The 115,343-nt window shown below is 56.8% G+C and carries 103 protein-coding genes and 1 tRNA gene (1 of these 104 only partly in view); 59 read left to right on the forward strand and 45 right to left on the reverse strand.

Annotated features, from left to right (window positions below; translation table 11 throughout):
• Positions 1-8: 8 nt before the first annotated feature.
• The gene (locus ACIPR4_RS00290; RefSeq protein WP_013566631.1) at positions 9-953 is read right to left on the reverse strand and encodes a LysR family transcriptional regulator; all 945 of its coding nucleotides are present in this window, start codon (positions 951-953) and stop codon (positions 9-11) included.
• Positions 954-1,083: 130 nt separating this feature from the next.
• On the opposite strand from ACIPR4_RS00290, the gene ACIPR4_RS00295 reads away from it, so the two are divergent.
• The 4 genes from ACIPR4_RS00295 (at position 1,084) to ACIPR4_RS21320 (ending at position 5,098) form a co-directional block, all read left to right on the forward strand.
• A complete protein-coding gene (locus tag ACIPR4_RS00295) occupies positions 1,084-1,788 on the forward strand; it encodes an alpha/beta fold hydrolase (RefSeq protein ID WP_013566632.1) in 705 nt (234 codons plus the stop codon).
• Between the two features lie 475 nt (positions 1,789-2,263).
• Positions 2,264-2,626, forward strand: a complete 363-nt coding sequence (locus tag ACIPR4_RS00300; protein WP_013566633.1) for a PadR family transcriptional regulator — start codon at positions 2,264-2,266, stop codon at positions 2,624-2,626.
• Positions 2,623-3,768, forward strand: coding sequence for an alpha/beta fold hydrolase (locus ACIPR4_RS00310; RefSeq protein WP_013566634.1), 1,146 nt, complete (start codon positions 2,623-2,625; stop codon positions 3,766-3,768). The genes ACIPR4_RS00300 and ACIPR4_RS00310 overlap by 4 nt, the downstream gene beginning before the upstream one ends.
• Before the next feature lie 361 nt (positions 3,769-4,129).
• Entirely contained in the window at positions 4,130-5,098 is a 969-nt protein-coding gene (locus tag ACIPR4_RS21320) for a rhodanese-like domain-containing protein (protein ID WP_013566635.1), read from the forward strand.
• Positions 5,099-5,114: 16 nt separating this feature from the next.
• On the opposite strand, the gene ACIPR4_RS00320 is transcribed toward ACIPR4_RS21320, so the two are convergent.
• On the reverse strand, positions 5,115-7,010 hold the full coding sequence (locus ACIPR4_RS00320; RefSeq protein WP_013566636.1) for a hypothetical protein: 1,896 nt from the start codon (positions 7,008-7,010) through the stop codon (positions 5,115-5,117).
• Here ACIPR4_RS00320 and ACIPR4_RS22645 point away from each other — a divergent pair.
• Positions 7,009-7,176: a hypothetical protein gene (locus ACIPR4_RS22645; RefSeq protein WP_187290224.1), complete on the forward strand. Its 168-nt coding sequence runs from the start codon at positions 7,009-7,011 to the stop codon at positions 7,174-7,176. The two genes, ACIPR4_RS00320 and ACIPR4_RS22645, sit on opposite strands and share 2 nt — an antisense overlap.
• A 72-nt stretch (positions 7,177-7,248) precedes the next feature.
• Entirely contained in the window at positions 7,249-8,124 is an 876-nt protein-coding gene (locus ACIPR4_RS00325; protein ID WP_187290225.1) for an alpha/beta fold hydrolase, read from the forward strand.
• A gap of 232 nt (positions 8,125-8,356) precedes the next feature.
• Here ACIPR4_RS00325 and ACIPR4_RS00330 read toward each other — a convergent pair whose 3' ends face one another.
• Positions 8,357-9,991 carry a hypothetical protein gene (locus tag ACIPR4_RS00330; RefSeq protein ID WP_013566638.1) on the reverse strand — a complete coding sequence of 545 codons (1,635 nt, stop codon included), beginning with the start codon at positions 9,989-9,991 and terminating at the stop codon, positions 8,357-8,359.
• A 308-nt stretch (positions 9,992-10,299) separates the two neighbouring features.
• Between ACIPR4_RS00330 and ACIPR4_RS00335 the strand changes: the two genes are divergently transcribed.
• From ACIPR4_RS00335 to ACIPR4_RS00345, 3 genes are all read left to right on the forward strand, one after another.
• Positions 10,300-10,791, forward strand: a complete 492-nt coding sequence (locus ACIPR4_RS00335; protein ID WP_013566639.1) for a VOC family protein — start codon at positions 10,300-10,302, stop codon at positions 10,789-10,791.
• A 4-nt stretch (positions 10,792-10,795) separates the two neighbouring features.
• The gene (locus ACIPR4_RS00340) at positions 10,796-11,005 is read left to right on the forward strand and encodes a hypothetical protein (RefSeq protein WP_013566640.1); all 210 of its coding nucleotides are present in this window, start codon (positions 10,796-10,798) and stop codon (positions 11,003-11,005) included.
• A gap of 314 nt (positions 11,006-11,319) precedes the next feature.
• The gene (locus ACIPR4_RS00345; RefSeq protein ID WP_013566642.1) at positions 11,320-11,742 is read left to right on the forward strand and encodes a VOC family protein; all 423 of its coding nucleotides are present in this window, start codon (positions 11,320-11,322) and stop codon (positions 11,740-11,742) included.
• A gap of 65 nt (positions 11,743-11,807) precedes the next feature.
• Here the strand turns inward: ACIPR4_RS00345 and ACIPR4_RS00350 are convergent, their stop codons facing one another.
• Positions 11,808-12,725 carry a sugar phosphate isomerase/epimerase family protein gene (locus ACIPR4_RS00350; RefSeq protein ID WP_013566643.1) on the reverse strand — a complete coding sequence of 306 codons (918 nt, stop codon included), beginning with the start codon at positions 12,723-12,725 and terminating at the stop codon, positions 11,808-11,810.
• 673 nt (positions 12,726-13,398) lie between these two features.
• On the opposite strand from ACIPR4_RS00350, the gene ACIPR4_RS00355 reads away from it, so the two are divergent.
• From ACIPR4_RS00355 to sucB, 5 genes are all read left to right on the forward strand, one after another.
• Entirely contained in the window at positions 13,399-16,875 is a 3,477-nt protein-coding gene (locus tag ACIPR4_RS00355) for a TonB-dependent receptor (RefSeq protein WP_245536410.1), read from the forward strand.
• 114 nt (positions 16,876-16,989) lie between these two features.
• The gene (locus ACIPR4_RS00360; RefSeq protein ID WP_013566645.1) at positions 16,990-17,232 is read left to right on the forward strand and encodes a DUF2191 domain-containing protein; all 243 of its coding nucleotides are present in this window, start codon (positions 16,990-16,992) and stop codon (positions 17,230-17,232) included.
• Positions 17,229-17,666, forward strand: coding sequence for a TA system VapC family ribonuclease toxin (locus ACIPR4_RS00365; protein WP_013566646.1), 438 nt, complete (start codon positions 17,229-17,231; stop codon positions 17,664-17,666). Before ACIPR4_RS00360 ends, ACIPR4_RS00365 begins: the two co-directional genes overlap by 4 nt.
• Positions 17,663-18,397 (forward strand): lipoyl(octanoyl) transferase LipB, encoded by a 735-nt coding sequence (lipB, locus tag ACIPR4_RS00370; protein WP_013566647.1) that lies wholly within the window; start codon positions 17,663-17,665, stop codon positions 18,395-18,397. The genes ACIPR4_RS00365 and lipB overlap by 4 nt, the downstream gene beginning before the upstream one ends.
• A 108-nt stretch (positions 18,398-18,505) precedes the next feature.
• Complete coding sequence (sucB, locus tag ACIPR4_RS00375) at positions 18,506-20,491, forward strand: 2-oxoglutarate dehydrogenase, E2 component, dihydrolipoamide succinyltransferase (RefSeq protein ID WP_013566648.1); 1,986 nt, start codon at positions 18,506-18,508, stop codon at positions 20,489-20,491.
• Positions 20,492-20,594: 103 nt separating this feature from the next.
• On the opposite strand, the gene ACIPR4_RS00380 is transcribed toward sucB, so the two are convergent.
• The 3 genes from ACIPR4_RS00380 to ACIPR4_RS00390 are packed head-to-tail and all read right to left on the reverse strand — an operon-like array spanning position 20,595 to position 22,115.
• Positions 20,595-21,293: a hypothetical protein gene (locus tag ACIPR4_RS00380; protein WP_013566649.1), complete on the reverse strand. Its 699-nt coding sequence runs from the start codon at positions 21,291-21,293 to the stop codon at positions 20,595-20,597.
• The gene (locus ACIPR4_RS00385; protein ID WP_013566650.1) at positions 21,290-21,805 is read right to left on the reverse strand and encodes a hypothetical protein; all 516 of its coding nucleotides are present in this window, start codon (positions 21,803-21,805) and stop codon (positions 21,290-21,292) included. Before ACIPR4_RS00385 ends, ACIPR4_RS00380 begins: the two co-directional genes overlap by 4 nt.
• Complete coding sequence (locus tag ACIPR4_RS00390; protein ID WP_144312256.1) at positions 21,795-22,115, reverse strand: hypothetical protein; 321 nt, start codon at positions 22,113-22,115, stop codon at positions 21,795-21,797. The genes ACIPR4_RS00385 and ACIPR4_RS00390 overlap by 11 nt, the downstream gene beginning before the upstream one ends.
• A 491-nt stretch (positions 22,116-22,606) precedes the next feature.
• Between ACIPR4_RS00390 and ACIPR4_RS00395 the strand changes: the two genes are divergently transcribed.
• Entirely contained in the window at positions 22,607-23,659 is a 1,053-nt protein-coding gene (locus ACIPR4_RS00395) for a hypothetical protein (protein ID WP_013566652.1), read from the forward strand.
• Between the two features lie 297 nt (positions 23,660-23,956).
• Here the strand turns inward: ACIPR4_RS00395 and purK are convergent, their stop codons facing one another.
• Together purK and purE are read right to left on the reverse strand one after the other, a co-directional pair.
• A complete protein-coding gene (gene purK / locus ACIPR4_RS00400) occupies positions 23,957-25,117 on the reverse strand; it encodes a 5-(carboxyamino)imidazole ribonucleotide synthase (protein ID WP_013566653.1) in 1,161 nt (386 codons plus the stop codon).
• Entirely contained in the window at positions 25,114-25,614 is a 501-nt protein-coding gene (gene purE / locus ACIPR4_RS00405) for a 5-(carboxyamino)imidazole ribonucleotide mutase (protein WP_013566654.1), read from the reverse strand. Before purE ends, purK begins: the two co-directional genes overlap by 4 nt.
• Before the next feature lie 254 nt (positions 25,615-25,868).
• Here purE and ACIPR4_RS00410 point away from each other — a divergent pair, with 254 nt between their 5' ends.
• Positions 25,869-26,948 carry an IS30 family transposase gene (locus ACIPR4_RS00410; RefSeq protein WP_013566655.1) on the forward strand — a complete coding sequence of 360 codons (1,080 nt, stop codon included), beginning with the start codon at positions 25,869-25,871 and terminating at the stop codon, positions 26,946-26,948.
• A gap of 298 nt (positions 26,949-27,246) precedes the next feature.
• Here the strand turns inward: ACIPR4_RS00410 and ACIPR4_RS00415 are convergent, their stop codons facing one another.
• From ACIPR4_RS00415 to ACIPR4_RS00485, 15 genes are all read right to left on the reverse strand, one after another.
• Entirely contained in the window at positions 27,247-27,504 is a 258-nt protein-coding gene (locus tag ACIPR4_RS00415) for a hypothetical protein (protein ID WP_013566657.1), read from the reverse strand.
• A gap of 24 nt (positions 27,505-27,528) precedes the next feature.
• Positions 27,529-27,744, reverse strand: coding sequence for a hypothetical protein (locus ACIPR4_RS00420; RefSeq protein ID WP_013566658.1), 216 nt, complete (start codon positions 27,742-27,744; stop codon positions 27,529-27,531).
• Positions 27,745-27,753: 9 nt separating this feature from the next.
• Complete coding sequence (locus tag ACIPR4_RS00425) at positions 27,754-30,066, reverse strand: hypothetical protein (protein WP_013566659.1); 2,313 nt, start codon at positions 30,064-30,066, stop codon at positions 27,754-27,756.
• Positions 30,067-30,075: 9 nt separating this feature from the next.
• The gene (locus ACIPR4_RS00430) at positions 30,076-30,696 is read right to left on the reverse strand and encodes a hypothetical protein (protein WP_013566660.1); all 621 of its coding nucleotides are present in this window, start codon (positions 30,694-30,696) and stop codon (positions 30,076-30,078) included.
• Positions 30,697-30,909: 213 nt separating this feature from the next.
• Positions 30,910-31,377, reverse strand: a complete 468-nt coding sequence (locus tag ACIPR4_RS00435; protein ID WP_013566661.1) for a hypothetical protein — start codon at positions 31,375-31,377, stop codon at positions 30,910-30,912.
• A 307-nt stretch (positions 31,378-31,684) separates the two neighbouring features.
• Positions 31,685-32,062 carry a hypothetical protein gene (locus ACIPR4_RS00440; protein WP_013566662.1) on the reverse strand — a complete coding sequence of 126 codons (378 nt, stop codon included), beginning with the start codon at positions 32,060-32,062 and terminating at the stop codon, positions 31,685-31,687.
• Positions 32,059-32,679 (reverse strand): hypothetical protein, encoded by a 621-nt coding sequence (locus ACIPR4_RS00445; RefSeq protein ID WP_013566663.1) that lies wholly within the window; start codon positions 32,677-32,679, stop codon positions 32,059-32,061. The genes ACIPR4_RS00440 and ACIPR4_RS00445 overlap by 4 nt, the downstream gene beginning before the upstream one ends.
• 302 nt (positions 32,680-32,981) lie before the next feature.
• Positions 32,982-33,944 (reverse strand): hypothetical protein, encoded by a 963-nt coding sequence (locus ACIPR4_RS00450; protein ID WP_013566664.1) that lies wholly within the window; start codon positions 33,942-33,944, stop codon positions 32,982-32,984.
• A gap of 337 nt (positions 33,945-34,281) precedes the next feature.
• A complete protein-coding gene (locus ACIPR4_RS00455; protein ID WP_013566665.1) occupies positions 34,282-34,557 on the reverse strand; it encodes a hypothetical protein in 276 nt (91 codons plus the stop codon).
• Complete coding sequence (locus tag ACIPR4_RS00460; protein ID WP_013566666.1) at positions 34,548-35,099, reverse strand: hypothetical protein; 552 nt, start codon at positions 35,097-35,099, stop codon at positions 34,548-34,550. Before ACIPR4_RS00460 ends, ACIPR4_RS00455 begins: the two co-directional genes overlap by 10 nt.
• 58 nt (positions 35,100-35,157) lie before the next feature.
• On the reverse strand, positions 35,158-36,339 hold the full coding sequence (locus ACIPR4_RS00465) for a phage portal protein (RefSeq protein WP_013566667.1): 1,182 nt from the start codon (positions 36,337-36,339) through the stop codon (positions 35,158-35,160).
• Positions 36,340-36,529: 190 nt separating this feature from the next.
• On the reverse strand, positions 36,530-37,354 hold the full coding sequence (locus tag ACIPR4_RS00470; protein ID WP_144312258.1) for a DUF3037 domain-containing protein: 825 nt from the start codon (positions 37,352-37,354) through the stop codon (positions 36,530-36,532).
• Between the two features lie 78 nt (positions 37,355-37,432).
• Entirely contained in the window at positions 37,433-38,323 is an 891-nt protein-coding gene (locus ACIPR4_RS00475) for a HipA family kinase (RefSeq protein ID WP_013566669.1), read from the reverse strand.
• 104 nt (positions 38,324-38,427) lie between these two features.
• The gene (locus tag ACIPR4_RS00480) at positions 38,428-39,882 is read right to left on the reverse strand and encodes a phage terminase large subunit family protein (protein WP_013566670.1); all 1,455 of its coding nucleotides are present in this window, start codon (positions 39,880-39,882) and stop codon (positions 38,428-38,430) included.
• Between the two features lie 389 nt (positions 39,883-40,271).
• A complete protein-coding gene (locus tag ACIPR4_RS00485; protein WP_049780746.1) occupies positions 40,272-40,775 on the reverse strand; it encodes a sigma-70 RNA polymerase sigma factor region 4 domain-containing protein in 504 nt (167 codons plus the stop codon).
• Positions 40,776-41,421: 646 nt separating this feature from the next.
• On the opposite strand from ACIPR4_RS00485, the gene ACIPR4_RS00490 reads away from it, so the two are divergent.
• From ACIPR4_RS00490 to ACIPR4_RS00500, 3 genes are all read left to right on the forward strand, one after another.
• Entirely contained in the window at positions 41,422-42,135 is a 714-nt protein-coding gene (locus tag ACIPR4_RS00490) for a hypothetical protein (protein ID WP_013566672.1), read from the forward strand.
• 284 nt (positions 42,136-42,419) lie between these two features.
• Positions 42,420-42,620: a hypothetical protein gene (locus ACIPR4_RS00495; protein WP_013566674.1), complete on the forward strand. Its 201-nt coding sequence runs from the start codon at positions 42,420-42,422 to the stop codon at positions 42,618-42,620.
• A 4-nt stretch (positions 42,621-42,624) separates the two neighbouring features.
• Positions 42,625-43,647 carry a Gfo/Idh/MocA family protein gene (locus ACIPR4_RS00500; RefSeq protein ID WP_013566675.1) on the forward strand — a complete coding sequence of 341 codons (1,023 nt, stop codon included), beginning with the start codon at positions 42,625-42,627 and terminating at the stop codon, positions 43,645-43,647.
• Positions 43,648-43,858: 211 nt separating this feature from the next.
• Here the strand turns inward: ACIPR4_RS00500 and ACIPR4_RS00505 are convergent, their stop codons facing one another.
• Positions 43,859-44,164, reverse strand: a complete 306-nt coding sequence (locus ACIPR4_RS00505) for a hypothetical protein (RefSeq protein WP_013566676.1) — start codon at positions 44,162-44,164, stop codon at positions 43,859-43,861.
• Positions 44,151-44,447, reverse strand: a complete 297-nt coding sequence (locus tag ACIPR4_RS00510) for a BrnT family toxin (RefSeq protein ID WP_041585848.1) — start codon at positions 44,445-44,447, stop codon at positions 44,151-44,153. The genes ACIPR4_RS00505 and ACIPR4_RS00510 overlap by 14 nt, the downstream gene beginning before the upstream one ends.
• A gap of 342 nt (positions 44,448-44,789) precedes the next feature.
• Between ACIPR4_RS00510 and ACIPR4_RS00515 the strand changes: the two genes are divergently transcribed.
• Both ACIPR4_RS00515 and ACIPR4_RS00520 read left to right on the forward strand, forming a co-directional pair.
• Complete coding sequence (locus ACIPR4_RS00515; RefSeq protein ID WP_013566679.1) at positions 44,790-45,740, forward strand: SDR family oxidoreductase; 951 nt, start codon at positions 44,790-44,792, stop codon at positions 45,738-45,740.
• Positions 45,713-47,071, forward strand: coding sequence for a nucleotide sugar dehydrogenase (locus tag ACIPR4_RS00520; protein ID WP_013566680.1), 1,359 nt, complete (start codon positions 45,713-45,715; stop codon positions 47,069-47,071). Before ACIPR4_RS00515 ends, ACIPR4_RS00520 begins: the two co-directional genes overlap by 28 nt.
• Positions 47,072-47,155: 84 nt before the next feature.
• Here the strand turns inward: ACIPR4_RS00520 and ACIPR4_RS00525 are convergent, their stop codons facing one another.
• The gene (locus ACIPR4_RS00525; RefSeq protein WP_013566681.1) at positions 47,156-47,935 is read right to left on the reverse strand and encodes an SDR family NAD(P)-dependent oxidoreductase; all 780 of its coding nucleotides are present in this window, start codon (positions 47,933-47,935) and stop codon (positions 47,156-47,158) included.
• 160 nt (positions 47,936-48,095) lie between these two features.
• Between ACIPR4_RS00525 and ACIPR4_RS21325 the strand changes: the two genes are divergently transcribed.
• The 12 genes from ACIPR4_RS21325 to ACIPR4_RS21970 all read left to right on the forward strand — a co-directional run bounded on the left by ACIPR4_RS21325 (position 48,096) and on the right by ACIPR4_RS21970 (position 71,495).
• The gene (locus ACIPR4_RS21325; RefSeq protein ID WP_013566682.1) at positions 48,096-48,764 is read left to right on the forward strand and encodes a TetR/AcrR family transcriptional regulator; all 669 of its coding nucleotides are present in this window, start codon (positions 48,096-48,098) and stop codon (positions 48,762-48,764) included.
• A 736-nt stretch (positions 48,765-49,500) separates the two neighbouring features.
• Positions 49,501-52,836, forward strand: coding sequence for an outer membrane beta-barrel protein (locus ACIPR4_RS00535; RefSeq protein ID WP_245536411.1), 3,336 nt, complete (start codon positions 49,501-49,503; stop codon positions 52,834-52,836).
• 97 nt (positions 52,837-52,933) lie between these two features.
• A complete protein-coding gene (locus tag ACIPR4_RS00540) occupies positions 52,934-53,587 on the forward strand; it encodes a response regulator (protein ID WP_013566684.1) in 654 nt (217 codons plus the stop codon).
• Positions 53,588-53,622: 35 nt separating this feature from the next.
• Positions 53,623-56,673, forward strand: coding sequence for a sensor histidine kinase (locus ACIPR4_RS00545; protein WP_187290226.1), 3,051 nt, complete (start codon positions 53,623-53,625; stop codon positions 56,671-56,673).
• 551 nt (positions 56,674-57,224) lie between these two features.
• Entirely contained in the window at positions 57,225-63,218 is a 5,994-nt protein-coding gene (locus ACIPR4_RS00550) for a phage head spike fiber domain-containing protein (RefSeq protein WP_013566686.1), read from the forward strand.
• Between the two features lie 27 nt (positions 63,219-63,245).
• The gene (locus ACIPR4_RS00555) at positions 63,246-64,229 is read left to right on the forward strand and encodes an RHS repeat-associated core domain-containing protein (protein WP_483754777.1); all 984 of its coding nucleotides are present in this window, start codon (positions 63,246-63,248) and stop codon (positions 64,227-64,229) included.
• Between the two features lie 2 nt (positions 64,230-64,231).
• Positions 64,232-65,059, forward strand: coding sequence for a hypothetical protein (locus ACIPR4_RS00560; protein ID WP_013566688.1), 828 nt, complete (start codon positions 64,232-64,234; stop codon positions 65,057-65,059).
• A 370-nt stretch (positions 65,060-65,429) separates the two neighbouring features.
• Positions 65,430-65,738 (forward strand): hypothetical protein, encoded by a 309-nt coding sequence (locus tag ACIPR4_RS00565; protein WP_013566689.1) that lies wholly within the window; start codon positions 65,430-65,432, stop codon positions 65,736-65,738.
• Positions 65,739-66,734: 996 nt separating this feature from the next.
• On the forward strand, positions 66,735-67,523 hold the full coding sequence (locus ACIPR4_RS00570) for a phosphoribosyltransferase-like protein (protein ID WP_187290227.1): 789 nt from the start codon (positions 66,735-66,737) through the stop codon (positions 67,521-67,523).
• Positions 67,496-69,421: an ORC-CDC6 family AAA ATPase gene (locus ACIPR4_RS00575; RefSeq protein ID WP_187290228.1), complete on the forward strand. Its 1,926-nt coding sequence runs from the start codon at positions 67,496-67,498 to the stop codon at positions 69,419-69,421. The genes ACIPR4_RS00570 and ACIPR4_RS00575 overlap by 28 nt, the downstream gene beginning before the upstream one ends.
• Positions 69,408-70,355 (forward strand): hypothetical protein, encoded by a 948-nt coding sequence (locus tag ACIPR4_RS00580; RefSeq protein ID WP_013566692.1) that lies wholly within the window; start codon positions 69,408-69,410, stop codon positions 70,353-70,355. The genes ACIPR4_RS00575 and ACIPR4_RS00580 overlap by 14 nt, the downstream gene beginning before the upstream one ends.
• On the forward strand, positions 70,356-71,495 hold the full coding sequence (locus tag ACIPR4_RS21970) for a methyltransferase (RefSeq protein WP_013566693.1): 1,140 nt from the start codon (positions 70,356-70,358) through the stop codon (positions 71,493-71,495).
• Positions 71,496-71,645: 150 nt separating this feature from the next.
• On the opposite strand, the gene ACIPR4_RS00585 is transcribed toward ACIPR4_RS21970, so the two are convergent.
• The 3 genes from ACIPR4_RS00585 to ACIPR4_RS00595 are packed head-to-tail and all read right to left on the reverse strand — an operon-like array spanning position 71,646 to position 73,586.
• Positions 71,646-72,194 (reverse strand): hypothetical protein, encoded by a 549-nt coding sequence (locus ACIPR4_RS00585; protein ID WP_013566694.1) that lies wholly within the window; start codon positions 72,192-72,194, stop codon positions 71,646-71,648.
• Positions 72,191-72,604: a hypothetical protein gene (locus tag ACIPR4_RS00590; protein WP_013566695.1), complete on the reverse strand. Its 414-nt coding sequence runs from the start codon at positions 72,602-72,604 to the stop codon at positions 72,191-72,193. The genes ACIPR4_RS00585 and ACIPR4_RS00590 overlap by 4 nt, the downstream gene beginning before the upstream one ends.
• Entirely contained in the window at positions 72,567-73,586 is a 1,020-nt protein-coding gene (locus ACIPR4_RS00595; protein WP_013566696.1) for a hypothetical protein, read from the reverse strand. Before ACIPR4_RS00595 ends, ACIPR4_RS00590 begins: the two co-directional genes overlap by 38 nt.
• A 224-nt stretch (positions 73,587-73,810) precedes the next feature.
• On the opposite strand from ACIPR4_RS00595, the gene ACIPR4_RS00600 reads away from it, so the two are divergent.
• Positions 73,811-74,392 (forward strand): recombinase family protein, encoded by a 582-nt coding sequence (locus tag ACIPR4_RS00600; RefSeq protein ID WP_281046993.1) that lies wholly within the window; start codon positions 73,811-73,813, stop codon positions 74,390-74,392.
• A gap of 14 nt (positions 74,393-74,406) precedes the next feature.
• On the opposite strand, the gene ACIPR4_RS00605 is transcribed toward ACIPR4_RS00600, so the two are convergent.
• Positions 74,407-74,976 (reverse strand): hypothetical protein, encoded by a 570-nt coding sequence (locus ACIPR4_RS00605; RefSeq protein ID WP_013566698.1) that lies wholly within the window; start codon positions 74,974-74,976, stop codon positions 74,407-74,409.
• A gap of 72 nt (positions 74,977-75,048) precedes the next feature.
• On the opposite strand from ACIPR4_RS00605, the gene ACIPR4_RS23430 reads away from it, so the two are divergent.
• The 4 genes from ACIPR4_RS23430 (at position 75,049) to ACIPR4_RS00620 (ending at position 78,941) form a co-directional block, all read left to right on the forward strand.
• The gene (locus tag ACIPR4_RS23430; protein ID WP_013566699.1) at positions 75,049-75,318 is read left to right on the forward strand and encodes a helix-turn-helix domain-containing protein; all 270 of its coding nucleotides are present in this window, start codon (positions 75,049-75,051) and stop codon (positions 75,316-75,318) included.
• A gap of 727 nt (positions 75,319-76,045) precedes the next feature.
• Complete coding sequence (locus ACIPR4_RS00615; RefSeq protein WP_013566701.1) at positions 76,046-77,395, forward strand: hypothetical protein; 1,350 nt, start codon at positions 76,046-76,048, stop codon at positions 77,393-77,395.
• A 98-nt stretch (positions 77,396-77,493) separates the two neighbouring features.
• Positions 77,494-77,760 carry a helix-turn-helix domain-containing protein gene (locus ACIPR4_RS21975; RefSeq protein ID WP_013566702.1) on the forward strand — a complete coding sequence of 89 codons (267 nt, stop codon included), beginning with the start codon at positions 77,494-77,496 and terminating at the stop codon, positions 77,758-77,760.
• On the forward strand, positions 77,757-78,941 hold the full coding sequence (locus ACIPR4_RS00620; protein ID WP_013566703.1) for a tyrosine-type recombinase/integrase: 1,185 nt from the start codon (positions 77,757-77,759) through the stop codon (positions 78,939-78,941). Before ACIPR4_RS21975 ends, ACIPR4_RS00620 begins: the two co-directional genes overlap by 4 nt.
• Before the next feature lie 57 nt (positions 78,942-78,998).
• Here ACIPR4_RS00620 and ACIPR4_RS00625 read toward each other — a convergent pair.
• Positions 78,999-79,075, reverse strand: a tRNA-Val gene (locus ACIPR4_RS00625).
• Positions 79,076-79,238: 163 nt separating this feature from the next.
• On the opposite strand from ACIPR4_RS00625, the gene ACIPR4_RS00630 reads away from it, so the two are divergent.
• From ACIPR4_RS00630 to ACIPR4_RS00655, 6 genes are all read left to right on the forward strand, one after another.
• Positions 79,239-79,814, forward strand: coding sequence for a CDP-alcohol phosphatidyltransferase family protein (locus tag ACIPR4_RS00630; RefSeq protein ID WP_013566704.1), 576 nt, complete (start codon positions 79,239-79,241; stop codon positions 79,812-79,814).
• A gap of 112 nt (positions 79,815-79,926) precedes the next feature.
• Positions 79,927-80,421 (forward strand): RrF2 family transcriptional regulator, encoded by a 495-nt coding sequence (locus tag ACIPR4_RS00635; protein WP_013566705.1) that lies wholly within the window; start codon positions 79,927-79,929, stop codon positions 80,419-80,421.
• Between the two features lie 24 nt (positions 80,422-80,445).
• A complete protein-coding gene (locus ACIPR4_RS00640) occupies positions 80,446-81,690 on the forward strand; it encodes an IscS subfamily cysteine desulfurase (protein ID WP_013566706.1) in 1,245 nt (414 codons plus the stop codon).
• A gap of 8 nt (positions 81,691-81,698) precedes the next feature.
• Positions 81,699-81,899 carry a hypothetical protein gene (locus ACIPR4_RS00645; protein WP_013566707.1) on the forward strand — a complete coding sequence of 67 codons (201 nt, stop codon included), beginning with the start codon at positions 81,699-81,701 and terminating at the stop codon, positions 81,897-81,899.
• 90 nt (positions 81,900-81,989) lie between these two features.
• Complete coding sequence (iscU, locus tag ACIPR4_RS00650; RefSeq protein ID WP_013566708.1) at positions 81,990-82,415, forward strand: Fe-S cluster assembly scaffold IscU; 426 nt, start codon at positions 81,990-81,992, stop codon at positions 82,413-82,415.
• A gap of 157 nt (positions 82,416-82,572) precedes the next feature.
• The gene (locus ACIPR4_RS00655) at positions 82,573-83,040 is read left to right on the forward strand and encodes a HesB/IscA family protein (protein WP_013566709.1); all 468 of its coding nucleotides are present in this window, start codon (positions 82,573-82,575) and stop codon (positions 83,038-83,040) included.
• A 100-nt stretch (positions 83,041-83,140) separates the two neighbouring features.
• On the opposite strand, the gene ACIPR4_RS00660 is transcribed toward ACIPR4_RS00655, so the two are convergent.
• A complete protein-coding gene (locus ACIPR4_RS00660; RefSeq protein WP_013566710.1) occupies positions 83,141-85,795 on the reverse strand; it encodes an ABC transporter permease in 2,655 nt (884 codons plus the stop codon).
• Positions 85,796-85,977: 182 nt separating this feature from the next.
• Here ACIPR4_RS00660 and ACIPR4_RS00665 point away from each other — a divergent pair, with 182 nt between their 5' ends.
• Complete coding sequence (locus ACIPR4_RS00665; protein WP_013566711.1) at positions 85,978-86,829, forward strand: alpha/beta fold hydrolase; 852 nt, start codon at positions 85,978-85,980, stop codon at positions 86,827-86,829.
• A 13-nt stretch (positions 86,830-86,842) separates the two neighbouring features.
• Here ACIPR4_RS00665 and ACIPR4_RS00670 read toward each other — a convergent pair whose 3' ends face one another.
• Complete coding sequence (locus ACIPR4_RS00670) at positions 86,843-88,207, reverse strand: diguanylate cyclase (protein WP_013566712.1); 1,365 nt, start codon at positions 88,205-88,207, stop codon at positions 86,843-86,845.
• Positions 88,208-88,369: 162 nt separating this feature from the next.
• On the opposite strand from ACIPR4_RS00670, the gene hscB reads away from it, so the two are divergent.
• Entirely contained in the window at positions 88,370-88,978 is a 609-nt protein-coding gene (hscB, locus tag ACIPR4_RS00675) for a Fe-S protein assembly co-chaperone HscB (protein WP_013566713.1), read from the forward strand.
• A 257-nt stretch (positions 88,979-89,235) separates the two neighbouring features.
• Here the strand turns inward: hscB and ACIPR4_RS00680 are convergent, their stop codons facing one another.
• Positions 89,236-89,649 (reverse strand): VOC family protein, encoded by a 414-nt coding sequence (locus ACIPR4_RS00680; RefSeq protein ID WP_013566714.1) that lies wholly within the window; start codon positions 89,647-89,649, stop codon positions 89,236-89,238.
• Positions 89,650-89,771: 122 nt separating this feature from the next.
• Here ACIPR4_RS00680 and hscA point away from each other — a divergent pair, with 122 nt between their 5' ends.
• On the forward strand, positions 89,772-91,751 hold the full coding sequence (gene hscA, locus ACIPR4_RS00685; RefSeq protein WP_013566715.1) for a Fe-S protein assembly chaperone HscA: 1,980 nt from the start codon (positions 89,772-89,774) through the stop codon (positions 91,749-91,751).
• Between the two features lie 18 nt (positions 91,752-91,769).
• Positions 91,770-91,961 (forward strand): hypothetical protein, encoded by a 192-nt coding sequence (locus ACIPR4_RS00690; RefSeq protein WP_144312260.1) that lies wholly within the window; start codon positions 91,770-91,772, stop codon positions 91,959-91,961.
• Here the strand turns inward: ACIPR4_RS00690 and ACIPR4_RS00695 are convergent.
• Entirely contained in the window at positions 91,954-92,397 is a 444-nt protein-coding gene (locus tag ACIPR4_RS00695; RefSeq protein ID WP_013566716.1) for a DUF3592 domain-containing protein, read from the reverse strand. The genes ACIPR4_RS00690 and ACIPR4_RS00695 overlap by 8 nt on opposite strands.
• A gap of 110 nt (positions 92,398-92,507) precedes the next feature.
• On the opposite strand from ACIPR4_RS00695, the gene hslV reads away from it, so the two are divergent.
• Together hslV and hslU are read left to right on the forward strand one after the other, a co-directional pair.
• Complete coding sequence (hslV, locus tag ACIPR4_RS00700; RefSeq protein ID WP_425358303.1) at positions 92,508-93,110, forward strand: ATP-dependent protease subunit HslV; 603 nt, start codon at positions 92,508-92,510, stop codon at positions 93,108-93,110.
• Between the two features lie 20 nt (positions 93,111-93,130).
• Positions 93,131-94,735, forward strand: a complete 1,605-nt coding sequence (hslU, locus tag ACIPR4_RS00705; RefSeq protein WP_013566718.1) for an ATP-dependent protease ATPase subunit HslU — start codon at positions 93,131-93,133, stop codon at positions 94,733-94,735.
• A gap of 76 nt (positions 94,736-94,811) precedes the next feature.
• Here hslU and ACIPR4_RS23025 read toward each other — a convergent pair whose 3' ends face one another.
• Positions 94,812-95,045 carry a TetR/AcrR family transcriptional regulator gene (locus ACIPR4_RS23025; protein WP_245536413.1) on the reverse strand — a complete coding sequence of 78 codons (234 nt, stop codon included), beginning with the start codon at positions 95,043-95,045 and terminating at the stop codon, positions 94,812-94,814.
• A 198-nt stretch (positions 95,046-95,243) separates the two neighbouring features.
• On the opposite strand from ACIPR4_RS23025, the gene ACIPR4_RS00710 reads away from it, so the two are divergent.
• Positions 95,244-95,789: a carboxymuconolactone decarboxylase family protein gene (locus ACIPR4_RS00710; protein ID WP_013566719.1), complete on the forward strand. Its 546-nt coding sequence runs from the start codon at positions 95,244-95,246 to the stop codon at positions 95,787-95,789.
• Between the two features lie 82 nt (positions 95,790-95,871).
• Here ACIPR4_RS00710 and ACIPR4_RS00715 read toward each other — a convergent pair whose 3' ends face one another.
• A complete protein-coding gene (locus ACIPR4_RS00715) occupies positions 95,872-96,870 on the reverse strand; it encodes a transaldolase (protein ID WP_013566720.1) in 999 nt (332 codons plus the stop codon).
• Positions 96,871-96,935: 65 nt separating this feature from the next.
• On the reverse strand, positions 96,936-98,069 hold the full coding sequence (locus ACIPR4_RS00720) for a fibronectin type III domain-containing protein (RefSeq protein ID WP_144312261.1): 1,134 nt from the start codon (positions 98,067-98,069) through the stop codon (positions 96,936-96,938).
• 248 nt (positions 98,070-98,317) lie between these two features.
• Here ACIPR4_RS00720 and ACIPR4_RS00725 point away from each other — a divergent pair, with 248 nt between their 5' ends.
• Positions 98,318-99,019, forward strand: coding sequence for a helix-turn-helix domain-containing protein (locus ACIPR4_RS00725; RefSeq protein WP_013566722.1), 702 nt, complete (start codon positions 98,318-98,320; stop codon positions 99,017-99,019).
• A 3-nt stretch (positions 99,020-99,022) separates the two neighbouring features.
• Here the strand turns inward: ACIPR4_RS00725 and ACIPR4_RS00730 are convergent, their stop codons facing one another.
• A complete protein-coding gene (locus tag ACIPR4_RS00730) occupies positions 99,023-99,577 on the reverse strand; it encodes a 5' nucleotidase, NT5C type (RefSeq protein ID WP_013566723.1) in 555 nt (184 codons plus the stop codon).
• 168 nt (positions 99,578-99,745) lie between these two features.
• On the opposite strand from ACIPR4_RS00730, the gene ACIPR4_RS00735 reads away from it, so the two are divergent.
• Together ACIPR4_RS00735 and ACIPR4_RS23265 are read left to right on the forward strand one after the other, a co-directional pair.
• Positions 99,746-101,389 carry a DHA2 family efflux MFS transporter permease subunit gene (locus tag ACIPR4_RS00735; RefSeq protein ID WP_049780748.1) on the forward strand — a complete coding sequence of 548 codons (1,644 nt, stop codon included), beginning with the start codon at positions 99,746-99,748 and terminating at the stop codon, positions 101,387-101,389.
• Between the two features lie 270 nt (positions 101,390-101,659).
• Positions 101,660-101,794 carry a hypothetical protein gene (locus ACIPR4_RS23265; protein WP_281046994.1) on the forward strand — a complete coding sequence of 45 codons (135 nt, stop codon included), beginning with the start codon at positions 101,660-101,662 and terminating at the stop codon, positions 101,792-101,794.
• Between the two features lie 819 nt (positions 101,795-102,613).
• Here ACIPR4_RS23265 and ACIPR4_RS00745 read toward each other — a convergent pair.
• The 3 genes from ACIPR4_RS00745 to ACIPR4_RS00755 form a co-directional block, all read right to left on the reverse strand.
• On the reverse strand, positions 102,614-103,045 hold the full coding sequence (locus tag ACIPR4_RS00745) for an OsmC family protein (RefSeq protein WP_013566726.1): 432 nt from the start codon (positions 103,043-103,045) through the stop codon (positions 102,614-102,616).
• A gap of 74 nt (positions 103,046-103,119) precedes the next feature.
• Positions 103,120-104,766, reverse strand: a complete 1,647-nt coding sequence (locus ACIPR4_RS00750; RefSeq protein WP_013566727.1) for a M28 family peptidase — start codon at positions 104,764-104,766, stop codon at positions 103,120-103,122.
• On the reverse strand, positions 104,763-105,833 hold the full coding sequence (locus ACIPR4_RS00755; RefSeq protein WP_013566728.1) for an A/G-specific adenine glycosylase: 1,071 nt from the start codon (positions 105,831-105,833) through the stop codon (positions 104,763-104,765). The genes ACIPR4_RS00750 and ACIPR4_RS00755 overlap by 4 nt, the downstream gene beginning before the upstream one ends.
• 184 nt (positions 105,834-106,017) lie before the next feature.
• Between ACIPR4_RS00755 and ACIPR4_RS00760 the strand changes: the two genes are divergently transcribed.
• From ACIPR4_RS00760 to ACIPR4_RS00775, 4 genes are all read left to right on the forward strand, one after another.
• Positions 106,018-106,227 (forward strand): hypothetical protein, encoded by a 210-nt coding sequence (locus ACIPR4_RS00760; protein ID WP_013566729.1) that lies wholly within the window; start codon positions 106,018-106,020, stop codon positions 106,225-106,227.
• A 200-nt stretch (positions 106,228-106,427) separates the two neighbouring features.
• Positions 106,428-109,244, forward strand: coding sequence for a M16 family metallopeptidase (locus tag ACIPR4_RS00765; RefSeq protein WP_013566730.1), 2,817 nt, complete (start codon positions 106,428-106,430; stop codon positions 109,242-109,244).
• A 100-nt stretch (positions 109,245-109,344) separates the two neighbouring features.
• Positions 109,345-110,088 (forward strand): DUF3142 domain-containing protein, encoded by a 744-nt coding sequence (locus tag ACIPR4_RS00770; RefSeq protein ID WP_013566731.1) that lies wholly within the window; start codon positions 109,345-109,347, stop codon positions 110,086-110,088.
• A gap of 2 nt (positions 110,089-110,090) precedes the next feature.
• Positions 110,091-112,253 (forward strand): hypothetical protein, encoded by a 2,163-nt coding sequence (locus ACIPR4_RS00775; protein ID WP_041585856.1) that lies wholly within the window; start codon positions 110,091-110,093, stop codon positions 112,251-112,253.
• Here ACIPR4_RS00775 and ACIPR4_RS00780 read toward each other — a convergent pair.
• Positions 112,247-113,065 (reverse strand): endonuclease III domain-containing protein, encoded by an 819-nt coding sequence (locus ACIPR4_RS00780; protein ID WP_245536414.1) that lies wholly within the window; start codon positions 113,063-113,065, stop codon positions 112,247-112,249. The genes ACIPR4_RS00775 and ACIPR4_RS00780 overlap by 7 nt on opposite strands.
• Positions 113,065-114,768 (reverse strand): RNA polymerase sigma factor RpoD, encoded by a 1,704-nt coding sequence (rpoD, locus tag ACIPR4_RS00785; protein ID WP_013566734.1) that lies wholly within the window; start codon positions 114,766-114,768, stop codon positions 113,065-113,067. The genes ACIPR4_RS00780 and rpoD overlap by 1 nt, the downstream gene beginning before the upstream one ends.
• A gap of 515 nt (positions 114,769-115,283) precedes the next feature.
• Here rpoD and ACIPR4_RS00790 point away from each other — a divergent pair.
• On the forward strand, positions 115,284-115,343 hold the 5' portion of the coding sequence (locus tag ACIPR4_RS00790) for a hypothetical protein (RefSeq protein ID WP_187290229.1). It continues 297 nt past the right edge of the window; 60 of the gene's 357 nt are visible here — the first part of the coding sequence; its start codon is at positions 115,284-115,286; its stop codon lies beyond the right edge, outside the window.

Here is a 115,343-nt window from a genome sequence, read left to right on the forward strand (position 1 = left end):
GATAGTCTTCAGGCGGATGGATTGCCGCCGCCGCGCCTTGGAGAACGGAGTGAGTATTCTGGCTGAGGTGTCCGACTGACCAGCTCATCCACGCGAAGCAGAAATCTCTTGAGCAGCGGAGACGTGTTCGACTTGTTATAGCCCATCACCAAATCGATGGTGGGAACGTCGCCGTGCAGAGGGCGAGCGACGACGGCCGGGATGAGTGCGTTTCGCACATAGAGCGGAAGGAGTGTGAAGCCGCCGGTGGATGCGACCAACGACATTCCACCGGACAGGGTTTCGGCGTCACTGATCTGCTTCAATGGGATCCCCATCTTCGCCGCGTAATCATCGATCACGGTCTTGAGAACAGGAGCAGCCCGCGCCGTGCTGATGAAGTTTTCGCGACATAGGTCTTCCGGCCGCACTGATTTGTGCCGGGCCAGACGGTGGCGGCAAGGCAGGATCGCGACCAGAGGTTCCTTGACAAGGAACTTGAAGGACAGCCCCGCCGTCCGCGTTTCGCGTCTCAGCAGGGCTACATCGATCTTGCCTTGCATCAACGCATGAGCAAGCTCGGGTGAAGATTTCGTCGAAAGTGTCACCTCGACACCGGGCGCTTCCTCACGCAGAATGCGCAGCGACTCAGAGAGCCAGATCACCTCCTGTCCCGGTAGGAAGCCTATGACAAACCCCGGTTTCCCCGGTTGCTCCGTACCGCGCGCAGCTTCGCAGGCCAGGTCGATCTGCATCAGCGCAAGCCGTGCATGATCGAGAAAGATCCGTCCGGCTGCAGTGAGTTCAATCCCCCTCGCCCTGCGCTCCAGCAGCTTTACGCCGACCTCCATTTCGAGATCGCGAATCTGCCGGCTCAGCGAGGGCTGGGCGGTGTGTAATCTCCGCTCGGCTGCGTTGGTCAGACTGCCTTCTTCGGCGACTGCGATGAAATAACGTAAGTGGCGAAGTTCCATATCCCTCGACCTATGCTTTTCAAGCATATCTATGTCACACAAAGTATTTGTTTGGTGCCCCGAGCAGGAGGAACGTAGAGCGATCGGGAGACGCTGAATGTTTTCCGAATCTCAATCAAGGAGTATCGCTATGTCAACGAAAAACAAACCCAGCATCGTATTCGTCCACGGGATATGGGCCGACGGCTCATCCTTCAGCAAACTCATACCCGCTCTTCAGGCGGAGGGTCACCAGGTGCTCGCAGCGCAGTACGGCCTCGACACTCTCGCAGGCGATGTGGCCGCCGCACACCGCACGATCGCGCGCGTCAGCGGTCCAACCATTCTGGTCGGTCATTCTTATGGCGGCACGGTCATCACACACGCCGGAGTGAATCCCCAGGTGGCGGGCCTCGTCTACGTCGCCGCTCTTGCACCGGACGCAGACGAAACCTCGCAGAGCCAGCAGGCTAAGTTCCCCACGACAGAGGTCTTTTCGTACGCCGAAATTACCGATGGCCGCGCATGGATGAAGCCCGAGGGCATCGAGCACTTTGCCGGGGACCTCAGTCCGGAAGAGCAGAAGGTCGTTTGGGCCACGCACGCGCCATGCGCTGCGCAGCTGTTCGCCGAAAAGGGCGAAGGCATCGGTTGGAAGTCAAAGCCCACCTGGTACGTCGTGGCGAAAAACGACCGGACCGTCCACCCGGAGCTGCAACGCTTCGTCGCCAAGCGCATGGGGGCTACCACGACAGAAGCCAACAGCAGCCACGTCCCGATGCTGTCGCAGCCTGAGCTGGTGCTCGATGTCATCCGCAGCGCCATAAAAACGGTGGAAGAGAACGTGAACGCGTAGTTCAGATCGCGTAACTCTTTCTCCTGGACAGACCGTCGCAAGGCGGTCTGTCTTCATGACGCAGCACATGCCTCTCAGTGCTGAGTCCTGCTAAGTTTTTCTCGTCAGCGATCGTCAAATGCCGGAAAGTGCGTTTGTCGGTACTCATCGATTCACTGAGATCTAGACAGCGGTTTCAAACAAAGGGATATCGTCGCCACCTCCAACCCCTCCTGGGGTAGATGCGAACAGCTAACCTGTAGCTCTCAGATCGTTCACAACCCGCCAAACAAACATGGAGTCGTCCGCAAACACGATCTCCAGTTCACGGACGCCGAGCGCGCTGTCATAGCAGCATGGCCTCTCGATCCTTTGCCCTTTCACTGCAGGGCATTCCACATAGGTTCTGTCCATAAAACTATTTCGATACCTCGGCGGCTTTCGCTTGACACTATCCATCTTGGATATATCATAATCCGATATAGAGGTTCGATCAATGGCGAACTCCCACCGATTTGATGATGACCTGCTGGAGAAACTGCCGTTACCGACCGCGTCTTTCTTTGTGCTCTTCGCGTTGGCCGAAGAAGAGAAGCACGGCTATCGCATCATGCAGGACATCCGTGAACTTTCCGAAGGTACGTTCACTATGGGCCCTGCCACGCTTTACACAACCATCAAAAAGCTCACAGACCAGGGGCTCATCTCCGAAACCCTAACCACTATCGAGGACAGACGTAGAACCTATGTTCTGACCTCAACGGGAAAGCGTCTTCTCGGTGCTGAATTTCAACGTCAACAGGCTGTGCTCAACCTCGCTCGGAGCAGGAAACTACTCAAGATTGGAGATCAGAAATGAGTCGTTTGGATCAACTGCACAGCTTCCTCTTTGACCGTCTCCTCATGTTCCAGAGCGATGATTTGATAGCGCACTACGGAGACGAAATGCGTCTGGTGTTTCGCGATGAGCTTGAACGTGCTCGGCAGCAAGGCACTCATGAAATCCTTCGGGTTTGGTGGGAGGTCGTCCGCGAGACAGTCGTGCTTTCCGCCCCTAGATGCTTGGAACGCGCGCAGCTCGTAATGGCTGCAACCACTGTCGCGTGCACTCTTACCCTTGGCACCGCCCTCGGCTTTTGCAGGGTCGGCAATAGCTCGATCGTGCATGCCTGCGCACAGGAAAGACCTGTATCTCCAGCGCCGACACAACAGCACGAGCTGAGCCGCCTCGTGCAGCTTCCCACCGGACAGCATATGTTCCTCGAATGTTCCGGAGATCAGGACGCAGTTCCTACCGTTATCCTCGCCACCGGTAGAGGCCTTGGCACAGCTGATGCTTGGGCGAAAGTGCAGGAAAGGGTACGCCCGACCATCCGAATCTGCAGTTACGATGCCCTCGGAGCCGGACGTAGTGACCACCTACCAAACGAAGCCCCTCCCCAGCGCCGCCCCATCGATGAGGTCATCTCCGATGCTCACGCTTTTTTTGAGTCAGCGCATCTGAAACAGCCCTTCGTTCTTGTTGGAGCGTCGGACGGTGGCATTCTCCTGCGACGCTATCAGCAGGCGTATTCCCATGAAATCGCGGGTCTCGTCTTTGTAGATTCAGCGCACGAGGAGCAGGAGTGGCGCATGGCCGCCATCTCGAACCAGCTGGACCCCAAATGGAATGATCCAACTTTTCAGCGGGACAACGGCTACCTTCCCGATCATCAGAAGCTTGCCTGGCACGCAGACATCCCCCTGATTGTCTTGGAGCGTACGGAGAAGGTTCCAGCTTCAGTCTTTCCAATGTTGAATCCGCAACAGCTGGACGCGTTAAATGCTGAGTGGCATGACCATCAGATTGATCTTGCCAAACGGTCGCGATATGGACAGCTTCGGGCGATAACTGATTCCGGACACTTCATGCACCAGCAGAAGCCGGACGCCGTCGCAGAAGCGATACAGGATCTCGTGCAGCAGGTTCAAGCAAAGACTCGGTGCGCACGTTGCTCGTAAGTCCTGCAAAGTCGGCTTCCGTTGACTTATCTAAGGGTGTGCGGACACGCAGCTAAGGTTTCGCTAAGCGCCTTTGTGATTTATCACTCCATGGAAAAGAAATCGCAGGCTTCAATGAAGCCGGACTTCCCCGCCATTGACCCGATTCTTCAGGCCATGGTAGCGTCGAAGTATGGCGTTTCCTCTGCTTCACTGTTGTCGCTGCGACCTTCCCCTCGTCGGGTGAGCTGCGACCTGCTCAGAGATTCCTGAAGCGCCCTCTCGAAAGCTCATCCAGAACGCATCATTGGTTCGGTAAATCTCCGTCCACAAGCGGGCATCCATGCCTTCTTTGCGACGGTTCAGCTCTGGAGAAGATTTCATGCAACTCGCAACAGAAGAAGTACTTGCACAGGACACCCGCAACACAGTCATCGCGGCAGAAATCCCATCCGGCACACTCTCGAAGACCCCCGCAGAACTCGCCGACATCGTCTCGACCTTCGCGTCGTCGGTTGGATGGATGGATCGCGTGCGGCTGCGCACCGAAGACCGATGGTACGAGCGGCTGTATCACGGTCCGGACTATGACATCTGGGCCATCAGTTGGATGCCTGGACAATCCACCGGCTTCCACGACCACGGCGAGTCCTCGGGGGCCTTCGTCGTCGCAACGGGCATCCTCCAGGAGCATCGCCACGGCGAGCAGCCCCTCGCGATCCCTCCGGGCCAGCCGCGCACTTTCGGTCCCGACTACACGCATGACGTCCGCAATGTCTATCTCGCGCCAGCTATCAGCATTCACGCCTATTCGCCTCCGCTCAACGAGATGAACGAGTACGAACTCCATGGAGATCAACTGGTTCCGCGCGAAGTCGCATCCGAGCGCGTCGAAACGCTCGATCGGGAAACGCACGGTCAGGAATGGCAAGTGCAGAGGTCGAAACCCGCAGCCCGCACCGGCGCCACGAGCATCGAGCAGGTGCTCTCCGCGGCACGCGCCCGGCTGCAACGGCTCTCTCCAGAAGAAGCCCATGATGCAGTAGCGAATGCAGGGGCGGTCCTCGTCGATATCCGTCCCGAAGCCCAGCGCGCAATCGAAGGAAGTATTCCCGGCGCGTTGCTGGTCGAGCGTAACGTGCTGGAGTGGCGCTTCGACCCCGCATCCAGCGCACGTCTGCCGGTCGCAACCGATCACGACCTCCAGGTCATCGTCTTCTGCTCGGAAGGCTATACCTCAAGCCTCGCGGCTGCGGCCCTGCAGGACCTCGGTCTCTGGCGCGCGACAGACATCGTTGGGGGATTCCACGCGTGGCACGCAAAGGGGCTGCGGATTGTGCCGCCACGCTAGGCCGGTCGGCAACGCGTCACAATCGCGCATTCGTGCCCGCGGGTCCGCCAAAGAAGCAGTAGTCGCATAGGACCTGCCGAGACTGAACGAGGTCCTTAAGATGGAAGGGAAGCGTGTTCGCGTACTGCGGCTCGTATCGTCCGGCGTAGTTGACGCCCTTGCTCGCGGCCTGGCACGGGGCATCCGTGCGGTGCCACTTCGACTGCCGCTGGACGTGCGCATCTCCGCCGTACTGCCATAGCCCACTGGTCGTGTCGAAGCCCACACGCGGCTTGACCGATTGCGCGCGCCAGCTCACATACGCAGCCGGAGCCAGCGCACCGCGCACCTGCAGAGACGTCGCCGCGCTGCCAACGTCGGCGGTCTCCGTGCCGAAGAGCCGATACAGGCGACCCTGCACCTCGAACTTGGAGGTCGAAACGAACGAACTCGGCTGGAACTCAAACCCCGGCGATGGGTCGGCCACCTTATCGTCCTCACTGGCCAGCACTACGCCGGATGTTGCATCCGTCAGAGTCCAGGCGACACGCAGCGTTGGGTCAGCGGGAAGCGCGCCCGATGGCAGGCGCAGCGTGTAGTGCAGCACTTCGGTAGCGTAGCTGCTCGGAATAATTGCGGGACCCGTCACAGCAATCGTCGTCGGCTTGGCGCTCTCGTGAACACCCACGGAGATGCCGTCCGCTGCGAGTTCGAAGCTGTCGAGCGCGATACGCAGGACGATGCCGCCAGCGGGCGCGGCAGTGTGCTGCACCCGTGGGTACGGAGCATTGGGCGGACGGTCGTCGACTTTGTTGTCAAAAGAACCCTCTGCGTTGCTGAACTTCGGCAGGAACACGAGCAGGAGAAATCCGACCGTCAGGACCTCAAGCGCATCGACCCACCAGCTCGCATCCACTTCCGACTGCGCGTTGCCAGTCGTGAACCAGAGCGCTGGCCAGCTACGCGGCTTCACGAGGCGCACACGGGGGTCGTCCACCCAGTGCTCCGTCGTGTAGGCCACCCACTCCGCCCCCGGCCCGGAGAAGTTCTCCATGTGCGGAAGAATGTCGAAACTGAAATTCAGCGTCCCCCCCGTAGCGTCCAGCTTCCCCGTGACATGGGCGTGTCCGTCGGCCAGCGTGACGCTCAGCGAGCCGGTATCGAGCGTTGCGCCTTGGCTTGAGGCGGCGCTGCTGAGGGCGTCCTGTACATCGCTGAAGAAGAGCGGCGCTGCAAGAGGGTTCACGAAGGCGGCAAGCGCGAACGAGCCCGCGAAGTCGGTCAAAGCCGTTACGTCCCCCTGAAGCGGCCCCGTTGGGCTATCGCTTTCGACGGCGAAGCCAAGAAGGAGAGCGCCGTCGACGGCCACCGATGAAATCCCGTTCTCAGCCACAAACGCGGGAATTCCATGCAGGTAGTCGATCGGAATCTGCGGCAACGAGATGATGCCGGTCAACAGGGCCAACGAAATCTCCGTCTGCAGGCGCACGCGGAACATGTCGCCAGTCACGTAGCTGGCGACGTCCGGGGGAGGGTCGGCGGAGGTCACGGTCGCCGTCCATGTGCGGACCGCAATCGTAGTCGCCGGGTTCAACTGCGCGGTCTGCGTCCCATCAGATGCCGTGATCAGCTGAAAGTCCGGCACGAGGGTGACCTCAATCAGCCCCTTTATCTGCACCGTCACCGGAACTGTCTCCGTTACCGTCACCCCGCCCCAGACAGGGACTGTGACGACCAGGAGATTCGTCGCTCCCTCGCATGCGATATCGGGCTCACCCAGGAACAAGGAGATAGAGGCATCCGGAGGGCCGCCCAGCAGCGGGTAATTGAGCGTAGTCGGAAACTGTCCATTGGCGTACGTGGCGGTTAACTTGTCGTGAAGCACCTGCTGGCGGATCGTCACCGCCGCGGCGAAACCTGCATCGTTAGCCATGGCTCGCTCCAAAGGAACATGCAGCGCCGAGGTGAAGCTGGAGTACCAGAGAATTGCCCAGAGAGCGCTGACGGATGGCCAGACGGACGGGTTGTTTCCCACGTTCAGAGGAGACGTGCCTACGACGCTGCGGGAGAATCCTAACACCAGCTTTGGAGAAAGTTAACTCGAAATATCCCGTGAAATGCGGGTCATTGGCAACATCCATGAGCTACGTAAAATGCTTCTTGAGCGCTCTATGATGAATGCCAAAGTACTTCTCATTCTCCTCGCCCTTTTTCTGCCCGTTGCCACAACGGCGCAGACGCCTTCGCAGACAAGCTATCTTCCCAGCCCCGCCACCAGCGGTACGTTTACCCATAATGGCGTTCGCCTCTACTACGAGGTCTACGGTGCGGGCGAGCCGCTGCTCCTGGTCCACGGCAATGGCGGCAGCATCGCCGACTTCAAGGCGCAGATCACGTTCTTCCGTGCTCGCTATAAGGTCATCGCCATGGACAGTCGCGATCAGGGACGCTCTGCGAATAGTCCCGGCCCAATCAACTACGAAAAGATGACCTCAGATCTTGCGGCCCTGCTCGACTACCTGCACACCGGTCCCGTCAACGTTCTTGGCTGGAGCGACGGTGCGATTGAGGCCCTTGAGCTCGGCATGGACCACCCGGAGAAGGTGAAGAAGATCGCGGCCATGGCCGCCAACCTCGACCCGGACGGGGCCGTTCCCGAGATCGTCGCTATGGTCAAACAGTCCATCGCCTCGGCGCCCACCTCTGTAAAAGAAAGCCCCGAAGGCAAGCGCGAGCTGAAGGTCGCACAGATGCTCCTCGATGAACCCCATATTTCCGTCGCCTCGCTTGAAAAGATCACCGCGCCGACCCTCATCCTCGCCAGCGACCACGACCTCATCCGCGATGAGCACACCCTGACCATCTACCATCACATACCGAACGGCGAGCTTGTCATCTTTCCCAATGCGACCCACCTCGTGCCATACGACGACCCGGCTACCTTCAACGCAACGGTAGACCGCTTCTTCACGACTCCCTTCGTCAAAAAGGACCGCATTCAGGACACCATGAAGTCCGTCCAAGCAATGAGATCGTCCCAGCACTAACCCTTGGTAACCGCGCCTTGCACTAACGCTGGCGACCGCGCCCCTTTGCCACTACCGGAAACCTCTGGAACCAACCACCGCCCCTCTTTGTCCTGCCGCCGCCTTTGTCATCCCGCCCCTTTGTCATCCCGTAGTGAAACGAAGGGATCTGCTTTTTCAAAACCGTTCAGAAGCATCCCCTGGCCCATGTACAACAGGCGCGCAAATGTCCAGTCCTGGCTGTCTTCGGCAACTACTGAACGGTCGTCGTAACGACCTGAAGCGATCCTGAGTTGTAGTTCGTGAGGTAGAGCGTTCGATCGTCGCTTCCGACCGTAATCTCACGCGGAAACAGCCCCGTGGGGATCGTCTGCACCACACTGGCTTTGGCCGGAACTGCAACCGAAAGAATCGTTGCATTCGCCGTCGTGCCGGCCTCGAACCTGTTTGAGTTCGCTACCGCCAGCAGCTTCCCGCCGTCGAAGAGCCGCAACCCAACCGGTTCCGTCCCGCCCGTGTCCGCATACCCTAGCAACGCGTTGTCCGGGTTCGTCTCTAACATCCCCGTGCTCAACGCCAGCACACGGTTATCCCCGCGTGCCGACACCCATAGCGTGGACCCGTCCGTCGTCTCAACTGCACGCACCGGTGTACATCCCGCGTTCACCGTCGCAACAATCGCCGAAGAAGATGGACTGGCCTCGGCTGCGGCGACGTCGATCACCGTCAACAGCCCATTGTCGTGCGGTGCAACTCCCGCCTGCTCCGTGCAGTTGCTCTTTGTAAGTACCGGATTACCGGTTCCGGCCGCTTTGCTCGAAGCACCTGCGACTTCGCTCGTGACATACAAACGGCTTCCGTCCGGTGAGATCGTCACACCCGCAATCCCCTGTCCGCCCGTCGAGACCTGTCCCAGAAGAGTTCCCGTTGTGACCACACCGGTCGAGTCATACTGCAGTGCGACCACACCGATGTTCCCCTCCGTCGTCGCTCCCGCCGCGACCCCGAACTCGTTGGCCACAAACGCGTACTTTCCATCCGGAGTGACCACAACGTCGAAGCTACCCTGATGCGATGCGAGCGGCCCCTGACTCACCTGCAGACCCGTGGAGGTGCACGTCTGCAGCGTGCTCAGGTTGTAAAAGATCGCTCCATCGACCCCCAGCGTCGCGGCCACACCGGCTCCATTCGGCGTCAGATTCATCCCGAGGTCCGAAGCCCCATCCTGCACAAAGGACGGACGCACAAAGTTGAAACACGAAAGCTTGAGCCCACCGCCAGCGGCAGGCACAAACACCAGCATGCCCGAAGTCGCAGCCGTGACCGACACCAACACGTTCCCGGAAGCCAGCGGCAGTGCTCGAAACGGACTGCCATAGCCACCCGTTGAGTACAGAACGCTCGACGCTGTTACAACCGGTGTGGCCGCGTCTGCATCCGTCACCGTCACATCCGCGGTGCCCGACGCGCTGTTGAAGGAGGACACATTCGAAGGTGTGAAGTTGGCCGTCAACGTATCCGTACCAACCGCCAGAAGTCCAGCCGGTACATGGATCACGGCCTGTCCTGCACTGATGCTTGCAGGAAACGAGGCGTAATTTCCGCTACTCAAAACGACGGAACCTTGCGGCGTAGCGGAGCTTGACGTGACCGCAACCGCGACACTCAGGGGCTGCGCCATGCTGATGCTTCCGGCAGGCGACGCAGTCACGGTCACCGTCGGAGTGATGGCCCCCGAGACCGTAACCGGCGTGCTGACCGCCGCGTGGGTTCCACTCCCACAGCCTGCCAGGAGAAACAAACCGAAGGGCACGGCGCCCAGCAAAAACGTGCAGCGCTCTCTCTTCTTCAGCAGACCCTTCACGGCATTGCTCTCCTGGTTCGTCACGCGTCGTCCTCTGCTTGCAACTCAGGAATCGCCCGGCCTGGACCGCATGACTCGCATTATTCCTCAGCCGTTGGCCGGGCTCAACATGAAAGTACCTATCTTGATGGCTTCAACGTTCCAAAAGGGATCATCCCTGACGCAAGCTCCAGCTCTACGCCAATCAAGCGGAGCCCCAACTTCTGCTGACTCCTCATTTGTCATCTCGTAGCGAAGCGCAGGGATCTGCTTTCTCTCATCCATTTCCAGCCATATCTGTTGCACGGCGAGAGATGGCGACAGTACAATTTGGGCAAAAAATGGAGGAAGTCGTGAAGACGCAACGCCGCAAAGTGCTTGTAGCGCTTACCGCCGCCGCCGGATCGGCACTCCTGCCGGGAACTTTTGCGGCAGCAGAGCAGACGCCCGCTGCGAGCCCCGTGAAGGAGACGGTCACCGGCATCGGCGGCGTCTTCTTTCGCGCACACGATCCGAAGACGCTGGCGCACTGGTATCAGGACCACCTCGGTATCTCCGTCACTCCGCAAAGTAACAACGATCCCGTGTGGAACCAGCAGGCAGGACAGACGGTATTTTCACCCTTCCCCGAGACCACGAAATACTTTGGCGACGCAACGAAGCAGTGGATGATCAACTTCCGCGTGGCCGATCTGGACAGGATGGTCCGCCAGCTCGAAGCAGCAGGCATCGCGGTCAAGGTCGATCCGACAACTTATCCCAACGGTCGCTTTGCACGCATCCACGATCCGGAAGGAAACCCCATCGAGCTATGGCAGCCGATGCATGCGAAAGACGCATCTTAGAATCATGGCAAACCGTAAAAGCGTGCTCCTGTCGTTGGTGCTGACTTTCTTTCTCGGGCCGTTTGACATGCTGTACAGCACAGTGCCAGGTGCGCTGATCATGCTGGTCCTCTATGTGGCACTGGGGATCGTGACCTTAGGCTGGGCCATCGCAGTGCTTCACCCGATCGCGATGATCTGGGGAGCTGTGGCAGCGGATCGGGCGAACCGCTAGCGCGGGGCACCCTCACCGAACCCCCGGGATTCCTCAGAACTAACTTCCTCCAACCCTTCCTTTGTCCTCCCGTAGCAAAGCGAAGAGATCCGCTTCTTCGTACAAACAAAACCCCAGAAAACCTACAAAACCGGGTGCCCCATACATCGCGCTCTTTGCGATGTGTGGGTTATGCGCGAAGCACATCCCTGCGATCTCCTTTCGCAGAGAACGAAAGAATAGGGCACAAGCTCTTGATCATCCCGTAGCGATGGGATGCGAGCACCCGGTACACTTTTCGTCGGCAAGCGATCCGGCTCAGAGAGGAGCGATGCATGACCGATGAACTCAAGCAGACGACACCACGCCCCACTCTTACTTCAAGTGAGCCTCAACTCTTCGTTGCAGACCTCACGACTTCCCGCGATTTCTATACCCACAAACTAGGCTTCGCCATCGCATTCCTCTACGGCGATCCGCCGAACTACGGACAGGTCTTCCGCGACAGCGCGTGCCTCAACCTGCGGCTGATCCGCGAACCCATCTTTGCTGGCGACGCGCGCAAACGCGAACATCTACTCTCCGCTTCCATCACGGTGGCCACCGCGAACGAAATCAAGCAACTGTTTCTGGAGTACCAGGCTGCGGGAGTCTCGTTCCATCAGGCACTGAAAGAGGAGCCATGGGGAGCCACAACCTTTGTCGTCTCGGATCCAGATGAAAATCTCATCCTCTTCGCCGGCCCGGCAGCCGACTGACCTGCTTCAATCCAAAACCGCGCCTTCCCAGAACTCCGACTTCGGCGAGCATTCCTTGCAGAAACCTAGAAGACACTTCGAACATACTTGTAGTCGATCGCAGCCGCCTCCAGCGCGGTCAACCCGACCATGGGTGGGTCCTGCTCGACAAAGAAATGCTTTACCCCTGCCCGCCGTGCCGCGGCGATGACGGGCTTGTAATCGATATGGCCCTGTCCAAGCTGAGTGGGATGCGGCATATTCGGCCCACCCATCTCAGTCGTCACCTTCGTCGAAGCCGGGAAGTCTTTGATGTGGATCATGCGGAACCGCTCCGGGACCCGGCGGAAGTACTCCACCGGATGCGCACCCGCCGTAATCATCCATCCGCAATCGGCCTCGAACTGCACCAGGGCGGGCTCTGTCTCGGCCAGCAGAATCTCATACCCCGTCTTCCCCCCGCCAAGGTCGCGGAACTCATGCGTATGGTTGTGATACGCGAACTGGACCCCGGCCTTCTTCGCCTGCTCGCCAATCTGATTGGCCCGTTCCGCAATCTTCTTGAAGTCGTCCGCCGTGAGCTTGTTCAGCTGCCCCAGCACCGCAGCGATCCCGCCCGCAACAGGCGCCCCCGGCAAAAGGATGGAGCTCGCGGCATACGACACACGCAGATCGTTCGCCTGCTCCAGCACCTTGCCGGTCTCTTCAAAGCCAAACTGCAGATGAGCCGCCGGACACTGCAAGCCCGCATCGTCGATCAGCCCGCGCAGCGCCTTCGGAGTAAGTTTCGCAAACCCCGCGACCTCAACCTCTTCAAAACCGATCGCCTTAACCTTCTTCAGCGTTCCCGCGGGATCCTCCGTGAGCGCTGTCCCCACCGTATAGAGCTGCAGGCCAACCTTTTCTTCCTCGGCTGCCCACGCCTTGTGGGTGTGCGCTGCCGAAAGGACCACCGCCGTTGCCGCCTGCGCGAGAAACGTCCTGCGCGAAAGTTGAGCCTTCAAGATGGCCTCCTGAAAAAAGCAAGATCATCCTATACCCGTCCACAGTCCGTCTGACTCGCGCAGAATCGGGTACAGATGCTTCACCTGACCGCAGCCACCTTTGTCATTCCGTAACGAAGGGACCTGCTTTTCTAATCACTTTCTCTCCGTACTAGTAACATCTCCTCTCGATAAGCGCATGGCCTGAGCTTGCCAAGTCCAGTTGATTTCAACTAACCGCCGAATTTCTTCAGTGGCGTCAGGAAGATATGAAGATAGGTTTGGAAAAGAAGATCGGGATGGTGGTCCCGGCTCTGCGGAAAGACACTGTTTCCTAAAGGATCTGCTCAAGGTCATCGGCGTCAGAGCTTGCGTACACAGCTAGACCTTTACGGCTGTTGCTTCATGGTGTTGAAGATGTTGTTGACAAAGATTAAGTTGGGTAGATAAGCTGCGGCCAATAGATTGCATTACTTTTTCAGAGGCTTAAGCATCTATGAAGAACTTCAATCGTGAGCAAGCATGCTGCATCGCTCAATCATCGAAACCGATCAAGCTCTTCAAAACAAGCCAAAAAAAATCACTCTCACATCGACATCAAGTTCGCAGTAGTTATTCTTTTGAATCAATTTACTTCGCATTCATCTTTGCGATCATTCTTTCTCTGTTCGGCGGAACTGCAGCCCATGCTCAGTTGGATCAGGGCACCCTTGCCGGAACCGTGCACGATAGCACCGGCGCTGTTATCCCCAACGCCACCGTCACTCTCGTCGATGAAGCCACGGGGCTCTCTCTGGTCCGGACGGCCGATAGTGAGGGAATTTTTACCTTCACCCCGATCAAAATCGGCAGCTACAAGGTCACCGTCTCCGCGCAGGGCTTTTCCAAGGCCGAACAAAAGGGACTTGTCGTCAATGCTTCCGCACGTATTCAAGTGCCAATAACGCTTGCGGCCGGTTCTGTTACACAAACAGTTGAGGTCACCACCGACCCTGCAGCATTGCAGACGGATAACTCTTCCACGGGAGCTACGATCCCAGCGGCGGCAATCGTCCAGACGCCTTTAGTAAATCGAAATCCTATCTTCATCGCACAACTTACTCCTGGAGTTGCTCCGGCTGCGCAAGGAACTCGCGGAACGAACGGTGGTGATTTTTCAGCCAACGGACAGCGAACGGGACAAAACAACTACATCTTTGATGGCGTCGATAACAATGCAATGTTGGTCGATGAACCAAGCGGTGCGATGTATGTCATCAAGCCTATTCCTGAATCGCTTGCTGAATTCAAAGTTCAGACGTCCAGCTACAACGCGGAGCTTGGCCGCGCAGCCGGTGCAGTGGTCATCGCGAGTATGAAATCCGGTTCCAATCAGATTCACGGTACTTTATGGGAATACTGGCGGAACGACATTCTTAATGCCCGTGACTTCTTTCAAGCTACCAAGCCGAAGTATCGACAAAATCAGTTTGGTGCGGCGATCGGCGGACCGATCCTGAAGAACAAGCTTTTTTTCTTCGGTGATGTGGAAGGAAATCGCGTTATCTTCGGCCAGAGTTCCATCAACACAGTTCCCACCCTCAAAATGAGAGCGGGCGACTTCAGCGAATTGCTCAGCGCTGCAAATACCGGTGGCAACCCGAAGACACTCTACCCAGCAGGTACAAACAGCAGCATCAACCCTAACCCTGTGCCAATACAGTACAACGGTCAAATCAACGTCATTGACCCCAAGCTCATCGACCCTGTAGCGCAAGGGCTTTTTAATCTTCTACCCGCCCCGAACTTTGGCGCCCCCGGCCAGACATACAGTAACTATCAGTTTCAGGGCGGAGCGAAAGACAACACAGTCCAGTACGACGGACGGCTGGACTGGAACCTGAGTCAGAAAGATCAGATCTTCACCAAATATAGCGTTGTCAATCAGCAGCAGACGTATCCAAGCCCTTTCGGCATACTGGATGGTTCAGGTTTTGGCACGAGTGGTAACGTCACAGACAAAGCACGCCAGTTCACCCTCTCAGAGACGCACTTTTTCACTTCAACTCTGGCCAACGAATTTCGAGTTGGTTACAACTGGATCAACGCGCAGTACGCACAGCCAAACGCCAATACGGACCTCTCACCACAGTTTGGGCTTGGGGGTATTCCGTTCGAGACCGGGAATGGCGGTTTGCCTTTCTTTGATTTTGGCGGTGGCCAGAACCTCGGAACCAGTACTAATCCGAACCCTACCTCCTTCGGCTCGGCACAGTATCTTCCCACGAACGAATTTGAGAATGTGGCCCAGCTTCTGGACAACGTCTCCAAGACGTTTGGCAAGCACAGCATGAAGGTCGGATTCAATCTACAGAGGATTCGTATTCAGACTCTGCAGATACCGCAGGCACGTGGGTACTATGACTTCAACGGCAAGTACACACAGGATCAAGCCAGGCAAGCCAACTCCGGCTTTGGCGGGGCTGACTTCCTGCTCGACCAGATGAATACGGCCTCGGTTTCAAACTTCTCGCTGGTCCACGATCAACGCTGGTATCGCAGTGCGTACTTTCAAGACGACTGGCGTGTGAGCCAAAAGCTGACTCTGAACATGGGAGTCCGCTATGACTACTTTCAGCCCTTTGTAGAGTTGGATGGTCGGCAGGCCAATTTCTTAATTGATTTTTCCAATAACACTGCGACCTATCTGCTTCCTAACAAGGCAAAGCAGTACCCATTGCCCCAGGCATTTCTCAACGAACTCGCGGCCAACAATGTGCCCGTCGTTTATGACAGCAATCCTGCGCTGACTGACGCGCAAAAATTAAACTTTGGGCCCCGTTTAGGTTTTGCTTATTCAGCAAATGACAAGCTGGTGATTCGCGGAGGGTACGGAATCTTCTTCGGCGGCTTTGAGAATGTGGGGTTCAGTCCAAATCTTGCACTGAATGCTCCGTTTCTTTTTACCTCGAACTTCAGCAGCGGTGGCTGCGCGCCGGGCAACTGCGCTACGAATGGCATCACGCTTGAGAATGGATTCAGCGCCGCGTTGTCGGCGGGCCTGTCCAATTTCATCACGACCCCAGGCATCAATATGTACCCGAAGACGTTGAAGACTGCCTATACGCAGGGATTTAATCTTGCGGTGCAGCAGCAGCTTCCCCACGACTCAACGGTTACCGTTGGCTATGTCGGCGCTCTGGGGGTTCATATCACATCGAATCCCAGCGCCAACCAGATCCCTAACCTGCTTCCTCCCGGAGCTTCTGTGCAGAATGCCCGGCCCTTCAATCAATTTGCCGGAGGGAGTTATGAAGCCAACGATGGCAACTCCAATTTTCACAGTCTTCAGGTGATAGGCGAGCATCGTTCCAAGGGCGGCCTGTATTTTATGGCGAACTATACGTGGTCGAAGAGCCTGGATGACACCACCCAGCCGCTCGGCGGAACCAACGGATCGAATTATCGCAACTGGAGACAGTTGGGCTTTGGCTTTGATTATGGCCCAACCGCAACAGACACACGCCACCGCTTCGTTCTGAACGCGCAGTATCAATTGCCTGTTGGGCATGGGCGCAGATTCCTGAATCAGTCGAGGGTAGTGGACGCGCTTGTGGGCGGTTTCAACCTGGGTCTCCTCTTCCGTGTTGAGACTGGTCAGCCCAATCTGGTGACCGCAGGCAATAATCCCACCAACGGTGTGGGCAATGCAGACGCTGTAAGGATTGGTGATCCTTTCGCAACGGGAGGCTCGAACCCCGACCCCAGCGTAGTCTGCGCTACGAAGACTCGTACGGTTAAAACGTGGATCAACCCTTGTGCCTATACCAACCCGCCAGTCGCCGTTGCAGCTCCTGCGCCTGGAGCTACGCTCGGTCCGAACCAGGTATCGATCGGTGACCATGGCGGGATCGCAGCCTACGGGCCACCTTTGCGCCAGGTTATTTACGGGCCGGGCTACAACCGTGTCGACTTGTCTCTTTCCAAAAACTTTGTACTGTGGCGGGAGACCAGACTGGAGTTTCGTGCCGATCTGTACAACGCGCTCAATACTCCAACGTATGGACCGCCAAATACAACGGTAGGATCCGGCTTCGGGCAAATATCCAGCACACGTTTTGGTGGATCGGGAATCGCAGCGGAAGCGCCGGACGCTCGGGTGGCTCAACTCTCAGCCAAGTTCCATTTCTAACCCTGCGGGAGAACGTGCCGACCGCTTCCAGCTCAAGGCTCACTTCGAAGAGCGCGCCCTACCCCAAACGAGCAATCTTTGACATCTTGATGCTTTCGATGAAAGCATCAAGATGTGCGTACTACCCTGACCATAGACGACGATGTAGCAGCGCTCCTGAAAAGAGAGATGCGCCGTTCCGGCGAACCCATGAAGCAGGCCATCAATCGATGCCTGCGCACAGCGCTTGCCGTTAAGTCCACAGAACCAGCACCGAAGTTCAAAGTACAGTCGCGAAAGTTGGGATTGCTCCCGGGCATGAGTTACGACAATCTTGAAGCGGTACTCGACCAGCTGGATCGGGAATCGCAGAAGTGATCCTGCTCGACGCAAATCTCCTGATCTACGCCTACGACGAGGCAGCGCCGCATCACAAACGCTCCAGCAAATGGATCGAACGCATCTTCTCCTCGCGCGAGCCGGTCCTGATCCCGGTCGCCGCCATCATGGCCTTCCTTCGCATCATGACGCATCAAGCCCTTCCAGGGCCTCGCTTCTCCATGGAAGAGGGAATCGGCATCGTCGACGAATGGTTTAGTCTCAGCCATGTTTCCATTGCAATCACGGGCAACGAGCACTGGAACTATCTCCGTCAGACCCTCACGGATGGACAGGCGCGTTCCTCTTTGGTGACGGACTCGCATCTGGCGGCGCTGGCGATCGAAAACGGCGCGACCCTCTGCAGCGTTGACCGCGACTTCGCCCGCTTCCCAGGCCTGCGCTGGGTTGATCCACTCACAGAGACCTCATGATCCTCAACCTCCTCCAGCTCGGCCGCATCCCCTACACCGAAGGCATCCGTGTCATGAACGAGGTCGTCGCCCTGCGCAAGCAGCAGCAGATCGGCGACACGCTTCTCCTCCTCGAACATCCGCCCGTCCTCACCCTCGGCCGCAACTCCACACGCGCCAACATCCTTGCCAGTGACGAGCTTCTTGCGGCCAAAGGCGCGGAGATTCATGAGATCAACCGCGGCGGGGACGTGACGTATCACGGCCCCGGCCAGCTCGTCGGCTATCCCATCTTCGATCTCCGCGGAGACGACCTCCCCGGCAAAAAAGGCCCGCACCTCGGCCCGGTCGACTTTGTTCGCCTCATGGAAGAGGCCCTCATCCGCACCTGCTCCGACTTCGGCGTCCTCGCGCAACGCATCTGCAAGCGCACCGGCGTCTGGACCATGGCCGGGCCTTCGATTCAGGAGAAAAAGATCGCCGCCATCGGCATCCACGTCTCGCAGGCCGTCACCTCGCACGGCTTCGCGCTCAACGTCACCACCGACCTCCGCGACTTCGAGTGGATCGTCCCCTGCGGCATCACCGACCGCCAGGTCACCAGCCTGGAGCTTGAGGTCGCAGAAGAATTTCCCCTCAGACCTACTTTGGCAAATGCGTCCAACTCCATCGCCAGCCGCTTCGGCCACGTCTTTAACCGCCAGATTCTTCAAGTGGAGACACTCGACCAGCTTCTAGGCCAGACCGCCTAAGCCGCTCACCGATAACCGCGCAGGCATGCCAGCTATCTTCTATGCACTCTATAATCTTGAGTGCGAACGCGCGTTCTTTTGCGCCCCTAAAAGGAAAAGGATCCCTTCATGCCTACCAACGTCGTCATGCCCCAGATGGGCGAGTCCATCACCGAAGGCACACTCACCAAATGGCTCAAGCAGGTCGGCGACACCGTCGCGCGCGATGAACCCATCTTTGAAATCTCCACGGACAAGGTCGACGCCGAGATTCCGTCCCCCATCGCCGGTAAGCTCATGGAAATCAAGGTGCAGGAAGGCGCAACGGTAGAGGTCAACACCGTCGTCGCCGTGATGGCAGAAGAGGGCTCTGCTGCCACCAGCGCTCCGGCAGCCGCCTCAAGCGCCACAGGAAGCGCCACCCCCGGCGTTCCCGTTCCCGCCGCACCTCCGGCAGATGCGCAGAAGGATGCCACTCCCGCAGCTCCAGCCGCTGCTCCCGCAGCCGCCGCGAACACCGACGTCCCCATGCCGCAGATGGGCGAATCCATCACCGAAGGCACCATTACCAAGTGGCTCAAGAAGGTTGGCGACACCGTCCAGCGCGACGAGCCTCTCTTCGAGATCTCCACGGATAAGGTCGATGCCGAAATCCCTTCGCCCGTCGCCGGAACGCTCGTAGAGATCAAGGCCACCGAAGGCCAGACCGTCGCCGTCAATAGCATCGTCGCCGTCATCGGCGGAGCCGCAGGCGCCGCCACCTCCACGCCAGCCGCCGCACCGCAGGCCGATGGGGCCTCCACTCCCGCAGCGGCGCCAGCGCAGGACGGCGGATCGACCGAAGTCGTCATGCCGCAGATGGGCGAATCCATCACCGAAGGCACCATCACCAAGTGGCTCAAGAAGGTTGGCGACACCGTCCAGCGCGACGAGCCCATCTTTGAGATCTCCACGGACAAGGTCGACGCCGAGATCCCTTCGCCCGTCGCCGGAACCCTCACCGAAATCAAGGCCGCCGAAGGCACCACGGTCGCCATCAACACCGTCGTCGCCATCATCGGTGGCGCGGCTGGATCCGCTCCCGCCGCCAAGCCCGCCGCCGCTGCACCCACGCAGGCGCCAGCTGCTCCCGGAGATCCAAAACCTGCCGCACCGGCAGCTTCGGCAAGCGTTGGCGAAACACCGCGCTCTTCGCCGCTCGTCCGCAAGATCGCCAAGGAGAACGCCGTCGATCTTCACCAGGTTCCCGGCACCGGCCCCGCAGGCCGCATCACCAAGACAGACATCCTCGGCCACCTGCAGAATCCTGCCGCAGCCGCCAAGCCTGCCGCAGCCGCACCAGTAGCCGCCGCTGCACCTGTAGCAGCACCGGCCAAGCCAGCCGCACCGGCAGCCGCCCAGCCGCAGCCGGGCGAACTCGTTCCCATGACCAAGATGCGCAGCATCATCGCGCAGCGCATGATCGAGTCGAAGCACACCAACGCGCACGTCCACACCGTCTTCAAGGTGGACATGACGCGCATCGCCCGCATCCGCGACAAGGAGAAGAACAAGTACGAGCAGCGCAACGGCGTCAAGCTCACGTACATGCCCTTCATTACGCGCGCCGCAGTCGTCGCGCTCTCGAAGCACCCCATCGTGAACTCGGCGATCGAGGGCGGAAACGCGATCCGCTACAACAAGAACATCAACATCGGTATCGCCGTCGCTCTGGACTGGGGACTGATCGTGCCCGTCCTCAAGCAGACCGAGGAGAAGAATTTCCTCGGCATCGCGCGCGGCATCGTCGATCTCGCCAACCGCGCACGCAACAAGAAGCTCGCTCCGGACGATGTCTCTGGCGGCACCTTCACGCTGACCAACTCCGGCATCTTCGGCGAACAGTTCGGAACGCCCATCATCGCGCAGCCGCAGTCGGCTATCCTCGGCATCGGCGGGCTTAACAAAGAGCCCCTCGTGATCCAGGACCAGGACGGCGGAGACGTCATCGCCATCCGCTACATCCAGCGCTTCACGCTCGGCTTCGATCACCGCATCATCGACGGCTCCGACGCAGGCAAGTTCATGACCGATTTCAAAAACGTCCTCGAAAACTGGTCGGAAGACATCGGCTAGTCCTGCGCGGACGGCGAATCGCTCCGCGTGGTTTAAATCAAAAAGGGCGGCGGACTCGATGAGAGTCTGCTGCCCTTTTGTGTAGGTAAATTAAACTGCGATCTCAATCTGAAGATGCCTCAAGATCCAGAATTGGAATACTAACCTCTTCAGGCTGCGCCGACTCGGTTGCGGTTTCATCTTCTAACTTTTCAGACTTGCTGATGGTGAGGAGCACGGGCTTACAAATGATTTCGCGAATGATCAAATCGGTAAGAAGTCTGGAAGTACCCGCAGCACGGGCAAGAATGGCCGTATCAGAGGTCATCGCAACAACGTGCTCCCCCAATTCGATATGGCCAGCATCGCAAGCTAATAAAACAGCCTGGACACAGAGACTCATGCTCCCGCAAAACATGTTCAACGCGTTTCCAAGTAGGCTGAAGTCTTGTCCAAGAAGCCCATGACCTTCATGGTGAGCCTTAACAGGGGCAAACGGAAGATGGGCTCGTACAATCGGAATACCGCGGTTGGTTAATGAGGCCGCCGTTTCAGGGGAAATTAAATGGTCTTGGGGACTACCTGCAGGCAAAGTTGTGTTGCTGGGAAAGGTTACAGCGATAATCTTTAGATTTGCGTAGCGCTCATTGCTATCTATTGCTTCAAGTGCTTTTCGGACACCCAAGCCCGCAGATGTAAAGATTACGACCTTTTCCGCGCTATGCGCTGCAGCGGACTCAAGAGCAGCATTGAGGCAGCTCTCAAGATTTTCTCTACCTTCGCGCAGAAAATATTCAGTGGGATAGGTGTATGTATTTTTCATGAGGAGCGCTCCACTGTAAAGCCCAGAATATCGATTAAGGGAACATTGCCTTGGCGATGAGCTATGACTGCTCGCACGAATTTGAAGGGCTCTAAAGTGCCAAAATCAAGTCCGGTCAACCTATCCTCGGGGATATGGTTCTCTCCGTTGTAGTGAGCGTGGCGACCATTACGTGTATCGATATCGATGCGGAGGTCGACTTCTCGCCGGAACTTGGGAAAACCATCAGTATCGCGATTTCTATTGCATGGGCCGTAGTGATAACGGAACTCGCTCAATGCCCCTTTACCGCTGTTTGGTTTTGGCAATTCTCTGAAATACTCGCCCACACGGACGTATCTATCGTTCTCAAAGATAATTGCAAAATCCGAATTCCAAGGCGCCACATCATCTGCACTGGTGGGGTCGCAAAATGGCCCAACGACAGTCCAGCCCGGATCAAGAGGGAGAGCATTGCACTCACTGATGAACCAGGCTGCGTATTCTTGATAGGAACAGTTGTCAGGCCGCAAGCTTTTCAAGCTTCGCAGGGGAATTAGTCAACGCTACCGGCGCAGACCTTTTCAATTTATAAACGCCAGCGAATGGGTCGCTCGCTGCGGCACGCGCACGAGTTGCATCAGCTTTTTCGTCCTCAAGGCGGAGAAGAGTCTCACGTTGAGCGGACAGCGTCACCCATTTCAAAGCGTCAAACTCGTCCATCTCTTCAGACAGCAAAGCATCGTAACGGCCATTCGGCAAACCATATGACACAGCGAGTTCATTCATCCCTGCAATCACTTCACTGATCGAACCTGAACGACGTCTTTTCATCAACATCACAAATACTCCTTCTTACAACTCTTCTGAAACTCGACGCTTAAATGCGTAGGTCTCTAGGAGCTTCTTTACTTCCACGTCACCAGCATACCGTGACGCCATGGTGAAGCTATAAATTTTAGACAGGAATCAACGGTAAACGGATGCACGTGTCACATATGTACGTCATTGTTTCTACCGTAAATATCGGCCACGAAGCAATGTTTAGTTAGTGTTAGCGACAGAGTAGACAAGCTTTGCTTAGAAATTACACTGCGCTAGATGCAGGCATGCGTACCATAAATCAAGCCTGATTTTTGGAGGTCTCATCAGGTATAGCCAATCAAATGAATAACTTGACCAAAAATTAGCTTTCGTCTAGGGGCCTCTCCAAGGCCGCACCCACACTCACCCTCAACGGCACTTAAGTGCCCCATCTTCCGACCTCTAAGTCCCTCAGCTTCCTCCTGTTAATGCCACCGAAACCTTCACAACGAAAAGCGGCCAGATCCCTCATGGATCCTGCCATTTTTTCGTTGGCGCTCCTCTCGGATTCGCTGCTAAGCTGCTACGGATTGGTGGTACTCAATTCCGTGCGCCTCAGGGTGGATATGCAGATTGCGGAGCGGATCAAAGACTTTTTCTCAGGCAAATCGACCTGGCAGGCCTTCGTCGCCGTGGCCGCCGCCTTCGTGGCGTTTCTAGGAATCGCCTTCAAATATTTCGACTTCGACAAATCCCTCGCGCTCTGGCTTTCGCATGTCGTCTCCACGGATCAGACAACGCATGAACCGTCCGTAAAGACGTGGTTCCTGCTCATCCTGGCACTCCTGTTGCTCGGTGCATTGGGTGCGCTCCTCAGTCTGGTTTTTGCGCTCAAGCTTTACTTCACCCAGGCCGTGAGCGAGCGGGGTTTCGATGAGCTGATGGTCGCCGTCCGGCAGATCCGTGACCAGGGCAAGCAGACCAAGGTTAAAGCATGGGAATCCCTCAGCTTTCGCTACCTCATCGACAAGGACTTCTCCGGAAGTCTCACGCGTAATTCGGTGATGAAGGCGGTCACCGCGCCGGTGCATTTCTGGGAGAGCGTTACCACAGCGGCGGATGAGGCCGATGCCGCAAGCTCGCTCAGCGCCCTCCAGTACAAGGTGCGCGACCTCAGTTCTCCCGGCTGCAACATCGTCTATCTGCCTTCGGAGAACGAAAAGCGCCGCAAACGGGCGTGCCTCTTCTTCCTACCCCCGATCCAGCCAGGAGAGAAGCGGAAGTTTGAGATCACCTTTCAGTGGCCGGGTCTTTTTCGCAGGCTCAAAAGCGTCTCAGAAGATATTGAATTTTCGGCACTTACGCAGGAGGAACTGCCCCTGTATCGCCTGGAAGTCTATCTCCAGGAGGGAACAGGCCATCGTCTGGACTGCCAGATTACCGGACCGTATCACGTAACCCAGAAACTCACAGCCTCTCCGTACGATGACGGAAGAGGCTGGAGGGGATATGGATATATCTATGAGGTAACGAACATTCCTGCCGGTCAGGCAAAGTTCATACTCAATACAAGGCTAGTCTGAGGCTAACGAGCTAGCCTTCAACACCATCATTCTCACGAATTCGCATGCTGTAGCTTCTCCTACTAAGACTCTCTAAGGAAAACACTCCCCAGAGGTCGAAGTCAATAGGTTCGATGCGATGCAGTATAAAAAGTTTCACTCCAGAGAATACGCAGAAATACCCTTTTTTGTGCCCCATTCTTTCGCGGCTTTTTGCGAAAGGGTGGGGTCGCGCAGAGCGCACAAACCGGATCTCTGAGGAAACAAAGCAGATCCCTTCGCTACGCTACGGGATGACAACAGGGCGGAAGGGGACGACTAAAGCCGCCCCTTAGCCTCCAAAACCCTCTCCAAAGCCTCGCCCGCACTCGCCCCAACCGCACTTAAATGCCCCATTTTCCGTCCTCTACGTGGTGTCAGCTTTTCATAAAGATGCAGCCGCACCCCAGGCACCGCGAGGGCCTCATCGAACTTCGGCTCGCGCGCTTCGCCGCTCTCATCCAGCCAGACCTCGCCCAGCAGATTCGCGATGGCCGTCGGCTGCACCAAACTCACATCGCCCAGCGGCAGATCGCACACCGCGCGAATCGCCTGCTCAAACTGCCCCGTCACACAGGCCCGCTCGCTGCCGTGATAGCTGTTGTGCGGTCGCGGCGCAAGCTCGTTGACTAACAGTTCACCCTCTTCGGTCAAAAAGATCTCGACCGCAAGCAGACCCTCCAGGTTGAAGGCGTCGGCGATCTCGCCCGCAATCTTCCGCGCGCGCGCTTCAATCTCTGTTGAAATTCCTGCCGGGATGACGCTCCACTCCAGGATCTGGTGCTCGTGATGGTTCTCCGCTGCGGGAAACACCGTGACTTCGCCACGCGGAGAACGCGCCACCATCACGGAGATCTCCTGCTTCAGAGCCAGGGCCTGCTCCGCAACGCAGGGCCCGCCGCGCAGATCGTCCCATGCCTCGGTGATCTCGTCTTCGGCGGTCGCGCCCGCGGCAAACCCGATCTTCGCCTGTCCGCGCCCGTCGTATCCGCCCATCGCGCTCTTCACGAAACACTTGCCGCCCAACGCCTCGACGGCTTCGCGCAACTGCTCCAGCGTGCGGCAGACACGGTATCGGCCCACGGGAAATCCGTTCCGCAGCAGCCAGTCTTTCTGTTCGGTCCTGTCCTGAATGATCGCCAGCATCGCCGATCCCGGCCGCACCGGGGCAAACTTTGCCGCAGCGTCCAGACTGGCGATCAGTACCTGCTCAATCTCCAGCGTCACCACGGCGCACTCACGCGCCAGGTTCGCCGCGGCCCATGTGTCCTTCCATCCCGCTTCGATCAACTCGTCTACTACATATCCCGCAGGACATGCGGGGTCGGGATCGAGCACGTGGACCTTGTACCCCATAGCGCGCGCAGCCATCGCCATCATCCGGCCAAGCTGTCCACCGCCAAAGATTCCAATCGTAGCGCCAGGAAGAATCGCGCTCACTCCGCAGACTCCGGCGGCAGAGTCTCTGCCATGACCTGTTCCGCGCGCGCATCCCGCCACGCTTGCAGCTTGTCTCCAAGCGCAGCATCTTCCACCGCCAGCATCGCAATCGCCAGCAGAGCGGCGTTCGCAGCGCCGGAGCGACCAATCGCCATCGTGCCGACGGGCACGCCCTTCGGCATCTGCACGATCGAAAGCAGGGCATCCATTCCCTGCAGCGCCGTTGCGGGAACCGGCACACCCAGCACCGGAATAATCGTCTTCGCCGCCAGCATGCCCGGCAGATGCGCCGCGCCGCCGGCACCGGCGATGATTACCTTCAAACCACGGCCCCGCGCCGACGCCGCATATTGAAACAACAGGTCCGGAGTGCGATGTGCCGAAACGACCTTCGCTTCATGCGGCACGCCAAACTCCTCCAACAGAGCCACAGTCTCGCGCATCACGGCGTAATCACTGCTGCTTCCCATCACCACACCGATCAACGGCTTTTGCATAGACAACGATTATAAGTGGGAGTGGTTCTTGCCACGTTAATCCTCAAAGGAAACCCCAGAACCGGGTGCCCCATACATCGCAGCTTTATCGCGATGTGTGGGTAATGCGCGAAGCGCATTCCTTGGATCTCCACCAAGATCAGGTTTGTGCGCTCCGCCCGACACAAAAGCTCTTTTGTCATCCCGCAGCGAAGTGGAGAGATCTGGCTGGTCTCAAGATCCAAGTGCAACATTTCTGGATAGGAGTGTTGTATATGGGGAATTGTTATGTTCAGCTGGATGATTTTGAGCGTGTTGTGATTCAGAGTCAGCTTCAGATGGGTTGGAGACCAGCGTCGATCGCCGCCGGTCTGCAGCGTTCGCGATCGACGGTGACGCGGGAGCTGCGCCGCAACGGCTGGAAGCGGTCTTGCGAGAGCAGTGCGCAGAGCCGTCGCTGGGGCAACGGCGGCTACGTGGCGCGGCGTGCCGGCCAGCGGGCGCGGCAGGCTCATCGCAAGCCCCGCGTGGAGCGGAAGCTGGTGCCGGGCACTCCGTTATGGACCGAAGTTCGCCGGTATCTTCACCAGCGCTTGAGTCCGTTCCAGATCGCGTCCACACTGTCACGTATGCCCGAGCCTGTGCGCATCTCGCACGAGACCATCTACACCGCGCTGTACGCCATGCCGCGCGGCGAGCTGCGCACGGAGCTGCTGCGCCTTCTGCGACGCAAGCGTCCCCAGCGCGGCACACGCGATCCCAACCGCCACCAGCGGCCCTTCGTGGACGGCATGACCCTGATCGACGAGCGGCCCACCGAGGTGGACGAGCGTCTCGTTCCCGGCCACTGGGAGGGCGACCTCATCAAGGGCAGGATGAACCGCTCCCGCGTCGGCACCCTGGTCGAGCGCACCACGCTCTTCCTCGCCCTGGTCAAGCTCGAGGACGGTCGCGCCGAGACCACCGCCAACGCCTTCGCCACCATCCTCAACCGCTTCCAGAGCCCCATGCGCCTCACCCTCACCTACGACCAGGGAAGGGAGATGGCCCAGCACCGCACCCTCACAGAGAAGTCTGGCGTCAAGGTCTACTTCGCCCATCCCCACAGCCCATGGGAAAGAGGCATCAACGAAAACACCAACGGCCTGGTCCGCGAATACCTCCCCAAGGGACAGGACCTCAGCGTCTACTCCCAGCAGCAACTCGACGAAATCGCCATGCAGCTCAACGCAAGAATCAGAAAATCCCTCGGAAACAAAGCCCCAGCTGAACTCTTCCTACCACAAGGTGACTTCGACTTCGTACACTTCTGGCAAAACCCAGATAAAGTAAAAAACGTTGCACTTGGAACATGAATCCACCCCGCTTTTGTCCTCGCGCGAAGCGCGATCTGATGTGCCTTGGGCACATAGCAAAAGCAGATTTCTCCGCTCCCTTCGCTTCGCTCCGGTCGGTCGAAATGACGGTGGCTGGTGCGCAAAAGTGCTGCCTTTTCGAAAGGCGTGAGCGTCATCCTTCCCGCGTGGAAGGCGGCGAACCTAAACCTCCCTCGAAGCCCCGCGCTACGAGTAGATTTTTGGCCACGAAGTCCGTCATCTCGAACCCATAATTTTCGTCATCTCGACCGAAGCGGAGAGACCTGCTTCTCAACTTTTACGACTTAGCCCACAAACTCGCATTCAAACACTCCACGACCCCATCGATCACCATCCCCAACCCCTTCGTGAACTTGCCGCTATCCACAATCGTCTTCGAAGCCACGGCATCCACCACATTGATCGCAGAACTCGCAATCGACAGCGCCGCATCCTTCTTCTGCGGCCCGGTCTTCGCTCCGAAGATCGCTTCAATCCCCTGGATCAGGCTCGGCAGCAGCGCCAGCCCACGTAAAAACAGCTTCAGAAAATTCATCTCTTCCTCTTTTCTTCCGCGCGCTTAGCGGCGCAGAAAATCAATGGCTACGTGAAACATCGTCAGCAGAATGCCCAGCACGCCGCCCATCCCCTTCAACCGCTGCACTGTTCGTTCGTGCCGCTCGACACGCTCTTCCAGCAGATGCAGACGTCCCGGCTGACCCACACCCAGCAGCGCGTTCATCTGGCTCTTCAATGCACTCAGGTCCGCTAAAACCTGTCCTTCAAAATCAGTCATACTTCCTCCTTATCCCACCGGCACATCCGCATAAATCGCGCTCGAAAAGCGCGAGTACAGCGGGGGTGTCGAACCGTCATACATCCGAATAAAAAACTGCTCCCTCGCCGCGAGGCGCGGAATCTGGAAGCTCCGCACAGGGCTGCGCAGCACCAGGTCGTCGCCGGTGGAGACGCCAAACCCCGCGTCCCTTCGGCGCACTTCAACGCCACCGCCCTCAGGTGGCGCAAGACCGGAGTCGATCTGCAACACCGTAGCGGAGGCACTCACGAGCTTCAGGTCCGGCAGGTTCGCCAGCACGGAAGCCGCTCCCAACGAGGGCAGGCGTGGCACCTCTGTGTCTGCAGGTAGAGCGTTGGACGTCGTCATCGACACGTTCTTCGCCCAGTCGTTGGCAAACTCCATCGTGTATCCAATCCACTCTGGAGCCGCGTTGCCATCGGTCAACGTGACGGCACGCACCATCACTTCGCACGTGCCTTGCGCGGAATAAACCTTCAGCAGATCTCCCGGCCATACATCCGCCACCGCCTGGACTTCATCCGCGGAGCACTTGCCCTGCATCGCCGCGACGCGATCGCTGGAGGTGGCAAGCATCGCCGCCGCGGCGTTCTCGCAATCGGCGCTGCCGCGCGCCACCGGCGACTTCACCTGTCCGACCCACTGCGCAACGCCCGGCAGCCCCGTCGATGCCTCCGCGGCCACGCTCGCAGCATCCTGCAAACGTGCGATGGCCCGTGCAGCCCGGCGATACTTCACCAGCACCTGCTCGCCCGCCGCCGGAATCCTTCCCGGATAGAACGTCAGCAAGCCGCCACTGGAGAGCGATCCATCTAGGCCTTCGCCCACAGCGCCCAGCAGCCTCGTCGCTTCGCTTCCATCCGCATGCCTGCTGACCACCCACGCTGAACCGGTCCGTTCGACGGAGACCGCTGCGACCGACCCAAACATCTGCACCGCATCCACTACCGCAAATCGGCACACCGCAGGCGAAGCGGGGATCGTGCCATCGAAGAGAATGCTTGCCGCCGTGCTCGAAGCCAGCCCCTGGTCGCGCGCCTCGATGACGATGCTCAGGCCGCCATCCACAAGGCCTCCGCCGAACTGGGTCACTGTGCCCGCCACGCGTGCGGAGTACGTCTGCAGCACGCGCAGTGTCTCGTTGCAGTGGACACGCACGCGGAAGGTATATGCATGCCCGGCTGCAATGGGCATCGCCGTTCCGCTTTCCACACCGTTGATGAGGGCGATGGCAACGGTCTGTCCGCTGGTCTGCCGAATGCTCACACCGGCGATGCAGTCGGCCCGCACCGTCTGTCCGCTGTAGAAGGCGCAGAGCACGCCATCGCTTCCTGCATTCAGCAACACACCATCCGCCTCCACCACCAGCGTTCCTGCCATCTCGATGGAGTCGATCAACGCAAGCACCGTCTGCCCGTCGAAGCCATTGCCTCCGCGCATCGTCAGGCCAGCGCCCGTCAGACTCAGAAACGATCCCGGATCGGTGCCCTTCCACACCGTTGTGTCGAAGCTCGCGGAAGAAAAGGTATCGCTCACGATCACGGCATCCGATAGTGCAAAGGGCCTCTCCGCCAGTTGAAACGCCTGTGTGGTTCCATCGCCGCTGAAGACCTCCGTGATGTACGCCGTGCCTTCCATCTCTCCCGCAACCGTTATGTCGTTCACCAGCGTGCGTGCCTGCGCAAACTGCAAATCGCGTAGCGCCGGCGTTCCGTTGCTTTGCGTGAAGTCCACCGTGTTCGTCCCTGCCTGCGCCAGCGACAGAGCGCCATTCAGAACGCGATAGCTTCCATATCCTCCAGCGGCCGCTGCGCCCAGGTTGGCGGAGACCGTCTCTCCGACCTGCGGGTGAAAGACACCTACCGCAGTCGCCAGCGTCGCTCCCGACGTATCGATCATGTTCGATCCGCTGCGCAGCGCCAGCGTGCGCGCCACGTCGCCCACCGTCGAACTCAGCACCGCCCCGTTCTGCGTCACCGGTTGTTGATCCAGAAGCCACTCATCGCTCAACGCTTCCAGGCGAAATGCAGAAGCGTCGGAGCGCGTCGCCACTTCGTCGAAGTCGGGAACAGGTTCGCTCACGAGGTATCCTGTGAAGAGCGCGTTGCCGGCGTCGGTCGTGACGAAGACACGCGCGCGCCGCGCGGGGACCGCCATGCCCAACGGCACGAGGCAGAGTGTGGCTGTGCACTCCGAGATTGCGTTCAGCCTGCGCCGAACCGTGAGCGGTCCCGCAGGCGAAAGGCATGCGCTGTAGTCCAGCACGCCCTGCCCATCCAGATTGTCGATCAGCAATCGCATCTTCCCTCCTTATGTCTGCCGCATCGCCGGGAGATAACTCCGGAAGCAAAGCGCCTGTTCGCCATCCGTTGCGTCCACCACCGGCAACGCGCGAAACCGCGCGGCCAGCCGCCACATCGTCATCGCCCCTGTCAGCGGGACCGCTTCTTCCGCCGCGCCCTCCGCGATCTGCAGACGCGGATAGTGGTAGAGCACGCGGTCTCCCTGCACACCATCCACTACAAACAGTGCGGACCACTCGTGAAAGAAGCTGCCGCCTTCGCGGTCAAGAAAGCCCATGATCTTTGCGACCTTCATGGTGGGGTCGGGCGCGCCCGCAAGCAGAGGCGTGGCCAGCGTGAGTGTGTTCGTAGAGACACTCACCACGCGTCCCACGTTGTAGGTGATGCGGCGTATGTACTGCGAGTCGTTTGCCACTGCGTCTGCGGACTTCACATAGGCACCGCTCACGCCTACACCGACATAGCCTGTTTGTCCCGCGTAGTCCGCATCGACGGCCACAAGATCGCCCGCAGCGAATTCGCTCGCGTCTGTCAAAACAAGCGAAGTTGCCGCACGTGTCGAAGCTGAGAGCGACCTCTGCGCCTGCCTGTTTCCTCGTCTGCCCGCGCACCAGCAAAGGTGCTCCACTTTGCAGCGCTTCTACTTTTGTCTCGCTCGCACGCTTGAAGTCGTGTACCCATCCCAGGTCGATCCATCCTGTAGGTGGCGCGTCGAGAGAGAAGCGTCCCTGAGCGGCTGGATCGAAGGGTGTGGGTGTTCCGTTGTCTCGCCGCACGGGCGCGTAGAAAGCACGCACGCGTTCGCTTGCAGGAGCCGTGCCGGGTATTGCTGTTGGGTTGCTCATAGATCACCCTCCTCGCGATACGCGGAGACGGCGATGATTGCGAGTCGATCTCCATCCTTGGTTGTGGTGCGCGCTTCGGTCTCCTGCCAGAAGAGGTTCGTTTGCAATGTCGTTGCTCCGGTGCTGCTGAAGCTTCGCTTCGCGATGGCGCGCGGTTGCAGGATCGCGTCGAGGTCCAGGTCCATGGCATCGATCTCTCGTCCGCGATCGAGTTCATACGGAGTCGTTCTGTACCGGATCTCGCAGAGTGCTGTGTCGAGAGGCATCGGCTGTTGTAGGTCGGTGGTGCGCTTCGTCCATCGCAGGCGATAGACGCTTTCCGGGGCCTCTGCTGTGGGTAGTTCGTTTTCTTCTACGAGGACTGCGGGTCTGGTCTGTCCGCGGACTACGCAGGTGCGTGTGGGGTTTCGTAGGGCCAGGCGGTCTCGCAGGGCGAGGTAGAACGTGTCTTTTGTGTTTTGCATTTTCTCCTTTCTTATCCGCTCCTTTTGTCAACCCGTAGCGCAGCGGAGGGATCTGTTGTTTCAGAGACCCCATGGATGCGCTATCGCGCATAACCCACACATGCGCGATGAAGCTGCGCATGTATGGGGCACCCGGTCCTGTGGCGCACGCCAAAACTCTGGGTGCCCCGTACATCGCGCTTTTGCGATGTGCGGGAGGGATGCTCCGGGATGACAAAGAAGTTTCCTTTGAAATCAGGTTTGTGCGCTCCGCGCGACCCCACCCTTTCGCGATGAAGCCGCGAAAGAATGGGGCACGTACCGCGTTTCATTTCGCTGGGCTGATTTGCAGGCGGTAGAGGCAGGCTTCGCCGAAACAACTCACGATGTCCACACCGAGAATCGTGAACCAGTCTTCGCCGACGACTATGCCGCCTGTTTCGCTGAGAGAGTTCACGACCGCGTCCACGTCGCTGAGACTCAACGCAGAGTGGACGGTATCCGCTGGCATTTCCACTGTTCCTGCACGCACGATCGCTTCTGCGATGAGCACGTCGGTGAACTGCGGGGCTACTAAGCCCAGTTGAACGGTGTCGCCTCCGGTTGCAACAGCGACAGGGATCTTCAGTGTGACCGCACCCTGTCCAAGAGCGCGCACCGTGGACAGGCCAACGCGCCGCATGGCGGCACCGCGATTCTGTCTCATCCCAGCCTCATGGCTACGAAGGGCTTCAGCAGACGCTTCGTCTCGTCATCCACCAACACGCCGGAGAAGTACTCCATCTGCATCGCGTCCACCTTTGTCCCCTTCACGTTCAAACCCGGAGTGGCCTGTGCGTTCCGCACGATCTGCGCGCAGGCTACTTTTACCGCATCAGGGATCACGCTCCAACCTGCGGTGTAGGTGATCTCCGCTTCGTCGTAGACAAGACCGAAGAGGTGCGGTGCGATGGAGAGTTCGCCTGTCACCGAGACATCGATACTGGTGACGTCGAGATCGCTCCATGTGCCCGGCAGAGCGAAGGCCAAGGCTTCGTCCTGCAACCAGCTTCCGGCGAAGCGGCTCTGCCTGCGTAGATTCAAACGTGCGCGCACTTGCACCAGAGCGCTGGTTGCGGGTGCAACGATGGCGAGCGGTAGATAGCTGAGCCACACACTTGTGCCTCCACGGGCAAAGCGCAGACGCTCTGTATACTGCTGCACCGCGAGTCCTGGCCTACGGCAGAAGCCATCGACCATGGCGGAAGCTGCTGCTACGAGATCGTTGGTTGTGTCTGCGTCCAGGCCGAACTGTTCAAACTCCGCAGCCTGTAAATAATTCATTCTTACCTCCAGAAAAACTGACTTACCGAAAAGAAAAAGCAGATTCCTCCGCTACGCTGCGGAATGACAAAGTGGGTGGATGACAAGTTGGTGGAGGGGGAGAAGCAGATCTCTCCGCTACGCGACGATAGAGCCTGTCGCTTCGGTCGAGATGACGAATGTCTCCTTTGTCCTTCCGTAGCGCGGCGGAGGAATCTGCTGTTGCCGGGTCGAGCTTCGCTCGAAGGATCGCTTCGCGATGACCCCATTCTTTGCGCGATAAACTGCGCAAAGAATGGGGCACATGGCTGACTCGCTCGTCCCTAGCGATTCACCAACACCTGGTAGTGCGCGTAGTTCGCACCCTTCACGACCACGCCGCCGAACTTCACGACGACGTGTTGCGAGGCGAGCGAGCCGGGCGTTCCGAGTTGGAAGACGCGCGGATTCGGATCGGTGAGCCAGTGGTACTCGATCATGTCCTCGGTCACGATGTACGCGGGCAGGACGGCTGTGCCGGAGCCGGGTGTACCGAGCGTCCATTCGGGGATGAGCGGGATCTCGCCTGCCTGCGTGCTGAGCGTCTTCACGCTGACGCCAGCTGCGATCTCTCGTGTGTTGAGTACGACGTTGAACTCGGTCTTCATCTCGCGGTCGATGAGGTCGAGCAGAACGGGGTTCGCGTAGATCGCTGTGGGCCGCACGGCGAAGCTGGAGTTCGCCACCATGAGTGCGATGGTCGATTTGAAGGCATCCACGATGCTTGCGTTGACGGCAACGGTGGTGGTATTTCCGCTGGCGACGATCTGGGCTGCCGCACCGAAGTACTGGGTTGTGGTGGGTGCGCTCAGGCTGGTGTCGTTGCCGTTCCACAGCGCGACATCGTGCGCGCGCATTACGCCTTCGACGGTGTCGGCGAGGTCCTTCGCCTGTAGGTACGCAAACTGGCTCTGCTGCTGGCCGAGTTCGAGGTCGAACAGGTTGTAGTTCAACTGTGCGACGAGGGCCTTGAGCGGAACGCTGCGTTCGACGCGCGTCGGGTTCACGACCGTGGCTACGATGTTGCGCGGATCGACGAAGCCAGCGGTGGGCGTCGGAGAAGGGATGCCGGTCTGCTCGAAGAAGCGCGAGGGGTGGCCGGTGGCCGGGACCTGCTTGATGCGCTGACCGAAGACGCCGCGGCGGCGGACGATGTCTGTGATTTCGGTCTGGTACTGCGGGACTTCGATGGCGCCGGGACCGATGAAGTCTGCGGCGGCGTGGATGTCCTGGAAGGTTGCGGTCATTTTTTCTCTCCTTGAGGGGAAGTTTTGTGCTGTGTGGGTTTTCCTGCAGGGGTGTTTAAAAAGCAGATCCCTCCGCTTCGCTGCGGGATGACAAAGTGTGTGCCGCGGGTGACAAGGGTTGATGGTGCGCGCATCGCGGATGCGCTTCGCGCATTACCCACACATCGCGATGAAGCTGCGATGTGTGGGGCACCCGGCACCCGTACAACCCATGTCCTAAAAGCGGGACATGGGGCACCCGGTTTTGGGTTTCCTTGTGGATCTGGTTTGCGCGCTCTGCGCGACCCCACCCTTTCGCAAAGAACGCGAAAGAATGGGGCACGAACAGATCTCTTGTTTAGCGGAGGAGGCCGGAGCGGAGGAGTTCGCTTTTTACGGCGATGCGTTGTTCTACGCTTAAGCTCGTTAGAGCGAGATCCAGTGCGCTGGCCGTTATCGTTTCCACGGCAGAGACGCCGGGCTTCGTGAGTGTCTGGGTTGATCGTGTTTTGCGGCCTGTCTCTGCCGTGGCTTTCAAGGCGCGGATCTCTGCTTCTGCTGCTTCGAGTCTCAGCTCCAGCGTGTCTTCTACTGTGGCTACAAGGGCCACATCGTTTGTTTCGTTTAATTCCATCGTTGTCCTCCGGCCGCTCTCATGCGGCCTTCTCTTTTTGTTGTTGCCGTCAGACGAAAGCGCGTCGAACGGTAGGCTGCTTTTTCGCGCAGCAAAATTGCCGCTCCGGTGAAGGTCGCTTTCGTGAGCCGCCATACCGGGGCGCGCATGTCTTCCACGTGCGCATCGGCGAGCTCATAGCTCATGCCCAGGACTTCGTTGCCGTGCGCGACCAACTCACGCTCCATCTCGGGGAAGTCGCGGGCGAAGAGGTATCCGCTTACGCGCAGTTCGTTGTTCGCTACATGGGCGGACGTGATGATGCCGCACTTGCGCTGCGCATCATGTCCATCCCAACCTGTTTTGAAATCCACCGCCATACCCAGCAGGGACGGCAGGGCCGCCTCCGCTGCCGCGCGCGTTAACACGACTTTGTGTCCACGCGCTCCTGTGGGCGCTTTGTCGCTGGCTACATCGACGAGCGTCAACACACCCTCGAACGGCCGCCGATTCGGATGCCCTTGCACCACGGGGAACTCTACCGCCATCGCATCCAACCGCATCTCTTCACCCCTTTTCAAAAAACTGACTCGCTGGCTCGCTGACCTGCTGACTTGCTCTTTACAGGCCACGCATCGCACGCACTTCCTCCACGGTGAGCACGCCTGCTTTCAATAGATCGAGCTGCACGCTGGTCTCGGTCGTCTCGTCGCGGCTGAGGAGATCGTTGAAGACGAACTCCACGTCGCGCAGGCCCAGGCGTTTGCCGAAGAGGTCCCGCGTGAGGTGTTCGGAGAGCAGTTTGGCGACGGGCTTGATTGCGCCTTCGAAGGCGTCGTCCGCCATCTCGGACGCGGTGGATTGATTGACGTCGTGTTCGAGACCGAGCAGCATGGGCGGAAGGTCGAAGGCGTTTGCGATCATGCGCAGAAGAAACTCCTGCCAGCCGAGGTGAAGGTCGGCATCCGTACCGCCCGCGAAGCGCAGGACCTCGGGCTTCTTTTCGCTGCTGAGGATGGGCACCTGGCCCGTGCCTTCGATCTCGTCCTGCCACCAGCGCACCATGCGTTCGTGCTGCGCGGGTGTGGTCTCTTCCATCCACAGAGCGAACTGCTGCACGCCGTTGCCTGCGAGACGACCGGCGTAGCGCGAGGCTTCGAGAAAGGAGCGGATGGATTCGAAGGCGACTTCGAGACGACCCAGGCCGAAGGGCGTGTGTGTCCGCGGATTCAGGCGGAGGTACATCAGCTCGCGATCGAGCAGAGGGATGGATTTCTCCGTTCCTGCGCGCGTGTTGACCTGGGCGTAGCGTGGTGTCTCCGCGTTGCCGTTCCATTCGGCATTGACTTGTACCGTCGCGCCATCGACGGGCCAGAGGCGGAAAGGAAGGTCGGCGTTGCCGGTGAGTTCCATCTCCATGGCGCCGAAGCCGCCGACGAGGAGGTCTTCGAGCACCTGCTCGATGAGGGTGCGGAAGGAGTCTCCTGGATTGGGTGCTTCCAATGTTTCGCGGAGTTTTTCCACGGTTGTGGAGTTCGTGGTTGCGTCGCGTTTGAGGCGGACCTGCCAGTCCATGCAGGCGATGCGGTCTTTGACGATGTTGATGGCGCGTCGGGCTACGGGCGTTTCAGCGAATTTGCGCAGGTTCGCTGCTGTGGGTTTTGGGGAGATGCCTTGTCCCTGGATGGGGAGGCGGCGGTAGGGTGTCAGCAGGGCGGGGAGGGGTGTGGTTTTTCTTGTGTTTGTCTCGCCCGCTTGCAGGCCCTTCCATGCTCCTCGTATTCGGTCTTTTACTCCTGCCACTGTTCGGTCCTTTCTTGCATAAAAATGCGCAGCCAAGAGGCTGCGCATTTTTATGTCGTTTTGTGTGCCGTTCTTCTGCGGCTTTCTCGCAGATATTCAGGGATGCGCTGCGCGCATTACCCACACATCGCGATGAAGCCGCGAAAGAATGGGGCACAAAGAGTTAGCTAATTCTTAATAATTTGTTGGTTTAGAGGTTCAGTTCGCGACGGGCGGTTTGAGCTACGCGTTCCAGGTCGCTTACGGTTAAGACGCGGATTGATTCGCGTTCCATGGTTTCCACGCCGAAGCGGTACCGCTCGACTGCTGCGGTCTCGTCTTCCATCTCGCGGAGAGGTTCTACGATTGCGGTCAGCTCCAGCGATGCGCCCTCCAGCCTCTGCACGCCTTCGCGCAGGCCTGAGGAGGAGAACGCCAGTACCTTGGCTGCTTCCAGGTCGCCTTCGAGGGAGATCGCCTGGAACATGCGGATGATGCCGTTCGGACGGTAGCCACAGTCGATCTTTAGTGGATCGCCCACGCGCGTGTACTGCGATGCGGAGATCCTTTTGCGCATCAGGTCCCAGACGTTCGCGCGTTCAAACTCTTCGCGCATCGTGGCGGCGATGGCGGCCCGTCCCGTTCTGGGACGGATGACCCGTTCGCGTACCGTTTCGACGTACATGCGCATGAGTTGTTCCATTTCGGCGGAGAGGTTCTCGGCCAGGCAGCCACGCGGCTCCGTGAGCTGGAGTGAGTTCGACAGGGTGTCTTCCATCACCTGCAGCACCGGTTTGAAGTCGTGCTCGCCCAGCTTCAGGCGCTCGGCGATCTCTGTCTCCATGGCTTCGAGCATGGCCGTGTCGGCGTCGGGATCCAGGCAGCGTACGCGGCTCCAATCGCGGGTGAAGCGTACTCGAGTACTCTCCGCTCGCCCGGCTTCCCGCAGAAGGACGCCGATGTTTACAAACTCGTTCTTCACCGTATCCGGAACATACCGGACGAGAAAGAACTCGCATTCCATGCGACTTGCCAATAAGACTCTCCAGTCACTCCGGTGCAATTCAAGGGCCACTCTAGTGCCTCATCTCCCGGTTAGGGTCAGTGTCTTTCGCTACATTACGAAATTCGGTGTACCCATAACGCTTGGCGGCACAATCTTTCGGCCCCAATTCGGAAATGGTTCCCGATTTGAATCCCTAAACGAAACGATGAGCTCCCTCACACGGGAACGCCTTGCCAACATTTCTTGTATTAACTGCTCTATCTCTGCCGTATTCCCTCCGTACCACTCGGGAGGGACGACTTCCGCAATGGACCAGAGCGTCTCCTCGGACATTTGTTCTACGCGCGTCAACCAGGGATCGAAGCTCTCCCATCCCGTTATGCCCGCGTAGACTTTGTTGCGGCCGTAGACGCCACGCAGAGGAGCGTCCTCGAACTTCCACTCTCCGGCGTGGAAGCAATATCCCTGGTCGATGAACGTCGCCGTATACTTCCGCTCACGCACCTTTCGTGAAAAGACGGCCTGCCGACCGTTGGCGTTGCCCGTCCATTTGTCGATTACGAGCATGCCGGCGAACTCGGCCACATTGCGCACCTCGCTCAGTTGCTCCTCCGGGAGGTAGTCCAGAACGCGCCCCGGCCCCACACCTACGGCAAGGCCGCCGACGAACTGCGATCCAAACTGCAGGCCCGGGGCGCATCGCTCTCGGCCGCCGCGTGCGAGGTCTACCACCATCTCGGGCGAATTTTCTACCAGCCACTCCGTAACTTCGATCACGTCCGTTGCGGGTACGGTCAGACCCACCGCTTCGGCGAGCCGCGTTGCGATCAACTCGTTCGCCAGCACACGCAGGTGCTGGGGATTGTTCTGAAACTTCACGACCCAGAGCTTGCCATCCGCTCCCAGCATGAGCTGGCTCTGCGCTCCACCGCGCATTCTGCGAATTGCCTGTACCGCCAAAACCGCCACGTGTGTCCCCCCACCCTCTCGCAGCAGCATAACAATTTGCGGATGTGTATAGAGGAAGCCTCGTATGGTTTCCGGAGAGAGAAATCCCTCAACTCTGTCGAGGGAGGACACAGGATCTTCGAGTGGCCGATGGTTTAGGTTCTCGCTACTTCTTCTCTTACCGCGAGGGCCATGGCCATGGACATGACGCAGTCGTCGTGGGCGCCGGTGGCGGCTTCGGGGCGACCGCCGGGGCCGCGGACGAAGCTGCGGCATTCGGTCAGCAGGCGCTCGCTTTTGAAGAGCCAGGGCTGCTCGTTGAGCAGAAGGTTCAGTCTGGCGAGCATCCTTGGGCGCGTTACGGAGTTGGTCGGCCAACCTGCCTGTCCACCTTCTTCATAGACGGCTACGCCGCGTTTCTCCAGGTAGGCCAAGACGCCTGCGCCGTGGTTGTTACGCTCGACGACGATCAGGGCACCGTTGTACTCGCGCGCCAGATCGATGAGGACTTCGGCGAGCTCGCGCGGGTTGAGGCGTTGCCGCAGCTCCGCGCATTGCAGGCCCAGATCGATGTCCACGACCTGTGCGGCGGCGAAGTCGCCTTCGCTTCCTCCGCCTGCGGGGTCGGAGGCGATGAGATACCGCCGTCCTTTGACGGGTGGCATCCAGAGCAGGAGGCTGCCGCTGCGGCGGCTTGCGAGTGGAGGCGTCAGCTCTGCCAAGCGTGCCTCGATCGCGTCGAGTTCGAAGAAGCATTCGCCGCTGGCGCGGAAGCAGCTTACGGCGTCTTCTGCAAACTCCTGACGGGCCATGCCGCGATAGGTCCTTTGCAGCTCGCGGCGATAGCCGATCTGCTCGGGGCGGAGGCCTTCGCGTGAGACCAGAGCGCGTTCTTCCTCGGTCCAGTCGCTTGCTTCGACTCTCGCGCCGAGGTAGGTCGGCTCCATCCACCAGGGGAGGAAGTGGCGCGCCATGCGTTGCGCTTCGGCCTCCATCCACTCCTGGTAGAAGCAGCCGTAGGCTCCGTTGGGAGTCGACTCCAATACCATTTCTCCGCCGGGTGCGAGTGCTGCCTTTAATCCTGCCAGCGTTGATGCCGCATCGCCGGGCCAGCGCGAGAGCTCGGAGCAGTGCAGGTTCTGGATACTCATGCTGCGCCCAGCGTTTTGTTCGCCTGCGCTGACGACGCGAAACTCCGAGTCCAGGGCAGGGAAGGCCATCTGTCCGACGTTCGCGCGGGAGCGCTTTGCTGGGCCCTCACGCAAGTCGTCGGGAAGGTTCTCCCACATGCGCTGCACGATGCGGAACATCTGTTCTGTTGCCTCGCGCGTGTGGGCGACGAGGACGGTCATGGTTCCGGGTGTCTGGATGGTTTTGAGGAAGAACTGTCCTGCGATCCATGTGCTCATGCCCATTTGCCGGGCTTTGAGAACGATGTTCTTTTCTTTGCGGTTGAGTTCGTAGTTCCATTGGGCGGTGTTGGCTGTGAGCGGGATAATTGCCCCGGATTTACTTCGGATTTTGAGGAGGCGTTCTGTTTGTTCGATTCTGGATTCTGTTGGGGGTGGGTCTTTGTCGGTCGCGGGTACTTCTGGTTCGATTGTTTGCATGTTGTTCCTTCAGGGATGCGCTTCGCGCATGGCCCACACATCGCGATGAGGCTGCGATGTATGGGGCACCCGGGGTTCGGTTCCCTGTGTTGAGTTCTCAAAAAAGCAGATCCCTTCGCTTCGCTACGGGATGACAAAGGAGGAGCCTTAGAGATCCGGTTTGTGCGCTCTGCGCGACCCCACCCTTTCGCAAAGAGCGCGAAAGAATGGGGCACGGGTCTCTTATGTTGTTCCGAATGCGAAGAGGGGAACGCTTTGTGCGTTCCCCTCTTGCTGCGGTTCAGACTGTTTTGTCTACCTTTTTAGAATAGCAATTTGGGTGGGGTAACTCTGCCAACTTTGGAGGGTTTCTATTTGCTTTGCAATCAGGTGCTTGGTGGCTATAAGCCTTAGGCACCCCCTTGACAGGTTTTTCCTGCATAGCTTTCCACAAGCGGGATGAGTAGGCCTTTGCGCAGGAAGATTGCCGTTAGCTCGTCCGCCGACTCGTTGTAGCGACGGATGACCGAGCGGACGCTCATCCCCAACATGCCCGCGACTTCGCCGTGGGTATACTCCTGGATCGCGATCCGCTTCAGGAGTGTCTGGGCTGTCTTATCCAGTTCGGCCATGGCGCGCTCCACGTCCGTCACAAAGATGACGACGTCTTCGAAGCTGTTCACGCGATAGTTCGTGACCTTGCCGCGAAAGATCTCTCGTCCCAGCATTGACGGCACGCGGCCCGACTCCATGGACAGCTTCATGTACCGCCGCAGCATACCCTCTGTGTACTTGCGGTAGAACGCCATCTCCGGCGTCGCCTGCACCAGCTCTTTCCGGGGCATCTCTGTCTGCACGGGCTTCTGCGTCTGTGCTGTCGCCCATACCATGGGCAGAATTACGGCTGTACTCATCGCGCACCTTCTCTCCGGGACCCACACGGCCCCATGCCTGCTCCTACTTCCGGCCCAGATCCTGAGATCGTTCTGCGTTGCCGACGGGCTCGCTCGCTGCGGCGTCTTGGCGGAGGGAACTCCGCCAGGCACGCCGCGCACCGTCGGCAATACACCCCCTGGGCTACACCGGCGCGGATCCAAAGACCTCCGCACCCTTCACATACCTTCAAGTCCAAGCGCAAGTGATTCATCGTCTCTCTCCAGTTTGTTCGTCCGTCGAGCCTTCTTGATCAGAGGTCGGAGTGGCTCTCCGGGTTTTGGTTTCAGCTTGCAGAAGGGCGACGAAGCTCTTATGGCTCCTGTTCACCGTTCCTTCAGGCCTACCTTCGTGTTGCAGCAGAGGTCCCGGTCTTGGGAAAAGCGCGGTTGTCCGCGCGACTGAGTCGACCGCCTTGCCAATCGCCTGGGCGATTGCATTCGTCCGGTTCGGATGAAGTTTCACGGTTATAGCTAGCGACAAATAGCGTGTCAACCATAAAGATTTCCTCAAAGGCAACTTGAAATAAACGCTTAGGAATCAATCAAAGCAGGCTTTAATCCGTTGCCAGAAGATATATATTCGCTTTATCTTCGTCTTGCGAAATGCTATGGAGTGTGTCCCACTATGAACTTTCAGAACCTCCACGAACTTCTCCGCGCGGAACTGGAGCGCCGCATCTCCGCAGGCCGACTTACGGGATCGGTGCTGGCCCGGATGGCCGGCTTCCAGCAGGCCCATATCTCCAACTTTCTCAACAAGAAGCGGGCGCTTTCGCTGGAGGGGCTGGACCGGGTCCTGGAGTCGCAGGGGCTGACGGTGGAGCAGATTCTACCGATCGATCTGGCAGCTTCAGCGACGCAGCCGCCGGATCAGGCGGATCCGCTGGAGTCCGTTCCGGTCGTCTCGGCTGCGGCGGCGATGGGCGAGCCGCGCATTGCGCCCGCCGCCACGCAGGAGACGGTGTATGTTTCCGCGGCGCGTCTGCATGGGAACAGGCCGAGGATTGCGCCGCATCGGGGGCAGTGGCAGCGCTTTGTGGCGCTGCGGATCGATGCGCAGCAGGCTGCGCCGATGGAACCGGTTCTGCCTTCGGGGGCGGTCGTCATTCTGGATCGGCATTACAACTCGGTTGCGCCTTATAGCGCGCACCAGCCGTCGGTGTTTGCGGTGCGGCATGGGTCGGGGCTTTCGCTGCGGTATGTGACGCTGGAGGAGTCGAGGCTGGTGCTCAGGCCGTATGCGCGGGAGTTTCCGGTGCAGTTAGTGCGGTTGCTCCAGACGGAGGCGCCTGGGGATTTTATTGTGGGTCGGGTTTGTTTTGTTTTGGCGGAGCTTTAGGGGTGGTGGGCCTGTTCTCGGAGGGGTCGCTCTTCGAGCGAACGATGCGCTTTGCGCATCCCATACATCGCAAAGAGCGCGATGTATGGGGCACCCGGATTTGGGTTTCCTGGGGGTCTGGTTTGTGCGCTCTGCGCGACTCACCCTTTTCCACCCCAACGAACAAAAAGCCGTTCGTCGGGGACCCCGGTTTCGCGATGAAGCTGCGAAAGAATGGGGCACAAAGCGGATCCCTTTGCTTCGCTACGGGATGACAAAGAGGGAGCTTTGCTACCATCGAAGCTATGGAACCCATCATCACCGCGCGCCGCACAGAAGACATCGCGCTTGACCTTCTGAAGTTCATCGCCTCCACTGCAAACGTCACACGCGCCTCCAGCTCTTCTACGGGATTCGCCGCGCCCTCGTCTGCCAAGCCCGAAGATCAGGTCGCACATCTCCTCGAGCTCTACGCCCGCTGCAAGCAGGCTGTAGAAGCCAAGTAGAAGCGTGTCCGTTTCCGTCGCCGTTGTTGGCGTTGGCTCCTTCGGCCGCAACCATCTTCGCGTCTATCGCGATTTGCCCAAGGCGGACCTCGTCGCTTTTGTGGACGCGGAGGAGGAAGTGCGTGCGCGGCTCTCTGCTGAGTACAGCGTTCCCGCGTTTGCCACGGTGGAAGAGCTTTTTGCGAGTGGCTTAAAGATCGATGCAGCCAGCGTCTGCGTTCCGACGGTGCATCATGCGGCGGTGGCGGAGAAGCTGCTCTCTGCCGGGATCGACACGCTGATTGAGAAGCCCATCGCTTCGACGCTTGCAGAAGCGGATGCTTTGATTGCGCTTGCGGAGAAGCATGGACGCGTTCTGCAGGTGGGGCATCTGGAACGCTTCAATCCCGCGGTTACGGCGGCGTTCTCGCATCTCAATCGACCAATGTTTTTTGAGGCGCACCGGCTGAGCATCTTTACGCCGCGCTCGCTGGATGTCGATGTTGTGCTGGACCTGATGATTCACGATCTGGATGTCGTTCTTTCGCTGGTTCCTTCGCCGGTGCGCGAGGTCCGCGCTGTGGGTTTGCCGGTGCTTTCGCGGAAGACGGATATTGCCAACGTTCGGCTGGAGTTTGAGAACGGCTGCGTAGCGAACTTTACGGCTTCGCGTGTTTCTACGGAGCGCGTGCGCAAGCTGCGGTTCTTTCAGCCGCATCAGTATCTTTCACTGGACTTTGCGCGGCAGGATCTATTTTTGATCGATGTGACGGCTGCGGCTTCGTTGACGCCTGCCCAGCTTGAGGCGGTCTTTGCTGCGCATCAGCAGCAGTTGGATCTGCAGCATCCCACGCCGGGGCTTTCGCTGAACAAGCTGCCTACGGAGCCGGGTGAGCCGCTCAAATTGGAGCTGGAGGCTTTTCTGCATGCGGTGGAGACGCGGGAGGCGCCGCGCGTGACGGGTTTGCAGGGGCGCAATGCGCTGGCACTGGCGTTGGAGATCAATGCGGCGATTGCGGAGCATGGGGAGCGGGCTGGGCTTTTGTAGTTTTGATGGATGTGCTTCGCGCATGGCCACACATCGCGATGAAGCTGCGATGTATGGGCACCCGATTTTGTGGTCCTTTGAAGGACAGCAGATCCCTACGGGATGACAAAAAAGAAGAGGCTTCCTGAGGGATCTGGTTTGTGCGCTCTGCGCGACCCCACCCTTCGCGATAAAGCTGCGAAGAATGGGGCACGAAAGCAGGCGACGGAGTCTATCTTCCAGCTTTCATCTCGGCGGCGGCTTCTTGAATGGCCTGCTTTGGCACGCCATGAGCCATGAGTCTCTGGCTGAACTCTTCGACGGTGCTGTCCTTGGCCCGTTGCGCTTCCCGTTCGGCCAGGTGCTTGCGGAGTCCATTTGAGATGTAGGCACGGATGAGGGCCTGGTAGCCACTAAAGCCCAGCGACGGGGCGACTTCCTTGAGATCCTCGATAACATGATCGGGAAGACGAAGCGAGATCAGGGTCATGGGTTTGTCGGGCTGCATGTTGCGCTTGATGCGTTCAGTCATCTTCATAACGTCTCCTTTCCGCCGGTTCCGCAAGACGTGCGGAGATGAGGCGGAGCACATCACCTTCCCAGATCACATGGACGACATAGAGCAGGCGGTAGTCGGTCGTCAGGCCGATGCACGCATGCCGTGCCTCTTGCTGAGGACTGGCGTCTTCGTAGCGGGCGAGAGGGTCAAGGAAAGCTTCGCGGGCTTCCTCGAACCGAACGCCGTGTAGTGAAGCATTGCTGGCGGCTTTGTCGGTATTCCAGACGAAGCCCTGCCCATCCAGGGTCGAGTACACGTCCATATGGCTATTGTATATACATCGCTTGAGGCTTTCCAAACCCACGGGTGATGGTTGTCCTTCGTGACGCAGCGAGAGGATCTGCTTTTGTTGTTCGCTTTTCGAGCGAAGGATGCGCTTTGCGCATAACCCATGTCCCAAAGGCGGGACATGGGGCACCCGCGTTTTGATTTCCTCATGGATCTTTGTGCGCTCTGTGCGACCACACCCTTTCCCACCCCAACGAACAAAAAGCCGTTCGTCGGGGACCCCGGTTTCGCGTTGAAGCCGCGAAAGAATGGGGCACGTATCGTCTTAGCTCCAAAATGTAGCCTGATGGGGTGTGGCGTTATCTAATTGGGAGGTATGCAAAAAGTTCTGATTACTGGAGCCGCGGGCTTCATCGGCTCCCATCTTGTAGACGCGCTGGTGCAGCGCGGCGATCTTGAAGTCCGTGGGTTGGATAACCTCGTCACCGGGCAGCGTTCGAATCTCGACACAAGCTGGAAAGAGATTGATTTTTACCAGATCGATCTCAACGATGCGGAGGGTCTTCGCGAGGCGGTCGCTGGCGTCGATACGATCTTTCATGAGGCGGCGCTTCCCAGCGTTCCGCGTTCGGTGCAGGACCCGCGCACCTCGCATATTGCCAATGTCGAAGGCACGTTCAATCTTCTGGAAGCCGCGCGGGCTGCGGGTGTTCGTCGCATTGTGTATGCGGCCTCTTCTTCTGCGTACGGAGATCAGCCTGGGTTTCCGCGCGTCGAGACGATGCGGCCGGAGCCGATATCGCCTTATGCCGTGCAGAAGCTTACGGCGGAGCTTTATCTGCAGAGTTACTTCCGCGTCTATGGTATGGAGACGGTGTGCCTGCGCTACTTCAATATCTTCGGGCCGCGGCAGGCGGCGGACTCGCCTTACTCCGGCGTGATGGCGAAGTGGATCACGACGCTCCTTGAAGGTGGGACGCCTCGGATCAACGGTGATGGAGAGCAGGGAAGGGATTTCACCTACGTTGCCAACGTGGTGCATGCCAATCTTTTGGCGGCAGAAACGCCAAAAGACGCCATTGCCGGAAGGGTTTTCAACATTGCCTGCGGGGAACGACACACTTTAAACGCAACCTACGCGCTTATGGCGCGTCTCTTGAACAGCAGCACAAAACCGGAACACGGACCTGAACGCGCAGGGGACGTGAAAGACTCGCTCGCCAGTATCGAAGCCTCACGTGAGGCCTTTGGATATAGCGTCGTGGTCGATTTCGAAGAGGGGCTGCGGAGGACCGTCGAGTGGTATCAGCAACAGTACAAAAAATAAGCACGCTTCAGAGTTTTACCGATCGCATCACTTCGCGCGAGGCACGGGTCGGGATTGTGGGCCTCGGTTATGTTGGCTTGCCGCTTACACTTCTTTTCAGCGCGGAGAAGCTTCGCGTCACTGGTTTCGATATCGACCGCACCAAGGTCGATACACTCAACGCGGGAAATAGCTACATCTGGCGCATCGAGTCGGAACATATTGCTTCCGCGCGCGCGCATGGCTTCACGGCAACGGATGACTTCACTGCAATTGCTGAGATGGACGCGATTTTGATCTGCGTTCCTACGCCGCTGACGGAGCATCATGTGCCTGACCTCAGCTACGTGCAGGCTACGATCGATGCCATTGCGCCGCATCTGCACGACGGCCAACTGCTTGTGCTCGAAAGCACGACGTATCCCGGTACCACGGAAGAGATCATCGTTACCACGATTGAGAAGGCAGGCCGACGCGTTTTGCGTGGGACGGATCTTGAAGACGAACTCAACGGCATCATGGTGGCTTTTTCGCCTGAGCGCGAAGATCCTGGCAACATGGAGACGCCGCGCCGCGAGGTTCCCAAGGTGATCGGTGGTTGTGATGTGCGCGCCACTGCTGCGGCTGAGGCGCTGTATCAATCGATCTTCACGCAGACTGTAGCGGTGAGTTCGCCTGCAGCGGCGGAGATGACTAAGCTGCTGGAGAACATCTATCGCGCCGTGAACATTGCGATGGTCAACGAGATGAAGCAGCTCTGCATGCGCATGGGCATTGATATCTGGGAGGTCATCAACGCCGCCGCGACGAAGCCCTTCGGCTTTCAGGCTTTTTATCCTGGCCCTGGCATCGGAGGACATTGCATTCCCGTCGATCCTTTCTATCTGACGTGGAAGGCGCAAGAGTATGGTTTTCCGACGCGCTTCATCCAGCTTGCAGGTGAGATCAACGAACAGATGCCGACGTTTGTAATGCGGCAGGTGGCGCGCGCTCTGAACTTCCGCGGCATTGCCACGAAGGGAGCGAAGGTACTTGTTCTGGGCGTTGCGTACAAGCGCGATGTGGACGATCTGCGCGAGTCGCCTTCGCTGACGATCATCGAGCTGCTGCAGGGGCTGGATGTGGAGGTCAGCTACAACGATCCCTTCTTCCCCACAGTGGGGCATGGCCGCAAGTACGACCTGCACATGACCTCTGTGCCGCTGGACGATCTTTCGATCTACGACTGCGTTCTGATTGCCACGGACCACTCGGCGTACGACTACGACCGCATCGTGGAAGAATCCAAACTGGTTGTGGATACGCGCAATGCGACGCGGGGGATTGTCTCGGATAAGATCATTCGCTGCTAGATAAGGCAAAACTTTAGAGTGAACCGGAAGGAAGGCAGTATCGCCTTCGTTCCGGATCACCCCGTTCGTTCCATCCGCAGATCTTTATGCAATGGAACGAAGTAATCCGCCCTCAACTCGCAGCGCTGCGCCATTCGTCGCTGAGGAGAGAGGGCTGGCGACATACGCCACGAGGTTGGCGACTTCCCGATCTTCAATCAGACGTTGTAACAAGGAGCTGCTACGGTACTTCTCAAAGAACTCCCGCTCTGCCTGCTCCGCTGGGACGTTCGGAGTGGATGCCAGGCTTTGTAGGAACCCCACAATGCCCTCCGAGCGCGTCGGGCCTGGAAGAACCGTATTCACAGTCACCTTTGTGCCCTTCGTCTGTTCCGCCAGGCCGCGAGAGATGGCGAGCTGTGCCGTCTTGGTCATGCCGTAGTGCACCATCTCGCCGGGGGTCATGATACCTGACTCGCTCGAAATGAAGATGACGCGTCCCGAATCCTTTTCCAGCATCCGGGGAAAGTAGTGGCGCGACAGACGGATGCCGCCGAGCACATTGATCTCGAAGATATGAAGCCATTCCTCGTCTGTGATTTCGGCGAATTTCTTCGGCTCATAGATGCCCAGATTATTTACAAGAATGTCTGTTTCGGGTACCTCTGCGATGAGAGTGGCTGCGCCGTCGGCGGTGGCAAGATCGACTTCGATTCCACGAACGTTGCCAGGGAGGGAAGACACGGCCGCTCTGAGCTTCTTGGCGCTGCGTCCTGGAATAACAACTTCCGCTCCCTCTTCAATGAGCACACGAGCGATGGCCAGACCGATTCCCGCCGTGCCGCCCGTAACAATTGCTTTCTTTCCCTTCAATTGCAGATCCATGATTTCTCTCCTTCTCGCGTAGAACAACGTACGTTTCCATATAAGCGAAAGCACCTCGTCCTGCTCATGACAATATACGTTGTCGTATGGCGACGTCAAGAAGCATACGACAACGTACGCTATCATTGTGATTCCGAATTCAACGAGCAAGGAGTGAGCATTGAAGCGTTTGTCGAAGGACAATCCGAAAGTAGCTTTGATGAGCCGGAAGCGTTTCGCGATCGTCCGCGCCGCGCAAGCGGCCTTTCTCGAAGGGGGATATGCGAAGACCCCCATGGACAAGATTGCAAAGGCCGCGGATGTCGGGATCAAGACGCTCTATCGGCATTTTGACAACAAAGACGACCTATTTAGTGCTGTGATGCAAGCAGCGTGTAACCCAGAAGCCTTTAATGAGCTCAGTGGGGAGTGGGATCAAGGCGAAGAAAGTTCCGAGAGGCCATGGTTTTCAAAGGCCCCGCGCAGCGCGCTACCGGCTGCGGGGGTGGAATACCTGAAACATATCCTTTCCAAGGAACAGCTAGCCCTCTATCGCGTTGTGATTCAAGATGCCCACAAGTTTCCCGAGCTCGGAAGGCGCTACCAGGAACAGGTCATCGACCATACTCATGATGAGTTTGTGCGCTACCTCAAGAGATGGACTCCCCTTGAAAAATGGCAGGTTAAGAATAAGTTAGACGCTGCGGCCACATTTTCCGCGCTGCTCCGGGCGGGTATCTACGAGGACGCGTTATTTCATCTGCGGATTTTCTCTGATTCTGAGATCGAGAGTCATGCGCACACCGCCGCAACAAAGATGCTTACACTTCTTAGCTCTCGTCGCTTTTGAAAGACTGCATGTTCTAAACGGAGAATTTCCTAATATGTGAAGCTTGGTTTCATCACGGGTGCATTCGCGGGTTGAAATACATGACGTTGCTTTGCCACTACAGCTCCACTCTTGAGCGTGTCTGCCAAGTAAAGACTCTTTCGTACTGACACATATATGAGCACCAGATGTTCTTGACAGTTCGAGGCGGCAACTGGGGCAGGGCTTAGAGAAGGCATCTCGTGATTCCAGCCAAAAGGATACTCTGGGTGAACTTGGTCGTTCGTGGATGCCGCAAGCTTTCTTGAGCTTCGGCCGCGTCGAGTCATAGAACTTGCCCATGCGAGACAGATCCCGTCCTGTCCAACTGGCCAGGGTCGACCTGAACCCAGCTATCTGACGGAGGAGCTTGCGAAGAGCCTATTCGAGTGGAGATCAGTGACAGAAAGCGATGCCAGACTCCCGCGAATTTCCTGTGGATCGCGCGTTGGGCCGCCACTATTCAACTGGGCTGTCCAACCCATCTCTGGCTTTCTCGTCTTGTTGGTTTTTAGAGAGGTCACACTTGCACTTGAGGGCACTTCTCTCCGTGTGCGTCTGCTCGCTGCCCGGGTTTCCGGCCGATTTCTTCTTTCAATACCCCCCTTTCGGGGGGGAACAACAATTCAATTTGGTGAATATTCTGATCGCACTGTCGAGCATGTCACTACCGCGAATTCTTCGAGGAGATTCCGTGCTTGATTTTGGAGGAACCAGATTGAAATTGAAAAACTTTTTTCTCTCGATCCCTGTGCTTGTGATTTGTTTCAGCGCGCCTCTGCTCGTCTCGCAGGTCGCGAATAACACTGCAATTGTTGGAACGGTTCGAGATCCGGATGGGAAGTTGATTCCCAATGCCAAAGTAGTTGCGGTGAATCAGGGAACGAAGGTTCAATACCCAGCTAACACGGACAACCGTGGCGACTACCAGATTCAATTCGTGGCTCCCGGCAGTTATAACGTCACGGTCAATGGCGCCGGTTTTAGCCAAATCGTTAAGACTGGAGTCGTCGTAGTCGTAAACCAGCCTGCACGTGCCGATTTCGAATTGGTCGTGGGCTCAGAAGCGGCGTCGATCACGATCACGGCCTCGACACCTCCTTTGCAGACGGACGATGCCTCTCTAGGAGAGACCTTCGATTCCAAGTCTGTCCAGGATCTTCCCTTGATGGGGCACAACGCATTAGACATCGCGACAACTGCGTCAAACGTCACGACCGGAGTTAATACCAGTTACACCAACGTTCCTCCTGGAGAAGACTTCATCGGGGCCGGACAACGCGAGATCCAGAACAGTATCAGTCTCGATGGTGTTTCGATCATGAACAATCTCCTGAGTGCGGCACCGGCACGTCCCAGCTCCGACATGATCTCCGAAGTGCAGATGCAGAGCGGCAACTATTCCGCTCAGTACGGCTCTTACCTCGGGTTACACGTGAACCTGGTTTCGAAGTATGGCACCAATGATCTGCATGGCGCCGCGTATGACTATATCCAGAACACCGCCCTGAACGCGCATAACTACACCGATGCTCCCGGTGCTGCAAAAGCAGTACAGCACTATAACCAATATGGCTTCACGCTGGGTGGTCCCGTCGATATTCCGCATCTCTATAACGGACGCAACCGCACCTTCTTCTTTGGCTCCTGGGAGCGTCTGAGGCAGATTCAGGAATCGCCAGATACTGGTGAAACTACCCTGACGGCAGCTGAGCGCAATGGAGATTTCTCCGCTCGTTATCAGGGATTCGATGGATCTGGAAATTGTATTAACCTTTGTCTGCACGATCCATTTACAGGTGATTATTATCCGAACAATATTATTCCGGCATCTGACCTGAATACAGCAGCAGCTCAAATATCCAAAAAGCTACAGGCTTACATGGTTTTGCCGAACCAGCCGGGAAGTACCGCATCCTTTGGAACGGAACAAAATCTAAGTGGCAACAATCCAAGCAGCCTAGTTATTACACAAACGCTGGACCGGGTAGACGAGAATATCGGCGACAAAGTTCGTCTCTTCTTCCGCTATCACTGGCAGGACATCAGTTTCTTTACGGGCACACTCTTTCCAACCAATTCGACCTCTGGACCGACAAATTCCAGAAACTACGCCTTCGGCTATACGCACATCATTACGCAGAAGTTGATCAATGATTTTCATATCGGTTTGAATACGATTGTTTCGAATAATCTTGATTACTTTTACGCAAATGGACCAAGCAATGCTGGTACGCAACTTGGCATACCTGGCTTTACGTCGGACACACAGTATGGCAATCCCGGCATCCCTACGATCAATATCGATGGTGTTTTAGGCCTTGGAAATGGTTCAGCAAACTGGTTCCAGGACGATCGCACCGTGGACGGATACGACCAGGTCAGCTATCAGGTAGGGAAGCACAACTTGATGTTCGGCGCGGAGCTTCGCCGACTTACACTCGGGCGTCAGGCAGCGAATGATCCACGCGGTGTCTTCAACTTCTCCGCCAATAGCAATAACGACAGTACAAGTACCGGATTTGCGGCAGCGGACTTTGTGCTCGGTCTAGCGCAGTCGTCCAATACGCCTATCTTTCCGCTCAAGAGTGGCATCGGAGAATGGCGCGATGGATTCTTCGTATTGGATAACTGGCAAATACTCTCAAGGCTCACGCTCAATTATGGTATTCGCTATGAGCTTCCAACCGTTCCATATAGCTTGAACGGCTATGCGCGTATTCTCAATGCGAATGAAACGGCCATTATTCCCGCCTCTTCTGCTGCCGATGCGGCGTCCTTCACGCCCGCAGTTGGATTCAAGTTCATCAATCCGACCCATATGGATTGGGCTCCGCGCGTTGGCTTTGCTTATCGACCGAGCGACCATAATACAATTCGTGGCGGCTTCGGCATTTACTATAACGCGAACCAGCTCAATACCTATACGCTGACGGCGCAGAACTACCCTTTTGCTAACACGGCGGAGTATGACACCGATCCGTCCAATCCTGTAAGTCTTTCGAACCCAACCCCGGGCGCAGCATCTCTTACGCCTGTGACCGGCGTGCCCGGAACTTATGGATCGGCCATTACGATGGGACCTGATCTTCCGACGCAAAGGCTCTATCAGTGGAACCTTTCCGTAGGGCAAGATCTTTGGCACAACGCTGCTTTGGAGCTCCAATATCTTGGATCGCATGCGCTTCATCTGGATCGCAACTTCTTTGACAATACTCCGACCCCGGGACCTGGAACGATCAACTCTCGGCGCCCCAATCAGCTCTTCGGCAAGATCCGGCGCATCCAAAATGATGCCTATTCTCACTACAACGGCCTCACTACGATTCTGCGGCAGCGTTCGTTCCACGGTCTTTCTGCATTGCTAAGTTACACGTGGTCCCATGATCTGGATGTTACGGATGATTCCAACGGCACGGGAAACACGATGAACAACTACAACATTGCCCAGGACTATGGAAACTCAGGTTGGGATATTCGTCACCGCTTCGTCGGCAGCGCGACCTATGCGCTTCCGACTCTTGCAAACCACGGCTTCCTGGTCCGCGAGACGGCGGGCGGTTGGCAACTGAATACGATCGTGACGTTACAGACAGGAACGCCATTCAACCTGCTCGTCGACAATGATCCCGCGAATATCAGCGAACCGCGCAATACCGTTCAGCGGCCGAATATCCTTGCACCGCTCCAGGAAATGCATTGCACAACGCAAAATATCATTCGCGGAACTACCTGTCTGGATATTGCTCATCTGGCAATTCCGGCGCAGTACACTTTTGGAAATGCCGCACGCAATATGTACCACGGACCGGGACAGGAGAATGTAAACTTTTCCGTCTTCAAGAACGTTCCCATCTACAACCGGCTCCAGCTCCAGATCCGAGCCGAGGTGGCGAACCTCTTCAACCATCCGAACCCGAACGGTCCCAACAGCGAGATTGATTCTCCTTCCTTCGTAGGAAATAATCCGGCCTCTGACCCTACTCTCGGGACCGTAACGAACGTGTCGTCTTCGCCGCGTCAGATTCAACTCGCTGGAAAGATCATTTTCTAATTCGCTTTTCCTGAATTTCTCCTCGTGAGAGCGCAAGGTTCTTCCATGTTAGGCTCCTGGAGGAACCTTGCTTTTTTAAACGAGAGCAAGGCATAAAATGGAATCTGTTCCCGATCATTCTATGCCGCAGATAAAGGAAATCCGGATCCTTTGTGTGGACGACCATCCCCTTATACGCGACGGGATTGCCTTTGCGCTGCAATTTCAGAAAGACATGAAGTTAGTTGGTGAGGCAAAACACGGCGAAGAGGCCGTGATGCAGTTCGAGCGTTTGCTGCCGGACGTGACTCTGATGGATATTCAAATGCCTGGTATGAACGGCATCGACGCCATCCATGCTATTCGCAAAGTTTCTCCCAGGGCGAAGATCGTCGTACTGACCACTTATGCTGGCGATGTCCAGGCTGCACGTGCCCTTGAAGCGGGAGCGAGCGGGTACCTTCTAAAAAGCATGTTGCGCACAGAGCTCGTTGTTACGATCCGCGAAGTCTATGAGGGGCGGAGGCGCATTTCGCCAGAGATCTCCGCCACACTCTCCGAACATCTCAGCGCGAACGATCTTTCGCCGCGCGAAACAGAGGTGCTCCGTTCTGTGGCCCAGGGGAGATCGAATCGACAGATCGCCGATGCTCTACTGATCTCAGAGGACACAGTCAAGGGACATATGAAAAGCATTATGGCGAAGCTTGATGCGGGGGATCGAACGCAAGCAGTTATCATCGCGATGAAGCGTGGGTTTCTGCAAGCTTGATGCACCATCGATCCATCAAGAGGTGTCGCCAGCGTGTGCGCAGCATTGCTCGCATTATTTTTTTCGCTGTCCTTTTGTTCCAGCCTTCGGCGATCGCTGTCTGTCCCGCTTCTTCCACTCCGAGAACGATTACGGATGTTTCACATTTCAGTTGGACAGCGAAGGATGGAGCCCCACCAGAGGTCGATAGCTTAGCCCAGACGAAAGATGGCTATCTCTGGATTGGGACTTCGTTGGGCCTCTATCGTTTCGATGGTGTTCGATTCACACCGTACCCTGCCTCGGCCGCGAATCCTTCCCTTCCAAGTCGTGCGATCTCTGCGATTGCAGCAGGCGATCAAGGTGGTCTGTGGATTGGTTATGTCTATGCAGGCATCTCTCACCTGTATGGCAATACCCTTGTCAATTACCCTCTTCCGTCGAGCGTTCGTGGAGGAACTAGTATTCAAGCGCTCTCTTGCTGCAGGCAGGATTCAGTATGGGCGTTGGTCGGTAACACCATACTTCGATTGCATGCATCGCAGTGGGAAGATTTTGGTGCACTCAACGGTCTTCCCGCGGAGGCCCATTTCGCCATGTTTTTTGATCGCGAAGGTAATTTGTGGGTTTCAGCGCGTAACAACGTTTATGTTTTGCGAGTTGGCGGGCATCGTTTTTCGAAGGTTAATGTTCGTGTGTATTCGGTCACGCAATTCGCCCAGACGAAAGACGGGACGCTATGGACCAGCGATGCCTGGCGTGGAGTAAGACCGCTGTTTTCCACGTGCAAGAAGCCGGAAGTAGAGATGAAGGTCACGGCGAACATGGTGATCGATCCGGAGGACAACATCTGGTTAGGCAAAGACTATACGGGTGTATCGCGCGTTACATCTAACTTAGTCGGATGTTCGACGCGGACTCCTCAACAACAATTTCGGACGAGTGAAGGCCTTACGTCGAATGTTACGCATGCCCTTTTCAGAGATCGAGACGGAAACATCTGGATCGGAACAGAGCGGGGCATCGACCGCCTACGACCTCGCATGTTCACTCTTTTAGAGGGTAAGACGTTTAACTTCTACCCTGCCCTCGCCGCAACTCCAGCGGGTGCGCTTTGGATCGGAACCCACGAAGAGGGCCTTATTCATGTTAGTGAGAGGGGGATTGTTCCTCTCGGGAGAAGGCATCCCAGTAGTCCTCTTGCGGTTGATGCCGCAGGGGGACTCTGGTTGGGTGACGCGCACGACCATAAGCTGCATCACTACAGCTCACGTGGTTTACATGACAGGGAAGTACCGGGACCCAAAGAAGCCCAGAATGCCGCCGTTCAGGGTATCGTCGTCAAGGCCGATGGGTTCCTTCTTGGGGCCTTCGAAGGACATGGTCTCTGGTCGTATTCGAAGGATTGGAAGAGGGTCTCCGAGGAAGGGCTTACCAACGAGACACCTTCGTCTCTGGTGCAAATTGGAGATTCAACATGGATCGGCTATTCGAACGACCGGCTGGTGCAACTGGTTGGTCACCAGACACGGTTTTTTGCTCCTTCCGACGGTCTTAGGGTTGGCGCGGTGCTATCGATTGTTGAAGACCAAGATAGGATTTGGATCAGCGGCACGGATGGCGTGGCCTTTCTCAAGCAGGATAAATTTCTTCCTCTCCATCTTCTAAGAGCAGATCTCACAGAAGGTGTTTCCGGTATCGTCTTCGACGAGAGCGGAAATCTTTGGCTCAACGGAGGATTGGGCGTTGTGCGGGTACTGAAGAGTGAGTTAGACCTTGCCATGCAGGAGCCCAAATATTTTGCAAGTGCTGTGCTCTATGGAGAGGCCGATGGCATTGTGGGTTCACCCGCCCAGGTGAAGCCTGTTCCCTCGGCAATCAAGGATGGGCGCGGTCGTCTCTGGTTTGCAACCGCAGGCAATCTTGTCTATCTATCCCCCGATTTTATGTCGCAGCCTCGCCCTTTGCCGTCCGTTACGATGCAGTCCGTCTTCGTGAACGGACAAACAGTTTCCAGCTACGGGAATCAACACAGGCTGGTACTTCCAGGTGGTAGAGATAATCGCATCGAGTTCAATTTTGCCGCAGTCGACCTGAATACGCCGTCGCAGGTCTCGTATCGATTCAAGCTCGAAGGGGAAGACAAAGAATGGCAAAATGCTGGAACAAATCGACAGGCGGTCTATGCAAGGTTAAAGCCGGGCGCGTATAGATTTCGGGTTGCCGCAACCAATGGGGAAGACAAATGGAGTGAAGCCGTACCGGCTCTCCTCTTCAATGTGAAGCCAGCGTTTTATCAAACGAAGGGCTTTATTATTCTGTGTGCTTTAGTCGGAGTCGGATTCTTATGGTTTGTCTATCTTCTCCGGATTCGCTATGTTACGGCTCGGATTCGGGACAGGCTTGAGCAAAGGTCTACGGAACGACTTCGCATTGCACGTGAACTTCACGACACTCTGCTTCAATCTATCCACGGACTCATGCTCCGGTTTCATTATGTAGCGGAGTCTATCTCCGAAACAGACCCGTCGCGCGAGATGCTGTGTGAGGCATTGGAGCGGGCTGACGATTTAATCGTCGAGGGAAGAAATCAAGTTCAAGACTTGAGAGGCGAAGGAGAGAGTGAGCGATCGCTGCAGGAAGCTCTCATGCGATTGGTGGAGAAATTTCGTCTTGGCGCCTATCCCGAGATTGACATTACGGAAGAAGGATCGGGCAAGCTTCGGCCTGTGGTGCAAGAGGAGATAAGAAAGGTCTGTCGCGAGGCACTGATTAATGCGTTGAATCACGCCAAGGCTACACGGATCGGGATAGATATTATTCACGCGCACGGATTCTTCGAGGTTAAAATTTCCGACGATGGAATTGGCATTCAAAGCGAAGTCCTCAGAGAATGGGGCGGCCGCGGACACTGGGGATTGAAAGGCATGTCCGAGCGCGCGAAAGCAATTGGGGGAGTCTTGCGCATTCGCACGAAGACACCATCCGGCACGGAGGTAAGCGTGCGCCTTCGTTCTTCGGCTGCGTACCTCGTGACCCATCCGATTACTTCTTTCCTCAAAAAGATATCCGAGCGTATTAAGGCCACCTTGAAAGACATTCGCTAAGATCTCGCGTAGTAAAGACATGCCGAAGGCCTTGAGATCCAAAGAGGCCTAATCAAGCGCGTGACTCATCGCCAACCCACTTCACAAGTGTGCGGAAGAAACCAAATTCCTTTGCGAGTGGCTTCCCATTTTGGAAGGGGCAGAAGAAAAATCATGAATGCTCGACCGATAAGCGCATTAAAACTTGTTAGCCTATTGCCGAAAGTCAAACAAGTTCTATAAATCCGCAATTACCGACCTGTGCCTCGACCTAAAAATCGTTTTGCATTAGTAGAAAGGGCCTGTTGTATAGGCGGGCGTTCTTCTCTCTCAGGACCTTATGCTGCACCGTTATGTTACATACGAGCACCCTGCATTATCTCGTTCTCCTGCCTTGACCCGCTCCAATGGATGATTTAGCACTGACGTCGATTGAGAAAGCCATAGAAGATAGTCCAATCGGAAGTCAAAATTTACTGGGACCTCAATAGAAATGCCTCAGCTCTTGAAAGCGCTCTTAGCAAACACTAGAGCTGCATTTCGTACCGCCTGCTCTTGGAGAAAATAACTCTGTGAAAAACCCTGTATTGACTCTGTTTTTCTGCTTCTGCCTGTGCGCACGCTCTCAATCTCCCTCCACTCAAATCACACCCTCGAACGATACGGGAACTTCTCAACCTGGTAGCTACTCCGCACCGCTCGGTTCGGTGAATCTCACCAATGGAAATTTGAGCCTGTCGATCCCTTTGCTCTCTCTTCCATTTCGGGGGGAAGCCGGATTCGCTTTGGCCTTACAGTACGACAGCAAAATCTGGCAATCCCGCTTCACGATCAATCAGACGGACGCTACCGTGAGTTGGGTCTACGAGCAGCCGGGCGCTGCCGTTGGAGCTATGGGGTGGCATCTCAACTTGCCGTATCTGAGCCCGCCCAAACTCGTTAGCGATGACCAGGGCAATCTGACCTCGCTTGGAGAAGAAATTCTCACGATGCCCGATGGAAGCAAGTTCTCCATTGCTGCGGCGCAGAGTGGGCTTGATGCGGAGGATGGCTCGGGGGCGCACATGGAGTTTACGCCCGGATCTCCCTGGACGAGCGGACCTACGAACATCACCGTTCGGCTTGCGAACGGATTGCAGATCCATTTCCCCACTGCAGGCTCTGTGGCGGATCGAATCACTGACCGCAACGGAAACTATCTCAGCATCGTAAATAACGTCATCACGGATTCTGCCGGACATCAGATCACTCTTCATCCTCACACGGGAGGTCAGTACTCTTACTACGATCAGGTGTTTTATTCGGATTCAAACGGGATGCAGCAACATATCGATTTCACTGTTCAGAGCCACACGTTCTTTACGACGACTCCGGACTGCCATGCCCCAAACTTCAATACGAATAACAATGGGGTCGCGTGCCCATTCACATATCCTCTTCCCGCAAATAACACGTGCAACACGGGCGTTTGTTACCAATCGATTCACAACACGCAACCAAATCTCAACGTTCCATACCCGATGTTGACGAGCGTTAAGTTTCCGGATAATTCCACCTACGCGTTCGAATACAACGAGTACGGCGAAATCACCAAAGTCTCTTACCCCACGGGTGGCTATTCGCAATACGGGTATGTCTTGATGGCGCACGGGGAAACATACTGGTACGACGGCGAGCTGTTGAATACCGACTTTAGAGAGGTCAGCTGGCAATCGATGTGTCCCAGTTCAACGGGCAGTTGTGCGGCAGCCGACATTGAGCGTACCGACTTCGCGCCGGTATTGGGTGGAAATCCCAATCAGGCTGTGCCGCAGGCTAGCGCCAGAGCAAACTCTCAGAACACGGTCACAGTGACGAAAAACGGCGCTATCCTGGCCAAGTCGGTCCATAACTACGTCGATCCGACGGCCGAGAGTATGGGTTACGAGAGCCCTCTGGAAACGTCTCAGGTCAACTTTGATACTGACGGCGCTACAGCCTTGACGGCAACCCGAACGCAGTACATTTTCTACCCAAACAACTTTGCTCTTCCTTCCAAGGTAACCACATACCTTTGCAGCGGAGCTTCGTCGCTGAGCGCTACGACAACGCTGGAGTATGCGTCCATGGATCACCGTGTGATGCGACCCATCGCGCTTCCGTATTGGAGTCAAACTCCTAATTCGGTTTCGCTGCCAATCGCTGCGGCTGTGTCCACTAAGGCGGAATATGGTTTTGTCTCCCGCTCGGATTGCGGCGCATCAGATCCTCCTGCAAGCAGCTACGGCTCGCTTTTACGTAGGGAAGTGGCTTCCTATGGTTTGAGCGATTCAAACTATCTCGCCGCCCGTCTATTAACTCTTCCGATGTCTTCGACGATCTTTGATGGCGCGGGATCGCAGGTCGCTGCCACTACAAACGAGTACGACGTCTATGCGGGAACGAACCATGCGGCTCTGGCAGTCTCTTCGGCTGCCAATCTCACTACCGCCTATGGGGGAACGCGAAGGGGAAATCTTACTGGCGTTTCCCGTTGGGTGTCAGGCAACTCCTGGGTCGGTAGTTACCGGCAGTACTATGACACGGGCTCAATCGCAGCTGACGTCGATGCTTTGGGCGCTGCGACTCACTATGCATACGACTCGACATACCTGGCTCCCACCACGATTACAGATGCGTTGGGGCATCCTGCGTCTCGCTCTTACTACGGATCTACCGGACTATTGCACACGTCGACAGACTTGAATTCGAATGTCACCACCTACGCGTACGACGCCCTGCAACGACCTACGACCATCCAGTATCCAATTGGCACCACGACCATTCAGAGACCGAGTACGACTCAGATTCAAACGCTCATAGCGCAGAGCAGTGCAGCGAATCAGGAAACCGATACTTTTCTGGATGGCATTGGACGCACAATCGAATCACAACATATGGACCCCGATCACCACACCTGCAGTGGCGGCGTCATCCATACGACAACCTCGTACAGAATGTTAGGACAGTTCGCAAGCGTCTCCAACCCATTCTGCACTCCATCTGACGCGACCTACGACCTCACCTTGTTTACCTACGACGGTGCCGGTCGACGCACCCGAACTACCCACCAAGGGGATGGAAGCTATTCAGGGAAAAGCTATAGCCTGAACGTTGCGGATTCTTTCGATGAAGCCGGAAAGCACAGGCAGCTAACGACAGATGCGCTGGGCAGGCTTACAGATGTGTACGAGCCGGAGGGCGCCTCCAGCAGCCCCACGATGCATACGGTGTACGGCTATAACGCGCTTGGAGATCTGCTGTCGGTAACGCAGTATGGGCAGACAGGTGATTCCGCGCGATTGCGTAGTTTTTCTTATGACGGATTATCTCGTTTGATCACCGCGACGAATCCGGAGACGGGGACGATTTGCTACGGCGTTTGGAATGGATCGAATTGCATCAATGGTTACGATGCGAACGGGAATCTCGCGAACAAGACGGATGCCCGGAACGTCTCTGTGAACTACGGCTACGACGCGTTGAATCGGCTGATTTGGAAGCACTATTCGGATGGAACGCCGCCTGCGGCTTTTGGCTATGACGGGTTTGCGGAGGACGGTACGACGCCCGTAGCGGGTGCAACGAACTCGATTGGACGGCTGTCTCACAGTTCAAATCAGATCAATGTAGCCGCCAACTACGGATACGATGCGATGGGACGGCAAATCAGGGAAGCCGTCTGTGTTCCGAGTGATTGTTCTTATGGGAAGACCGTTTCCGCAGGGTACGATCTTGCGGGGAATCTGATTGATTTGACGTATCCGGATGGGCGTAAGGTTCACCAGACCTACGACGCAGCGGGTAGGATGGCCGGAGTGAATTACACCGCTTGGAATGGTGTGGCGAAGAATCAGGCTTATCTGACAGTGGCTGAACCTCCCGGAGGCTATGACGCCGCAGGGCATGTGGTGAGCGCAACGTTTGGCAACAATGTCGGTTTCAATGCCAGCTATGACAATCGAGAGCGGGTGAAGACGTTGGCTTACGGACCATCGTCGACGCCCTTTTGGTCGAAGCAATATGGTTGGACAGCGAACAGCAACTTACAAAGCCAGACCGATCTTGTAGCGGGTGTTCAGCGGCAGTTTGCGTATGACAATCTCAATCGGCTGACGGCGGCGCAGGACATCTTCTGGAATGTTGCCGGAATGGGTGCATCGGGCGGGACAGGGAGTTCTTCCGGCAGCGGTACCGGCACTGTCAGTCCACCTTCGGCGGGCGGAGCTACGCCGCAATGGACCGATCCCGATGATTCGAATGTTCTGCTCAATCCGGACATGCCGGGAGCGAACGGCTGGGGGATGGGTGCCGAAGCCCGTTCCACGATCACCAATGGAGTGGCGGCTCCAGATGGAACGATGACCGCGTCCAATCTCACCGCCAACTCTAATGCAACGGATACATTAGCTACGGATGCTGTGGCGAATCCTTATCTTTACAGTGGTGAGACGATGACTGGATCAGTATGGCTGCGGTCGCCGTCGGGAACACGCAACATCTATCTCTTGCTGCTTCAAACGGGGTCTGCAGGATTTACCGCAGCAGCTTCGAAGCTCGTAACGGTGACTACAACTTGGCAACAATTCCAGCTAAGCGGACCGACGCAGAGTGGCCTTAGTTCTCTTTATCTGCAAATAGGCGGAAGCTCTTCGATCAGCAATGGTGCAACTGTTTCCTTTTGGAATCCAATGGTCGAAGATTCGGGCCATTCCGGCGCGACGATCACGAATTTTTTGCCCTATTCCCAGCGGTTCACCGGGGCGTCCTGGTCTCCCGCGTCGGCTACTGTCACGGAAAATGCGGCGCAAGCGCCCGACGGCACGAATACGGCAGCTGTAGTGACAGCCACGAGCCCGACCGACAGCTATATCACCGACACAGTAGCGAATCCAGCTCCGTACAGCGGTCTACCGGTTACTGGCTCGATATGGCTCCGATCCGCAAGCGGCCCTCAATCTATTTTGCTCACCCTTATCAATTTTTACGGGGCGAGCGGATTTACAGCATTGGGTGCCAAAACGGTTACCGTTACTTCAGATTGGCAGCGATTTGAAGTAGGGGGCATAAATCAAACCACCTTGACAGAACTTCAGTTACAGGTCGGCGGTGGCTTGACCTTCAAAAGTGGACAGAGCATTCAAATCTGGGGGGCTCAGCTGGAATTGGCTTCGAGCGCGGGGCCGTATGTGGCAACTGGTGGAAGCGCTGTAAGTGCAGGCACGAACCTCACAAATCTTTTGCCCTATTCGCAGCAATGGAACGCGGCGAGTTGGGGAGGAACACTGAATGTACTCGTTACGGCGAACGCTGCCACGGCCCCGGACGGATCGAACACTGGAATTCAAGGCGTCGCAGTAAGTGGACAGAGCGACGCGTGGTTGATCAACGATGTAAGCCATCCCTCGATGTATGACGGTGAGACCATCACCGGCTCTGTTTTTCTCCGAATACCGAGCGGTTCGCGATCCATCAACATTTACCTTGCGGCAGAAAACGCTTCAGGCCGCACCTATCTTAAAACACAAACGATCCAGTTAACTACGGACTGGAAGCGCTTCACCATGACAGGACAGCTTCCAACAGGTCTCACCCGCCTTTTCCTTCAGGTCGGGGGAGCGAACAGCCTCAGTTCTGGTCAAGTTGTCGATGTCTGGGGCACGCAGATAGAGATGGCTTCGTCCGCTGGTCCGTATGTGATGACGAGTGCCCTGCCTGTGGTCGCGGGAAAAGAGCTCGTCAATATCCTGCCTAGTTCCCAGCAGACGAATGGTCCTGGCTGGGGCTTGGCCAACGGATCCATGGTTCTCAATAATGCAATCGCTCCAGATGGCACCGCCACTGCAACCACCATTACAGCCGATCCGACGACAACGGATGCGTACATCGGCGATGCGGTTCCGAATCCCTCGCTTTACGACCAACAGACCGTTACCGGATCGGTGTATCTGCGGGCAGCCAGTGGCAGCCTGAACATCAATCTGTACCTAACGAATGTGGGAGAAAACGGATGGAGTGCTCCGTCCTCCAAGCAAGTGACCGTGACGACTACTTGGCAGAGGTTCTCGATTACTGGCACAAATCAAAATGGCCTTACCGGGCTTTTTCTCCAAATCGGTGGAGGAGGCTCGTTTAGCCAGAGTCAGAGCATACAGGTGTGGGGTGCGCAGATGGTGATCGGAACCGACCCCGCACCGTATACACCGACGAACAGTTCCACCACGCAGTATGCGACCGGGACACCGGGAACGCTGGTGACCAACGGGCTTAATGAGGCGTATGCGTATGATTCCTTCGGCAATATCCTGCAGAACAACAGCTTCCACGCGACCTACGACGCGAACAACCGGATGTCGGGCTACAGCTACGATGCGGCGGGCAACCTGCTGTCGAATGGCGTGACGAACGTCATGACGTGGGATGCGGAGAACCGCATCCGGACTGTGGGCGGGGCAACCTATATCTACGACGCCGAAGGCAATCGCGTGGAGAAGCAGGGAGTCGGCGTAACCGACACGATCTACTTCGGTGGCAGGCCGATCGCGTGACTGACGGCGGGGCAGTGGACCGACCTCATCTATGGCCCCAGCGGCCTGCTGGCCGAAGTTCCAGGGACGGAGAATGGCGCCCCGGTCTATCGCATGACCGATCACCTGGGGACGCAGGTCGGAAGCATGCTGGCCGATGGCACCTTCGTGAATCCCATGGACTACAAGCCCTTCGGGCAGGTCTTAGCGGGCAATACCAGTGATCCTTATCTGTTTACCGGCAAAGAAAGGGATGGAGAGTCAGGGTTGGATTACTTCGGGGCCAGGTACTACGCCAGCAATATGGGAAGGTGGATGAGCCCCGATTGGAGAGTAAATATACAACCAGTTCCGTATGCAAGTTTGGACGATCCGCAGTCCCTAAACTTGTATATGTATGTACGAAACAATCCACTTAGCGGATTCGATCCTGATGGCCACAATTGGTTCACGGACTTCTTAAACGGGCTAGCCGATTCGACATATAGACCCATTGTGCATATCGTTGAACATCCTATCGCAACGGCACAGGGAGTAGGCGCTGCTGTGGCTCATCCCATCGTGACAGGCAGAGCCATAGGGACAGCCGTGAAAGACACGGTCGTAGCGGCCGCTCATGGAGACGGTAGAGCGATAGGACAAATCGTCGGAACAGTAGGCACAGCAATCGCAGGTGGCGCTATCTCGAGAGGTGCAGGCATCGCTGGTGAAGCAGGTGCAGAGGCTGGAGGTTTTGTTGGTGGAACGACCTCAGTCACAACCGAAGAAACTTATGCGGCCCGGTTAGCTGAAGCTCAGGAGGCCTACCCCAACAAAGCTGGCACTATCGAGAATCATCACATTGCGCCAAAGTACCTCGGGGGTGCCGCTAGTGGGCCTACGATACCTCTTGATGGTGCTTATCATCAGATGATCACAAACGAGTTCCGAAATCTTGCTCCTTACGGTACTGGACCTGTTTCTCCTCAACAAATGCAGAATCTTCAGGATTCTGTTTATTCGAAATTTCCTCTTCCACCAGGATCAAACTAGCCATGAATACTAAAACACAAGTAATCATTTCGGATCTAGCTAAAATGCTAGGCGTACACGTTCGTAAGATAAACATGCGCGATCCAAACGTCTTCCACCGGGAACGAGGCAGCATAGCGGAAGACCCTGAAATTTTATCTTTTACAGAAGCCGTTCGATTCGAATGCGAATCTTTCAAAGCCGAGATTCGGGGCAATGGATCGTACTTGGTATTAGAGCTAAAAGCTGCTTTGAATGGGGGTACGTGGTCAGTCAACGCACCAGATCAAATTACTCTTACTCGCAGAGTGCAAAACGTATTTGCCGGTGATATCGGATCTCTTTTTGCCGTAGGGGCTAGACTCTCGCCGGAAGCAGAACAGATAATTCAACAGGAGGCATTTCAAAGCCTCTTGAAAGAACTAAAATTGGGGCCTCACGAGAGCCTCCACTTCTATAAAAACGCCGTCACATACTATGCACTATCGGTGGATACTGCAAAATTCTTGGAGCGAATGAATTTCATCTGTCGCTTCGTTGCAGGGATCGCTCAACCGAAGAAAACGTTGCAAACCATTGATCTGCCGAGACCCTTTGCAGAGTTAAATGACTGTGCTCAGGAGTGGGCAATCAGCGATGACGCCGAGCGAGCCGGGGCAATCGAAGCCGCTTCCACCGAAAAGCTTAGAAGATTGGTGGAGAAAATTGATCCTATGGTGCGTGAGATCAATGCTTATCTAGATACTCATTCAGGAGAAAAAGAAGCTGTTTTGGCAAGTTTGGCTGAGACGGCATCAGAGGCAAAACTCGCGCTGGAACAGGAAGATAGAGCGCATCATGATCGGAAATAGTCCCCATAGGTATTGTTACGATGCGGACAGACTTTGGTTACGATCGCACATCGCAGCAAGTACATTTGTTCTGTTTTAGCGCATCCCGTTTTACCGGCAAAGAAAGAGATGGAGAATCGGGACTGGACTATTTCGTGGCCATATACTCCAGCAGTATGGGCCGGTGGATGAGCCTAGACTGGGCCGCGATATTAGCCTTTCCCCTGCGCAAAGCATGGCGATGCTCAGTTAGCGGATCGCTGGCCGGTGTATCCTCCGGCACGTATTAGTTTTCGGCGCGAACGTATGGCTTCGGCCGGAGGATCTAAGTTGCTGGTCTCGATCCCGGAGCTGGTCGTCACGCCGCCGGGGCAAAGTCTCCGAGGTGAGAATGAAATACCAGGTGGTTCTACAATTTGCGACGGCAGGAATGAGTCAATTCGGTGAGCTGGTGGCTTTGGAGGAAGGCCTGATTCAAAACCTCCCGCCACCTTCCGAGGTGGATGGTCACGACTTCGGATCGGGTGAATTCAATATCTTCATCTTGACCGATCAGCCCAGAGAAACTTTCGATGCAGCGCGAAAACTGATAGAAAAAGGCTTCTTTCAGAGCCAACTTAGAGCTGCCTATCGCGAGAGGGGCAAGGGCGAATACGTCATTTTGTGGCCGGAGCATCTTGAAGAGTTCCGCGTGGCATAGAACTGAACGCCCGTTTGTTCCTGAGAAATTCTGCATCCTAGCCATTAGGCTATGTCTAAGAGGCTTTCGCGGTTTGTGCGGACGAAGAGCAATCAAGCGTCGGGGAACACAACCTGCGGCATAGCCTTTAGAGCTGATTAGTCGCTAATGGAATCAACCCTAAACGGTCTCTTTCATGCTTCGGCACAGCAGGATGCGCACAATTCTGGCACCTTACAGCACGCTGTCGACGCAATAAGCTTGTGCTGCACACGGGATGGTACCTCTACTCGTTGTTGCCCGGTCAAGCGATGCAATAGCGAAACAGAGCCGAACTGAATAAGAGATCGAGGTGCCAGGAATGCATGTTGCAAATCACGTATTCAAGGGAAATAAATGGTAGGCACGTCCGGATTCGAACCGGAGACCTCTACCGTGTCAAACTTCGCTTTTCTATTATTTTCAACAACATAGGAAAATTCGAAGCAACCCAAAGTGTTAGAAAACAAGCCTACACGATCGTTACTGTTCCCACATTGCACCCTCAGTTGTACCCACGCTGGCTATCGTCCCACGCGGCACGAACGGCAAGCCAGCGGTTGCAGGGTTCTTCCCCGCGCGTACATTCGCAGGCAACAGCTGAGATTTCTCTCCTTATCCGAAAAGCCCCTCAGCCGTCGACCTCGTTTTTCTCGCCTCACCGGATCTTTCAGCCATCTCTCGACATCGATCTTCTACAACAACTCTAAATCTTGGCATTGATCGGTTTACGTCTCGCATTCGCCGACGCAAGGATACGGTTTTACAAGAGATTTACGTTTCGCATTTAGGCCACCATTCATCTAGACTCACTCTTGAATGGCCAGTACTCCATCGACGCAACCGTCTCTCTCTGCGCGCCCAGTAAGCCGCGACGAGGTGGTTGCCAAATGCGCCTTCTTCACCCGCATGCACTTGTGGCCCTTGCGAAAGGCGCTTGATCCCGAATCCTGGCTGAAGAACTTTAGGAACAGCGAGATGGAGTACGCAGTCCATTTATTGAATTCGTTTATGTATTTCCACTCGAATCTCGTGCAAGAGATGTTCGCGTCCAGCGTGCAGGCACTGAGTCGAGGCATCGCTAAGAATAGTGGATCATTTATAACTGCTGCTTCAGCGTGGTCGACGTTCTTCGATAGCGCAATTATCGTTCCGGTCGCTGGAGAAAACTATAACCCCAGCGATAGTGGCTACTATTTCGCTCGCAGTGCTCGCCAACATCTCGGATTTCGAGAAGATCAAATCATGTCTCCCTCCGATGCGCTGGCTGCAATTTCGTCCAATTTGAGACCTATAATTTTTGTGGACGATTTTGTCGGGACTGGAAATCAATTTGTTGGAACTTGGTACCGCGATTTCGAAATTTCTGGGGGTTCCAAAACCTCGTTCTCTAAAATCGCTGGCGTGCGGGGTACCCGTTTTTTCTACTGTCCGGTGATCTGCACTCAATCCGGGCATGACGAGATCACGCTGCAATGTCCTTCTGTAACTCTCAGTCCAGCCCATATTCTTAGCGAAAGATATAGCGCGCTGCACCCCGATTCGCTCATCTGGCCTGATCGTCTGAGACCTGGCGCAATTCCGTTTCTTGAAGCGGCAAGCAAGAGAGCTGGTATACCAGACACGGGTGGCTCAAGCCCCGATGACTGGAGAGGCTATGAGGCCAAAGGTCTTGCGATTGCGATTCACGAGACAATTCCGGATGCGACACTCTGCCTTCTGCGCTGGAAACATAATGGGTGGCATCCTCTGATGGTGAAATCATGAATTCGGCTGAGCAGTTTCCTTCGGCCGAGGTACAACTCAGCGAGATATTTGGGGGCTACAGAGCCGAGTGGTTGAAAGAGAAGATCTTCGATCTCTTTACAGAGCCAACCTACTTTCCTGAACTCAAGACCTCTCGTCCTTGCGTCTTGATTGGCGGACGCGGTACCGGGAAAACAACCGTCCTTCGCGGGCTCTCGTATGAAGGCCAGTACGCTTTGTCCGGCCAGAAAGCCTCTGCAATCGCCGATTGGCCATATATTGGCCTCTATTATCGGGTGAACATAAATCGTATTGCAGCATTCACCGGTGGGGATGTCTCTGAGAGCGAGTGGGCTCGCTTCTTCGGTCACTACGTCAATCTTTTGCTCTGCGATCTCATCTTGAAATTTCTTGATTGGTACCAAGTAAAAACGGGCAGCATAGTCGAACTTCCTCAAAAAGCCTATTTGCTTTTAGGCAAAGCCCTTCATTTTGAAAACGTTCCTGTAGGCCTAAAAGATTTAGGCGACGCGCTAGAAAGCGTTCGCACAGATTTCGAGGCTGCCGTGAACAACATCGCGGACCAGACACGGCTTCCCATGTCTATCCAAGGCGGCCCAATTGACATTCTTCTCACCCATCTACTTGAACTGCCTCAATTCAAGGGAAAGACCTTTTTCTTCCTCATAGATGAATACGAGAACCTTCTGGAGTACCAGCAACAGGTGATCAACACTCTCATTAAACACTCCGGAGAGATCTACACCTTCAAGATCGGCGTGAAAGAACTAGGTTTCAAAACGCGTACGACTTTAGACCCGACTCAGCAACTGATCAGCCCTTCAGATTATGTTCGGATCGACATCACTCAGAAGCTGAGCGGAGAGCAGTTCCGGAATTTCGCTCTTAACGTGTGCAATGCACGCATGAGTCTCCTTCACCTTCAAGGTAGCGATCCTATTCAGCAAGTAGAAAGATTGCTACCCGGCCTGTCCGAGGACGAAGAGGCCAATCTGCTAGGGATCGGCGAACAAATCGAAGTCCTCGTTGGCCAACTTACACGGGCCAATCGAAACGTCACGCGGATTCGAGAAATCGAGCCACTACGCGCATACTTAATAAAATGTTGGGCCGAATCAAGAGGCCTTTCAGTCGCCGAGGTCTATGATGACTTTCTCAGCAAAGCTGAATCTTGGGATACGAGATATTCCAACTACAAGCATGCCCTGCTTTACAACATCAACAGAAGAAAGAGAGGAATCAGACGTTACTATGCTGGGTGGGACGTTTTCACACGTTTGGCAGCGTCAAACATCCGATACCTCTTGGAGCTTGTTGATCAGAGCCTTCTTCTTCACTATCGGAAGCATGGTTCACTAGAAAGTCCAGTTTCACCGGAGGATCAGACTTTAGCCGCTCAGGCTGTTGGTAAAAAAAATTTATCGGAGCTTGAAGGATTATCTGTTTCCGGAGCACAACTCACAAAACTTCTGTTGGGCCTAGGTAGGGTATTCGGACAGATGGCAGAAGATTCTACGGGACATGCCCCAGAAATAAATCAATTCCGTCTAGGCACGGAAAATGGTGAAGACGAAATACCTTTAGACCTGACGAGGGTAAACGCACTTCTCGACTCGGCGGTGATGCATCTGGCCCTCGTTCGTCTAGGAGGCACCAAACCAGGAAGCGACGGCGACACTCGTGAATGGGACTATATGGTCCATCCAATCTTCAGTGCATTCTTCGTGTTTAGCTACCGAAAGAAGAGGAGGGCAACGCTAAGCCCCGACGATCTTCTCGGCCTAGTAGATAAACCGCGAGAGACGATCCGAGAGATTCTTCACCGCCATCACAGAACTGAGGAGCCTCTACCAGAGCAGCTCCGTATTTTCGGAGCATATCTCAGTGATCAAAAATAGACCGCTATTTACGGATATTTTTGAAAAACCCGAAACCTTCCGCCCGGATGCAGACAGCTCATATATTTTTGGGGGCTCTCAGGAGGAGCGCGCGGAACACTCCGCTGATTGGGAGAACGCTTGCGAAGACGTTCAATTCAACAAAATTTTTGGCGAGACCCTAGAAAGCTTTTCCATCGATTGCAATGGAAAAATAGAGACTGTTCGCCTCAGAAGCGGCGCGGATTTGCGCGAGTTTTGGCGACGGCTGAATAGACATAAAGCATATATAGACATCACAGGCTTAGAGCATCGCATCTGGGCTCCCCTAATCAAGTCGGCTTTCGCTGTGGGAATTCAGCTTCGCGTTGTATATCGTGAGCCCATCATTTATCGGTTTAGCCCTCTTCCTCGAGAAGGGGACATCTTTGACCTCAGTGAACGGATTACAGGAATCGCACCGCTGCCAGGATTTGCTCGCTTGACCGAGGCGGAAGATGAAGAACAGATAAGCTTCGTCGCGCTCTTAGGGTTCGAAGGCATTCGCTTCAAATATTGTGTCGAACAAGTTCAACCGCCTCGAAATCGGATCATCCCCATAATCGGAGTACCGGGATTTCAAGCCGAATATCCTTTCTATACGTATGACGGAAACCGCCCTGTACTGGATGAAACTGGAGCGTGGAGTCGAGCTCGCTTTGCGCGTGCCAATTGCCCTTTCAGCCTCTACTATTTGCTCGAAGAGATTGCAAGCGAGAACAGGCTAGATCTCATAAAAGTGGCGATGATCGGAACTAAACCTCACGCGTTGGGTGCGGTTCTCTTTTCGCTTTTGAGTCCTCGTACTGTCGAATTAATTTATGATCATCCGATTCGCAAGGCGTCCCGCACAGAAGGTAAGGGTCGGGTGCTTGTGTATTCCGTGTACGCGATGTCTCTGATGGGCGGGGTGTAAATGGCGAGAACCGACTCAATCTACACGCCAAGAGTTCTTGCCAACAGAATGGCTAAGGCGTGCGACGGCCAACCCTCGATAGTGGCAGACTTCACTGCCGGGAGTGGAGAACTGCTTCGCGCCGCTATGAAACTTTGGCCGGAAGCTACTTTTATAGGAACGGACATATCCAGCGTAGCCGTGTCTGCGCTAGAGAGAGCGCAGGGGATCGATCAAACGGGAACGTGCGACTTCTTATCTGCAACTTCTAGAGCCAAATGCAAAGCTCTAGACACTGTGAAAAATAGGATCGACCTTGTACTTCTCAACCCTCCCTTCAGTTGTAGAGGAGGCACAAGACAATCTATTCGTACCCTCCACTTCGCCGTCACCTGTAGCGTCTCGATGGCTTTCGTCCTCGAGGCTTTCGAGTATCTTCGAATTGGGGGGGAGTTGGTAGCACTGCTACCAGCAGGTTCACTCACTTCACAAAAAGATCGTGAAGCATGGGCTCAATTACGGCGTCGTGCAAACATCAATATTCTCAGTCGATATGGAAGCAGAACCTTTGGAGCGTGGGCGCCAAGTACAGTGCTCCTCCGCGTGGTAAAGGAAGGCAGCGCCAAGAAATTAACTCACGCAGAATCAGCAAGTTTAGCCTTGAACCCCCGCCATGCGGCCAAAGTACTCGTAAAGCGCGGGTGCCTTCAAATGCATAGGCTTGAAGAAGGAAAATTGCAGTTGGCGCACAGTACCGACCTCAGGAACTATGGCATTGAAGATAGCGGGCGAAGGGTGCAATCCACAACCTCAACGGTTTCCGGATGGTTTGTTGCCCTCTGTCGAGTTGGAAGTCCTCGCAAAGATAAAATTGCAATTCATTATGCGCTTAATCCGATGGCACTTTCAGATTGCATCATCGCGATCTGTTGCGAGAATCAAACGACAGCAAAGAGACTCCATCGAAAACTGATCGCCCACTGGGGAAAAATATCTAATCTCTATTCCGGAACGGGTGCTAAATACATCACGCTCTCAAACCTTCTACAGCTCTTAGCCACAATCGGATATTCTCCCGGAATTGCATCGAGAGACTGCGATCTTCATGGGCTGACTTCTCAGAGCATTTCGAGAACGATGGAAGGCATAAGGCCCTCATGAAGAACGATTTTCTTGCGGCTAACGCTACGCGTGTACCGTCAAACAAGAAAATTCTGCTTGACTCACCGATCGACATAATCGCGAGTATAGAACGGAGAGCGGCCCCCTTTCTCCGAGCCAAAGATGGCAGGGCGGTCAGTCTTGAAGCGTTCATTTGGCGAGGTGAAAAAACGTCTCAAGATGAGGCAAAATATCCTTGTAAAAAAACTCTGCGCCCTTTGCCACACTGATTGTCGTCATCAGGACTTTGAAGGCATTGCGAACACGACCAGTGTTCCGGCTTTCATCTGGCTTTTTTGCTTCGCCTTCAAGATCTTCGATTGCACTTGCGGCATCTTCTTTCTCCGCGCTGCTAAGTTCTGGTGAGGCGTGGAGCGATGCTCTGAGCTTGGCAAGACCCTCCAACGCTTGCATCTGCGTAGCGTTATTCTGTGCCGTTCCGGTGATGTTTCCATGAACTTCGCCACCAGTCACAGCAACCCCGGCGTTTCCAATATTGGTGTTGTTCATTGTCGTCATGGTGATTGATCCTCTTCCAAGTATTAGACTCATTGCGGTAAGAGCGTAGGGTATGTGTTCTTCGTCAATCTCTAAGAGAAGTTCGTCTTGTGCTCGTCTAATGTGCTCAAGGTCGGGCGCGATTGAGTCACGCCATTCCATGATCATTTGCTTAACGGCCTCTTTGCTGAGGCCGCTCATGATCCTGCCTCAAACGCCGAAAACCCCTCGTCTTCTTCCTTGTCGGTGGCTAAACTTGGTTGAGCCGCCTCAAACACCGTTACTAGGGGTCGTTCGCGAGTCGTAAACAGCTCTTCAAAACGGTCGGGCAATCTGCGCGGTATGGAGCTTGGCAGATCGTAAAGATCGGATGCTACGACCCCATCAGGTGTAAGAACCGTATACCGAACCCTTAGCTCGCCGTTCTGAGTTGCTTCATCCAGCGCACCAGCGAGCTCAAAGATGTCCAGGTCCGGAAGATCCGCTGCCAACAGCGTTGGATTGATCAGTTCCCAATCATCGTGACGCTCGAAATATCGCTGGAGTTCCACGTACGTACCATGGAATGGCGATTCAGCCTTTGCTAAACGCTCTAAGCTGTCGAGTAACATAGTCAATCCCTCGGGAGTTCTGATGACGTGAGATAACAACCTCGTTCTCACGACGGGCCCCGATCAGCGTGCTAATGTCGCTGCTGAAGCCCTGATCCGGTTGCTTTGTCCAAATGACTCGCTGTTGGTTGTAGTAGCTGTTGTTGTCCAGCATTCCCTTAGCGGCTGATCCGGTGGCTGCGGTGCCAAACAAATCTGTGTCGGGGAGATGTGATTGAAATCTAACCTTGTTGTGAAACTCATCTTCTAGTTCAGCATCACCAAGCTTGTATAGCTTGCCTTGCTTATCTTTCTCTTCAAAGAGCCTTTGGTTAATCTTACGCAGACCCCAAGGTGTGAACCGCTGCAATGGGATGGCTATGCCGACGGCCTTCTCAAGATATCTGCGCCAAGAGTCAACCTGTTCGTTCGCGGAGTCCCGGGGTGTTCTAAATTCTAGTAAATCAGGGGCATTCCAACGTGCAAGTAGAACATATCTATAGTCTTCTGGCGCATATACGTGAAGGATGCGGGATGTCGATTCACGAATCACCTCACCTGTCGGAACCTCGCGAACATCGTGACCGTAAAATTTGGCGACCCAGTCGCCAGGCTTATGTTTGCCCCACGGGCGAATTTCCGATAAGGCAAGCGAATTTGGTTTCACGTCAAGGTTAGGTTCGGCGCTGGCCTTTTTGCCCAAAATGGTCTCTCGAACATAATCGAGAGTGAGAAGCTGCTGCACCTCTTTGATGGGGCAGCGAAGGTAGAAGATGCGTTGCGGGGAGTTCTCTTCTGCATCACGTAGCCCTTCGTAAACTCGCTCGATATCGATTGAATGGCTGTTTAATGCGCCACGGAGGTTCGTCCGCACAAGTTCGTCTTTGCTTTCGGCACTGAGTTTCACGTTCTTGTTGCCGAGACCTATTCTTAACATGCCCTTGATCTGATCGACGGTGCAGGCATCTTCGACCAGTTCGAGTAGGCGATCCAAATTCGCCACGTTGTGCTCTCCGTATGACTCCGAGACTATTGCGCGGCTTCGCAAAGGTAAAGGGGTGACAGAGAAACTAAGTGTCGGGTTCAGGTATACCCCAACTAGACAGACCTATACTGACAGATTGCTCGCCAAGAACTGTCAGGTTGAAGCACGTGTGAATATTTCTTGACACATTCAGAGAGGTCTCTTAAAGTTCAACTTGACACTTTATGACGGAGGTGACGCAGGTGACGAAGACACATAGAGGCAAGGACATTGGCTATGTTCGCGTTTCGAGCGCGGAGCAAAACGAGGCACGGCAGCTGGAGGGGTTAGGCCTGGACAGAACTTTCACTGACAAACTGAGCGGGAAAGACATGAATCGGCCTCAGCTTTCCGCCGCCCTTGAATACCTACGGGATGGGGATACGCTTTTCGTCCACAGCATGGACCGTCTCGCACGCAATCTGGACGATCTACGAAAGATCGTCTTAGGGCTCACGGAGCGTGGGGTGCATGTGTCCTTCGTAAAGGAAGGCTTGCTCTTTACCGGAGAAGACTCGCCGATGAGCAATCTCTTGTTGAGCGTTATGGGCGCATTCGCGGAGTTTGAACGCTCCCTGATCCGAGAGCGTCAAAGGGAGGGTATTGCAGCGGCGAAGAAGGCAGGTGTCTACAAGGGCCGGAGGCCTAAACTCAACGAGGCAATGGTAATTGATCTGAAGCGCAGAGCAGCGAATGGAGAGAAACGCGCGATGCTCGCCCGTGAGTTCAAGATCAGTCGCGAAACGCTCTACACCTATCTAGAGAAGCCCACTCTCACTGCTTAGATAGCAACTAGGAATCAACGTCTCCGCGCTGGACGAAGCGGAAACGCGACAGCAAGGAAGCGGATGAAACCGAATATCCACGCAAAGATGAGGAGTTGCTCAAAACGACTTGACGAAAAAATGATGGTCTGGAAGAAGAAGAGGGTGCGCACGAATGCCGATGCAAAAAAAATAATCCCGGATAGACTCCACAGCGCAAGCCAGATATGCAAAGGGGCCTCGCCGCCATAGATATATGCAAAAGTCGATGCAAACACACCAAAGACGAATGTGTAGGAGAGAAGGTAAAGAATGATGTCACCGGCGTAAAACGCAATGCTGGCGTTTTCTGCTCCCTCTATTGACCGCCACACGTCAGGAAATGCCTTTGGGTCCGTGAAGAACAACCATATAGATGCGAAACCTCCGAGGATAAAGCAGACGCCGAACAGCAACCGCGCAAATCGCTCTCTGGGATGAGCTTGCCAGTACTCCGCGCGCCGCAAATGAGCCCGTTGGTGTGCTTCCACGAGACTTGTAGCCGGTGGCAAACCTTCACGGAACCATTCAGTGGGCACATCCGAGTCGGTCCAAGGGTAACGCAATGAATTTCTCCTCTAGTCGATGGATACTATAGTCGGTCGCACTATAGTATTCAATGCCTCGATCCTTCTCTTATGGCACAACAGCCAAAGCGGGGAGAAGCCCGGGCAATTAGAAGCCCGGAGGAGGCGTTCGGTGCCTCCCTTCGCGTGCTCCGAGAGCAAGTCTCGATCTCTCAGGAAACTTTGGCCGCCGAGGGCGGATATCACCGTACGTACATCGGTCAGCTAGAGCGCGGAGAGAAGAGCCCTTCACTTCGGACAATTTTCGCTTTAGCTCAAGTTCTCAAAGTGCAACCTTCAGATCTTCTCAGGTCGACGGAGCTCGCACTCGATCAGCGCTAGTCTGTGTTGCTAAATGGGGCAGCGGTCCCTGATCAATCATTTTTCAAGTCTCCGTGCAGGCGGGAGTTGCATATTCCTGTGTACCAAACACTTAGACTGAACACTTCATTCACTCGAACAAAAGAAACGTTTCCGGCGTAGGTTTCGGCTTTCCCCCCGCCGTTCGATTTGTCTATATGGGTCCCTTTACAGGACGCCGATTTGGAGATTTCAAACTTGAATCGTCTATAGGTCGTTCATTCCTTTAAGAATTGGTTGAATGTGCCTACTTGACTACGTTAAATGTCTATAAGTTATATAGGTTAGTGCTAGATAAACTGCTCAAAATCATCTTTCTGGATACTAATATCTAGACGACCCAATCGACGGTCAGTTGTTCTTCGCTAACACTAAATCCCTCACATCCCAAACTACAAAGGAGATTGCCAAATGGCAAAACTTCATACGAAGGAAGAGCTGCGCTCTTTTTATCTATACCTACGGTCGAGGAGACTTGACTATCAGCGAAAGGCACGAAAAATCCTTGGAGACGCATGTTCTCGCTGCGGATGTCCGCACTCCCCCGACTCTGCACTAAAGCTGCGCTTCGTTGCATTCGACGATCCACTCAGGCTTAAGTACAAGACCAACCCTGTCACCTTGCATCGAAGGCTATGCCGCGAGCCAGACCTTCGAGACCGTGTCGAACTTATTTGTCCCATCTGCTCAATTAAAGGAGATTCGCAACTTGGATAAAGGAACAGTCACCAATTCAGAAAGTAAGTCGACGCTCTACGGTCGCAAAAACCTCACAAGTTACGGTCTGCTATTAAGCGATGGAACTCTAGTGGAGGCGATATACGATGAAACGAAACGTCCCTCACTCTCCTTCTTAGTGGCTCCGCCCGACGGGCCGACTTCCGAAGCTAACTCATTCACTGATCGCGGAGAAGTCTTTAGTCCCCCGACGGGCGACGTGGATGTGATTTCAGGTGGCACAGTCACTTTAGCGTCAGGAGTAGCGGATTACGGAACGCCCGCTCTCCTCATCGAGGAACTCTACAAATACTTACGAAGATCAGTGGATTTGGAACAGTTTCAGCTGAAGCTTATGGCGAACTGGACGTTGATGACTTATGCATACGATGCATGGGACGCTGTCCCTTATCTTCGCTTCAAAGGAGAACCTGGGACTGGAAAAACGCGCTGTCTAGCTATGTTGCAACTGCTCTGCTACCGTGCGACCGATCTCGGCGTCGGACCTTCTAAATCGGCGTTGTTTCGGACAAGCGATCGCGTAAGAGGCACCATGCTTATTGACGAAGCAGATTATGAGGGAGATCTCCGTTCTGACCTCATACAGCTTCTCAACGCTGGGTACAAGAAAAACGGAACCATGACGATCTCTAGTCCGCACGGCGATGATTGGAAGGCAAAGCCATATCGAGTTGGAGGTCCTAAAGCGCTTGCAAATCGAGAGGACTTTCCAGATCGGGCGACGGAGACAAGGTGCGTCACAATCCATACAGTACAGAAGCCGCTCGCGCCTCATATTCCCACCCGTCTGCCCCCGAGCTTTATGGCCGACGCTGCTGTCATCCGAAAGAAACTCCTTCAATGGCGCATCGATAATGCTCGTTCTCTTCCATCTTTGGAGGGTGAACTGTCGTGTTTGGAGGCAAGGGCACGGGAAATATGCCTTCCTCTCTATAGCTGCTCTCCAGATCCTGATTTTCGACAAGAACTACTCCAATGGTTCAAGTGCCACACGATGGAACTGCGGCATGAAGAGCCATCGAGGATCGTTCTGGAAAGCATCATCGCATGCCGACCAAAAGATCAAGAGGCAATTCCTGTCGCGAGAATCCGAAAAAATGCTCTTGTGATCGCTGCAAGGCGGGACCTGCCAGATCGTCACTTCGCGCCGAAACGGGTAGCCGACTTGCTGCGGGGATTGCGGTTCGAAACGAAAAGAAGGAACGATGGAGCCCACTTCTACTTCGACGCCGCCGTTTTTGAGCAGCAATGTAAGCGTTTCGAAATTTCAATAGGGTGCCGTGACGGAAGCGATGCAGACGCAAAGAGCAGTACGTGTTAGCTGCTTAGCTTTCGCTTATACCGCTAGAGTCACTAGCGTCACCTAAATCACCATCGCCAGGCGAAAACCCCTCCATTTCACTTGGATCGATATCACTCATGAACGAAACATCCGGTCAAAACAACGCCAGCAATTCACCACTTGAGGGGCTGCAAACTGCTCCTGAAATAGCAGCTCTTTTACGTATTCATCCCGTAACCCTGTTGCGATGGGCTCGAGAAGGCCGCATCCCGCATCGTCGACTTGGCTCCCGCAAGATCGTCTTCATCCCTGCCGAAATCGCTGATTGGCTCCGGTCTGGAGCGAAGCTTTACACTGTATCTGCCGTTCGTGCCGCCTCAACCAAAGAAAGTGAGGCAGCATGAATCACACCAGAGCGCGCTATCAGCAAGGATCTTTGACAAGAGAAAAACGTCAGAACGGATCGGATGTATGGGTCTATCGTTGGCGGGAAAACGGCAGCAGCGGTCAACGGATCAATCGAAAGAGAATCGTCGGAACAGTCGCCGATCTCCGGAGCAAGGCCGCTGCACAAAAGCTCGTAGAGGGCTTACGGCTAGACATTAATGCGATAGTTCAAACGGCTCCGCACAGCTATACGGTGGCCGAACTGATCACACATTATCTTGAAACAGAACTAGCGGAGAAGGCTAACAAAACTGCCCTAACCCGCAAGGTTTATCGTTATCATCTGGAAAAGATCATCCTTCCAGTGTGGGGCAAATACCGTTTGCAGGATGTGCGGACGGTAGCAATTGAGAGATGGCTTGAAAGTCGGCCTGGAGCCCCATCAAGCAAAGCCAAGACTCGGAATATCTTTTCGACTCTGTTTCGCCACGGCATGCGGTACGAATGGGTCTTCTCTAACCCTATCGAACTGGTGCGGCAAGGTGCTAAGCGTCTCGTAGAGCCTGACATATTGACCGAAGCTGAGATTCGGACTTTGATTGAAGGTCTCGATGAACCAGCACGGACGATGGTGCTAGTCGCTGCTGTCACAGGTTTGCGGCGCGGTGAGCTCTTCGGTTTGAGGTGGCAGGATGTCGATTTTCAAGGCCTCACCATTCGAATCGCTTGCAGCTTGGTTGACCAAGTAGAAGGCGCACCAAAAACGGTTACGTCTAGGACGTCGATTCCTCTGTCACCGGAACTTGCTCGCGCTTTAGGCGAATGGAAACGGACAACCCACTTTACTGGGGAGTCGGACTGGGTTTTCTCCAGTCCTGCTTCGCTCGGTAAACAACCATACTGGCCGGGGATGATCCTTCGACGGCATATCGCTCCAGCAGCTCAAAGGCTCGGTATCAACAAGAAGATAGGCTGGCACACGTTTCGACGTACGACAGCGACGTTGCTGTTTTCAGCAGGAGCCAGCGTCAAGACAACGCAGGAACTCATGCGTCATGCTTCACCCTCAATAACTCTTGGCCTGTATGCGCAAGCAGTCACAGAAGACAAGCGAGCAGCGCACAACGCACTCTCGAAAGCTATTGCAGGGATGACTGATATGGGCGGAGAGACAACAGTCTCCGCCTATGTTCCTTAGAGTTCCTTGATTTGTTCCCAGATGTGGAAGAATAGGCCTCTAAGCTGTTGATAGATATGGTAGGCACGTCCGGATTCGAACCGGAGACCTCTACCGTGTCAAGGTAGCGCTCTAACCAACTGAGCTACGCGCCTGCGCTGTTTTCTTGCGGCGGCCCGCTCACCGAAGGAGTAGGCACCTGCGTTCAACCTTTTTAGTGTACTTCCCGCAGGCCATTGCGGCAAACCCGTTGCGTGATCCGCGTGTCGCGCATCCCTCTGATTTAGCATGGGCATGATCCTCCAACACGCCTCCTGAATGTCTTTTCTGCAACAGCTTCGCGCCGCGCCCAATCTGCTTACGCTGATGCGGCTCTTCATCATTCCGTTTACGGTCATCGAGATTCTTGACCATAAATATGGTGTGGCCCTCGCGCTCTTCGTTGCGGCCGGTATCTCCGACGCGCTGGACGGGCGCATTGCGCGTTGGCTCGGACAGAGCACGCGGCTCGGGCAGTACCTCGACCCCATCGCGGACAAGCTGCTGCTCTCTACCCTTTTCCTTACCATCACGCATATGGCGCTGGTGCCGCGCTATGTGACGGTTCTCGTCTTTTCGCGCGATTTCGGTATTCTGCTTATTTCCACGCTGCTCTACGCCACGAACACCCTGCGCGACTTTCGACCCAGTCTGCTGGGCAAGCTCAATACGTTCGCGCAGATCATTACTGTCCTCGTCGTCCTCTGTGAACAGGTTTGGCCGCATATTCTGCCGCGCCAGGTGGATTACGTGCTGGCCGTCTCCATCGCCTGGCTGGCCCCCTTATCTGCGGCTCAGTATGCCTGGATCGTGACGCGGCGAATCAGCGAACGGAGCAGTTCCGTTCTGGCGTAGAGGCTGCACCATAGACAGTGCATACATCGATAATAGTTATCAAAGAAGATTGCGCGGCAGGGAATACAGGCATAGAGTTAAAAGAGTCCGAGTTCGATGCGGATCTCAAACTATGCTCAGGCTCACGAAAAAAGCCGATTATGGCCTGATGGCCCTCAAGTACCTCGCCGAGCAGGCTGTTGCTGCCGCTGAGCATCCGGAGTCCGTTCCGGCCCACGCCCAGTCGGCCAAGGACATTGCTGAGGCATACCATATTCCTCCGCAGCTTCTGGCCAAGATCCTGCAGACCCTGGCTCGCGCCGGAATTCTAGTTTCGCATGCCGGTACAAATGGCGGATATTCCCTCGCGCGCTCCGCGACGGAGATTACTGCTTTTGAGGTGATTCGCGCGATCGATGGGCCTCTCTTTATTACAAGTTGCATTACGATCCACGGAACCTGCGACCTTGCGGGTCATTGCACCATCAAAGAACCCCTGCGCAAGGTGAATGACAGCATTAAAGACCTGCTCAGCGGTATTCGGATCTCTGACCTCGTAGACCCTGCCGATGCGCACCAGGATGCGCACGCGGCCGTCGCTGGCGGACTCGTTTCCATCGGCCTCTAACAAAAGATTTCAGGAGAAACACAGATGAGCACCAGCACTTCGGTTCCCACAGGCGTCACGCTTCCGATTTACATGGATAACCATGCCACCACGCAGCTCGATCCCCGCGTGCTGGAAGCCATGATGCCTTATATGACCAAGATCTTCGGCAACGCCGCCAGCCGCAATCACTCTTTCGGTTGGGAGGCAGAGCAGGGTGTCGATAAGGCGCGCGAGCAGATTGCCAAGCTGATCAACGCCACCGCCAAGGAGATCATCTTCACCTCCGGTGCGACCGAGTCCAACAACCTTGCCATCAAGGGCATTGCCGAGATGTACAAGGAAAAGGGCAATCACATCATCACCCAGGTGACGGAGCATAAGGCTACGCTCGATACCTGCAAGCGTCTGGAGAAATACGGTTACCGCGTGACGTATCTGCCGGTGCAGGCTGACGGTCTGATCGACATCGAAGACCTCCGCCGCGCCATCGACGACAAGACCATCCTTGTCTCGATCATGTTTGCCAATAACGAGATCGGCGTGATCCAGCCGATCGCCGAGATTGGTAAGCTCTGCCATGAGAAGGGTGTTCTCTTCCACACGGACGCGGTGCAGGCTGTGGGCAAGATCCCCGTCGACGTGCAGGCCATGAACATCGATGTTCTCTCCCTCTCCGGCCATAAGATCTACGGTCCCAAGGGTGTTGGCGCTCTGTACGTTCGCCGTCGCAACCCACGCGTGCAGATCTCCTCGCAGATCGACGGCGGCGGACATGAGCGCGGTATGCGCTCCGGCACGCTGAACGTCCCAGGAATCGTCGGTCTGGGCGAAGCCTGTGAGATTGCTGGTAAAGAGATGAAGGAAGAGATCGAGCGCCTCACCGAGCTGCGCGACTACCTCCGCGCCAAGTTCGAAAAGGCCCTCGACTACGTCCACGTCAACGGCAACATGGAGCATCATCTTCCCGGCAACCTCAACATGAGCTTTGTTTATGTTGAAGGTGAGTCGCTTCTGATGGGCATCAACGAGATCGCGGTCTCCTCGGGTTCGGCCTGCACCTCGGCCACCCTGGAACCCAGCTATGTTCTCAAGGCCCTCGGACTTGGCGACGATGTCGCGCATTCTTCGATTCGCTTCGGTCTTGGCCGTTTCAATACCAAGGCGGAAGTCGACTATGTTGCTGACAAGCTGATCGACGTGGTTCTGAAGCTCCGCGAGCTCAGCCCCCTCTACGAAATGGTGAAAGAAGGCATCGACCTTACCAAGATCGAGTGGGCTGCGCACTAAGGGAAGGCATGAAGGAGCCGGGTCTCAAAACGTTTTTGTTCCCGTTTGTGGCGTACTTTGCCATGAACGTAGCGTACACATTCTATTGGGATAAGAAGCCTATCACGATGGGTTCTCTTACCGGATCCGCTCTCAGTGCGATCTTCTTTAGCGCCATTACCTGGTTTTTCGCGTACAGGAAGTACGCCAAGGCCGAGGTCAATAGCTAATACGGTACCAATCGGATTTCAATAAAGGGTTCAAAGAAGAGCCCTGAAGCATCTAAACTAAGCACACACCCGAAAGGGAGGACAGGAATCATGGCATATAGCGATAAAGTAGTCGATCACTACGAGAATCCCCGCAACGTCGGCACCCTCGACAAGGCGTCCACCGAAGTCGGCACCGGTCTGGTCGGAGCTCCAGAGTGCGGCGACGTCATGCGCCTCCAGATCAAGGTGAACCCCACCACACAGATCATTGAAGACGCAAAGTTCAAAACCTTCGGCTGCGGCTCCGCCATTGCCAGTTCATCGCTCGCGACGGAGTGGGTCAAGGGCAAGACGGTTGCCGAAGCACTCGCGATCTCCAACACGGACATCGTGAAGGAACTCGCACTTCCCCCGGTGAAGATTCACTGCTCGGTGCTCGCGGAAGACGCGATCCGTGCGGCCATCGGCGACTGGAAGAAGAAGAACGGCCAGCCTGAGAGCGAACCCGCCCTCGTTGGCGCAGCAGTCAACTAAGTAAGCAACTCCCTCAAGTCCCACCTTCGCAGATGCGAAGGTGGGGCTTTTGTGCGTCTGCATTGAAGTGTGCAGGAGCCGGTGCCGGACAGCCCACAGTGAGAATCTTGGGAAACCGCACCGTTCGGCCCTTCCACTCATCTAAACTAGACAGAGTATGTCTACCGTCGGGATCAGCACCACCACCAGCACCGCGATGTCCGCTCCAGCCGCCGAAGCAGGCAAGCTGTCGAGCCCGATTGTGCCTGCGATCTCCGCGCCGGAGGCCAGTGCCAAGGCTGCCAGCATCGAGGTCACGGAGAAGGCGCTCAAGCGCATTCGCAACGCGATGAAGAAGGAGAATGTCTCGCCCGAGCAAGGCGGCCTTCGTCTTGGCATTACGGGTGGAGGTTGCTCCGGTCTGTCGTATAACATTCGCTTCGACTCGCAACCTCGCGAGCGCGACCGTGTCTGGACGTTTGAGCAGGAGTCCGAGCGGGTTCGCATCTTCGTCGATCCGAAGTCGTTTCTTTATCTTTCGGGAATGATCCTCGACTTTGAAGAGACGCTCATGCGCCAGGGCTTTAACTTCATCAATCCTCACAGCACGAAGTCCTGTGGTTGCGGTTCTTCCTTCTCCGCATAAGTATAAGATCTTGGTGTTTGCCTTGATATCTGTTTGTGCGCTCCGCGCGCCCCCACCCTTTGCGCGATAGAGCTGCGCAAAGAATGGGGCACGAATACTTCTACTCGGACCGCAAAATCTCAGCCGGTTCGATGGCTAACGCACGCATTACGGCCGGAACGGCAGCCAGCAGCGCGGCGCTCAAAATCACCACCGCTGGGATGGTCAGGAAGACCGGGTCGGCGGCTTTTACTTCGTAAAATAACGTCTCCAGGTAGCGTGCTGAAGCGATGCCCGCCACGCTTCCGACTGCAACGCCCAGAGTCACCATGGCAAACATATCTTTTGCCACCAGTCCTGCAATCGATCTCGAACGCGCGCCCACCGCAACTCGAATCCCGATCTCCCGCCGCCGCTGCATCACCGAATAATTCATTACCCCATAGAGCCCAATCCCTGCGAGAAGCAGCGCTACCGAGGCAAAGAAGATTCCCAGCAGAGCCAGCAGCCGTTCACGAATCGTCTGCGCATCCACCAGCTCCTGCTGGGTCTGCACGTTCGTCACGCGGAATCCGGCGCGCGTTTGTGTTGCCTTTCGTCGAAGCTCTGCGCCCAGGAGGAGAAGATTTCCTCCCGCACTGCGCACGGCGAAGGTCCCGCCGTCTCTGCGCGCAACTCCGTCTTTCCCCACCGTCACGTCGAACGGCACATAGGCCACCGGTAAAACGCCTTCACGGATATCCCGGTAAAAAGCGTTTGCAACCATTCCTACGACTTTGCACTTCAACCGCGTCCCATCGTCCTTCATCTTGTCGAAGGTTCGACCTACGGGATTAACTCCTTTGAAAAACTGTTTCGCAAACGCCTCGTTGACTACCGCCGTTCCGGGGAAGGTGTCGCCAGGGCGCAGATCCCGTCCGGCGACCAACGGCATCTTCACCGTTTCGAACCATCCTGGAGAGATCCGTAAGAAGTGACTCAGTACCTCACTCGGCGGTCCTCCATCGATTGAGATGGTGTTGTTCCAGGAGTTCTCTGTCAGCAAAGCCCACCCCGACTCCCCTACCCTTTCCACTCCCGGCGTCGAGCGAAGCGCATCGGCTACCTCATCCCACACCGCCTGCGTCTGCCCCTGCGGAGCCGACGTCTCCAGCAGGATCAATCCCTCTGGCGAAAAGCCCATCTGCAGATGCGAGATCCGTTGGAATGTCGATACAAAAAGGCCCGCGGTAAAGACGATCACAAAACAGAAAGCAATCTGCGCCGCGATCATTCCGTACATCATCCGCCGCCGCGCATGGGGATCTTCTCCGCCCTTAAGCGCGCTCACCGGTTTTACCGCGGAGGCGCGCAGCGCGGGCAGCAGCCCGAAGAGCAGCGTCACCGCCAGCACCAGACCTACTCCGAACGCGAGCACTCTCCAGTCCGCTGAAAGAGCCAGCCGCGCAGGACGGTCCGGTGGGTTGATCATCCCTACGATCCTCGGTGCAGACCACCATGCGAAGAGCGCTCCCAGAACCGAGGCACATCCGGCCAGCATCGCGCTCTCCACCAGCACCATCTGCACCAGTCTCCACCGCCCCGCACCCAGGGAGACTCGAAGCGCCATCTCTCTTGCTCGCGCGGAAGCCAGCGCCGTCATCAGGTTCGCCACATTCGCGCATGCGATCAGCAGGACCAGCACCACCAGCGCGCCGAGCCAGCTCAGAGCGTGCCGGTACGACTCCTGCAGACTCGACGTTCCCGCACTCGCTGGAATCATCTCCATCCGTTGATCCAGGAAGTTCTGGATCATTTTTTTCGGGATGTCCTTGAAGCCTTTGGCTCTCTCGGTTTCGAATCCGCGGCTCACCGCATCCAGCTTCGCCCGTACCGGCTCCAGGTTGACGCCTGGTCTCATAATCGCCAGCGTACGGTGAAACGTAGAATCGTCGCGCGTCACTGCACCATGCATCATCACCGGTAGAAAGACATCAGTCATCGTCCCCGGCTCTGTTCCGGTAAAGCTCTTCGGGCCGACGCCCACGACCTCATAGATTTTGTCTCCTAGACGGAAGGTCTTTCCCACCACCTGTGGATCCCGGTGGAACCGCCGCGTCCAGAAGTCGTACGACAGCACGGCATACGGGCTCTTTCCCGGAGTGCGATCGTCCTGCGGTGTCAGCAGACGTCCCAGCGTCGGCTGCAGCCCAAAGGCGTTGAACATCGTGCCGGAGACGTATTGCAAATACGCTTTCTCCATCTCCTCATCGGAACCGAAGGTCAGGTCACTTCGCGAGCTGGGCGAAACGGCGATCAGCTCCGCATCGTTCCGCACGGCATCCCGCATTCTGGCAAAGCTCGGGTACGCCCAGCCGTCGAAGTGGGCCATCTTGCCGTCCCAACCCAGGCCGTATCGCGACAGCGCGTACAGCCGCTCCGGATGCGAAACCGGTAGCGGACGCCACAGCAGGGCATCGATCAAACGGAACGCGGAAACGCACGAGCCCATCGCCAGAGCCAGCGAAAACACCGCTGCGGCAAACGTCACCCTGTTCCGTAGCAGCTGTCTCCAGCCGAAGACCGCGTCCGCCCGCAACCCCTCCAGCCATCCCATCACCGTGGCCTCGCGGCTCTCTTCCCTTTGCCGCAGCACAGACCCGAACGCACGCCGGGCCTCCAGCGGATCGCGTCCTGACGCAATCGCCTCCGCGATATGCGATTCGAACTCCTCGTCCAGCTGCTGGTTCACTGTGTCGGCGCGAAACACATTCGCTACCCGCGTCCAAAGGGACATATCCTACCTCCGCAGCGCTTGCCAGCGCGTTCTCATACTCAGATGTCTATATGTAGATGACTGAGTATGTCAACAAAAAAGCTGCGGCTTCAGTTTCTTCGCCTGAGAAAACACGGTCCTCTTCGACAAGCAAAGTGCTTTTTTGAAAATGCATCCGACGCGGTCTGCTTAAACTGTTGAGGATGCTCAAAGAACTCGTCCGTGCTCTGCTTCTTGCCTCTGTCCCGCTCGCCGCACAACAGCGCTGGCAGACGCTTCCGCCGACACCCGCACCTGTCGCTGGTGAACAGAAGCACTACGCGGAGGTTAACGGCATTCGGCTCTTCTATGCCACACTTCCTGCCGCCGACGGCGGACATTCCACACCGGTTGTTCTCCTGCATGGAGGCCTTGCCAACAGCGACTACTGGGGCAACCAGGTGCGTGCCCTCCATCCTCATCACTCGGTCATCCTTGTCGATTCGCGAGGACACGGACGCAGCACACGGAGCGCGCAGCCCTTCGGTTATGACCTCATGGCAGACGACGTCGTCGCCCTGCTCGACAGCCTGCATATTCCTCAGGCGGACATTGTCGGTTGGAGTGACGGAGCGATTCTCGGCATCGATCTCGCTCTTCGTCATCCATCGCGCGTCCGCCGCGTCTTCGCCTTCGCGGCCAACGTAACGACGGATGGAGTGCGCAAAGACGTGGATAAGAACCCCAACTTCGCCGCCTTCATGCGTCGCGGAGGAGAGGAGTACCGTCGCCTCTCGCCCACGCCGACGGAGTACGACGCGTTCACCGAACAGATCTCACATATGTGGTTTTCTCAGCCCGATTGGACGGCAGCGCAACTCGCCACCATTCACACACCCGTCCTCGCCGCGGATGGCGATCACGATGAAGGCATCGTCCAAGGCCATACCGAGAAGATTGCGGCGATGATTCCCAACGCCAGCCTTCTCATCCTTCCAAATGCCAGTCACTTTGCGTTCCTGCAGGCTCCTACTCTTTTCAACACGGCTCTTCTGGATTTCCTCGATCGACCGTAGGGGGGCAGAAGAGCTAAATCTTGAGAAGCGCGGCCTCTCCTGCGATTCCGATGACGCAGTTGCGCCCCGCGCCCTTGGCCTTGTACATGGCCTGGTCCGCGCGTCCGATCATTCTTTCAGGAGAGTCGTCCGTCGCGGGAAGATAACAGGTCACACCGATACTCACAGTCATCCGTTTTTCTGGATTGGAGTAGTGCTCTCCACCGGTCTCCATGATGGCCACGCGGATCCTTTCGGCGACCTCCAGGCCACCTTCAAGGTCGCAACCGGGTAGAAGGACGGCGAACTCTTCTCCGCCGAATCGAGCGGCCAGATCGCTGGCGCGGCGCGGCTGCGTCTCGAGGATGCGGGCGATATCGCGGAGGCAGTCGTCTCCGTACTGGTGCCCGTAGTGATCGTTGAGCTGTTTGAAATGGTCAACGTCCAGTAAAAGCAGAGCCATCGGTTTCTTTACACGCGGGACACGACGCCACTCCAGGTTCAGATAACTATCAAAATGCCGCCGGTTATAGAGCCCGGTAAGACCATCGCGGATCGAGAGTTCGCTGAGCAACGCGTTGACCTCGCGAAGCTCCGTCTGGCTCTGCAGAAGTGCTGCCTGCGAGGCCGCCAGCTGGTCATGCGCGATCTGGAGCTTGCGATACATCCGTTTGTCCGTCGCGGCGGAGACAAGCGCTTTCAGAAGGACGAGGAGCGCAGTTACGGCGACGCCGGTCTCGCCGAGGAGTGAGACCTTGATGGTGTTCTGCAGCGAAAAGGGCATGGCGTCCGTGTGAAATCGTACGCCCGCCATGGAAACGTAATGCATGGACGCAATGCCCAGCCCCATCAGTACGCCTGCTATCACACGGTACTGACCTCCACCGGCTTCGTTTTCCTGGACCAGAGAGATCATCCACAACGCAGCCGTGGAGAGTGCAACAGCCAGCGCAATCGACAATGCAACGATGTCGGGGGAGTAGTGATGCATCGCGCTCGTGCGCATTGCGGCCATGCCCATGTAATGCATGCCGGCGATGCCGCTGCCCATGAGCAGGCCGCCACCGGTGAAGTGTCTCCAGTCGGGAGACCCGGTGCTCGCTACAAGCAGCGCGACGGCCGATGCGGCCATCGCCAGCACAAGCGACCAGATCACGGTTGGAACGTAATAGAAGACGGGGACCGGCAGCTTGGCCGCCAGCATACCCATGTAGTGCATGGACCAGACGCCGAAGCCCATGGCCGACGCTCCGCCGATCAGCCATTTCAGCTGATTCAATCGCCCCGGGACCCGGCGCATCCTGTCGGCAATTCCGAAGGCGGCATAAGCTGCCAGGATGGCCAGCATGATCGAAACCGCGATAAGCCCGTAAGAATAGGAAACCGTAAGGTTTTGCAAGATTTCCTCAGCCTACTCCGGGTCCAGGCAGCAAAAATATGCAACTTTCGCGTGGTTTTTGCTTCCCGTCAAAATTGAGTTCTGTCCTGATCGTTCGATCAAAAACAGACGGGGAATCTCCGCGAAAAACGTTCCTCCGGATCTCTGTAAAGTATCGATACGATGACTTATTTCGAACTCTTCTCGCTCCCCCCCAAGCTCAACCTCGATGCCGCCGCGCTGGAGAAGGAGTTCTACGTGCTCTCGCGCAGGTTCCACCCCGACCGCTTTGCCTCCAAATCGGCGGAGGAACAGGCCGCGGCGACCGAGCAGTCTTCTCTGCTGAACGACGCCTACCGCGCGTTGAAGGACCCCATCCGCCGCACGGAGTACCTGCTGGAGCTCGAAGGCATTGAACTGGAAGAGCAGTCCGTCCGCGCCACCGAAGCTGCCAAGGCCTCCGGCACCGCGAAGAAGCAGATCGTTCCTCCTGACCTTCTGGAAGAGGCCTTTGAGCTGAACATGCAGTTGGAAGAGATGAAGATGGCCAAGGCGGGTGGCGATGACGATCCGCAGCTCCGCAAGGATCTCGAATCGGCGAAGACGAACTTTACCGCGATGCTGGGGGCTTCAGGCAGGGAACTGGAAGCACTCTGGCAGTCGTGGGACGCGGCTGTAGGCTCTGGCGACGATGGCGCGAAAGCTGCTGCGAAGGACGAGATGGTTGCCACGCTCAATCGTCGCAGCTACCTGCGGAATCTTGTTCGGGATGTGAATCTCGCGCTGGACTAGGACTCTGGGTGCCCCGCACATCGCGTTTCTTGCGATGTGCGGGAGGGATGTTGATCCCGTCCTGAATTTTCGATGAGGGCCTAGATTTAGAAGCGGTTCGCGCTTTGCGCGAATACCCATACATCGCAAAGAGCGCGATGTATGGGGCACCCGGCACCCGGATTTGTTTCCTGACGAATCTGGTTTGTGCGCTCCGCGCGACTCCACCCTTTCGCAGAAGCGCGAAAGAATGGGGCACGAAGCTCTTCAAAATTGGGTTAGGCCCAAGGGTTGTAGCTTCCGACGTGCCAGATATGCCCCTCAGGGTCGGCGCAGGAGAAAGACTTTCCGCCGTAGTCCTGCTCTTTCAGATCCAGAATCATCTTTGCGCCCGCAGCCTTCGCGCTGGCGTACACCCCGTCGCAGTCTTCTGTAATGACGCAACAGGTCTGCGTCTCGCGACCGCCGACCTCATCCGGCATGGCGAAGGACGATCGCATTTCGCCCTGCTTCTGATACGAACTCAGCATGACCATGCCATCTCCCAGCGTCAGTTGTGCGTGTGCCACCGTATCGTCCGATTCCATGTAGACTGCGTTCTTTTTAAATCCGAACGCATCGCATAACCAATCGATCATCCGGACGCAATCGCGGTAGCTTATTGCTGGAATGAGCTGCGACTTCATCGTCATAGAAATGGCCTCCGCGCGGAGGTTCCGCGACGGAGCCATTATGAACCAGAAACCGTCTTCCTTACCCTGGGAATCGCCGTTCTGCCGCCTCTCATCCAAAGTGAGTGACAATAGAGAGTGATATGGCAGACCAGAACAGCACCCCCTCCCGGGACCGCGTCGTAGGCATCGACCTCGGCACCACCAACTCCCTCGTTGCGTTTATGCAGAACGGCGTTCCCGCCGTCATTCCCGGCGAAGATGGCGTCAACCTCGTGCCGTCCGTCGTGGCGATTCACGGCGAAACGATCCTGATCGGCAACGCCGCCAGCAGCACGCTGCGCGATACGCCTGGCAACGCCGTCTACTCCGCCAAGCGCCTGATGGGCCGCGGCATCGACGATGTGCGCGAAGAGCTGAAGCTCTTTCCCTTCCATCTTGCCGCCGATCAGAAGGACGAAGAGGTCCTTCGCCTGCAGGTGGGGGGCAAGCAGTTCACGCCGCCGGAGATCTCCGCTCTGGTGCTGCAGCAGCTTCGCCGCAACGCTGAACGCTACTTCGGCGCGGCTGTGACCAAGGCCGTCATCACCGTGCCCGCGTACTTCAACGACGCGCAGCGTCAGGCGACGAAGGATGCAGGCCGCATCGCGGGTCTCGAAGTTCTTCGCCTCGTCAACGAACCGACCGCTGCGGCACTGGCGTACGGGCTGGACAAGACCGCCTCGAGCACCATCGCCGTCTACGACTTCGGCGGAGGCACCTTCGACGTCTCCATCCTCAAGCTGCACGAGGGCATCTTCGAGGTGATTGCCACGAACGGTGACACGCACCTCGGCGGCGACGATATCGACAATCTCCTCATTCACATCGCGCTCGACGAAATCGCCAACGAGATCGATCCGGAGGCCGCAAAGAATCCCGCGACCGTGCAGGCCGTGCGCAAGGCCGTCATCGAAGCCAAGATCGCTCTCTCCTACGGGGAAAGCGCGAAGCTCGACGTGACGCTTGCCGACGGGAAAGCCTATCGCCGCGAGATCACGCGCCCCCAGTTCGAAGGCCTGATCGCGCAGGTGATCGCCCGCACAGAGCAGCCCGCGAAGCTCGCGTTGAAGGACGCGGGCCTGGAAGCAGCGCAGATCGACGAGGTGGTTCTCGTCGGCGGAAGCACGCGTATTCCCGCCGTGCGCAAGCTTGTAGACGAGCTCTTCCAGCTTTCGGCACGCGGCAAGTCGGCACACACCGATCTTAATCCAGATGAAGTCGTCGCCCTGGGCGCGGCGGTGCAGGCGGATATTCTTTCGGGCGGTTCCGCGGCTACGAGCGAGATGCTTCTGCTCGATGTGACGCCGCTCTCGCTGGGCATTGAAGCCCTTGGCGGAGTCGTCGCTAAGATCATCCAGCGAAACTCCACGATTCCCGCTTCGGCCACAGAGCACTTCACCACGGGTGTGGACGGGCAGACGAATGTCGCCATCCACGTAGTACAGGGCGAGCGCGAACTGGCGAAGGACTGCCGCTCTCTGGCGCGCTTCGACCTGAAGAACATCCCTCCCATGACGGCGGGTCTGCCGCGTATCGAGGTAAAGTTCCTCATCGACGCCAACGGCATTCTGCACGTGTCGGCTCGCGAACAGCGCAGCGGCCAGGAGGCCGAGGTAGAGGTGAAGCCGAGCTACGGCCTCACCGACGAGCAGGTGGAGGACATGATCCTCTCCAGCTTCGATAACGCGGAAGAGGACATCGCCGCGCGCCAGCTGATCGAAGCCACCAACGAGGCGCAGACGATCCTGGAAGCCGTAAAGAAGGGGCAATCGCATGCCGCGTGGCAGATGCTCTCCTCCGATGAGATCGAGAAGATCCATGCCGCTTCCAGCGAGCTGGAAGCCTCGATTCGTGGCGGAGACTACAAGCTCATTCGGCGTGGCATCGACGTGCTGGACAAGGCGACGCATCGCTTTGCGGAGCTGATGATGGATACTGCCGTGACCTCTGCGCTCACCGGCCAAACGATGTCCGGCGCGGGCGAGAAGCTGGGCGCGGGGCCGACGGCGCCGCATGCTTTTGCTCCGGCGCAGATTGACGAATCACCTGCTGCGATGGAAGAGAAGAAGTTTGAAGAATAGCGAAAGAAGCTCTTCCGGGTGAAATTGGGGGGTGGAGCAGGAAAGAAGCAGATCTCTCCGCTGCGCGACGGTGAAGCTGTCGCTCCGGTCGAGATGACGGAGACCTCACCCACACCACACACCGTCATTTCGACCGAGCGCGTAGCGGGAGCGGAGAAATCTGCTTTTGTTATGCGCCGGAGGCGCATCCAATCGCGCTCCGCTACGTGAGGCGGAGACCGCTCCAAGTCTCCGCCGCCACGATCGAATTGAACGGGTTGCGCGGGTCGTAGCGGACCTGCACGGGGAGATCGACGCGGAAGTTGCCAGCGGTATTCGGTACGGTGCTCAGGTCCTGCGCGCAGGTGTACTGCACCCCGGCCACGCGATAGGTAAACATCACCACGCCCTCAGGATGTTCACCGGTCTCCACAATGGTGCCGTCGACGAGCCGACCCACCTGCACTAGTCGCAGACAGCGGCGGCGCTCGATCTCTTCCGGCGAAGGCTTTTTGCGGAAGTGAAGGTAGAGGCTTCCGCAGAGCAACAGGACCGCAACCCCGGCCACGACGCCAGCTTCGACGCGATGCTGTGCCAGCACGCGCCACCCGAGATGCAGGTTTTCTCGCCAGGAGGTGAAGTGGAGATGCATTCGCGGTTGCATCATTCTTAGGGCATCCTACCTCACCCCGCGGGCGTATAGTTTTAACTGCTCATAAAATGACCGAAAAACAGAACATTTCGATATCGAATCGCACAAGTACGCAGGAAACGCAGTTGGTTTCCAAGCCTCTTTCGTCCCACTCCTATGACCTCGGAGAAGGACGTCGGATCCGTTCCACGACCGTCATCTGTGTCCGTCGCAATGGCCACGTCGTAATGGCCGCCGACGGACAGGTCACGCTCGGCTCCGCCGTCATGAAACATGGCGCGAAGAAGATTCGCCGCCTTTATCAGGACAAGGTGCTGGCTGGCTTTGCAGGTTCCACGGCGGATGCGTTCTCGCTCTTCGCCCGTTTCGAATCCAAGCTGGAGCAGTTTGCTGGAAACCTCTCCCGTGCCGCGGTGGAGCTTGCCAAGGACTGGCGTACGGACAAGATGCTGCGTCAGCTCGAAGCCCTTCTGATTGTGGCGGACGTGAATCAGGTCTACCTGCTCAGCGGCAACGGCGACGTGATCGAACCGGATGCGATTGCTGGCGGTGTGGGTGTCGTCGCTACGATCGGTTCGGGCGGCAGCTTCGCGCAGGCAGCGGCCTACGCGCTGATGGAGAACACGGACCTCACCGCGCGCCAGATCGCCGAGAAGAGCATGAAGATCGCCGGAGAAATCTGCATCTACACGAACGACAGCGTCACCATTGAAGAACTCGGCACGTAGCCACAAGAAGGATTGACAGCATGGCCATCATTCTCCCCGCCGCGGCGGAAGATCAGGCACAGACGTTTGAAGAGATGACTCCGCGAGAGATCGTTGCGGAGCTGGACAAGTACGTTGTCGGCCAGCAGGCCGCAAAGCGCGCTGTTGCGATTGCTCTGCGCAATCGCCAGCGCAGACAGAAGCTTCCGCCAGAACTCGCTGACGACATCATGCCGAAAAACATCATCATGATCGGACCCACGGGCGTGGGCAAAACGGAGATTGCGCGCCGCCTGGCGAAGCTGACGAACTCGCCGTTTCTGAAGGTCGAAGCCAGCAAGTTTACCGAGGTGGGCTACGTCGGGCGCGATGTGGAGTCGATCATCCGCGACCTTGCGGAGATCGCCATCGACATGGTGCGCGAAGAGAAGATGGAGGAGGTCGAGGACAAGGCCGAGATGAACGCGGAGGAGCGTCTGCTCGATCTGCTTCTGCCACCATCTCCTGTGACCACTCCTACGCCGTCGAATCCTGAAGAAGTTCTGGCCGAACCTGTGGCTCTTGAAGCCGAAGGAACAGACAAGGCCAAAGAAGAAACACCCGGCAGCCGCACGCGCGAGAAGCTGCGCATGCAGTTCCGCGAAGGCAAGCTGGACGAGCGCATTGTGGAGATCGATGTTCGTGATCGTAACCAGCCCAACTTCGAAGTAGTAGGCGTGCAGGGTGGCGACGACGCCGATGCTACAGGGCCCAACGGCGGAATGAATCTGAAGGACATGCTTCCTGGCTTGTTCGGACCGCGCAGCCGCAAGCGCAAGATGAAGGTTGCGGAGGCCTTCGAGTACCTCATCAGCGAAGAGGAGTCGCGCCTGATCGACATGGACCAGGTGACGCGCGTTGCGATCGATCGCGTGGAAGACTCCGGCATCGTGTTTCTGGATGAGATCGACAAGATCGCCGGGCGCGAAGGCGGGCATGGTCCGGATATCTCACGCGAAGGCGTGCAACGCGACATTCTGCCCATCGTCGAAGGAACTACCGTCAACACAAAGTACGGCATGATCTCGACCGACCACATTCTGTTTATCGCTGCGGGTGCGTTCCACGTCTCGAAGCCCAGCGATCTGATCCCGGAGTTGCAGGGCCGTTTCCCGATCCGTGTCGAACTGCACTCGCTCACGGTGGAAGATTTCGTACGTATCCTTACGGAGCCGAAGTCTTCGTTGGTGAAGCAGTCGATTGCGCTCATGGGCACCGAAGGTCTGAAGCTGGAGTTCACGCCCGAGGCTCTCTCGGAGATGGCGAGCTTTGCCTTCAACGTGAACGAGCAGACGGAGAACATCGGCGCACGTCGCCTGCATACGATCATGGAGCGCGTTCTGGATGAGATCAGCTTCCAGGCGCCGGACATTCTGCGCTCATCGAAGACGAATGCAGAAGGCGTGGTCGGGCAGGTAGAGCCTGCATCGATTCAGCCTTCTCCGCAGATGAGCCTGCTCAATGCGGAGCCGGGAAAGCCTCTGCCGGTGATTGAGCGGCACACGGAGCACGGCATCGAGAAGGTGATCGTCGTCGATCCGGAGTACGTGAAGCAGCAGGTAGCCAGCATCGTAAAGAACCAGGACCTGAGCCGCTACATCCTGTAACAACTACCTTGCGGCGAGATCGAAGTGGTGGCTTCGATCTTGCCCGCAGAGTACCCAAAGGGTGAGAAGCGCGCCTTCACCACCACGTCAAACTGCAGTCAGAAGATCGGGCAGAGACTTGGGCCGCTACCGATAGGTGAATCGAAGACGTTGGTCTGAAGCCAGCCGATACATCCTTGGCGATCGCCATTGCAATCTCGTCCTTATCGCCGGGATAGCGGTAATAAAGGCTCGCTTTTTCAAAGCCAGTTGCCTCCGCAAGCCGCTTCAGGCTTACTCCCTCAAACCCGTAAGTGCGAAACAGGTCCAACGCGCGGTTGCAAGAAAGCCTTCGTCGCTGATGGTGCGGTGTGCCATTTAAACCTCTCCTCTTAGACCTATGCCCGGCATTTGGGAGGGTTTTGAATTTCTAAATAAATTTAGAATCCCTACCGAACGGTCGGTAATCTTTTAAGGCGTAACAAATAGAACCGGCCTGAGGGCCGGCCAAACTAAAGGAGAAATAAAAATGTCCCGTTTGCATGCTGTTGATCCCTCCACCGCTCATGGAAAAGCGAAGAACCTGTTGGACGCCGTAAAGGGTAAGCTCGGTGTTGTGCCGAACATGACCCGCGTGATGGCCATTTCGCCTGTCGTGCTCGAGTCCTACCTGGGCTTCAGCGGCGCGCTTGCCGGTGGTCTGCTGGACGCCAGGACCCGCGAGCAGATCGCCCTGCTCACAGCGCAGGAGAATCACTGTAACTATTGCCTCTCAGCCCACACGGCAATTGGCAAAATGGTTGGATTGGATCATGGTCAGATCGTCGCCAGCCGCGAGGGTGATGGCAGCAACCCAAAGACAACGGCGACCCTGACGTTCGCGAAGCGCGTTCTGGAAACGAAGGGGCAGGTCAGCGAAGCCGACCTCGCCGCCGTAGGCGATGCCGGCCTCTCTGAAGGCGAGATCGCGGAGATCATCGCGCATGTTGCCCTCAACGTTTTCACCAACTATTTCAATGTGGCGACGGACGTAGAGATCGACTTCCCGAAGGTGTCTTACGCGGAAGTCGCCTAAGCACGGTGCCGAGCAATCTTCTGAGGAAATAAGAAGGGCGGCCACGTTGAACCGTGGCCGCCCCTTTTGGATCCAAAAAACGTTATGCGTTGACGGGCTCGGACTTCGCCAGTTCAGCGACGCGCTTGGCAAGGAGGGTTTCGAGCTCTTCGAGCGCCTTGGAGAAGCCTTCGATGCCTTCCTTCAGCTTGTCGTGGGCCATGCGATCTTCGGCGTGCATCTTCTCGAAGGTGGCCTTGTCCATCGGGATCTTCTCGATGGTTAGGGTCTTGGACTTCTCGGCATCAAGCTTCTTCTCCAGCGTGCCTTCCTTGGAGTTGAGTTCATCGAGGAGTTTGGGAGCGATGGTCAGCAGATCACAGCCCGCGAGCTGTTCGATCTCGCCGATGTTGCGGAAGCTGGCTCCCATGACCTGGGTCTTGTAGCCGAACTTCTTGTAGTAGTTATAGATCGTGGTGACGGACTGAACGCCGGGATCTTCGGTCGGAGCGTAGTCCTTGCCGGTGTCCTTCTTGTACCAGTCGAGGATGCGACCGACGAAGGGCGAGATCAGCGTGACCTTGGCTTCGGCGCAGGCGATGGCTTGGTGTAGACCGAAGAGAAGGGTCAGATTGCAGTGAATGCCTTCCTTCTCCAGCTGCTCCGCAGCCTTGATGCCGTCCCAGGTGGAGGCGATCTTGATCAGGATGCGGTCCTTGCTGACACCAGCATCGGCGTACTGCTTGATGATGGCGTGGGCCTCGGCCAAGGTCTTTTCTGTGTCGTAGCTCAGGCGGGCGTCTACTTCGGTAGAGACGCGTCCGGGGACGATCTCCAGAATCTTGCGGCCGAAGGCCACGGCGAGCATCTTGAAGGCTTCTGCCGCGACTTTCTTATCGTCGGCATTCTCGCCCGCGTTCTTCTTTGCGGTCTTGAGAACATCGTCGACAATCTGCGAATAGGCAGGCATATTTGCAGCTGCGGTGATAAGGGAGGGATTGGTCGTAGCATCCGTCGGTTTGAACTTTTCCATCGACTGCATGTCGCCGGTGTCCGCAACCACGGTGGTGAACTGCTTGAGCTGGTCCAGAAGTGTTGCCATCAGAGATCTCCTCGCACAACAGGTTGCCTTAATTTTACGCGCAATGGTGAGATGCCCGGACCCCCCTATGGGAGCGTTTCTTCTGTGGAAGAACTTCGGGGGCTTTCGTTTCCGGAACGGTCGATGGCGGTGACCCAATAAATATACTTGCGGCCCGCGAGAAGGACTTCGTCGTGGAAGGCGGTTCCAGGCTGGATCTGCGGAGTCAGTTTTGCGGTGATGCCCGAGACGGAATCCTTACGGTAGACGAGATATCCGGCCAGGTCGGTCTCCGCATTGGGTTCCCAGGAGAGGTCGATGGAGACCTTGCTCTCGTCGGATTTCGGTGTCGCAATGGAGTCCAGACCCGTGGGGGCACGGGGAGCGAAGGTGTCCGTGAGCGCGGAGCTCGTGACTGTAGAGAGGTCGCTGGAGACGGTGTAGGCGTGGCCTGCGAGGGTGACGGAACGCTCCCGGGCGACGGTGTAGATATATTTTTCGCCGCTGATGATGGAGGGGTCGACGGCTCCACCGGGATCGGGGCTAGCTTCAAGACGTAGCTGCGAGGCCTCAGGCTGGCTGGAAGATGGTCCTTTATAGATTTTGGATTTCTTTTTCGCTGTCTTCACGACCACCGGCGCATCAGCGCTGCTGCGCAGAATGTGGACGGTCTCGCCTGAGACTGAGTCGCCGACCGGATTCCAGGCGAGTTCCGCGCCCTGGCGGACGGCGCGCACGCGGAGACCAGCGGTCGGCGGTGGTGCCTGCCCTGCGGGAGCAAGGACAGTGGCGGCAGGGGCGCTTCGTCCGGCGGCGTTCAGCAGGCGGACGCGATATTGGAGGGCACGCACGGGCCCGGCCTGCAGTGCGGGGGGTAAGACGTCGTCGAAGCTCTCCGCCGCGCCGGGATGGGTTGTAATGCGGCCTGTAACGGCACAGGCGATGGCATTCGGGGTCTCGGTGCGGCAGATTTCGGCCGTTGGAGCCAGATATTTCTTACGCGAAGCCGGGGGAATCAGAAGGAGGCCATCCGTATTGCGCTCTGGAGTTGTCCATTGCAGGTGGACGGAGGAGCCACGGCGCTGCGCGGTCAGGTCGTTGGCAGTTTTAGGAAGGTTCAGCGAGGGTGCTTTGGGAAGACCTGGACTGGCACAGCCGGTAAGGCCCAGACCGATTGCCACAAGGGCGATTCCGGCCGGTAGATGTCTCTGAATGCTCACGATGAGCTTAGGCTACACCGAAGCCGCGAGGGGCCCAAAATGGGAATTAATCTGTCCACCCAAGGTTTTCGTATGTTGACCCAATCCAAAAAACGTTCCAAGACGTAGTTCTTATCAAATTGATATTTGAGCGAGGATATTTAAATGCGACCACATTAATATGGGTATCCAATTGACGCAATCATAGTGTTCAATGTCAGGCATTGCGCTAGTGTTCAGTATCGCAATAGAGCAGAAAGAGGCGCCCCATGGCTACACGTGCACTCCCCGATACGACTGGCATCCAAATCGAAAGTGAGGATGCCGAAGCGTTCATAACCGAGAAACGAATTGGCGAACGTATCAAGGCACTCCGTCTCAAAAAATCCATGGGCTTGGTAGAACTCGGTCGACACACTGGTCTTTCTGCGAGCTTTCTGTCGCAGTTAGAGACAGGACGCGTCGTTCCGACCTTAAGGAACCTTGCACGTATTGCAATGGTGTTCTCAAAGGACCTGAACTACTTTTTCGAACCTGAACCCCGGACGCTCTTTCGCATCCATCGGGGGAAGGAACGAGTACGTCTGCCCCAGACGGGTGCGGACCAACCAGCGTACTACTTCGAGAGTCTCGGCTACATGGTGCCGGACCGGGCGCTGGACCCCTATTTTGCGGAATTTCTGCCGGGTGTACACGGCGGTAAAGCGCATCAGCATTCAGGATGCGAGTTTCTTTACCTGCTGAAGGGCACAATGGCGATTCAGCATGGTGCGGAGAGCTATCAGATGGAACAAGGAGATGCGGTGTACTTCGATTCGAATGTACCGCACAGTTATGGTTGCGTGGGCGTGAATTCTGCGTCGGCGCTGATTGTCACCATGGCCTCGGGACCTCTTCAGCACCTCCCCATAAGGAATATCAAACCTCGTTCAGAGGTACCGACAGGCACTGACATACCGCGCGCGAGCTAAGCCTTAGGCAAGGTTCATGTCGTCGAGAAACAACTTCTCCACCTCAAGCCACGAGCTCACGCGGCGATGAGAGGTGACGAGTGCGTTGTGCGGAGCGTCGAAGAGTATCCCTTCGCCGCGAAATCCACGAAATTGGCGAGCATTATCGTCGATCAGGAAGTCTGCGTTCAGGATGGTCTTGTCTCCGCAGAAGACGATGTGCGAAGGCGGAATAAAGGAGAAGTGACGCTGCATCCAGCGGAACTTCGCAGCGAACGACGTAGGCACCTCCATCGCTGCCGAGGCGATAAAGATCTCATAGTGCTGCTGCAGGCGCTGCAGAACACGCTGCGCATCCGGCATGACCGGAAGGCTGTCGAAGAAGTCTTCCGAGCGAAGATATTCTTCCAGCTTGTTGTGGTGATCGACGGGGACGACCTGCCAGAGCCACTTGCCCTGCATGTCGGCCTTGGTGATCTGCCCGCCATGATCGCGGTTGTAGCGGAAGAGGTGTTCGGCTACGGTGTCCGCCATGACCTCGTCCATATCGATGCAGATGCGTTTCTGTGTGGTTTGCATAAGTTCTAGACAGGATACGACGTTATCGAGGTCTGGAGCTTCCAGCTAAAAGGAGCTTCCCCCGCGTTAATGCCATGAAGGCTCCTACCCAAAATGGGATAAAGTGCATCCGGTGTTCTCCGGGAAGAATCGAAGTAAGAGACTTTTATATAAACCCGGCAGGTTCAATTGGCGCAAACGGCAGTTGCAGAGACAGGACACCCGCAAGAGGTGATTGCAGAAAAGCCGTGGCGGCCCCGGGGGAATCCGTGGCTGATCGCGCTGACGGTTACGCTGGCCACCTTTATGGAGGTGCTGGACACCTCCATCGCGAACGTTGCGCTACCGCATATCGCGGGCGGTCTAGGCGCGAGCTCCGATGAAGCGACGTGGGTGATTACGTCCTACCTGGTGGCGAACGCCGTGATCCTTCCGGCTTCGGCGTACTTTACGACTTTTATCGGACGCAAAAAGTTCTACATGATGTGCGTCGTCATGTTCGGCGTCAGTTCCATGTTGTGCGGTCTTGCACCTTCGCTCGCGATGCTGGTCTTCTTCCGCATTCTGCAGGGTGCGGGCGGCGGCGGGCTGGGACCGAGCGAACAGGCGATTCTCGCCGACACGTTTCCACCGCATCAGAGAGGGCAGGCTTTTGCTCTGTATGGTTTGGCGGTCGTGGCGGCGCCGGCGATCGGACCGACGCTGGGTGGCTGGATCACCGATAACTACACCTGGCGATGGATCTTCTTCATTAATGTGCCCGTGGCTCTTCTTTCGCTCTACCTGACGAACAAGATGGTGGAAGATCCGCCACACATTGTTAAGGAAGTGGCGCTGTCCAAAAAGAACGGCATCAACCTGGACTACTTCGGTTTCGCGCTCCTCGGTCTCGGGTTTGGATCCCTGGAGTTTGTGCTCGATAAGGGACAGGAGGATGACTGGTTCGGATCGCACATGATCACGTTCTTCATCGGCCTCTGCGTGGTCTCGCTGGTTACGCTCATCTACTGGGAGCTGCGACAGCTGCGCATAGGGGAGCGACCGATCCTGAACCTGACGCTCTTCAAACGGAAGTCGTTTGCCGTGGCGTTTGTTCTGCTCTTCGTTCTCGGTTTCTCGCTCTACTCCTCGACCGTTCTGATACCGCAGTATGTGCAGACGTTGCTGGGCTATACGGCGGAGCTGGCTGGATTCGTGCTGTCCCCGGGCGGCTTTACGATCATGCTGATGATGCCGGTGGTGGGCTTCATGATCTCGCGTGTGGATCCGCGCTACATGATCACCTTTGGCTTCCTGCTGCTCTCCTGGTCGCTCTACCGCATGCACTCGCTGAGTCTGCAGTCGAGCTTCAAGGACATCATGTGGCTGCGTATCTACCAGGCGGCCTCGCTGGCGTTCCTCTTCATCCCGATCAACACGATCAGCTACAACGGTGTGCCGCAGGCGCAGAATAACGACGTCTCCGGTCTGTCAAACCTGGCACGTAATGTGGGTGGCTCCGTGGGCACTTCGTTCGTAGCGACGATGCTGGCGCGGCGATCCCAGACGCACCAGGCAGTTCTGGGGCGCAACTTGACCAACGGCGATCCCGCTTTCCAGGCGCGTATCCATTCCTTATCAAGCTTTCTGCAGGGGCATACGGGAGCCGGGAGCTCCAGCGATACGATTGCGGCGGCGCAGGGAAATATCTACAACCAGGTGCACTCGCAGGCGTCCATGCTGGCGTACCTCGACATCATGAGCGTACTGATGGTCTTCTGCCTGGCGGTCGTGCCGCTGGTGTGGATTGTGGGTAAACCGGCAAAGATGGCTAAGGATGCTCCGGTTCACTAGGGCGAAAATAAATCGGGAGTGTTGGATCTCTTGCAGGCTCCAGAAAGCGCTTATCTGGTGAGGCAAGTCCAATTTGGGAATTAGTTTGATCTGGACCTGATTCCCGCGCCTGCTTCAAAAATAATCATTCCATGCGTCCGGGGTTGGTTTATAACCGCACGGCACGGCTTGCAAGTCTTGCTGTGTCCGTGAATCTCAACTTGGGCGTTAAAGTCGCGTGCCTAAGAACTCATCACAGATAGTTTCCACTCTGAGCAATCTAAGGAGAACATGATGAATTGGACCGATGCGAATCAACATGTAGAGCAGTTCCGCGCAAAACTTACCTCGACCGCTACCTCTCAAACCTTCCCTTCGACTTACTGGATTGTCATCAGCAACGGATTGGGCCAGGGACAACCCTGATCGTCTTGCCGCAAGGCGGGAACTTGTGGGTATTTTACGAATATGGCAGTGCACAAGCGCAGATGATTGAGATTTGGCATCAGGGAGGAAGCACTACCCCGATCAACCTGGGGCAAAACGTGATTTCGGTTGGACCAAACGACTTTCTTGTCTATCAGCTGGGAAATCCGGGTGCCGACACAATCAAAGTGGGCTATCAATACGTGTAAATCAGAAGCGGATCCCGCTCTAAAGCAAAACAGAGGAGGCCCGGCAGTGTTGCCGGGCCTCTCTTGTAAGCGGGTTGATTCAGAATCCAAGCAGACGCTTCGTAGGCAGTACAACCATGGCGCGAAACTTCAAAGAACTCAGGGATAAGCTGTCTTCGACGAAGTCGTGGTTGACGTCATCTCCCCGAGGAAGACATCGGCATGGCCGCTTAGATCTGGAAGATTTGATTCTCTACGTCGTACTGATTGCACTCAGGGCAGTCTTTGTTGGTGCCGATCTCGTTATGGCAGGTAGAGCAGTAGCCAAATCCGCGTCTCAAATTCTTCAAAAAGTTCAATATCCGGGCGATCACGTTCGCTCTCCTTGCTGCTGAGACCCAAGTAGCTAGGTAAAACATGGAACTCCAGATTTGTTCGGTGTGCGGCTAATTTATCAAAGCCCCGGTCATTTTTCTTCCGGTTGACAGGCATTACGAACCCTAAAAAGCACAACAAGAGGCCCGGCGATATGCCGGGCCTCTCTTGTTGTAAAAGCAGATCCCTTCGCTTTGCTACGGGATGACAAAGGGGTCGCGTGGGATGACGCTGTTTTACTACAGCGCGGAGTTGCTTATGCGAGTGTTGCTTCGAGGGTGATTTCAGCGGCTGCGAGCAGGCGTGAGATGGGGCAGTTTTCCTTTGCGGCCTTGGCGATCTCGTCGAACTTGGCTTTGTCTAGTCCGGGAACCTTGGCGGTGGTGGTGAGGTGGATCTTGGTGACCGTCGGTGCGCCGTTCACGAACTCCAGGATCACCTTGGCCGTGGTGGCGACTTCTTCGCCCTTGGTGCCGTTCTTTTCCAGTTCGGCGGAGAGCGCCATGGAGAAGCAGCCCGCGTGCGCGGCAGCGATCAGCTCTTCGGGGTTGGTGCCCTTGCCGTTTTCAAAGCGCGAGACGAAGGAGTAACCCTGGTCCTTCAACACGCCGCTCTGTGTGCTGATGGTGCCTTTGCCATCTTTGAGTCCGCCTTGCCATACTGCGCTGCTGCTACGTTCTGTCGCCATGTTCGTATCTCCTTGAAATATGCTGCGGTTGATTGGATGCGCCGTGAACCAATTGGCGTCCAGATAGAAAGTGTTTAGCGTTCGCTCTTTTTGCGGGTTGCTTCGAACTCATCCCCGTGGTTCCACTCGATGGTATGCGGGGCAGAAATGGCGAGCCAGCCAAGTTCCATGCCAAAACGAGCGAGCTTGGCGGGAGCCCGGAAATCCATCTCCGGCGTGTAGTTGTCGGAGAAGTTGTGATAACGATGCTCGTTATAGTCGTGCTCCTGCGCGTCTCCCCAGGCGGCGTCGTGGCCTTCGTACTTCGAGCCGGGGTCTACAGAGAAAGCAGGAATGCCTTCACGCGACAGCGAGAAATGGTCGGAGCGGTAGTAGGTGCCAGCCTCCGGCCGGGGATCGGGGACGATCGCAAGACCGAGCCGTTTTGCTGTCGCCTGCACGGTGGGGTAGAAGGTCATACGCTGCGCACCGTTGACGTTGACCTCTTCCGGAACACCGATGGGAAAGATCCCGTCGAAGTTGATGTCGAGCGCGATCTGCGCTGCCGGTACGGGCGGGTGCTGGCCGAGATACTCGGAGCCGAGAAGCCCCTGCTCTTCGGCGGTGACGGAGGCGAAGTACACCGAATGGGCCGGCTTGACCTTCAGCGTAGACCAGGCGCGCGCAAGCTCCAGAAGAAGGCCTACACCTACGCCGTTATCGACCGCGCCGTTATAGATGTTGTCGCCCGCCATACCCGGTTTGAATCCGAGATGATCGTAGTGTGCGGAGTAGAGGACGGCCTGATCTTTTCCGGGAGCGTTCGTGCCGGGGAGTTTTGCGATGACGTTGGGCGAGAGGAAAGGACGGATCGAGCTTTCGACGTGCCCTTTGAGTTTGATGGGAAGCTCCATGCCTTGGAAGCCGCGTTTGCCTGCGGCGGCAAAGGCATCCTCAAGCGTCATGCCGCTGGCTGCGAAGATCTTGCGTGCCACTTCAAGCTGAATCCACGAAGCTCCCGCGAGCTTGGGATTCGCGTCATCGGCGAGATACGTCTTCTCGCCGGTATTGGAGTTTTTGACGACATCCCAGCCGTAGCTGGCGAGGTCCGTGCGATGGATGATGAGCGCTCCGATGGCTCCCATGCGCGCGGCCTCTTCAAACTTGTACGTCCAGCGGCCGTAGTAGGTCATGGCCTTGCCGCCGAAGAACTTCGGGTCGTCCGAGGGTGGATCGCCCACGATGCAGAGGATGACCTTTCCTTTGACGTCGAGGCCAGCGTAGTCGTCCCATTGGAACTCAGGCGCACGCGCGCCGTAGCCGACCCAGACGATGGGTGCATCGAAGTCCGCCGTGGGGTTGTGCTGCTGATTGGATGCGGTGTAGTCCTCGCCGAAGGTCAGCTTGATCGCTTTGCCCTTGGTTGGTTCCAACGTGTAGTTGGTATGCTCCGGGTCGGCTTTGACGCCGACGAACTTCACCTGCTGCAGGTACGTGCCGTTGTCGCCCGCAGGCTCTAGGCCGTCGAGGGCGAACTGCGTGGCGATGTACTGCGCCGCGATCTCGGAGCCGCGCAGGCCGGGGCCTCTGCCTTCGAGAAGATCGTCTGCGAGAAAGCGCACGTGGGCGCGGATCTTTTCGGTGTCGATGGATTGCTCGGCGGCTTTGACCGCGGGAGGAACCATCTGCGCGGCGGCAGCGAGAGGAAGTGCCACGGAGCTCAGGAGGGCGAGTATCTTCATTTGGATTCTTTCTCTAAAAGGTTAAGGGCTGGTGGCATGACGTTGGTGCGTTCCAGGATTTTGCGGGCGAGGCCCGTGAGCGGCAGACGGTGCAGAGCGCTGGTACGCATCCATGTTAGACCGTCTCCGGAGAATGTCTCCGACGGAAAGGTGAAGACCTCAACGTAGTAGTTGGTGCTGGTGATGCTGTGGCGAAGGCGCAGCGTAGGCTCTTCGCCCTCGGGAGCGTCTTCGAGGGGAGCGAGCTCGTACATATTCGGCATCAGGCTCTCGGTCTTTGCGCGACGACAGAGGAGGACCTGTTGTTCTCCCCGGCGCATACGGAGGACGAGGCCGTAGCGAATCAAGCGGCTGAGTAGCTTCTTGCGCGGAGCGGTGACGTGCTCGCCCCGTGTCTGGCAGAGTTCATAAACGGGACAGACGACGCAGAGAGGGCCGCGTGGAAGGCAGACGGTCGCTCCGAGCTCCATCATGGCCTGATTGTGGTCGCCGGGCTTGCGTGCGGGCACCAGGGCCTGTGCCTGCTGCGTGATGAGGGCACGACCCGCGGCGGATTTGTCCTCGGGGCGACCGGCGATGCGGAGGAGGACACGCTCCACGTTGCCATCGACGACGGCGATGCACTCGCCGAAGGCGATGCTGGCGATCGCCGAAGAGGTGTACTCGCCAATGCCAGGGAGGCGGCGAAGCTCCGCTGCCGTGCTGGGAAGCTCTCCTTCGTGCTCTTCCACAACGAACTTGGCGGCGCGATGCAGCATGCGTGCGCGACGGTAGTAGCCGAGGCCGCTCCAGGCGGCGAGGACGGCGTCCTCGTCCGCCAAAGCAAGTGCGAGCATGGTGGGGAAGTCCTTGAGGAAGCGGTTGAAGTGATCGATGACGGCGTTGACGCGTGTCTGCTGCAGCATGATCTCGCTGAGCCACGTGCTGTAAGGCTCGACGGTTGTGCGCCAGGGAAGGACGCGGGCGTGGCGGCGGTACCAGGCAGAGAGCTTGCGCCGGAAGAGAATAATTTCTTCGACGCTGAGTTGGGGAACAGCTACTTCCTGCCGGTCACGCTTTGCGCACATCTTCCAAGCATATCTGCGACTTAGCGAAATCTCGTTCGCGGACAGTTTTGGTCGTAGATATTGCGGTCTAACTGAGTCGCAATTTACAGAAAATAAAGTGGTTAGTAGGTTTGATTCAGGCGGTTGTGCGGGCAACGCGCCGGTGAGTTTTTCAATCTACTTAGACAAGTTCAGGAGGTTCGATATGCAGTCAGTTCAGGATGGACAATGTGGACTCTGTGGCCATTATGGCGAGAACCATGCCAAAACCGATGTGCTTGTGAGCATTGTAAGCAGCAAGCAGGCCGAAACGACAATTTTGGACGAATGCGGTCATCCAAAGCATGCGTCACTTCACCTGAAGGTCACGCCGATCAGCGGTTGCGATGGCTTTGTGCAGGCAGCAGCAGCTTAAGTTTTCATCCCTTTCTCGATGACCCGCATGCTCAGCATGCGGGTCAGCTTCGTTTAAATCGCTTTTTTATGGAACGCCTTTGATATTCTGCCTCCACTGGGTGAAACTCCCGGAATCATGTCCGCAAACGTCTTACCTCTGACAACTTCCCACCTCAAGAATTTTCTTCAAGACCGTCGCACAGAAATGAGTCCTTGCCCATGAAGTTCCACCGCCGCGCCCTCGTTCTCGCACTTTCGATTGGCTTCGCTGTACCGATGCTCTCCGTGGCACAGGCGCCCGCACCCAAGCTGGTCGCGCCAAATATTCCCTTTGAGAAGTACACGCTGCCCAATGGATTGGAGATTATCCTCTCCGAAGACCACACGCTTCCGGTGGTCTCGGTAGATGTCTGGTTTCACGTAGGCGCGGCGAATGAGCGTGCAGGACGTACCGGGTTTGCGCATCTCTTCGAACACATGATGTTTGCCGGTTCAGGCCATGTGCCGAACCGCGCGGCGGACCGCCTTCTGCAGGGCGCAGGCGCGGGCGAAGTAAATGGTTCGACTTCCTTCGACCGCACGAACTACTTCGAGACTGTTCCCTCCAACCAGCTTGCTCTGGGACTCTGGCTGGAGAGCGACCGCATGGGCTTCCTGTTGGATACCGTCGACCGCGAGAAGCTGGGCATTCAGCGCGATGTTGTGCGCAACGAGCGTCGCCAGCGCACGGAGAGTGTTCCGTACGGCATGGGATTCGAGACGCTCTTCCACGCGCTTCTGCCGAAGGAACATCCTTACTATGGCGTCGTGATGGGATCGCATGCGGACATCGAAGCTGCGCGCATCGGTGATATCCGCGACTTCTTCAAGCAGTACTACGCGCCGAACAACGCTACGCTGACGCTGGTGGGCGACTTCAAAAAATCTGAAGCGAAAGCGATGATCGAAAAGTACTTTGGTCCGCTGCAGCGCGGTGCAGAACCCACTCCCGCATCGGCAGTCACGCCGGCGATCACCTCCGAGCGCGACGTGACACTGACCGACCGCGTGCAGCTTCCCGCGCTTCTGATGGGATGGATCACACCTGCCTCGCTTACGCCCGGCGACGCGGAGATGGACCTGATCTCAGCAATCGTGGGTGGAGGCAAGTCTTCCCGCATGTACCAGGAGTTGGTCTACAAGCAGCAGATCGCGCAGGCAGCGAGTTGTTTTCAGCAGTCGATGCATCTGACCTCCATCTTCGGTTGCCAGTTGATCGCGCGCCCCGGGGTAAAGCCTGAGCAGTTGCAAGCCGCGGCGGACAAGGTCTTTGCGGACTTCATCGCCAACGGGCCGACGGACGAGGAGTTGTCGCGCGCACGTACCGAATCCGAAGCCAGCCTGATTCGTCCTTTGGAAGATGTGCAGTCCGTAGCTGAGACGCTGCAACAGTACAACCAGGCTAAGGGAGATCCCGGCTACCTGCCCAAGGACCTCGCGCGCTACGAGACCGCCACCAAGGCCTCTGTCATGGAGGCTGCGAAGCAGTATCTTGTGTCGAACAAGCGCGCAGTGGTGACCATCATCGCGGGACAGAAGAAGCTGCAGGACGTTCCGCAGAGCCCCGCAGACACGGACAAGGATTTCAAGTTCGACAAGGAATATACGCCGGAGTTTTACGCATCGCAGAAGTTCCGCGATAACCCACCAGCGGCTGGCCCCACGCCCAAGGTGAACCTGCCTGTTCCGGTGACCTTCACCCTTTCCAATGGTCTGAAGGTTCTTGTGACGGAGCGCCACAAGCTTCCTCTGATCTCTGTGGATCTGGTTGCGAATGCAGGCAGCGCACAGAATCCTGTAGCGAAGCCCGGGCTTGCGGGCTTCACGTCGTCGGTCTTGAATGAGGGCACGACGACGCGGTCGTCGACACAGATTGCCAACCTCTCGGCGGACCTCGGTGCTGCTCTGGGCGCGAGTGCCGCAACGGAGATTGCCGAGGTTAGCTTGTCGACCCTCACAAATACCTCCACGCCGGCGATGGAACTCTTCGCTGACGTAGCGCAGCATCCTGCTTTTGATGCGAAGGAGATCGAACGCGTCCGCGCACGCCGGAAGACGGCGATTCTGCAGAGTAGCGAAGAGCCGGGAGCCGTTGCCTCGAAGGTCGGTCTGCGTGCGCTCTATGGAGCGGATTCGCCGTATGGCTATCCGGCCAGCGGAACCACCGAATCCACCACAGCCACAACGCGCGAAGATCTCGCGGGCTTCTACAACAACCACTACGGGCCGAAGAATGCCGTGCTGGTCTTTGCGGGAGACATCACCGTCGCGCAAGCGAGAGAGATGGCAAACAAGTACTTCGGTACGTGGAGTTCCACTGCACCCGCAGTACCGGCTGTCGCAGCATCCGGGAAGCCTCTCAGCCATCGCATCCTTGTGGTGGACAAGCCGGGAAGCCCGCAGACGGCGCTGGTGGTGATGCAGCGCGGACCTTCGCGCGCGACGCCGGACTATCCGGCCATTGAGGTGATGAATACCTCGTTGGGCGGCTCCTTTTCTTCGCGCATCAACCTGAATTTGCGCGAAGATCACGGCTATACCTATGGCGCATTCACGCAGTTTGCCTTCCGCCGTCTGACGGGATACTTCGTTGCCAGCAGCGACATCCGCAGCGATGTGACCGTTCCTGCGGTGAAGGAGTTGATCGGCGAGCTGAACAAGATCCACACCACGCCGCTCACACCGGACGAACTGAAGAGGTCGAAGGACAACGCAGTCTACTCATTGCCGGGGCAGTTCCAGACCAATGCCGCATTGGCCTCGGCGATGGCGCAGCTGTGGATCTACAACCTGCCACTGGATTACTTTGGAAAGCTGCCCGCTCAGTTTGAGACAGTTACGTCGGCTCAGGCTGCGGAAGCCGCTACCAAATATGTTCGCCCGGACGAGAGCGTCATCGTTGCGGTGGGAGACAAGGCAGCGATTGAGCCAGGGCTGAAGGACCTGAAGCTGGCCCCAGTGGAGGAGTGGACTACGGACGCTGAACCGAAGAAGTAGATTTTCAGTCCTGGAGCGAAAGAGAAAGCCGTGTCTTGGAAGGCGCGGCTTTTTTCCTGCTTGACGATAGTGGCTGCGTGCCTGAGAGTGAATCGCAGAGATGCGTTTCCTGCGCGGACTTCCACTGATTGCCGCGGCCCTGCTTACGTTGAACGTTCAGTCGCACGTTACGGCGCCCGCGCTGAGCGTGCTTCCGGGAATGCCGCGCGTTACCGTGTGGGCGTGGCAGCGGAGGGAAGACCTGCGCTCCGTCGACGCGCGGACGACGGCCGTGGCCGACCTGCGACGGACGATTCATCTGGCGGGAGATACCGTCGTGGTGGAGGCACAGCGAAATACGCTTGTACTCCCTGTCGACGCGAAGCGTATCGCGGTGATCCGGATCGATTCCAAAGATATCCCCCTGACGATAGCGAGTGTGGAGGCTGTGGTGGATGATGCCGTGAACGCGCTGCAGCCCGGGGATCGTGTCTTGCAGGTGGACTTCGATGCGGTGAAGTCGCAGCAGGGGTGGTATCGCGAGCTGCTCGTGGAGCTGCGGCGGAGGATGCCACATTGGATGCCGCTTTCGATAACAGCCCTGGCAAGCTGGTGCACTACGGACCGATGGATGGGCGGTCTGCCGGTGGACGAGGCGGTGCCGATGCTCTTCCGCATGGAACCGGATCACCGGCGGGGCGCGCGCTATGACGCTGCGCACGCTGATCCGCTCTGCCGCGCGTCTGTAGGGATTTCGACCCTCGAGGCGTGGCCCCACGGCCTGGCGGCGCAGCGCGTCTATATTTTTCCCGATCGTGGATGGCGTGAGGACGACTTAAGAGAGACGGTGGGTGAACTGCGATGACGATGTCTCGACGTACTGGACTGCTGCTGGTCCTGTGTTTTGTTGCCTTTCCTTTGCTGGTGGTTTCGGCCTGCGGACCAAATTTCGAACCGGACGTTTTTGTGCCGAAGTATCAGCCGCATGCGCCTGAGCGATTTGCGCGTGGTGAACTGGGAGTTCTGCAGCCGGGGTACTGGATCGCCGAAAAGGTGGTGGCCTTTCGTTATCTCAATGGGGGACGGTTGGACGAAGAGGAGCAACGTCAGTGGAAGAACGTCGAAGCTCCTCTCTTTTCCACGCCGGAACTTACCGGTGTGGATCGCTGGAAGGCGGCGCGCGCGGCAAGCGGTGTAGACGTTTTGCCCTGGAAAGACCTCGGCCAGGAGATTTCCGCTCAATTCGTGCAAGGGAACTTGAAACAGGAATACCGGCATCTGAACTGCCCGAATGCGGCCTTTGATAAGGCTGTGGCCACACTCGCGGAACGCAGGATCGCTTGGGGTGAAAAGAGCGATGCCTTGAAGGATTGGATCGCCGCGCAGGATGCCGTGTTTTCCAACTGCTCGTCGAAGGGTGCGATGCCGCCTGACGCGGCTGCGGGGGCACCGCTTCTTCTACAACAGGACCGCACATATCAGCGGGCGGCGGCGATGTTTTATGCGGGAGATTATGTCGGTGCGGAAGCTGCCTTTGCGGCGATCGCGAAGGATACGACATCTCCATGGAGCAACTGGGGAGAATATCTGGCGGCGCGTGCGATGGTACGCCGTGCGGCGATGACAGGGGCTTTCAACGATCCTTACAACGGCAAGGCGGCAACGTTTGACGTGGCCGTTTTGCAGGCTGCGCGCGAGCGACTGATCGCCGTTCTGCACGGAACAAAAGAGGAAGCGGTACGTCATGCAGCGCAGGCGGAGATCAACTTTATCCAGATACGGCTGGCACCGGAGGAGCGTGTGCGAGAGCTGGCGCTCACGCTGGGTGGACGGGAGCGCGATGCGGAGTTCGGGCAACACTTGATCGACTTTCGCTTTCTTTTGGACCAGGGGAAGACGGGCGATGCTCCTCTCGTGCAGTGGATGGGGAAGAAGGGGTATGCAGAGGCGATAGCGCATTGGAAATCGCACCGCGATCTGCCTTGGTTGATTCTGGCGCTGCAGACCGCTGATTCCGCAGATCCCGAGTTGCTTGCCGCCGCAGCCAGTGTGCCTGAACGTTCGCCGGGATATGTGACGGCGCAGTATCACCGCGCACGACTGATGACGCTGAAAGATCCGACGGGCGCGCGTGAAGTGGTGACGCATGTGCTGCCAGCCGCGAAGGGCGATGCGGCCTCTACGAATGCTCTGCTGGCGCTGCGGATGCAGACGGCGCGAACACTGGAAGAGATACTGCAGGATGCTCCGCGCGAGGTCCTGAACTTCACTTCAGAGTCAGCCATGAATGCAGGATGCGTGGGCAGTAAGAACTGTTCCGCAAAGTCACCGGTGAGCCAGATCGACCAGGACGCGGCGGAGATCTTCGACGAACAGATGCCGCTTTCGTTGTGGCTGGAAGCTGCAGTCAGTCAGGCACTCCCCGAGCACCTGCGCAGGGATGTTGTTCTGGCAGGATGGATGCGCGCAGTGCTGTTGCAGGATGCAGATGCGGCAAAGCGCTTCTCGGCATTGCTTCCCCCTGAGATACGGGCAATCGCAGGCAATGACGTCACGTTTCACGCGGCGCTGGCTTCTCTGCGGAGCCCAGGGCTGCGGCCCTACTTGGAGCAGGGAGTGCAGCGGGTGGCGACCTACAACGTGATGGATGAGTTTCGCGACAACTGGTGGTGCACGGTGAGCACGGACCGCACACAAGGGGAAGACGCTTCAACGATTCTGCCTCGTACGGGCAAAGCGCTGTTTCTTACTGAGACACAACGCGCACAGGCGAAGAAAGAGTTTGAGGCGTTGCAGCAGAAATCGAATGGAGCGATCTGGAATGCGACGGTTGTAAGCGACTGGGTGACGGCGCATCCGGAGGAGAAGGATGGTGCCGAAGCGCTGGCGCTGGCCGTGCGGGCCACGCACTTTGGCTGCTTCCCCAAGGATGAAGCACCGAAGAAGGCCGCGAGCAAGCGCGCGTTTACGCTGCTGCATGCGCAGTATCCGAACTCCAAGTGGGCAACGGAGACGAAGTATTACTACTGATTCTCTTGAGCAAGTTCTCCAAGGCGTTGCGTTCCGCCACCCGTTGGACAGACTTCGCGTAGAGCGCAGCGGCTACACCGCGGTTCGCGGAAGGTACAGCGCTCCTGGCCGTGGAGCTTTACGAGAGAGTGATGTTCGTCCATTTGTTCCGCGGTCCACTCTTCCGGTGCGATGGCCATAAGTTGCTCTTCGACTGCACGCGCGTCTGCGCCTTTGGGTGCAAGGCCGAGGCGGATGGCGATGCGTTGGTGGTGGCTGTCGATGCAGATGGCCTTGCGGTGGAGCCAGGAGAAGTTCACTACTGCGCCGGAGGTCTTCACGCCGACACCGGGAAACTGCTCCAGCCACGCGCGGATCTTTTCCGTCTTGTAGGTTGCCAGAGAGTCGAGCGAGAGCTTGCCTACGCGGCGGGTGATTTCTTCCAAAGTTTGTTTGAGTTGCGGCGCTTTCCTGTCAGGAAAGGTGGCAAGCGCGATGCTTTCTTCGATCTCGGCGACAGGTGCGTCGCGCAGTTTGTCCCAGCAGACGATGCCGTCTTCGCGCGGCCAACCTTCGTAGCGGTCGCGCAGGGTGCGGAGGACGGCATGGCTCTCAGGCGTCTTGGTGCGGGCCGAAAGAAGAGAATAGATGAGTTGTGTGAGTGGATCCCAAACGATGCGTGGTGTAGGTGGACCATACATGGCGCGCAGGCGCGCGTCGAGATCCGCGAGTCGATGATCGGGCTCGTGCGATGAGGGTTCTTCTTCTGCAAAGGAGAAGAGCCCCGGCATGATGCCGGAGCTCCCTTCTTGATTCTGTTTGCTGCGGGCCATTAGATTTCGCGGACACCGTCGACGAACGCCTTCAGTTTGCGCGAGCGGCTGGGGTGACGCAACTTGCGGAGGGCCTTTGCCTCTATCTGGCGGATGCGTTCACGCGTGACCTGGAAGCTCTGACCGACCTCTTCCAGCGTGTGTTCGCTGCCGTCTTCCAGACCGAAGCGCATCTTGATGACGCGCTCTTCGCGCGGCGTGAGTGTACGCAACACCTGCGATGTGTACTCCTTCAGGTTCACGGAGATCACGGCGTCGGACGGGCTGACGGCCATGCGATCTTCGATGAAGTCGCCAAGATGCGAATCTTCCTCTTCACCGATCGGAGTTTCGAGCGAGATGGGTTCCTGCGCGATCTTGAGGACCTTGCGGACCTTTGCGACGGGAATATCCATGCGCCGGGCAATCTCTTCCGAGGAGGCTTCGCGGCCAAGCTCCTGCACCAGCTGACGCGAAGTACGGATGAGCTTGTTGATCGTTTCGATCATGTGCACGGGGATACGGATGGTGCGTGCCTGATCGGCGATGGCGCGCGTGATGGCCTGACGAATCCACCAGGTGGCGTAGGTCGAGAACTTGTATCCACGGCGGTACTCGAACTTGTCCACGGCCTTCATGAGGCCGATGTTGCCCTCTTGAATCAGGTCGAGGAACTGCAGACCGCGGTTGGTGTACTTCTTCGCGATGGAGACGACGAGACGAAGGTTGGCTTCGATCAGCTCGCGCTTAGCCTTCTCCGCGTCCATGTCGCCCTGGATCATCTCGCGCTGTGTACGCTTGAGATCTTCCACGGTCAGACCGGCATCGACTTCCAGGCGATCGAGATCGACCTTACAGTTCTTCTGCTGGCGCTTGTATTCCTTTTTGAGCTCTTCGGACTTCGAAGCTTCGAACTTGGCATCGAGCTGCTTGATCTGGCGCTCGAGCGTACGCATCGCGTCGACGGTCTTGTTGACCTTGTCGAGGAGGCGCTTCTTCTCGCCGTTCGTGTACTTGAGCTCACGGACGATGCGTGTGACCTTGACGAGTTCTCGGCCGGCCATCCAGCGGTGCTTGCGGAGATCTTTGGCCTTGGCCTTGGCATCTTTACCGACGGGGTTGGTGATGCGGTCCTGCAGGCTCTCGGCCTTCTTGTAGTGCGTGACGAGCAGGTCGATGCGCTTGACGGTCTGCTTGACGCGGGCGGCGAGAACCTCTTCGGTCAACTCTTCTTCGTCGAAGGTAACGACTTCCTTTACGTTCCGAACACCACGCTTCAGGTCTTCGCCGAGGCCCATGATCTCGCGGATGACGATCGAGGAGCGCGAGATCGCCTTCATGACGCGGAGCTGGCCGCGCTCGATGCGCTTGGCGATTTCGACTTCACCCTCGCGGGTAAGCAGGGGAACGGTGCCCATCTCGCGGAGGTACATGCGGACGGGGTCGTTGGTCTTTTCCAGCTGACCGGGCGTCAGATCGAGTTCTACGTCGTCAGACTCTTCCTGCTCTTCGTACTTGTCGCGCGCGTCGAACTTGTCTTCGCCGCCGAGGACATCGATACCCTGCGTATTGATGGTGGTCAACAGGTCGTCGAGGTCATCCGGCGTGGTGATATCACCGGGCAGAAGGTCGTTGACCTCGCCGTAGGTAAGGTATCCCTTTTCCTTGCCGGTATCGACGATGCGGTCTACGTCTTCTTCGTACTTCTCAATCTCTTCAGCCACGTGCGGGCCTCACATTTCTTAAAAAATATTTCGGGAATCCTGAGTGCAGGCGCAAAAGCGACGGGCGCGGGTACACTTCTCCCTGGGTTGGTACTTTTTCGTTTGAGCCGGGGAATCAATGTGCGATTCTTGGATCGCGGCGGCAGGTCACCACACTAAAGTGTTGGTACCATCGAGGCGCAATTCCCCAACTTGACATAGAATACCATCTTTTACATAGACGGCCTACGCCCAGAAAAGGATTCAATGGGTATGCCTTAGTGGCTGGTTGTAAGTGCTGAAAATCTGTTTACGTCCAATGAAAACCACGCTAGGATTTCGGCATCAGGAGCGTTTCTCTCATGGTTCGATTTGCGTCAGTTTGCGCCGTTCTTCTGCTAAGTGTCTCCTCGCTTCTTGCCGAGAGCAAGAACCCAGCTGATTACCCCCTTCGTTTCCATATCTTTAGCCGGAATGAGACCACCTTTTATCACAATCGTTCAGCCGAAGAGGCTAAAGGAGAGGGAAGAGGGGACTTGTACGAAGGCGGCGAAGCCAAGGGCGTCGATTTCTCCTTCGAATGCTCGGAAAAGCTG

The sequence above is a fragment of the Terriglobus saanensis SP1PR4 genome, assembly GCF_000179915.2.
Taxonomy (GTDB): domain Bacteria; phylum Acidobacteriota; class Terriglobia; order Terriglobales; family Acidobacteriaceae; genus Terriglobus; species Terriglobus saanensis.

Bases quoted from the DNA above. Each gene is read 5' to 3' on its own strand.
- ACIPR4_RS00290 (WP_013566631.1), bottom strand. From the start codon at position 953: ATGGAACTTCGCCACTTACGTTATTTCATCGCAGTCGCCGAAGAAGGC.
- ACIPR4_RS00295 (WP_013566632.1), top strand. From the start codon at position 1,084: ATGTCAACGAAAAACAAACCCAGCATCGTATTCGTCCACGGGATATGG.
- ACIPR4_RS00300 (WP_013566633.1), top strand. From the start codon at position 2,264: ATGGCGAACTCCCACCGATTTGATGATGACCTGCTGGAGAAACTGCCG.
- ACIPR4_RS00310 (WP_013566634.1), top strand. From the start codon at position 2,623: ATGAGTCGTTTGGATCAACTGCACAGCTTCCTCTTTGACCGTCTCCTC.
- ACIPR4_RS21320 (WP_013566635.1), top strand. From the start codon at position 4,130: ATGCAACTCGCAACAGAAGAAGTACTTGCACAGGACACCCGCAACACA.
- ACIPR4_RS22645 (WP_187290224.1), top strand. From the start codon at position 7,009: ATGGCTCGCTCCAAAGGAACATGCAGCGCCGAGGTGAAGCTGGAGTAC.
- ACIPR4_RS00320 (WP_013566636.1), bottom strand. From the start codon at position 7,010: ATGGCTAACGATGCAGGTTTCGCCGCGGCGGTGACGATCCGCCAGCAG.
- ACIPR4_RS00325 (WP_187290225.1), top strand. From the start codon at position 7,249: ATGATGAATGCCAAAGTACTTCTCATTCTCCTCGCCCTTTTTCTGCCC.
- ACIPR4_RS00340 (WP_013566640.1), top strand. From the start codon at position 10,796: ATGGCAAACCGTAAAAGCGTGCTCCTGTCGTTGGTGCTGACTTTCTTT.
- ACIPR4_RS00345 (WP_013566642.1), top strand. From the start codon at position 11,320: ATGACCGATGAACTCAAGCAGACGACACCACGCCCCACTCTTACTTCA.
- lipB (WP_013566647.1), top strand. From the start codon at position 17,663: ATGATCCTCAACCTCCTCCAGCTCGGCCGCATCCCCTACACCGAAGGC.
- sucB (WP_013566648.1), top strand. From the start codon at position 18,506: ATGCCTACCAACGTCGTCATGCCCCAGATGGGCGAGTCCATCACCGAA.
- ACIPR4_RS00380 (WP_013566649.1), bottom strand. From the start codon at position 21,293: ATGAAAAATACATACACCTATCCCACTGAATATTTTCTGCGCGAAGGT.
- ACIPR4_RS00395 (WP_013566652.1), top strand. From the start codon at position 22,607: ATGGATCCTGCCATTTTTTCGTTGGCGCTCCTCTCGGATTCGCTGCTA.
- purE (WP_013566654.1), bottom strand. From the start codon at position 25,614: ATGCAAAAGCCGTTGATCGGTGTGGTGATGGGAAGCAGCAGTGATTAC.
- ACIPR4_RS00410 (WP_013566655.1), top strand. From the start codon at position 25,869: ATGGGGAATTGTTATGTTCAGCTGGATGATTTTGAGCGTGTTGTGATT.
- ACIPR4_RS00415 (WP_013566657.1), bottom strand. From the start codon at position 27,504: ATGAATTTTCTGAAGCTGTTTTTACGTGGGCTGGCGCTGCTGCCGAGC.
- ACIPR4_RS00420 (WP_013566658.1), bottom strand. From the start codon at position 27,744: ATGACTGATTTTGAAGGACAGGTTTTAGCGGACCTGAGTGCATTGAAG.
- ACIPR4_RS00425 (WP_013566659.1), bottom strand. From the start codon at position 30,066: ATGCGATTGCTGATCGACAATCTGGATGGGCAGGGCGTGCTGGACTAC.
- ACIPR4_RS00435 (WP_013566661.1), bottom strand. From the start codon at position 31,377: ATGCAAAACACAAAAGACACGTTCTACCTCGCCCTGCGAGACCGCCTG.
- ACIPR4_RS00440 (WP_013566662.1), bottom strand. From the start codon at position 32,062: ATGAGACAGAATCGCGGTGCCGCCATGCGGCGCGTTGGCCTGTCCACG.
- ACIPR4_RS00445 (WP_013566663.1), bottom strand. From the start codon at position 32,679: ATGAATTATTTACAGGCTGCGGAGTTTGAACAGTTCGGCCTGGACGCA.
- ACIPR4_RS00450 (WP_013566664.1), bottom strand. From the start codon at position 33,944: ATGACCGCAACCTTCCAGGACATCCACGCCGCCGCAGACTTCATCGGT.
- ACIPR4_RS00455 (WP_013566665.1), bottom strand. From the start codon at position 34,557: ATGGAATTAAACGAAACAAACGATGTGGCCCTTGTAGCCACAGTAGAA.
- ACIPR4_RS00460 (WP_013566666.1), bottom strand. From the start codon at position 35,099: ATGCGGTTGGATGCGATGGCGGTAGAGTTCCCCGTGGTGCAAGGGCAT.
- ACIPR4_RS00475 (WP_013566669.1), bottom strand. From the start codon at position 38,323: ATGCTGCTGCGAGAGGGTGGGGGGACACACGTGGCGGTTTTGGCGGTA.
- ACIPR4_RS00480 (WP_013566670.1), bottom strand. From the start codon at position 39,882: ATGCAAACAATCGAACCAGAAGTACCCGCGACCGACAAAGACCCACCC.
- ACIPR4_RS00485 (WP_049780746.1), bottom strand. From the start codon at position 40,775: ATGAGTACAGCCGTAATTCTGCCCATGGTATGGGCGACAGCACAGACG.
- ACIPR4_RS00490 (WP_013566672.1), top strand. From the start codon at position 41,422: ATGAACTTTCAGAACCTCCACGAACTTCTCCGCGCGGAACTGGAGCGC.
- ACIPR4_RS00495 (WP_013566674.1), top strand. From the start codon at position 42,420: ATGGAACCCATCATCACCGCGCGCCGCACAGAAGACATCGCGCTTGAC.
- ACIPR4_RS00505 (WP_013566676.1), bottom strand. From the start codon at position 44,164: ATGAAGATGACTGAACGCATCAAGCGCAACATGCAGCCCGACAAACCC.
- ACIPR4_RS00510 (WP_041585848.1), bottom strand. From the start codon at position 44,447: ATGGACGTGTACTCGACCCTGGATGGGCAGGGCTTCGTCTGGAATACC.
- ACIPR4_RS00515 (WP_013566679.1), top strand. From the start codon at position 44,790: ATGCAAAAAGTTCTGATTACTGGAGCCGCGGGCTTCATCGGCTCCCAT.
- ACIPR4_RS00525 (WP_013566681.1), bottom strand. From the start codon at position 47,935: ATGGATCTGCAATTGAAGGGAAAGAAAGCAATTGTTACGGGCGGCACG.
- ACIPR4_RS00540 (WP_013566684.1), top strand. From the start codon at position 52,934: ATGGAATCTGTTCCCGATCATTCTATGCCGCAGATAAAGGAAATCCGG.
- ACIPR4_RS00560 (WP_013566688.1), top strand. From the start codon at position 64,232: ATGAATACTAAAACACAAGTAATCATTTCGGATCTAGCTAAAATGCTA.
- ACIPR4_RS00565 (WP_013566689.1), top strand. From the start codon at position 65,430: ATGAAATACCAGGTGGTTCTACAATTTGCGACGGCAGGAATGAGTCAA.
- ACIPR4_RS00570 (WP_187290227.1), top strand. From the start codon at position 66,735: ATGGAGTACGCAGTCCATTTATTGAATTCGTTTATGTATTTCCACTCG.
- ACIPR4_RS21970 (WP_013566693.1), top strand. From the start codon at position 70,356: ATGGCGAGAACCGACTCAATCTACACGCCAAGAGTTCTTGCCAACAGA.
- ACIPR4_RS00585 (WP_013566694.1), bottom strand. From the start codon at position 72,194: ATGAGCGGCCTCAGCAAAGAGGCCGTTAAGCAAATGATCATGGAATGG.
- ACIPR4_RS00590 (WP_013566695.1), bottom strand. From the start codon at position 72,604: ATGTTACTCGACAGCTTAGAGCGTTTAGCAAAGGCTGAATCGCCATTC.
- ACIPR4_RS23430 (WP_013566699.1), top strand. From the start codon at position 75,049: ATGGCACAACAGCCAAAGCGGGGAGAAGCCCGGGCAATTAGAAGCCCG.
- ACIPR4_RS21975 (WP_013566702.1), top strand. From the start codon at position 77,494: ATGAACGAAACATCCGGTCAAAACAACGCCAGCAATTCACCACTTGAG.
- ACIPR4_RS00620 (WP_013566703.1), top strand. From the start codon at position 77,757: ATGAATCACACCAGAGCGCGCTATCAGCAAGGATCTTTGACAAGAGAA.
- ACIPR4_RS00630 (WP_013566704.1), top strand. From the start codon at position 79,239: ATGTCTTTTCTGCAACAGCTTCGCGCCGCGCCCAATCTGCTTACGCTG.
- ACIPR4_RS00635 (WP_013566705.1), top strand. From the start codon at position 79,927: ATGCTCAGGCTCACGAAAAAAGCCGATTATGGCCTGATGGCCCTCAAG.
- ACIPR4_RS00640 (WP_013566706.1), top strand. From the start codon at position 80,446: ATGAGCACCAGCACTTCGGTTCCCACAGGCGTCACGCTTCCGATTTAC.
- ACIPR4_RS00645 (WP_013566707.1), top strand. From the start codon at position 81,699: ATGAAGGAGCCGGGTCTCAAAACGTTTTTGTTCCCGTTTGTGGCGTAC.
- iscU (WP_013566708.1), top strand. From the start codon at position 81,990: ATGGCATATAGCGATAAAGTAGTCGATCACTACGAGAATCCCCGCAAC.
- ACIPR4_RS00655 (WP_013566709.1), top strand. From the start codon at position 82,573: ATGTCTACCGTCGGGATCAGCACCACCACCAGCACCGCGATGTCCGCT.
- ACIPR4_RS00660 (WP_013566710.1), bottom strand. From the start codon at position 85,795: ATGTCCCTTTGGACGCGGGTAGCGAATGTGTTTCGCGCCGACACAGTG.
- ACIPR4_RS00665 (WP_013566711.1), top strand. From the start codon at position 85,978: ATGCTCAAAGAACTCGTCCGTGCTCTGCTTCTTGCCTCTGTCCCGCTC.
- hscB (WP_013566713.1), top strand. From the start codon at position 88,370: ATGACTTATTTCGAACTCTTCTCGCTCCCCCCCAAGCTCAACCTCGAT.
- ACIPR4_RS00680 (WP_013566714.1), bottom strand. From the start codon at position 89,649: ATGACGATGAAGTCGCAGCTCATTCCAGCAATAAGCTACCGCGATTGC.
- hscA (WP_013566715.1), top strand. From the start codon at position 89,772: ATGGCAGACCAGAACAGCACCCCCTCCCGGGACCGCGTCGTAGGCATC.
- ACIPR4_RS00695 (WP_013566716.1), bottom strand. From the start codon at position 92,397: ATGATGCAACCGCGAATGCATCTCCACTTCACCTCCTGGCGAGAAAAC.
- hslU (WP_013566718.1), top strand. From the start codon at position 93,131: ATGGCCATCATTCTCCCCGCCGCGGCGGAAGATCAGGCACAGACGTTT.
- ACIPR4_RS00710 (WP_013566719.1), top strand. From the start codon at position 95,244: ATGTCCCGTTTGCATGCTGTTGATCCCTCCACCGCTCATGGAAAAGCG.
- ACIPR4_RS00715 (WP_013566720.1), bottom strand. From the start codon at position 96,870: ATGGCAACACTTCTGGACCAGCTCAAGCAGTTCACCACCGTGGTTGCG.
- ACIPR4_RS00725 (WP_013566722.1), top strand. From the start codon at position 98,318: ATGGCTACACGTGCACTCCCCGATACGACTGGCATCCAAATCGAAAGT.
- ACIPR4_RS00730 (WP_013566723.1), bottom strand. From the start codon at position 99,577: ATGCAAACCACACAGAAACGCATCTGCATCGATATGGACGAGGTCATG.
- ACIPR4_RS23265 (WP_281046994.1), top strand. From the start codon at position 101,660: ATGATGAATTGGACCGATGCGAATCAACATGTAGAGCAGTTCCGCGCA.
- ACIPR4_RS00745 (WP_013566726.1), bottom strand. From the start codon at position 103,045: ATGGCGACAGAACGTAGCAGCAGCGCAGTATGGCAAGGCGGACTCAAA.
- ACIPR4_RS00750 (WP_013566727.1), bottom strand. From the start codon at position 104,766: ATGAAGATACTCGCCCTCCTGAGCTCCGTGGCACTTCCTCTCGCTGCC.
- ACIPR4_RS00755 (WP_013566728.1), bottom strand. From the start codon at position 105,833: ATGTGCGCAAAGCGTGACCGGCAGGAAGTAGCTGTTCCCCAACTCAGC.
- ACIPR4_RS00760 (WP_013566729.1), top strand. From the start codon at position 106,018: ATGCAGTCAGTTCAGGATGGACAATGTGGACTCTGTGGCCATTATGGC.
- ACIPR4_RS00765 (WP_013566730.1), top strand. From the start codon at position 106,428: ATGAAGTTCCACCGCCGCGCCCTCGTTCTCGCACTTTCGATTGGCTTC.
- ACIPR4_RS00770 (WP_013566731.1), top strand. From the start codon at position 109,345: ATGCGTTTCCTGCGCGGACTTCCACTGATTGCCGCGGCCCTGCTTACG.
- ACIPR4_RS00775 (WP_041585856.1), top strand. From the start codon at position 110,091: ATGTCTCGACGTACTGGACTGCTGCTGGTCCTGTGTTTTGTTGCCTTT.
- ACIPR4_RS00780 (WP_245536414.1), bottom strand. From the start codon at position 113,065: ATGGCCCGCAGCAAACAGAATCAAGAAGGGAGCTCCGGCATCATGCCG.